Annotated in this window: 76 protein-coding genes and 3 pseudogenes (1 of these 79 only partly in view); 39 read left to right on the top strand and 40 right to left on the bottom strand. The window is 67.9% G+C overall.

Going from position 1 to position 87,111, the window contains the following annotated elements; all coding sequences use genetic code 11:
• The 5 genes and pseudogenes from M3149_RS15510 to M3149_RS15490 all read right to left on the bottom strand — a co-directional run.
• Nucleotides 1–191 (bottom strand): annotated as a pseudogene (locus M3149_RS15510) (hypothetical protein); the annotation flags it as partial.
• 365 nt (nt 192–556) lie between these two features.
• Nucleotides 557–1,654, bottom strand: coding sequence for a M14 family metallopeptidase (locus M3149_RS15505; RefSeq protein WP_251710445.1), 1,098 nt, complete (start codon nt 1,652–1,654; stop codon nt 557–559).
• Nucleotides 1,651–2,871 (bottom strand): M20 aminoacylase family protein, encoded by a 1,221-nt coding sequence (locus tag M3149_RS15500; RefSeq protein ID WP_251710444.1) that lies wholly within the window; start codon nt 2,869–2,871, stop codon nt 1,651–1,653. Before M3149_RS15500 ends, M3149_RS15505 begins: the two co-directional genes overlap by 4 nt.
• Nucleotides 2,872–2,935: 64 nt before the next feature.
• Complete coding sequence (locus tag M3149_RS15495) at nt 2,936–3,460, bottom strand: DUF6882 domain-containing protein (protein WP_251710443.1); 525 nt, start codon at nt 3,458–3,460, stop codon at nt 2,936–2,938.
• A gap of 135 nt (nt 3,461–3,595) precedes the next feature.
• Nucleotides 3,596–4,747: an ABC transporter substrate-binding protein gene (locus M3149_RS15490; protein ID WP_251710442.1), complete on the bottom strand. Its 1,152-nt coding sequence runs from the start codon at nt 4,745–4,747 to the stop codon at nt 3,596–3,598.
• A 154-nt stretch (nt 4,748–4,901) separates the two neighbouring features.
• Between M3149_RS15490 and M3149_RS15485 the strand changes: the two genes are divergently transcribed.
• The 3 genes from M3149_RS15485 to M3149_RS15475 are packed head-to-tail and all read left to right on the top strand — an operon-like array spanning nt 4,902 to nt 8,392.
• Nucleotides 4,902–6,965 carry a molybdopterin-containing oxidoreductase family protein gene (locus M3149_RS15485; protein ID WP_251710441.1) on the top strand — a complete coding sequence of 688 codons (2,064 nt, stop codon included), beginning with the start codon at nt 4,902–4,904 and terminating at the stop codon, nt 6,963–6,965.
• Nucleotides 6,965–8,035, top strand: coding sequence for an aminopeptidase (locus tag M3149_RS15480; RefSeq protein WP_251710440.1), 1,071 nt, complete (start codon nt 6,965–6,967; stop codon nt 8,033–8,035). The genes M3149_RS15485 and M3149_RS15480 overlap by 1 nt, the downstream gene beginning before the upstream one ends.
• A gap of 21 nt (nt 8,036–8,056) precedes the next feature.
• A complete protein-coding gene (locus tag M3149_RS15475) occupies nt 8,057–8,392 on the top strand; it encodes a polyhydroxyalkanoic acid system family protein (protein ID WP_251710439.1) in 336 nt (111 codons plus the stop codon).
• Between the two features lie 98 nt (nt 8,393–8,490).
• On the opposite strand, the gene M3149_RS15470 is transcribed toward M3149_RS15475, so the two are convergent.
• The gene (locus M3149_RS15470) at nt 8,491–8,745 is read right to left on the bottom strand and encodes an acyl-CoA-binding protein (protein ID WP_251710438.1); all 255 of its coding nucleotides are present in this window, start codon (nt 8,743–8,745) and stop codon (nt 8,491–8,493) included.
• A gap of 114 nt (nt 8,746–8,859) precedes the next feature.
• Between M3149_RS15470 and M3149_RS15465 the strand changes: the two genes are divergently transcribed.
• Nucleotides 8,860–10,350 carry a wax ester/triacylglycerol synthase family O-acyltransferase gene (locus tag M3149_RS15465; protein ID WP_251710437.1) on the top strand — a complete coding sequence of 497 codons (1,491 nt, stop codon included), beginning with the start codon at nt 8,860–8,862 and terminating at the stop codon, nt 10,348–10,350.
• A 42-nt stretch (nt 10,351–10,392) separates the two neighbouring features.
• Here the strand turns inward: M3149_RS15465 and M3149_RS15460 are convergent, their stop codons facing one another.
• Together M3149_RS15460 and M3149_RS15455 are read right to left on the bottom strand one after the other, a co-directional pair.
• Nucleotides 10,393–11,181, bottom strand: a complete 789-nt coding sequence (locus tag M3149_RS15460; protein WP_251710436.1) for a type III pantothenate kinase — start codon at nt 11,179–11,181, stop codon at nt 10,393–10,395.
• A gap of 57 nt (nt 11,182–11,238) precedes the next feature.
• Nucleotides 11,239–11,907, bottom strand: coding sequence for a helix-turn-helix transcriptional regulator (locus M3149_RS15455; protein ID WP_251710435.1), 669 nt, complete (start codon nt 11,905–11,907; stop codon nt 11,239–11,241).
• A 111-nt stretch (nt 11,908–12,018) separates the two neighbouring features.
• On the opposite strand from M3149_RS15455, the gene M3149_RS15450 reads away from it, so the two are divergent.
• Together M3149_RS15450 and M3149_RS15445 are read left to right on the top strand one after the other, a co-directional pair.
• Entirely contained in the window at nt 12,019–13,326 is a 1,308-nt protein-coding gene (locus M3149_RS15450) for a sensor histidine kinase (protein WP_251710434.1), read from the top strand.
• A gap of 4 nt (nt 13,327–13,330) precedes the next feature.
• Nucleotides 13,331–14,317, top strand: a complete 987-nt coding sequence (locus M3149_RS15445; protein WP_251710433.1) for a response regulator — start codon at nt 13,331–13,333, stop codon at nt 14,315–14,317.
• 55 nt (nt 14,318–14,372) lie between these two features.
• Here the strand turns inward: M3149_RS15445 and cqsA are convergent, their stop codons facing one another.
• From cqsA to M3149_RS15430, 3 genes and pseudogenes are all read right to left on the bottom strand, one after another.
• Nucleotides 14,373–15,623: an alpha-hydroxyketone-type quorum-sensing autoinducer synthase gene (gene cqsA / locus M3149_RS15440; RefSeq protein ID WP_251710432.1), complete on the bottom strand. Its 1,251-nt coding sequence runs from the start codon at nt 15,621–15,623 to the stop codon at nt 14,373–14,375.
• Between the two features lie 168 nt (nt 15,624–15,791).
• Nucleotides 15,792–16,217 (bottom strand): rhodanese-like domain-containing protein, encoded by a 426-nt coding sequence (locus tag M3149_RS15435; RefSeq protein WP_251710452.1) that lies wholly within the window; start codon nt 16,215–16,217, stop codon nt 15,792–15,794.
• Nucleotides 16,218–16,418: 201 nt separating this feature from the next.
• A pseudogene (locus M3149_RS15430) lies at nt 16,419–16,934 on the bottom strand (MBL fold metallo-hydrolase); the annotation flags it as partial.
• 233 nt (nt 16,935–17,167) lie between these two features.
• On the opposite strand from M3149_RS15430, the gene M3149_RS15425 reads away from it, so the two are divergent.
• The 6 genes from M3149_RS15425 to M3149_RS15400 all read left to right on the top strand — a co-directional run bounded on the left by M3149_RS15425 (nt 17,168) and on the right by M3149_RS15400 (nt 26,297).
• A complete protein-coding gene (locus M3149_RS15425; protein ID WP_251710431.1) occupies nt 17,168–18,286 on the top strand; it encodes a TRAP transporter substrate-binding protein in 1,119 nt (372 codons plus the stop codon).
• Between the two features lie 65 nt (nt 18,287–18,351).
• On the top strand, nt 18,352–18,969 hold the full coding sequence (locus tag M3149_RS15420; RefSeq protein ID WP_251710430.1) for a TRAP transporter small permease subunit: 618 nt from the start codon (nt 18,352–18,354) through the stop codon (nt 18,967–18,969).
• Nucleotides 18,969–21,005, top strand: a complete 2,037-nt coding sequence (locus M3149_RS15415) for a TRAP transporter large permease subunit (RefSeq protein WP_251710429.1) — start codon at nt 18,969–18,971, stop codon at nt 21,003–21,005. The genes M3149_RS15420 and M3149_RS15415 overlap by 1 nt, the downstream gene beginning before the upstream one ends.
• A 133-nt stretch (nt 21,006–21,138) precedes the next feature.
• Nucleotides 21,139–22,020 (top strand): PPK2 family polyphosphate kinase, encoded by an 882-nt coding sequence (locus tag M3149_RS15410; RefSeq protein ID WP_251710428.1) that lies wholly within the window; start codon nt 21,139–21,141, stop codon nt 22,018–22,020.
• A gap of 28 nt (nt 22,021–22,048) precedes the next feature.
• Nucleotides 22,049–25,342: a fused isobutyryl-CoA mutase/GTPase IcmF gene (gene icmF, locus M3149_RS15405; RefSeq protein ID WP_251710427.1), complete on the top strand. Its 3,294-nt coding sequence runs from the start codon at nt 22,049–22,051 to the stop codon at nt 25,340–25,342.
• A 10-nt stretch (nt 25,343–25,352) separates the two neighbouring features.
• Entirely contained in the window at nt 25,353–26,297 is a 945-nt protein-coding gene (locus M3149_RS15400; protein ID WP_251710426.1) for a diacylglycerol/lipid kinase family protein, read from the top strand.
• On the opposite strand, the gene M3149_RS15395 is transcribed toward M3149_RS15400, so the two are convergent.
• A complete protein-coding gene (locus M3149_RS15395) occupies nt 26,275–27,396 on the bottom strand; it encodes a DUF6352 family protein (RefSeq protein ID WP_251710425.1) in 1,122 nt (373 codons plus the stop codon). The two genes, M3149_RS15400 and M3149_RS15395, sit on opposite strands and share 23 nt — an antisense overlap.
• A 176-nt stretch (nt 27,397–27,572) precedes the next feature.
• On the opposite strand from M3149_RS15395, the gene rocF reads away from it, so the two are divergent.
• Nucleotides 27,573–28,514 carry an arginase gene (gene rocF, locus M3149_RS15390; RefSeq protein WP_251710424.1) on the top strand — a complete coding sequence of 314 codons (942 nt, stop codon included), beginning with the start codon at nt 27,573–27,575 and terminating at the stop codon, nt 28,512–28,514.
• Between the two features lie 21 nt (nt 28,515–28,535).
• Here the strand turns inward: rocF and M3149_RS15385 are convergent, their stop codons facing one another.
• The 3 genes from M3149_RS15385 to M3149_RS15375 all read right to left on the bottom strand — a co-directional run bounded on the left by M3149_RS15385 (nt 28,536) and on the right by M3149_RS15375 (nt 31,588).
• On the bottom strand, nt 28,536–29,531 hold the full coding sequence (locus M3149_RS15385; protein WP_251710423.1) for a substrate-binding domain-containing protein: 996 nt from the start codon (nt 29,529–29,531) through the stop codon (nt 28,536–28,538).
• A gap of 100 nt (nt 29,532–29,631) precedes the next feature.
• Nucleotides 29,632–29,931, bottom strand: a complete 300-nt coding sequence (locus M3149_RS15380) for an antibiotic biosynthesis monooxygenase family protein (RefSeq protein ID WP_251710422.1) — start codon at nt 29,929–29,931, stop codon at nt 29,632–29,634.
• Nucleotides 29,876–31,588 carry a GMC family oxidoreductase gene (locus M3149_RS15375; protein WP_251710421.1) on the bottom strand — a complete coding sequence of 571 codons (1,713 nt, stop codon included), beginning with the start codon at nt 31,586–31,588 and terminating at the stop codon, nt 29,876–29,878. Before M3149_RS15375 ends, M3149_RS15380 begins: the two co-directional genes overlap by 56 nt.
• A gap of 166 nt (nt 31,589–31,754) precedes the next feature.
• Here M3149_RS15375 and M3149_RS15370 point away from each other — a divergent pair, with 166 nt between their 5' ends.
• Nucleotides 31,755–32,612, top strand: a complete 858-nt coding sequence (locus M3149_RS15370; protein ID WP_251710420.1) for a 3-hydroxybutyryl-CoA dehydrogenase — start codon at nt 31,755–31,757, stop codon at nt 32,610–32,612.
• Between the two features lie 4 nt (nt 32,613–32,616).
• Here the strand turns inward: M3149_RS15370 and M3149_RS15365 are convergent, their stop codons facing one another.
• On the bottom strand, nt 32,617–33,267 hold the full coding sequence (locus M3149_RS15365; RefSeq protein ID WP_251710419.1) for an SDR family NAD(P)-dependent oxidoreductase: 651 nt from the start codon (nt 33,265–33,267) through the stop codon (nt 32,617–32,619).
• Between the two features lie 120 nt (nt 33,268–33,387).
• On the opposite strand from M3149_RS15365, the gene gorA reads away from it, so the two are divergent.
• Entirely contained in the window at nt 33,388–34,788 is a 1,401-nt protein-coding gene (gorA, locus tag M3149_RS15360) for a glutathione-disulfide reductase (RefSeq protein WP_251710418.1), read from the top strand.
• A 25-nt stretch (nt 34,789–34,813) separates the two neighbouring features.
• Here gorA and M3149_RS15355 read toward each other — a convergent pair whose 3' ends face one another.
• Nucleotides 34,814–36,085, bottom strand: coding sequence for an MgtC/SapB family protein (locus tag M3149_RS15355; protein ID WP_251710417.1), 1,272 nt, complete (start codon nt 36,083–36,085; stop codon nt 34,814–34,816).
• A gap of 23 nt (nt 36,086–36,108) precedes the next feature.
• Here M3149_RS15355 and M3149_RS15350 point away from each other — a divergent pair, with 23 nt between their 5' ends.
• From M3149_RS15350 to M3149_RS15340, 3 genes are read left to right on the top strand one after another with little or no spacing between them, the layout of a single operon-like run.
• The gene (locus M3149_RS15350; protein ID WP_251710416.1) at nt 36,109–37,617 is read left to right on the top strand and encodes an AMP nucleosidase; all 1,509 of its coding nucleotides are present in this window, start codon (nt 36,109–36,111) and stop codon (nt 37,615–37,617) included.
• Nucleotides 37,618–37,637: 20 nt separating this feature from the next.
• On the top strand, nt 37,638–39,911 hold the full coding sequence (locus tag M3149_RS15345; protein ID WP_251710415.1) for a xanthine dehydrogenase family protein molybdopterin-binding subunit: 2,274 nt from the start codon (nt 37,638–37,640) through the stop codon (nt 39,909–39,911).
• Between the two features lie 10 nt (nt 39,912–39,921).
• Nucleotides 39,922–40,374, top strand: coding sequence for a (2Fe-2S)-binding protein (locus M3149_RS15340; protein ID WP_251710414.1), 453 nt, complete (start codon nt 39,922–39,924; stop codon nt 40,372–40,374).
• A 32-nt stretch (nt 40,375–40,406) separates the two neighbouring features.
• Here M3149_RS15340 and lpdA read toward each other — a convergent pair whose 3' ends face one another.
• The 4 genes from lpdA to M3149_RS15320 all read right to left on the bottom strand — a co-directional run bounded on the left by lpdA (nt 40,407) and on the right by M3149_RS15320 (nt 45,455).
• Nucleotides 40,407–41,807, bottom strand: coding sequence for a dihydrolipoyl dehydrogenase (gene lpdA, locus M3149_RS15335; protein WP_251710413.1), 1,401 nt, complete (start codon nt 41,805–41,807; stop codon nt 40,407–40,409).
• Between the two features lie 4 nt (nt 41,808–41,811).
• Nucleotides 41,812–43,137, bottom strand: a complete 1,326-nt coding sequence (locus tag M3149_RS15330; RefSeq protein WP_251710412.1) for a dihydrolipoamide acetyltransferase family protein — start codon at nt 43,135–43,137, stop codon at nt 41,812–41,814.
• Nucleotides 43,138–43,139: 2 nt separating this feature from the next.
• Nucleotides 43,140–44,144: an alpha-ketoacid dehydrogenase subunit beta gene (locus tag M3149_RS15325; RefSeq protein ID WP_251710451.1), complete on the bottom strand. Its 1,005-nt coding sequence runs from the start codon at nt 44,142–44,144 to the stop codon at nt 43,140–43,142.
• 75 nt (nt 44,145–44,219) lie between these two features.
• Nucleotides 44,220–45,455, bottom strand: a complete 1,236-nt coding sequence (locus tag M3149_RS15320) for a thiamine pyrophosphate-dependent enzyme (protein ID WP_251710450.1) — start codon at nt 45,453–45,455, stop codon at nt 44,220–44,222.
• Between the two features lie 475 nt (nt 45,456–45,930).
• Between M3149_RS15320 and M3149_RS15315 the strand changes: the two genes are divergently transcribed.
• Nucleotides 45,931–46,104, top strand: a complete 174-nt coding sequence (locus tag M3149_RS15315) for a hypothetical protein (RefSeq protein WP_251710411.1) — start codon at nt 45,931–45,933, stop codon at nt 46,102–46,104.
• A gap of 16 nt (nt 46,105–46,120) precedes the next feature.
• Here the strand turns inward: M3149_RS15315 and M3149_RS15310 are convergent, their stop codons facing one another.
• From M3149_RS15310 to asd, 5 genes are all read right to left on the bottom strand, one after another.
• Nucleotides 46,121–47,200, bottom strand: a complete 1,080-nt coding sequence (locus tag M3149_RS15310; RefSeq protein ID WP_251710410.1) for an ABC transporter substrate-binding protein — start codon at nt 47,198–47,200, stop codon at nt 46,121–46,123.
• A gap of 14 nt (nt 47,201–47,214) precedes the next feature.
• Entirely contained in the window at nt 47,215–48,636 is a 1,422-nt protein-coding gene (locus M3149_RS15305) for an FAD-binding oxidoreductase (protein ID WP_251710409.1), read from the bottom strand.
• Between the two features lie 134 nt (nt 48,637–48,770).
• The gene (locus tag M3149_RS15300) at nt 48,771–49,772 is read right to left on the bottom strand and encodes a LysR family transcriptional regulator (protein WP_251710408.1); all 1,002 of its coding nucleotides are present in this window, start codon (nt 49,770–49,772) and stop codon (nt 48,771–48,773) included.
• A gap of 14 nt (nt 49,773–49,786) precedes the next feature.
• Nucleotides 49,787–50,989, bottom strand: coding sequence for a formate-dependent phosphoribosylglycinamide formyltransferase (purT, locus tag M3149_RS15295; RefSeq protein WP_251710407.1), 1,203 nt, complete (start codon nt 50,987–50,989; stop codon nt 49,787–49,789).
• Nucleotides 50,990–51,012: 23 nt separating this feature from the next.
• Complete coding sequence (gene asd / locus M3149_RS15290) at nt 51,013–51,864, bottom strand: archaetidylserine decarboxylase (protein WP_251710406.1); 852 nt, start codon at nt 51,862–51,864, stop codon at nt 51,013–51,015.
• Nucleotides 51,865–51,937: 73 nt separating this feature from the next.
• Between asd and M3149_RS15285 the strand changes: the two genes are divergently transcribed.
• Both M3149_RS15285 and M3149_RS15280 read left to right on the top strand, forming a co-directional pair.
• Nucleotides 51,938–52,873, top strand: coding sequence for an ATP-binding cassette domain-containing protein (locus tag M3149_RS15285; protein ID WP_251710405.1), 936 nt, complete (start codon nt 51,938–51,940; stop codon nt 52,871–52,873).
• 2 nt (nt 52,874–52,875) lie between these two features.
• Nucleotides 52,876–53,721 (top strand): ABC transporter permease, encoded by an 846-nt coding sequence (locus tag M3149_RS15280; RefSeq protein WP_251710404.1) that lies wholly within the window; start codon nt 52,876–52,878, stop codon nt 53,719–53,721.
• Between the two features lie 60 nt (nt 53,722–53,781).
• Here the strand turns inward: M3149_RS15280 and M3149_RS15275 are convergent, their stop codons facing one another.
• From M3149_RS15275 to M3149_RS15260, 4 genes are all read right to left on the bottom strand, one after another.
• A complete protein-coding gene (locus M3149_RS15275; RefSeq protein ID WP_251710403.1) occupies nt 53,782–54,039 on the bottom strand; it encodes a hypothetical protein in 258 nt (85 codons plus the stop codon).
• Nucleotides 54,040–54,201: 162 nt separating this feature from the next.
• Nucleotides 54,202–55,326, bottom strand: coding sequence for a YbdK family carboxylate-amine ligase (locus M3149_RS15270; RefSeq protein WP_251710402.1), 1,125 nt, complete (start codon nt 55,324–55,326; stop codon nt 54,202–54,204).
• A 9-nt stretch (nt 55,327–55,335) separates the two neighbouring features.
• Nucleotides 55,336–56,532 (bottom strand): cation:proton antiporter, encoded by a 1,197-nt coding sequence (locus M3149_RS15265; protein WP_251710401.1) that lies wholly within the window; start codon nt 56,530–56,532, stop codon nt 55,336–55,338.
• Between the two features lie 123 nt (nt 56,533–56,655).
• Nucleotides 56,656–57,549: a class I SAM-dependent methyltransferase gene (locus M3149_RS15260; protein WP_251710400.1), complete on the bottom strand. Its 894-nt coding sequence runs from the start codon at nt 57,547–57,549 to the stop codon at nt 56,656–56,658.
• Nucleotides 57,550–57,589: 40 nt separating this feature from the next.
• On the opposite strand from M3149_RS15260, the gene M3149_RS15255 reads away from it, so the two are divergent.
• The 3 genes from M3149_RS15255 (at nt 57,590) to M3149_RS15245 (ending at nt 59,689) form a co-directional block, all read left to right on the top strand.
• Entirely contained in the window at nt 57,590–58,618 is a 1,029-nt protein-coding gene (locus M3149_RS15255; RefSeq protein ID WP_251710399.1) for a serine/threonine protein kinase, read from the top strand.
• A gap of 145 nt (nt 58,619–58,763) precedes the next feature.
• Nucleotides 58,764–59,213: a MarR family winged helix-turn-helix transcriptional regulator gene (locus M3149_RS15250; protein WP_251710398.1), complete on the top strand. Its 450-nt coding sequence runs from the start codon at nt 58,764–58,766 to the stop codon at nt 59,211–59,213.
• Between the two features lie 47 nt (nt 59,214–59,260).
• A complete protein-coding gene (locus tag M3149_RS15245; protein ID WP_251710397.1) occupies nt 59,261–59,689 on the top strand; it encodes an organic hydroperoxide resistance protein in 429 nt (142 codons plus the stop codon).
• A 69-nt stretch (nt 59,690–59,758) separates the two neighbouring features.
• Here M3149_RS15245 and M3149_RS23050 read toward each other — a convergent pair.
• From M3149_RS23050 to M3149_RS15200, 9 genes and pseudogenes are all read right to left on the bottom strand, one after another.
• Nucleotides 59,759–60,067: pseudogene (locus M3149_RS23050) on the bottom strand (hypothetical protein); the annotation flags it as partial.
• Between the two features lie 125 nt (nt 60,068–60,192).
• Entirely contained in the window at nt 60,193–61,149 is a 957-nt protein-coding gene (locus M3149_RS15235) for a response regulator (RefSeq protein WP_251710396.1), read from the bottom strand.
• A complete protein-coding gene (locus M3149_RS15230) occupies nt 61,146–62,276 on the bottom strand; it encodes a hybrid sensor histidine kinase/response regulator (RefSeq protein ID WP_251710395.1) in 1,131 nt (376 codons plus the stop codon). Before M3149_RS15230 ends, M3149_RS15235 begins: the two co-directional genes overlap by 4 nt.
• Nucleotides 62,273–63,607 (bottom strand): sensor histidine kinase, encoded by a 1,335-nt coding sequence (locus M3149_RS15225; RefSeq protein WP_251710394.1) that lies wholly within the window; start codon nt 63,605–63,607, stop codon nt 62,273–62,275. The genes M3149_RS15230 and M3149_RS15225 overlap by 4 nt, the downstream gene beginning before the upstream one ends.
• A gap of 14 nt (nt 63,608–63,621) precedes the next feature.
• Complete coding sequence (locus tag M3149_RS15220) at nt 63,622–65,025, bottom strand: class I SAM-dependent methyltransferase (protein ID WP_251710393.1); 1,404 nt, start codon at nt 65,023–65,025, stop codon at nt 63,622–63,624.
• 110 nt (nt 65,026–65,135) lie between these two features.
• Complete coding sequence (gene htpG / locus M3149_RS15215; protein ID WP_251710392.1) at nt 65,136–66,998, bottom strand: molecular chaperone HtpG; 1,863 nt, start codon at nt 66,996–66,998, stop codon at nt 65,136–65,138.
• 79 nt (nt 66,999–67,077) lie between these two features.
• Nucleotides 67,078–68,307 carry an esterase/lipase family protein gene (locus M3149_RS15210; protein WP_251710391.1) on the bottom strand — a complete coding sequence of 410 codons (1,230 nt, stop codon included), beginning with the start codon at nt 68,305–68,307 and terminating at the stop codon, nt 67,078–67,080.
• 53 nt (nt 68,308–68,360) lie between these two features.
• The gene (locus M3149_RS23315; RefSeq protein WP_435370752.1) at nt 68,361–69,593 is read right to left on the bottom strand and encodes a pseudouridine synthase; all 1,233 of its coding nucleotides are present in this window, start codon (nt 69,591–69,593) and stop codon (nt 68,361–68,363) included.
• A 91-nt stretch (nt 69,594–69,684) separates the two neighbouring features.
• Nucleotides 69,685–70,401, bottom strand: a complete 717-nt coding sequence (locus M3149_RS15200) for a Crp/Fnr family transcriptional regulator (protein ID WP_251710390.1) — start codon at nt 70,399–70,401, stop codon at nt 69,685–69,687.
• A gap of 134 nt (nt 70,402–70,535) precedes the next feature.
• Between M3149_RS15200 and M3149_RS15195 the strand changes: the two genes are divergently transcribed.
• The 10 genes from M3149_RS15195 to M3149_RS15150 all read left to right on the top strand — a co-directional run bounded on the left by M3149_RS15195 (nt 70,536) and on the right by M3149_RS15150 (nt 81,561).
• Entirely contained in the window at nt 70,536–72,482 is a 1,947-nt protein-coding gene (locus M3149_RS15195; protein WP_251710389.1) for an AMP-dependent synthetase/ligase, read from the top strand.
• An 11-nt stretch (nt 72,483–72,493) separates the two neighbouring features.
• Nucleotides 72,494–73,336, top strand: a complete 843-nt coding sequence (locus tag M3149_RS15190) for an ABC transporter ATP-binding protein (RefSeq protein ID WP_251710388.1) — start codon at nt 72,494–72,496, stop codon at nt 73,334–73,336.
• A gap of 12 nt (nt 73,337–73,348) precedes the next feature.
• Nucleotides 73,349–74,278 (top strand): branched-chain amino acid ABC transporter permease, encoded by a 930-nt coding sequence (locus M3149_RS15185; protein ID WP_251710387.1) that lies wholly within the window; start codon nt 73,349–73,351, stop codon nt 74,276–74,278.
• 96 nt (nt 74,279–74,374) lie between these two features.
• A complete protein-coding gene (locus M3149_RS15180; protein ID WP_251710386.1) occupies nt 74,375–75,451 on the top strand; it encodes a branched-chain amino acid ABC transporter permease in 1,077 nt (358 codons plus the stop codon).
• Nucleotides 75,452–75,520: 69 nt separating this feature from the next.
• Nucleotides 75,521–76,858: an ABC transporter substrate-binding protein gene (locus M3149_RS15175; protein WP_251710385.1), complete on the top strand. Its 1,338-nt coding sequence runs from the start codon at nt 75,521–75,523 to the stop codon at nt 76,856–76,858.
• A gap of 163 nt (nt 76,859–77,021) precedes the next feature.
• Nucleotides 77,022–77,831 carry an ABC transporter ATP-binding protein gene (locus M3149_RS15170; protein WP_251710384.1) on the top strand — a complete coding sequence of 270 codons (810 nt, stop codon included), beginning with the start codon at nt 77,022–77,024 and terminating at the stop codon, nt 77,829–77,831.
• Nucleotides 77,832–77,890: 59 nt separating this feature from the next.
• Complete coding sequence (locus M3149_RS15165; protein WP_251710449.1) at nt 77,891–79,078, top strand: phenylacetate--CoA ligase family protein; 1,188 nt, start codon at nt 77,891–77,893, stop codon at nt 79,076–79,078.
• A gap of 122 nt (nt 79,079–79,200) precedes the next feature.
• On the top strand, nt 79,201–80,184 hold the full coding sequence (locus M3149_RS15160; protein ID WP_251710383.1) for a tripartite tricarboxylate transporter substrate-binding protein: 984 nt from the start codon (nt 79,201–79,203) through the stop codon (nt 80,182–80,184).
• Nucleotides 80,185–80,206: 22 nt separating this feature from the next.
• Nucleotides 80,207–80,578, top strand: coding sequence for a hypothetical protein (locus tag M3149_RS15155; protein ID WP_251710382.1), 372 nt, complete (start codon nt 80,207–80,209; stop codon nt 80,576–80,578).
• Nucleotides 80,575–81,561: a Bug family tripartite tricarboxylate transporter substrate binding protein gene (locus M3149_RS15150; protein WP_251710381.1), complete on the top strand. Its 987-nt coding sequence runs from the start codon at nt 80,575–80,577 to the stop codon at nt 81,559–81,561. The genes M3149_RS15155 and M3149_RS15150 overlap by 4 nt, the downstream gene beginning before the upstream one ends.
• A gap of 3 nt (nt 81,562–81,564) precedes the next feature.
• Here M3149_RS15150 and M3149_RS15145 read toward each other — a convergent pair whose 3' ends face one another.
• Nucleotides 81,565–81,891 carry a DUF1840 domain-containing protein gene (locus M3149_RS15145; RefSeq protein WP_251710380.1) on the bottom strand — a complete coding sequence of 109 codons (327 nt, stop codon included), beginning with the start codon at nt 81,889–81,891 and terminating at the stop codon, nt 81,565–81,567.
• Between the two features lie 143 nt (nt 81,892–82,034).
• Between M3149_RS15145 and M3149_RS15140 the strand changes: the two genes are divergently transcribed.
• The 5 genes in view from M3149_RS15140 to M3149_RS15120 are tightly spaced (at most 20 nt apart) and all read left to right on the top strand, a layout consistent with a single transcriptional unit that may run on beyond the window.
• Complete coding sequence (locus M3149_RS15140; RefSeq protein WP_251710379.1) at nt 82,035–84,398, top strand: bifunctional salicylyl-CoA 5-hydroxylase/oxidoreductase; 2,364 nt, start codon at nt 82,035–82,037, stop codon at nt 84,396–84,398.
• A gap of 20 nt (nt 84,399–84,418) precedes the next feature.
• Nucleotides 84,419–84,883: a MarR family winged helix-turn-helix transcriptional regulator gene (locus tag M3149_RS15135; protein ID WP_251710448.1), complete on the top strand. Its 465-nt coding sequence runs from the start codon at nt 84,419–84,421 to the stop codon at nt 84,881–84,883.
• Nucleotides 84,880–85,731: an enoyl-CoA hydratase family protein gene (locus tag M3149_RS15130; RefSeq protein WP_251710378.1), complete on the top strand. Its 852-nt coding sequence runs from the start codon at nt 84,880–84,882 to the stop codon at nt 85,729–85,731. Before M3149_RS15135 ends, M3149_RS15130 begins: the two co-directional genes overlap by 4 nt.
• A 12-nt stretch (nt 85,732–85,743) precedes the next feature.
• Entirely contained in the window at nt 85,744–86,946 is a 1,203-nt protein-coding gene (locus tag M3149_RS15125) for an acyl-CoA dehydrogenase family protein (RefSeq protein ID WP_251710377.1), read from the top strand.
• Nucleotides 86,943–87,111, top strand: the beginning of a protein-coding gene (locus M3149_RS15120) for an AMP-binding protein (protein ID WP_251710376.1). It continues 1,439 nt past the right edge of the window; 169 of the gene's 1,608 nt are visible here — the first part of the coding sequence; it begins with the start codon at nt 86,943–86,945; its stop codon lies beyond the right edge, outside the window. The genes M3149_RS15125 and M3149_RS15120 overlap by 4 nt, the downstream gene beginning before the upstream one ends.

The raw sequence follows: 87,111 nt of genomic DNA, 5'->3' as shown, positions 1-87,111 counted from the left end.
TGGGCCAACAGGCCGTGATACGACCCGGTGGACTCCATGGCGATGAGTGCATAGGCTGGTATCTGCGCAAGCCAGTTCGAGATGCTTGCAGCGTCGTTGGCAATGCAGTGCACTCGTCGCTGATCGCTTGTGGCAATGACGAGTTCGGCTTTGGACACGTCCACGCCGATGAACAAGCTGGGTTCTTGCATGGCTACACCTCCGATTGGACAATTTGCCGTGTCGGGGTGCAGCCCACCAACCACGTTGGCTTGCCTTCAGATCGGTGGTCGTTTCACCATTCGGTGCAGCGCCACTCAGTTCCTGATCGACGTTGGGAGGTGGGGCGGGAGAAATCTCAAAACTGTCGGTCCGCTGCCGCGGCCGAAGGCGGAATGAGTCCCTCCACCCCGACGCCTCGAACATACAAGCGGAGCGGGCGCAGCCCGCGCAGCGAGTTATGCCGTGGGCCACGCAGACGAGCACCGCAGCGGACCCCGAAGGGGCAGCGCAGTGAAGCCCCCGGCCACACAGCCCAAGCCCTCGGCCCGCCACAAATACAGGCGAGACGAAGGACTCAGGACGACAACCCGTCAACAGCCTGAAACAGCGACTGCCGCGCCTGACTCACGATCTGACCGCGCCACACGTCGGTGTCGGTGTAGAAGGCGTCCTTCAGGCGCTGCTTGATCTGCGCCTGCAGTTCGGCCGGCGCGTCGGGGTGCTGGTGCAGCCAGTGGTCGCCGCGCAGGGCGCCGATGACTTCGGGAATGGGCACCGTGCCGTATTCCATGGCGATGCCGGTGTACTCGGCCTGCGGGCATTCGGCGTAGACCGAGGCCCACATCATCCCCGTGAGCCGGGCTGAGGTGGACGAGCCGTCGTAGATGCTGGTGACCGGGGTGTCACCGTTGCCGTCCCACCAGGCGCGCGCGCGGGCCAGGGCCTGCGCGTCGTCGCGGCAGGCGCAGATGCGCTCGCCCAGGCCGCTGGGGCCCAAACCGGTGTGCAGGTCGATCCAGGCGATGCGCCTTGCGGCCTGCGCGTGGTCGCGCAGCACCTGGCGAAGCGTGGTGTTGTTCCAGGTGGGCGCGGTGCCGCCGAAGAACATGCCGTCGGCGAATCGATGTTGGCCGACGGTGATGGCGGCCTGAAAGGCGGTCATGCCATTCCTGGCGATCCAGGCCTGCACGGCGGCTTCGTTGTCGGCCGTGGGGGGCCATTCGGGCGGCAGGAGCAGCGGGTGCAACTCGGCATAGGCCTCGTTCACCGGCAGCGGTTGCGAGAAGTCCTGGAAGTTGCGGTTCAGGTCCACGTTCTCGTGCGTGACGCGGCGCAGCCACGAAAAGCCGTGCGGGTTGAGCGCATGGATGTAGAGCACGGCCACGCCCGCATCGCGCGCCTTGGCGCGCCACTCGGCGTCGTGCGCGGCGAACACCTGAACACCCGAGCCACAGAAACCCTCGGCACCGTGGCAGGCGCTGCTCACGATGAGCAGCTTGTCGGCATCCGCGGGGCCATCGAGCGCGAGATCCATCGCCAGCGTCTCGCCTTCGCGGCCCTTGAGCGGGTGCTCGTGGCTGCGAATGGCCATGCCGGCGGTGGCGGCGGCTTCGAGGAACTTGATGCGGGCCTGGGCGTAGGTCGGGGAGAAGGCGTCTTGAACCGCGATCACGCCGCACCCCCGGCGCGGCGCGGCTGGCCCAGCCATTTTTCGGCCAGGCGCACCCAGTAGGTGGCGCCCAGCGGGATCAGGTCGTCGTTGAAGTCGTAGCTCGGGTTGTGCAGCATGCACGGGCCGTCGCCATGGCCGGTCTCGCGGTGGCTGCCGTCGCCGTTGGCGATGAACAGGTAGCAACCCGGACGCTCCTGCAGCATGTAGGCAAAGTCTTCCGCGCCCATGGTGGGCTCCTGCGGCACCACGCGCTCGGGGCCGACGATCTCGGCCAGCACCTCGCGCGCAAACGCCGTCTCCTCGGGGTGGTTCACGGTGGGCGGGTAGTTGCGGTTGAACTGGAACTCGCAGGTGGTTTCGTAAGCCGCGCAGGTGTGCTCGGCGATCTCCTTCATGCGGCGCTCGATCAGGTCGAGCACCTCATAGGTGAAGGTGCGCACGGTGCCGCGCAATTCCGCGTGATCGGGAACCACGTTGTTCGCCTCGCCGGTGTGGATCATGGTGACCGAGATCACGCCCGCGTCCACCGGCTTCTTGTTGCGCGTGATGATGGTCTGAAAGCCCATCACCATCTGGCAGGCCACGGGCACCGGGTCGATGCCGTTGTGCGGCAGCGCGGCGTGCGCGCCCTTGCCGCGGATGGTGATGACGAAATCGTTGCTCGACGCCATCACCGGACCCGCGCTGGCCGCGAAGCTGCCGGTGGGCAGGCCGGGCCAGTTGTGCATGCCGAACACGGCCTCCATGGGGAACTGCTTGAACAGGCCGTCCTTGATCATCTCGCGTGCGCCGCCGCCACCTTCTTCGGCCGGCTGGAAGATCAGGTAGACGGTGCCGTCGAAGTTGCGGTGCTTGGCGAAGTGCTGGGCCGCGGCCAGCAGCATGGCGGTATGGCCGTCATGGCCGCAGGCGTGCATCTTGCCGGCGTGCTTGCTGGCGTGTTCGAAGTGGTTGTGCTCCTGCATCGGCAAGGCATCCATGTCGGCGCGCAGGCCGATGGCGCGCCCACAGGCGCCGCCGTCGCGGCCGTGCACGATGCCCACCACGCCGGTGGTGCCCATGCCGCGGTGCACGGGAATGCCCCACTCGGTGAGCTTGGCGGCCACCACGTCGGCGGTGCGCACCTCTTCAAAACAGAGTTCGGGATGGGCGTGGATGTCGCGGCGCACGGCAGCGATGCCGGCAGCCTGCGTGACGATGGAATCGATGAGTTTCATGTCCGGTCTCCGAAACCGGGCATGGTATCGGGTCAAGCCCCGTGCATGGGCTCCTTTGGTGACATCACCTTGTCGGGCGAAGGTCTGTGAACACCCAATAGCGATAGCGCTGGCCATCCACGCTGGGCTGTCGGTACATGGCCTTCCCTTGCAGCAGGAAAAAGGTGACGGCGGTCATGTCCTGTGCGTCCAGGGTGTCGCCCCGCCAGCTCTTGCGGCTCAATGACTTGAACCCCCGTGCGGCGCCAAGATCACGGACCGCCTCGAGGCGCTGGCTCAAGTGACTCGGCACGTCCCCGTCGGCCCAACCCCAAAGCCAGCGGCTGGTGGCTTTCGAGTACACGCCCACGTACACCACGCTGCCGACCAGACCGGGCACGCCGTTGCTGGACAGCGCGATCTCCCCGCGCTCGAAATCCAGGTCGTAGCGCTCAAAGCTCTCCGCCTTGTGCTCTTCGATGAACACCCGCTGGGCCTCGCGCAGTTCGGCACGACTGCGCTCGAGCAGATGCTCCCAGGTGGGCTCGGCCCCTGGGACGATGGGATGCACCAACAAGCCGAGGGCACCGAGCCAGGCACGACTACTCATACAAAGCACCTCAATTGGCTCATTCAAAGAGGCATAAGGTACTCAAAAATGAACCGAACAGGTCCACGGGGCCGTCCAGCGGTGGTGCTGTCGCGACCAACAAGCCAGGCGACCGTTTCGGAGCGCCTCCAGGCCTCAACGCCGGATGCGGCCGTCCTCGGTCAGCAGGGTCAGTTCGACGAACTTCGAGCCGGTGTGCTTGTTGGGGCCGAAGTCGAGCGGGAAGCCACCCATGTCCATGTTGCGCAGGGTCTGCACCGCGTTGATGAAGCCCTCGCGGGTGACCCCGCGGCCGGCGCGGTTGAGCGCCTCGGTGAACACCTTGGCGGCCACGAAGCCCTCAATGCCGGAGTAGTTGGGCGCGCGCCCTTGCTTGGCGCGCACCGCGGCCAGGTATTCGCCCGAGATGGGTGACACCGGGCTGTAGGGGAAGGGCATCACCTGACTCACCGCCACGCCGCGTGCGTCCTTGCCGAGTTCATCCAGCAGGGCTTGCGTGCCCACGAACGACACGTTGTAGAGGTTGCCGGCGAAACCCGCCTTGCGCGACTCGCGGATGAAGGCGGCGCAGGACTTGTAGGCGCTGATCTGCACGATGGCCTCGGGACGACCGGCCATGATGGACTTGATGGATTCGGCCACGTCGACCGTGTTGCGCTCGACCGTGCCGAGGGAAGCCGGCTCGAGATTGAGTTCCTTGAGCGCGCGCGTGACGCCCTCCAGACCGGCCTTGCCGTAGGCATCGTTCTGGTAGAAGACCGAGATGCGCTTGATGCCCACCTGCGTGAGCTGGCGCACGATGGCCGCGGTCTCGTCGAAGTACGACGCCCGCACGTGGATGGCATAGCGGTTGAACGGGGTGCGCAGCACCTCGGCGCCGGTGAACGGCGCGAAGAAGGGCACCTTGGCCTCGGTGGCCAGGGGCAAGGCCACCACGCTGGTGGGCGTGCCGATGTAGCCGAATAGCGCGAACACGCCGTCACCGATGAACTGTCTGGTGTTGGCCGCGCACTTGTCCGGCTCGTAGCCGTCGTCCAAGCGGCGCAACTCGACGCGGCGGCCCTGCACGCCGCCCTTGGCGTTGAGCTGTTCGAAGAAGAGTTGCGCGCCCAGGTGGAACTGCAGGCCAAGCTGCTCGGCCGCCCCGCTGAAGGGCGCCGACTGGCCCAATACGATGGTGGTGTCGGTCAGGCCGGCCACCTGCGCGGCTGCGCGTCCGGGCAAGAGGGCAAGGCCGGGCAGCGCAGCGGCAGCGCCGGCGGCGCGCAGGATGTGTCGACGTCGCATGTAGGGTCCTCCAGGGGCTGGTCGTTCGTGGGACAGCAATACTTGGTAAGGGTATAAACACCCAGACACATGAAAGCGCGCCATCCGCTGAGCGGTGTGCTGCGCGGGGCAGGCGCGCCTGCCTATGATCCGCACGCAACACCCACGCCGTCACATGACCGAAGCCACCACTGTCGTTCGCGGGGCGTGCCCGCATGATTGCCCCGACACCTGCGCCCTGCTCACCACGGTCGAGGGCGGCCGTGCGATCAAGGTGCAGGGCAACCCGGCACACGCCCACACCGATGGTGTGCTGTGCACCAAGGTGTCGCGCTACGCCGAGCGCACCCACCACGCCGAGCGCGTGCTCACGCCGCTGCGGCGCACCGGCCCCAAGGGCAATGGGCGTTTCGAGCCGATCGGCTGGGATGCCGCGCTTGACGAGATCGCCGCCCGCCTGACGGCGATCGCCGCGCGCGACCCGCAGGCCATCCTGCCGTACAGCTATGCCGGCACCATGGGCCTGGTGCAGAGCGAGGGCATGGCCGCGCGCTTCTTCCACCGCCTGGGCGCCTCGCTGCTGGACCGCACCATCTGCGCCGCTGCCGGCGGCGAGGGCTTCGTCCAGACCCTGGGTGGCAAGGTCGGGATGAAGGTGGAACACTTCGCCGAAGCCCGGCTGATCCTGATCTGGGGCAGCAACAGCATCGGCAGCAACCTGCACTTCTGGAAGCTCGCGCAGCAAGCCAAGCGCGACGGTGCGCGGCTGGTCTGCATCGACCCGCGGCGCACCGAAACAGCCGACAAGTGCCACGAACACATCGCGCTCAAGCCCGGCACCGACGCCGCGCTGGCGCTGGCGCTGATGCACGAACTCATCGTGCACGACTGGCTCGACCACGACTACATCGCGCGCCACACGCTGGGCTGGGAAGGCCTGCGTGAGCGCGCCCTGCAGTGGTCACCCGAACGCGCCGCCGCCGTCTGTGGCGTGCCGGTACAGCAGATCGTCGATCTGGCGCACGCCTATGGCACCACGAAGCCGGCTGCCATCCGCCTGAACTACGGCATGCAGCGCGTGCGAGGCGGTGGCAATGCGGCGCGTGCCGTGGCCTGTCTGCCGGCGCTGGTGGGGGCGTGGCGGCACCGCGCGGGCGGCGTGCTGCTGTCGTCCTCGGGCCAGTTCCCCGTGCGCCGCGAGGCGCTGTACCGGCCCGACCTGCTCGCCGGGCGCTCGCCGCGCACCCTCAACATGAGCACCATCGGCGATGACCTGCTGCGCGAGGCCTCACCCGCCTTCGGACCGAAGGTCGAGGCGCTCATCGTCTACAACAGCAACCCGGTGGCGGTGGCGCCGGAATCGGGCAAGGTGGCCCGTGGCTTTGCGCGCGAGGACCTGTTCACCGTGGTGCTGGAACACTTCCTGACCGACACCGCCGACCACGCCGACATCGTGCTGCCCGCCACCACGCAGCTCGAGCACTGGGACATCCACACCAGCTACGGCCACACCGACGTGCTGCTCAACCGCCCGGCCATCGCACCGCTCGGCCAGGCGCGCAGCAACGCCGACATCTTCCGCGCACTCGCCGCGCGCATGGGTTTCAACGAGCCCTGTTTCGCCGAAGACGACCTCACGCTGTGCCGCACCGCCTTCGGCGACCGGGTCGATTTCCAGCGCTTGCTCGACACCGGCTGGGCCTCGCTGGCGGTGCCCGAGGCGCCGTTTGCCAACGGGGATTTCCCCACCCCCTCGGGCAAGTGCGAGTTCCACAGCGAGCGCCTGGCGGCCCAGGGGCTCGACCCGCTGCCCGATCACCTGCCGAACGCCGAACCCGGCGGCACCCACCCCGACTACCCGCTGGCCATGATCTCGCCGCCGGCGCGCAACTTCCTCAACAGCAGCTTCGTCAACGTGCAGAGCCTGCGCGACATCGAGGGCCGGCCGCTGCTGGAGATCCACGCCGACGACGCCGCGGTGCGCGGCATCGACAGCGGCCAGATGGTGCGCGTGTTCAACGAGCGCGGCGAATACCGCTGTGTGGCCGAAGTGTCCCCGCGCGCGCGCCCTGGCGTGGTCAACGGCCTGGGCATCTGGTGGCGCAAGCTCGGGCCCTTCGGCACCAACGTGAACGAGGTGACGAGCCAGCGCCTGACCGACCTGGGCCGCGGGCCCACGTTCTACGACTGTCACGTACAGGTGGCGCCCCTGGTCGACGCGGCGGAGGCAGCTGCCTGATGCGCCGCGCGGCGCTGGTGCTGCTGCTCGTGGCGGCCGTGCTGGCCGCCGGCTGCGCGCGCACCAGCGGCCCGGGCTACTACTGGCAGTCGCTCACCGGCCACGCCGACCTGATGTGGCGCGCCCGCCCGGTGGCCGACTGGCTGGCCGACCCGGCCACGCCCGAGGCGCTGCGCCAGCGGCTCGAACTCGCGCAGCGCGTGCGCGCCTTCGCGGCCAGCGAACTCGGCCTGCCCGACAACGCCAGCTACCGCCGTTACGCCGACCTCGGCCGCCGCGCCGCGGTCTACAACGTGGTGGCCGCGCCACCGCTGTCGCTGGAGCTCAAGACCTGGTGCTTCCCGGTGGCTGGCTGCGTGGGTTACCGCGGCTACTACCGCGAGGCCGACGCGCGCGCCTTCGCCGACAGCCTCGGCAGCGATCTGGAGGTGGCCGTCTACCCGGTCCCCGCCTATTCCACGCTGGGCTGGATGAACTGGGTCGGCGGCGACCCGCTGCTCAACACCTTCATCCACTACCCCGAAGGCGAGCTCGCGCGGTTGGTGTTCCACGAACTGGCGCACCAGGTCGTCTACGTCAAGGACGACACCGCGTTCAACGAATCCTTCGCCACCGCGGTCGAGCGCATCGGCGTGCAGCGCTGGCTGGCCACGGCATCGACGCCTGCGGCGCGTGCCGAGTACGCCGCCTTCGACCAGCGCCGCACCGCCTTTCGCGAGCTCACGCGCGCGGTGCGTGGGCGGCTGCAGGCCGTTTATGCCGACCCGACGCTCGACGAGGACGCCAAGCGCGCGCGCAAGCAGGCGGTGATGGACGACTTCCGCCGCGAGTACGCCGCACTCAAGGCCTTCTGGGGCGGCTTTTCAGCCTTCGATGCCTGGGTGGCGCGCGCCAACAACGCGCTGCTGGGCGCCCAGGGCGCCTACGACCGCTTCGTGCCCGCGTTCGAGGCCCTGTACGAACGCGAGGGGCGCGACTTCGCCCGCTTCTATGATGCGGTGCGCGGTTTGGCCGAATTGCCCAGACCCGAACGTCACGCCGCGCTGCAGGCCCTGGCGCCGACCCGCTGAACCCACGAGGAGACCCACCGCATGGCCGACATCCACATCGAACGCGAACACAGCCTTGGCCTGGCGGCGGCGCGCAAGATCGCCTGGGAATGGGCTGAGCAGGCCGAGAACGAGTTCGACTTGAGCTGCACCTACGAAGAGGGCAAGCAGGCCGACGAGGTGGAGTTCACGCGCTCGGGTGTCAGCGGGTGTCTGCACGTCACGGCCGATCGCTTCGTGCTCGACGCGAAGCTGGGCTTCCTGCTGGGCGCCTTCAAGGAGCGCATCGAGGCGGAGATCGTGAAGAACCTCGACACGCTGCTGGCGGCGAAGAAGCCCGCCGCCAAAAAAACAGCCGCCAAAAAGAAAACCACCTGAGCGTGCCCGGGTGGTCCATCGAGGGTGCCGCGGAACCGGCTTTGCCGGGCCGCAGGCGCCGCCCCTTGAGGGGTCGCGCGCAGCGCGGCGGGGTGGGCTTAAGACAGACTTTCGATCAGATCGATGTACTGCTGCATCGCGTCGTCGGACGAGGTGCCCTTGAAGCCGTTCCAGGCGTCCCACTTGGCGCGGCCCACCATGTCGCCAAAACCCGGCTTCTTCTCGCTGTTGTCGCCCGCGGTGGCCTGCTTGTAGAGGCCGTAGATCTTGAGCAGCGTGCTGTTGTCGGGGCGCTCGGCGAGCTTCTTGGAATTCGCAACGGCCGCTTCGAATCGGGCTTTGAGATCGGACATGGGGTCTCCTGAGGGGATGGGCGCTCAAGGGTGGCGCGGACGGGATGGCGGTTTGTCCCGGTATCTTACGGAGCCGGGCCTTCGCACAATAGAGAACCCACCCGAGGAGACAACATGGATCACCGCGTCGCCGCCGTCACGCAGGCGCTGAGCACCGCGATCGGCCTGGAAGGCGAGCGCATGAGCAAGGTCGACACGGCCTGGCTGCGCATGGACTCGCCCTCGAACCTGATGATGATCGTGGGGATATGGATCCTGCAGCCGGCGCTCTCGCGGGACGCGCTGGCTGAGCGCATCACCGAGCGGCTGCTGCGCTACCGGCGCTTTCGCCAGATCGCGCGGGAAGACGCCGCTGGCGCCGCCTGGGTGGACGATCCCGATTTCGACCTTGCACGCCACCTGGGCACCCACCGCCTCAAGCGCGCCCGGGGCCAGAGCGCGCAGGAAGCGCTGCAAGCGCGGGTGGCCGCGCTCGCCATGCAGCCGCTGGACCACGCGCACCCGCTGTGGCGCTTCGAACTCATCGAGCAATACGAAGGCGGCTCGGCGCTGATCGCGCGCATCCACCACTGCATTGGCGATGGCATCGCGCTCATCAGCGTGATGATGAGCCTGGTCGACGGCGGCGCGCCACCGCCACAGCGCAGCCGGGCCAAGCCGGCGCGTGAGGGCGTTGCGGGCGCGGAGGACTGGGTCGCCGACACGCTGATCCGCCCATTGGGCGACCTCACCGCGCGCGCGCTGGAGGTGGCCGGTGGCGGCGCGGCAAAGTCGCTCGCGCTGGTGGCCGCGCCACAGCAGGCGTTCACCGGCACGGTGGACCAGGCACTGGACATCGCGCGCCTGGGCGGCCAGCTCGCCAGCGACGCTGCGGCGCTCGCGCTCATGCCCGACGACTCGAAGACGCGCCTGAAGGGCATGCCCGGCGCGGTGAAGAAGGTCGCGTGGTGCCAGCCGATCCCGCTCGACGCGGTGAAGGCGGTCGGCAAGGCCTTCAACGCCTCGGTCAACGATGTGCTGCTCTCCTGCGTGGCCGGCGCCATCGGCCACTACCTGCGCGGCCTGGGCGACAACACCGAGGGCCAGGAGATCCGCGCCATGGTGCCGATCAACCTGCGCCCGCTGGAGGACGCCTGGAAACTGGGCAACCGCTTCGGCCTGGTGCCGCTGCTGCTGCCGATCGGCATCACCAACCCGGTGGAGCGGCTCTACGCGGTGCGTGCGCGCATGAACGAACTCAAGGGCAGCCTGCAGCCCTTGCTGGCGTTCGGCGTGCTGAGCCTGGCCGGCCTGCTCATCAAGCCCGCGCAGGACGCGCTGCTCAGCCTGTTCGGGCGCAAGACCACCGCGGTGATGACCAACGTGCCCGGGCCCGCGAAAAAGCTGCAGGTGTGTGGCAGCACGCTGGAGCAGACCATGTTCTGGGTGCCGCAGACCGGCAACGTGGGGTTGGGCGTGTCGGTGCTGAGCTACGGCGGTGGCGTGCAGTTCGGCGTCATCGCCGACACCGCGCTGTGCCCCGAGCCGCAGGCCATCATCGACGGCTTCACGCCGGCCTTCAACCAGCTGCTGGCCGTTACGCTGATGCTGCCCTGGGGGGAATAGCGCCCCCACGCTGCGCCTTGGTGCAGCCGGGCGGCGGATCGCCTAGGCTTCGCGCTCGGGCAGCGTGAGCTTCAGGCGCGTGCTCGCAATGTGCAGCAGGCCGTCGAAGATCAGGCTCTCCACCAGCTCGACCTCGGTCGACATCGATGGCGCCATCTTCCAGCCAGCCCCACCGGTCATGTAGACCACGGGCGCTTCGCCGCAATGGCGACGCAGGTTCTCCACCATGCGCTGCACCGCGCCGGCGATGGCAAAGGTACCGCCGCTGGTGAGCGCGTCGCTGGTGTTGGTGGGAAAGTCGCGCACCTCGCCGGTGGGCACGTGCAGGCCCGCGGTGCCTGATTCGAGCGCGCGCAGCATGATGCCGTGGCCGGGCAGGATGATGCCGCCCAGGAACCTGCCTTGTGAGTCGATGGCTTCGACCGTGACGGCCGTGCCCACCATCACCACCACGCAGGGGCGCGCCGGGCCGTGGGCAAGGAGGCGCTGGCGCGCGCCGATCATGGCGACCCAGCGGTCGGAGCCGAGCCGTGCGGGGTGGTCGTAACCATTGACCAGCCCGCCTTCGGCGTTGCTGGAGACCACCCATTGCGGGGTCACATCCCAGAGTTCGAGCTGCTCCTCGACGCGGCGCTTGACCGCGTCGCCGGCCACCACGCAGCCCAGCACCCAGCGCGGGGTGGGCAGGCGGCTCCAGTCACCCTCTTCCAGCGACTCGATGTTCTCGAGGAACTGCGCGCCATGCGCGATCAGCCGGGCGCCCACGCGCGGCTCTTCATACAGCGCCCATTTGAGGCGCGTGTTGCCGACGTCGAGGGCAAGAAGCGACATGGGGCGCGATTATGACGAACGCACCGCTTCGGGGCGCCCCGCGCGTCAGCCGGGGCCTCAGATCAGGCCGATCCAGCAGGCACGCTGCACCGCAGCGAGCTTGTTGTCCGTCTGCAGCTTGGCCATGGCGTTGGCCAGGTGGTAATTCACCGTGCGCTCGGAGACCTCCATGCGGGTGGCGGTCTCGCGGGCGGTCAGGCCCTCGAAGGCCAGGTTCAGGCTCTCCAGTTCCCGCGGGCTCAGGGCCACGCGCTGCTCGGCCAGCGCCCGCTTGAGCATCGGCCACACGTTGAAGGCCGACCACGCCAGCGCCGCCGCCTCCGAGCGGCTGGCGAAGGCGCGCGGGCTGAGCAGGAAACATTCGAACGCCCGCCCGGCAGGCAAGGGAAACGCCACGCGCACCAGGCTCTGGTGACCATGCGCGAGGAAAAGACGGCGCCAGCGGCTGCCTTGGTCGGCGGCGGACTTGGCGATGTCCTGCCAGGCCACCAGCGGCGCGTCGCTCTCGCGCCAGCTCGAACCGAAGTCGCGGCTCTCGGCCAGCGCTGCGGCGGCACCCAGCACGCGCGGCGGGTGCACTGCAAGCACCTCGCGCTTCTCGCGCGGTCCCAGGGGGTCGGGACCCAGCACCACCAGCGCATCGACGCCCTGCTCGCGCAGAGCGCAAAGCCAGTCCGCGAGGATGCTGTCGACCCCGACACTGTCAAAGTTGACAGGTAGGGTCATGCGCGCCGGGCCCCATCAGGGCGCAGAATGCGCGCAACCCGCCTGGCCCGTGGCCTGGCGGTTTCGCGCGCTTGTGAACAGGAGAGCATGTTGCGGCTGGACCGGTTGCAATTGAAAAACACGCTGACGCGCTGGCGCCAATGGTGGCACGACGACGTGGTCGATGCACCGTTCGAGCCCATTTTGCACCCATCCTCGCAACGCCTGTTGTGGATCGGTGTGTTCACGTTCGCCGGTCACATGCTTTTCTATTGGATGTGGGCCCACGCACTGCCCCAGCCCCATGAGAACCTGTTGGCGCGGCTGTTCATGGCACTCACGGCCCTGATCTACCTGATGCCCGGCCTTCGGCGCGACCCGACCTCGGCATCCAGCGGCCGGTGGTTCACGCTGGCCACCTGGATCCAGCTGCCCTGGTTCTTCACCTGGATGTACGGCATGAACGGGGGCAACCCGGTGTGGCTCGGCAGCTTCGTGGCCATGGTGCTCATTTACTACCACGCCACCGACTGGCGCATCGCCACGCTCGGTCTGATCACCGGCGGAGGCGCCGGGCTGATGACCAGTCACCTGCTCGGGGGCGTGGCGCATGGGCCGCAGCAGCCGCTGGCCAATCTGGTGGTGATCGGCTTCGCCTGGTCCATGGGCCTGATGCTCGGTCTCTCCAGCGCCAACCTGCGGCGCGCAAGGCTGATCAACACCCTGTCCACCATGGGCGTCATGGCACACGAGTTGCGTACCCCGCTGGCCACGGTGAACCTCATGGGCGACGTGCTGCGCAACCTGTCGCAAAACGATGTGGGCGATGCCAAGCGCAAGAAGTTCGAGGAACTCGCCACCCGGCTGCAGAACCTGGTGCGCAGCATGAACCGCCAGATCGACACCCAGATATCCAACGCGCAACTGCTTCGCCTGCCGCGCGAGAACCTGCCGATCCAGGCCGCCGAGCTGGTGCATGAGGTGGTGGCCAACTACCCCTACCGCAGCTCGCGCGAGCGCGATTGCGTGCGCGTGCAGGTGCAACAGGATTTCTGCTTCACCGGTTCACGCGCCATGTTCGCCCAGGTCATCACCAACCTGCTCAAGAACGCGCTGCACGCGCTGGCCTCGGCCAGCAACGCGCCGCAGCCCGGCGACCTGCGCGTGGATGTCGGCGTCCACCACGGCAAGGGGCGCATCGCGGTCTCGGATGATGGCATCGGCATCTCGCACGAGCTGCAGTCGCGCATCTTCGAACCCTTCTATTCCACCCAGGCGGGTGCCGGCAACGGGCTGGGTCTGACCTTCTGCAAGAACGTGGTCGAGGCCGCGCACGGCCGCATCAGCGTGCACTCCGAGCCCGGCCTGGGTGCCGTCTTCATGATCGACCTTCCCCTGTCCACCACCGGATCGCCAGCGCGGCCCGCCCCGACCGCTTGACGCCATGGCCCTGACCCTTTCCCTGTTCCAGCGCCCGGGCGCCGTGCTGTTCCTCGACGACGACCCTGACTACCTCGAGATGCTTGGCATGGTGGTGCCCGGGCAGACCCAGGTCGAGCTCTACTCACGCCCTTCGGGCTTTCTGGCGCGCATGCAGGCCGAACCCGCGCACTGGGAGACCGACGCCGCCCTGCAGGTCCAGATGATCGACCGTTGGCGCCAGGGCCAGGCGCTGATACCGCAGGTGCTGCACTACTGGGCATCACGCCCCGAGCGCTATCGGCTGGCGAAGATCTGCGTCGTGGACTACGCCATGCCCGGCACCGACGGGCTCACCGTGCTCAACACCCTGCTCGACTGGCCGGGCTCGCGCGTGCTGCTCACCGGCCAGGCCGACGAGCAGATCGCCATCCAGGCCTTCAACAACGGCCTGATCGACCAGTTCGTGCCCAAGCAGGCGACCGACATCACGCGCCACCTGCTCGGCGTGCTGCGCCGCCTGGCCCAGGCGCCCCACCCGCGCCTGAACACGCTGTGGCGCGGCGTGCTTCGCCCGCAACAGCTCTCGCTGCTGCAGATTCCATCGGTGGCGCAATGGCTGCGCGACTACACACACCACCACTGGGTGGAGTACGTGGTGGTGGGCGAACCCTTTGGCCTGCTCGGGCTGGACGCTGCCGGCACCGCGCACTGGCTGCAGCTGGAGCCCACCGCGAGCCTGGGCGACCTGGCCGAGCTGGCGGCCTCCGCGGCGCTGGGCATGGACGTGGTGCAGGCGGTGCGCGACGGGCGCCGCCTGGCGGCGGTGGAGCTGCACCAGCAACTGGCGCTGCGCGGGCCGGTGCGCACCGCCCCGGCCAACCCCATCGGTGAAGACGGCCTTCTGATGGCGGCCAGCTTCCCCATCGCGGCCAACGAACTGCCGCAACCGATCTACGCGTACCAGCACTTCCTGCAGGCCGAGAACCACCGAACCGTGCAGGACCACTGAAGCGTAGAACGCCGGCAGGTGCCGGCGTTCCATCGCGATGCTGCGCGTGCCAGATTCAGGCCGCGACCGCCTCCGCGCCCACCCGACCACGGCGCGCGATCGGCCAGTCCCAGGGTTGCACGATGGGCGCCACCTCGGCCAGCACGGCCTCGATGTGATCAAGCTCGGCATCGGTGAGCGCCGCACTCAGCGTCAGTCGCACTATGGCGCGGTTGCGGCTGGTGGCCGGGGCGCAGAAGATGGCGCCGAACACCCCGCGCTTTTCCAGCTCGTCGCGCAGCTGCATGGTGGTGAACTCCAGGCCCGCCTCCAGCGCGATGATCTGCTCGCTGCCCTGGTGAATCGGATAGCCGAGTTCGGTGATGCGCTCGCGCAGGCGGCGCGTGATCTGGAACAGCCGCTCGCGCTGCGCATCGGCGCGCTGCAACACGTCCACCGTGGCGCGCAGGCCCGCCACCTCGTGGGGCAGCAGGCAGGAGCTGAAGATGTTCGGAAAACTCGAACTCAGCACGTAGTAGCGCATGCTGGCGGGCATGGTGAAGAAACCCGCGCGCCCGGCCATGGCCTTGGCCAGGCTGGCGGTGATGAAGTGCACGCGGTTGGTCAGCCCGAGCTCGGCGCACAGGCCGGCGCCGCGCGGGCCGTGCGTACCCAGCGAGTGCGACTCGTCCACCAGGATCATGGCGCCGTGTTTTTCCACCACCTCCACCATCTCGCGCAGCGGGCACAGCGCACCGGTGGTGCTGTAGACCGAATCGACCACCACCACGCCCGGGCCCTTGCGCGCCAGGGTGCGATCAAGGTGGTCCGGGTCGTTGTGGCGGAACATGTGGGCCGGTGCCCGCGCCGCGTGCGCGCCCTCCCACAGCGAGGTGTGGGCCATGCCGTCCAGGTACACGGGCGTGTCGGGGTTGGCGATGCACTGCAGCAACCCGACGTTGGCCGAGTAGCCAGACTGGCAGACCAGCGCATCCTCCTTTCCAACCCAGTCAGCAAGCGCTTGCTCCAGTGCGCGCGACGGGTGCTGCTGCAACAGGAAAACGCCCGACTGCACCACGAACTCGGTGCTGCGGGTCAGTGCCGAGATCTGCGCCGACACGATGTCGGGGTGGCCCGTCACGCTGAGGTAGTCGTTGCCGTCCAGGCGCACGGCGTCCGGCCCTGGCTGGCTGCCGTGCAGCACGAAGCGGCCGCCCCACTGCCCCTCCCAGCGCGGCTTGAAGTCGCGCTCGAGCCGGGCGAGCACGGCAGGGTGAATGGCGGGCTCTTTGGCTGCCGCGCGTTCCAACGTTCCCAACGATGTCATGGAGTTCTCCTAGAAGGCCAGAGAACCCCATTAAAAAAATGAATGTGTGACGGATCGCACAAACCCTGTCAGAGTTGACAGGGGATGTGAGGCTTTCGTCTCAAGTTTGGGGTTGGAAAGCCGACCAGTGGTCGGATGGGCGTCTCGTTTTTGCCCCGCCCATGTGCGTCATTTCTGCCGCCACGGCAGGCCGCGACGCCGCCAGCCGCCGAGGGAGCCCCGGTGCGCCTGCGCATCGGGGTCGCCTTCGAAGCCTTCGAGGATGTTGTAGGCCTCAAGCCCCAGTGCGGTGGCGCGCTGCGCCGCGGCGATCGAGCGCACGCCGCTGCGGCACAGCATCAACAGGGGCTTGCCGCCTTGCGCGGCCGCCCTGGCCTGCTGGTCGAAGTCGGGGTTGGGCACCATGCCCGGCCACTGCTTCCAGGCCACCGGCGTCGCCTCGGGCACGAAACCCACCCACTCGCGCTCGGCGTCGGTGCGCACGTCCACCAGCACGGCGCGCCCCTCCTGCACCCAGCGCCACGCCAGCGCGGGCGAGATATCGCCCGCATAGCTGCCCGCCGCCGCCCCTTGCGGCGCGCGCGGCGCATCCAGCGCATCGCCACCGGCATCGTGACGCAGGCCCGAGCTCAGGTTGGCCGGCACGGCCTCGTCGATGCGGCGCGGCCGCGGCAGATTCAGGCCCTCCATCAACGCCACGAACTCGGCCTCGCTGCGGCCAGCCACGCGCGCGTTGTGCCGCTTCTCGTGCCCAATGGTGGAGTGGCTGCGTGCGTTGTAGTCGTGCCCGGGCCAGACGGTGGTCTCGTCGGGCAGTGCGAACAACACCTGTGTGAGGCTGCGGTAAAGATCGCGGGCGCTGCCCGACTGGAAGTCGGTGCGCCCGCATCCGTCGATGAGCAGCGTGTCGCCGGTGAACACGTGGTCGCGCCACACGAAGCTCATGCTGCCGGCCGTGTGGCCCGGTGTGTGCAGCGCACGCAGGGTTTCGGCGCCAAAGCGCAATTCATTGCCATGCTCGAGTTGCACCACGGCGGTGCCGATGCCACAGCCCGCGGGTGCGGCCGTGCGCGCGCCGGTGAGCTCCACCAGGCGCCCGGCGCTGGTGATGTGATCGGCGTGGGCGTGGGTCTCGATCGACCACACCAGCTTCAGGCCATGCGCCTGCAGCGCATCCAGGTCGCGCGACAGCTGTTCGTCGACCGGATCGATGATCACCGCCTCGCGCGTTTGAGGATCGAACACGAGGTAAGTGCAGGTGCTGGACACCGGGTCGAAGAGCCGGATCGGCAGAGGCAGAGGCTGGTTCATCGGGACTCCTGCGTGGGATTGGTACACATTGGTCTGCATCATGGCCGACATGTGCGCATGGATTTCATCGGGCGGTTCAAAAAAATTCACACCGCTGCGGACCCTCGCTCCACAGAGGCGTACGGGCCTTTTCGCAGCTTGCACCAAGCTGAACGTTGGTGAAAACCCTGTCTTGGTAAGCATGCTTGCAGATGGATGATGCTTTTTCCCCAACCCCGTTCTGGAGACAACCGATGACCGAGAAAAAGACCGTCACGTCCCGCCGCGGCATGCTCAAAGGCGCTGCCGTCGCCACCGGTGCCATGGCCGTGCCGATGGTCGCCACCGCGCAGACCACCACGCTGCGCTTCCAGTCCACCTGGCCGGCCAAGGACATCTTCCACGAATACGCCAACGACTTCGCGACCAAGGTCAACGCCATGGCCGGCGGTCGTTTGAAGATCGAGGTGCTGCCCGCGGGCGCCGTGGTGCCCGCCTTCCAGTTGCTCGAAGCCGTGGCCAAGGGCACGCTCGACGGTGGTCACGGTGTGGTGGCCTACCACTACGGCAAGAACTCGGCGCTGGCACTGTGGGGCTCCGGTCCGGCATTCGGCATGGACCCGAACATGGTGCTGGCCTGGCACAACTACGGCGGCGGCAAGGACCTGCTGGCCGAGATCTACAAGAGCCTGAACCTTGACGTGGTGTCGTACCTGTACGGCCCCATGCCCAGCCAGCCCTTCGGCTGGTTCAAGAAGCCGATTTCCAAGGTGGCCGACGTCAAAGGCACCAAGTTCCGCACCGTGGGCCTGGCGGTGGACATGTACACCGACATGGGCGCCGCCGTGAACCCCCTGCCCGGTGGCGAGATCGTGCCGGCCCTGGACCGCGGCCTCATCGATGGCGCCGAATTCAACAACGCCTCTTCCGACCGCGTCCTGGGCTTCCCGGATGTGGTGAAGAACTGCATGCTGCAGAGCTTCCACCAGTCGGGCGAGCAGTTCGAGATCCTCTTCAACAAAGCCAAGCTCGACGCGCTGCCGGCCGAGTTGAAGGCCATCGTCGACTACGGCGTGCAGGCCGCCAGCGCCGACATGAGCTGGAAGGCCATCCAGCGCAATTCGCAGGACTACATCGAGCTCAAGAAAGCCGGCGTGAAGTTCTACAAGACGCCCGATGCCATCCTTCGCGCGCAACTCGCCTCGTGGGACAAGATCATCGCCAAGAAAGGCGGCGAGAACCCGCTGTTCAAGAAGGTGCTCGACTCGCAAAAGGCCTTCGCCGCGCGCGCTGGCCAGTGGCAGAACGACTACATGGTCGACTTCAAAATGGCCTACAACCACTACTTCGGCAAAGGCGCGAAGAAGAGCTGATCCCCCGAGGTCGGCCCGGAAAAGGGCGCCCCTGGGGCGCCCTTTTCTGTTTCCTGGAAATCGTCATGCAAAAACTACTCATCGCGGTCGACAGTCTGTCGACCTGGTTCGGCAAGGCCTGCGCCTGGTCGGTGGTGGCCCTCACCGGCCTCATCAGCTGGGAAGTCTTCTCGCGCTACGTGCTCAACGACCCACATGCCTGGGTGCTGGATGCCCAGATCATGTTGTACGGATTGCTCTTCATGACCGCCGGCGCCTACACCCTGGCCAAGAACGGCCACGTGCGCGGTGACGTGCTGTACGGCTTCTTCAAGCCGCGCACGCAGGCCAGCATCGACCTCACGCTCTACATCATCTTCTTCCTGCCCGGCATCGTTGCGCTCACCTGGGCCGGCTGGACCTTCGCCAACGAATCGCTGGCGATTCGCGAGCAAACCTTCAACGCGGACCCGATCCCGGTCTATCCGTTCAAGTTCGTGGTGCCGGTGGCGGGCGCTTTCCTGCTGCTGCAGGGCATCGTGGAAATCATCCGCTGCGTCATCTGCATCCAAACCGGCGAATGGCCCAAACGTGAGGAGGACGTCGAGGAAGTCGACGTCGACAAGCTCAAGGAAATGGTGCACGTGAAAGACGCCGACATCGAGGCCCTGGACAGCCTGGTCACCAAGAAAGGCGGCCAGTGATGACGATCCGCAAGGAACTCTGGTTCGGCTTCACGCTGATGGGCCTCATCATCGCCGGCGTGCTGGCGATGGTGCTCAGCGTGGACACCATGACCAACGGCCACTACGGCCTGCTCATGCTCTCGCTGGTGGTGGTGGCCATCATGCTGGGCTTCCCCACCGCCTTCACGCTGATGGGCATGGGGATGATCTTCACCTTCTTCGCCTACCACTCGGGCGATCAGTCCGCGGCCGGTGCGATCAAGCAGACGCTGGACCTGATGGTGCAGCGCGCGTTCTCGGTGATGGCCAGCGATGTGCTGATCGCGATCCCGCTGTTCGTGTTCATGGGCTACCTGGTCGAACGCGCCAACCTGATCGAGAAGCTGTTCCGCAGCCTGCACCTGTCGCTCTCGCGCGTGCCCGGCTCGCTGGCCGTGGCCACGCTGGTGACCTGCGCGGTCTTCGCCACCGCCACCGGCATCGTCGGTGCCGTGGTCACGCTCATGGGCCTGCTGGCGCTGCCGCAGATGCTCAAGGGCGGCTACGACACCCGGCTGGCGGCCGGCTCCATCACCGCCGGCGGCTGCCTGGGCATTCTCATCCCGCCCTCGGTGCTGCTGATCGTCTACGGTGCCACTGCCGGTGTCTCGGTCGTGAAGCTCTACGCGGGTGCGTTCTTTCCCGGGCTGATGCTTGCGGGTCTGTACATCGTTTACGTGATCATCCTGGCCAAGCTCAAGCCGGCCTGGGCGCCGCCGCTGTCGGCCGAGCAGCGCAACGTGCCCCTGCCCGAGCCGCTGCTGAAGGTGGGCGCCAGCGCGGGCAAGTCGGCACTGCTGGGCCTGCTTGCGGCGCTCAAGGGTCGCAACAACCAGGGCGTGTCCAGCGGCTACCTGCTGCGTCAGTTGGGCATCGTGCTGATGCCTGCGGTGTTGTTCTTGGTGGTGGCGGTGATGAGCTACCCCAGCCCCCGCGCGGCCGCGACCGACGCCGCGAGCGAACTCATGCCCATCGGCGTGGAGCAGGTTGATCGCGAAGCCCGTACCGGCCTGAGCGAGCCGCCCGCCGCCGAGGAGGACGCCGCCGAGGAAGCCGCCGACGGCGGCCTGGCCGAGCCGCCCGCCGAAGGCGAAGAGGCGGCAGACAGTGGCCTTGCCGAGCCACCCGCCGCCGACGAAGAAGGCGCGCTCGGTGAGCCCGATGGTGCGGCCGTGGACGAACCCGAGAATGCCGCCGAAGGCGTGGCCGAGCCCCCGGCCGCCGACACCGTGGCCGAACCTGGCGCGGCCGCCGCCGATACCCAGGCCGGCAGCGGCTACTGGATCGGCGTGGCGGTGGGCGCGCTGGCGCTGGCGGTGTTCTATGCGCTGTTCAGCTACGCGCGGCTCGAGATCTTCAAGATGCTGCTCACCAGCTTCTTCCCGCTGATGGTGCTCATCCTCGCGGTGCTCGGCTCCATCGTGTTCGGCCTGGCCACGCCCACCGAAGCGGCAGCCGTGGGTGCACTCGGCGGCTTCCTGCTCGCAGCGGCCTACCGGCAACTCACCTTCGGCGTGGTCAAGGAAAGCGTGTTCCTCACCGCCAAGACCAGCGCCATGGTGTGCTGGCTGTTCGTGGGCTCGGCCATTTTCTCGGCCGCCTTCGCGCTGTTGGGCGGGCAGGAGCTGGTGGAGCAGTGGGTGCTGGGCATGAACCTGTCCAAGACCGAGTTCCTGATCCTGTCGCAGGTGATCATCTTCATCCTGGGCTGGCCGTTGGAGTGGACCGAGATCATCGTGATCTTCATGCCGATCTTCATCCCGCTGCTCGATAACTTCGGCGTCGATCCGTTGTTCTTCGGCCTGCTGGTGGCGCTGAACCTGCAGACCGCCTTCCTGAGCCCGCCGGTGGCCATGAGCGCGTTCTACCTGAAAGGCGTGGCACCCAAGCACGTGACGCTGAACCAGATCTTCGCGGGCATGTTGCCCTTCATGGGCATCCAGATCATCGCCATCGTGCTGCTGTACTGGTTCCCGCAGATCGGCATGTGGCTGCCCTCGGTGCTCTACAACTGATCACCACCGGTCTGGCCAAGGGGCGCTTCGGCGCCCCTTTTTTCTGGTTTGCCGCTAACATTGACGTTTACGTTAACGTCAACTCCGCAAACCCGGTTAGGGTGAGCGCCCACGACACCCCTCCGGAGACGCCATGCCCCGCACCGCCGACGTTCGCCTGCCGTTTGACGAGCAGGTTCTGCGCGCGCCCAAGGGCAGTGCCTGGCGCCGCTGGCAGGTCGATCCCGAGGCCGCGAAGACACAGGTTTCCCTCAAGGCGCTTGACCCGGACGACAAGCCGTTCTCGGGTGGCGACAAGGCCGCCGACAAGGCCGCGGTGGAAGCCCTGGCCGACGAGATCGACCGCCTGCAGAACGTGTTTCACCCGGACGGCCGCTTCAAGATGCTGGTGGTGCTGCAAGGCACCGACACCTCGGGCAAGGACGGCACTGTGCGCGGCGTGTTCTCGCGCACCAGCCCGCTGGGCGTGCGCACCGTGGGCTGGAAGGCCCCCACCGAGCGTGAGCGCGCGCACGACTTCCTCTGGCGCATCCACCAGGCGGTGCCGGGCAGCGGCGAGATCGTGGTCTTCAACCGCAGCCACTACGAGGACGTGCTGGTGCCGGTGGTCAACGGCTGGATCGACGCCGCGCAGACGAAGCAGCGCTATGCGCAGCTCAACGATTTCGAACGCCTGCTGGCCGAAACCGGCACCGTGATCCTCAAGTTCATGCTGCACATCGGTTTCGATGAACAACGCCAGCGCCTGCAGGACCGCATCGACGACCCCGAGAAACACTGGAAATTCAGCCTCGGCGACCTCGAGGTGCGCAAGCAGTGGCCGAAGTACCAGAAGGCCTACGAAGACCTGCTCGAGGCGACCAGCACGCCCTGGGCGCCCTGGACGGTGGTGCCCGCGAACAGCAAGACGCACCGCAACCTGATGATCGCGACCATCGTGCGCGACACCCTCAAGGCGCTGGACCTGCGCTTTCCCCCCGAAGATCCCGCGCTGAAGAACCTGCGCGTCGAATGACCCCCCCCGAGACCGAGAGAGACGAACCATGACCCAGCTGAGCGCCGACTACCAGGCCCTGGCCAACTACCGTCCCAAGCACAAGGTGCGCTTCGTCACCGCGGCCAGCCTGTTCGATGGACACGACGCGGCCATCAACATCATGCGGCGCATCCTGCAGGGCATGGGCGCGGAGGTGATCCACCTCGGCCACAACCGCAGCGTTGATGAAGTGGTGACGGCTGCGTTGCAGGAGGACGTGCAGGGCATCGCCATCAGCAGCTACCAGGGCGGCCACGTCGAGTACTTCAAGTACATGGTCGACCTGCTCAAGCAGCGCGGCGGCTCACACATCCAGGTGTTCGGCGGCGGCGGTGGCGTGATCGTGCCGGGCGAGATCCAGGAACTGCAGGCCTACGGCGTGGCGCGTATCTACAGCCCCGAAGACGGCCAGCGCATGGGCTTGGCCGGCATGATCGGCGAGATGGTCATGCGCTGCGACCAGGACCTGTCGCCCCACGCGCCCAAGGCCCTGGCCGCTGTGCAGGGGCATGGCGAGATGGCCTGGCGCGCGCTCGCGCAGCTCATCACCGTGATCGAGAACGGCAGCGCCGACGCCGCACTGCTCAAGGCGGTGCGCGACGCTGCTTCGGGCCGCAAGGTGCCCGTGTTGGGCATCACCGGCACGGGCGGGGCGGGCAAGTCCTCGCTTACCGACGAACTCATCCGCCGCCTGCGGCTGGACCAGGGCGACGCGCTGCGCGTGGCCGTCATCAGCATCGACCCCTCGCGCCGCAAGAGCGGTGGCGCGCTGCTGGGCGACCGCATCCGCATGAACGCCATCTCGCCCTGGGGCCAGGGCCCGCGCGTGTTCATGCGCAGCCTGGCCACGCGCGATTTCGGCAGCGAGATCAGCGCCGCCCTGCCCGATGTGATCGCCGCCTGCAAGGCCGCAGGCTTCGACCTCGTGGTGGTCGAGACCTCCGGCATTGGCCAGGGCGACGCCGCCATCGTGCCGCACGTGGACGTGCCGATGTACGTGATGACGCCCGAGTTCGGCGCCGCCAGCCAGCTCGAGAAGATCGACATGCTCGACTTCGCCGAGTTCGTAGCGATCAACAAGTTCGACCGCAAGGGCGCGGCCGACGCGCTGCGCGACGTCGCCAAGCAGGTGCAGCGCAACAAGGAAGCCTGGGGCAAGCGGCCCGAGGAGATGCCGGTGTTCGGCACCATGGCCGCGCGCTTCAACGACGACGGCGTGAGCGCGCTGTACCAGGCGCTTGCGCCGCGCCTGGCCGAACTCGGCCTCACGCTCGGCGAAGGCCGCCTGCCGCGCGTGGCCGTGCGCCACAGCACCAACCAGACACCGGTGGTGCCGCCGGCGCGCACGCGCTACCTGGCCGAGATCGCCGACACCGTGCGCGGCTACAAGAAGAAGGTGCACGAGCAGGCGAAGCTCGCGCGCGAGATCCAGCAGTTGCGCGCCACCGCGGCCATGCTCAAGGTCGACAAGGCGGGCCGGCCCAAGGCGGCCGAAGCCGTGATCGACCTCGCCCAGGTGCGCGAACTCGACCAGGACGGCGCCGCGCGCAAACTGCTGCTGCAGTGGCCCGACATGCAGAAGGCCTACGCGGGCGACGAGTACGTGGTGAAGATCCGCGACAAGGAGATCCGCACCGCGCTGACCACCAAGAGCCTGTCGGGCACCGTGATCCGCAAGGTGGCGCTGCCGCGCTACGAGGACCACGGCGAGATCCTCAAGTGGCTGATGCTGGAGAACGTGCCCGGCAGCTTCCCCTACACGGCCGGCACCTTCGCGTTCAAGCGCGAGGGCGAAGACCCGACGCGCATGTTCGCCGGCGAAGGCGACCCCTTCCGCACCAACCGGCGCTTCAAGCTGCTCTCCGAGGGCATGCCGGCCAAGCGCCTGTCCACCGCCTTCGATTCGGTCACGCTCTACGGCAACGACCCCGACCCGCGGCCCGACATCTACGGCAAGGTCGGCAACTCGGGCGTGAGCATCGCCACGCTGGACGACATGAAGGTGCTCTACGGCGGCTTCGACCTGTGCCACCCGGCCACCTCGGTGTCGATGACCATCAACGGCCCGGCACCCTCCATCCTGGCCATGTTCATGAACACGGCCATCGACCAGAACCTGGAGAAGTTCAAGGCCGACAACGGCCGCGAGCCGACCGACACCGAGGCCGCGAAGATCCGCGAATGGGTGCTGGCCAACGTGCGCGGCACGGTGCAGGCCGACATCCTCAAGGAAGACCAGGGCCAGAACACCTGCATCTTCAGCACCGAGTTCAGCCTGAAGGTGATGGGCGACATCGCCGAGTACTTCGTGCACCACGACGTGCGCAACTTCTATTCGGTCTCCATCAGCGGCTATCACATCGCCGAGGCCGGTGCCAACCCGATCAGCCAGCTCGCGTTCACGCTCTCCAACGGCTTCACCTTCGTGGAGGCCTACCTCGCGCGCGGCATGCACATCGACGACTTCGCGCCCAACCTCTCGTTCTTCTTCAGCAACGGCATGGACCCGGAATACACGGTGATGGGCCGCGTGGCGCGGCGCATCTGGGCCGTGGCCATGCGCGAGAAGTACGGTGCCAACGAGCGCAGCCAGAAGCTGAAGTACCACATCCAGACCAGCGGACGCAGCCTGCACGCGCAGGAGATCCAGTTCAACGACATCCGAACCACGCTGCAGGCGCTGATTGCCATCTACGACAACTGCAACAGCCTGCACACCAACGCGTTCGACGAGGCCATCACCACGCCCACCGAAGACTCGGTGCGCCGCGCGATGGCGATCCAGCTCATCATCAACCGCGAGTGGGGCCTGGCGAAGAACGAGAACCCAAACCAGGGCGCCTTCATCATCGACGAGCTGACCGAGCTGGTGGAAGAAGCGGTGCTGGCCGAGTTCGAGCGCATTGCCGAACGCGGCGGCGTGCTCGGCGCGATGGAGACCGGCTACCAGCGCGGGCGCATCCAGGACGAGTCGATGCACTACGAGATGCTCAAGCACACCGGCGAGCTGCCCATCATCGGTGTCAACACCTTCCGCAATCCGCACGGCGATCCGATCCCGCAGGCGCTCGAGCTCGCGCGCTCGACCGAAGAGGAAAAGCAGAGCCAGCTGCAGCGACTGCACGACTTCCACACGCGGCACGCACACGAGGCACCTGCCATGCTGGAGCGTTTGAAGCAGGCGGTGATCGAGAACCGCAATGTGTTCGAAGTGCTGATGGACGCGGTGCGCTGCTGCTCGCTGGGCCAGATCACCAACGCGCTGTTCGAGGTGGGCGGGCAGTACCGCCGGAACATGTGACACTCGGCCGATGCCCGGCATCGGCCCCCCTTCCGTTCGCACCCCACCCACGTTGCGCACCGTCATTGCCAACCCGCGCGCCCAAGGCGGGCGGGCCGTGCGCCTGTTCGCGGCGCTGCAGGACGCGTTGCCCCCGGGGGTGCAACTGCACACACCCGACAGCGTCCCCGCCGCACTGGCGCTGCTGCGCGGCCTGCCCGATGGCACGCGCGTGGTGGCGGTGGGTGGCGACGGCACCCTGCACCGCTGGCTGCCCGCGCTGCTGGAGCGCCGCCACGAGCTCGGCGTGGTGCCCCTGGGCAGCGGCAACGACACCGCGCGCGCCCTCGGCCTGCGCAGCGGCAGCCCCCTGCCCTGGCTCACGCACGCGCTCAACGGCCCGGCCAGCGACATGGACACCGGTCTGGCCACCTGGCACGACACGCTCGGCGAGCGCCGCGAGACGCCGTTTCTCTCCAGCCTGAGCGCAGGCTTCGACGCCGCCGTGGTGGCGCGCGCACTGACTGGCCCGCCGCACCTGCGCGGCCTGCCGCGTTACCTGTGGGCCACGCTGCGCGAGCTTGCGGCGTTGCGCACCTGGCACCTGGACGTCACGGTGGACGGCGTGCACCGGCACGAGGGTCCGGCGCTGTTCGCGGCAACGCTGAACACCCCAACCTTCGGCGGCGGCATGCCGGCCACGCCCGGCGCGCGCACGCACGACGGCCTGCTCAACCTGCTGGTGGCCGGGCCGTTCTCGCGCCTGGGGGCGCTGGGCATGTTGCCGCGCCTGCTGGTGGGTTGGCACCTGGGTCACCCGAAGATCCATACCCAGGCCTTCGAGCAAATGTCCGTGCTGGGCCGCGGCGACCTGCCCGTGGCCGCCGACGGCGAATGGCTGGGCCTGGCGCGCAGCCTCACCGTGGCGGTGCGGCCGGCGTCGCTGCGGGTGGTCAGGGCGCCGAGCTCGGGCTGAGCGCGTCCGCTGCGCTGGCGACGGGCAGGTTGAGCAGCATATTCTGCGGTTTCAGGCGCAGCAGGCCTTCGGCCGTCATGGCCAGGCCCAGGTAGACCGGCTTGCCCCGCACGTCCTCGCGCTGCTGCGCCGGGTCGGCAAAGCGCAGGCGGAACAGGCTGATGAGGCGGCGCTGGCGCGCCTCGCTCAGGCTCTTGCCCTGGTAGAGATCGTTGAGCAGTGCGGTGGCCTCCACATCGAGCCCGACGTGCCAGCGCCAGGCGGCATCGTCCACGCGCGACAAGGGTTCGATCTCCACCAGCACGCCGTGCAGGTGCGTCACCCAGCGCTGCAGCACACGCGCCAGCGCCTTCAGGCCCGAATCCGCGCGGTTCATGCTCAGCACCAGCCCATGGGGCAGCGCCTGCTGCACCGTGTGCGTAAGGTCGAGCAGGTATCGGTGGTCGGTCGATCGGTGCAGGTCCTGAAGGTAGTGCGCGGCGTTGTCGGCGCCCAGCACCTGCAGATCCACACCGCGCAGGGCGGCGCCCGCCTGCTTGAGCAGCGCGCCGATGCTGCCCAGCCCGGCGGTTTGATTGAGGTGGTCCAGCGTGTCGGCATCGCCCGCGAGTACGCGGCCGGCGTGCAACTGCACGCGCTGGCGCCGGAACAGCAGCTCGGCCGCACGCCACACCTGGGCGTCCGTCTCGCCCGCCAGCACGCGCACGAGCATGGCCTGCACCAGCAGATCAAGGAACAACGGCGGCAGCGCGATCGCGCCGCGCTCGAAAAAGCCCGCCCACGCGGCCTCCAGCGTACCGGCGCGTTGCACCGCGTCGCGCAGGGCCAGGAAGTGACGCCAGTTCTCGCGCACGTCGGCGTCGAGCATGGCCTCGATCTGGCCGGCGATCACGCTGCGCAGCGGGTCGTCGAGCATGGCCTCGTGCAAGGCGCGCTCGGCCACGCAGGATTCGGGCACGAGGGCCAGTTCGGGCCGTTGCAGCCAGACGCGCCAGTAGTCGGGCGTGGGCTGGTGCCAGCCGCGCGCGTCGCTCACGAGGTGCTGCGCGCCACAGGCTGGCCAGGGTTGCGAAGGGGGAAGGGTTGCGCCACTGCTCATGCCGCGATTGTGGGTCACGCCCGCGGCGCCTGGCGCGAGGTCGGGCTCTGGTGCCGAGGAGTCGACGGGATCGCACCGTCACGCGCCCGGCCAGCCCGGATGTGACAATCGATGCCAAGCGTGGCGGGTGCCCCCGGCAGCCGCCGACCCACCAGACCCGCACCGGGCACGTTTGCATGCACCCACTCGCCACCCCACCCGTCAGCCTCATCGGTGTGCCCACCGACATCGGCGCTGGCGCGCGCGGCGCCTCCATGGGGCCCGAGGCGCTGCGCGTTGCCGGCATCGGGGGGGTGCTGGCAGCACAAGGCCTGCAGGTGGTCGACCGCGGCAATCTGAACGGCCCGGCCAACCCCTGGCAACCGCCGATCGATGGCTACCGCCACATCGACGAGGTCATGGCCTGGAACCACACGCTGCATGCGGCCGTGTTCGACGAGTTGCAACAGGGCCGCTTGCCCATCGTGCTTGGCGGCGATCACTGCCTCGGGTTGGGATCGATCAGTGCCGTGGCGCGCCACTGCCGCACGGTGGGGCGCAAACTGCGCGTGCTCTGGCTCGACGCGCATGCCGACTTCAACACCGCAGCACTGACACCCAGCGGCAACATCCACGGCATGCCGGTGGCCCTGCTGTGCGGCCTGGGTCCGGCGGCGCTCACAGGTATCGGTGGGCACGTGCCGGCCATCACGCCCGACGTGGTGCGCCAGATCGGCATCCGCAGCGTGGACCCGGGCGAGAAGCGACTGGTGCACGAGCATGGCCTGGAGGTGTTCGACATGCGCTACATCGACGAGATGGGCATGCGACACACCATGGAGCAGGCGCTGGCAGGGGTCGACGCGAACACCCACCTGCACGTGAGCTTCGACGTCGACTTCCTGGACCCCGAGATCGCGCCCGGCGTGGGCACCACCGTGCCCGGTGGCCCCACCTACCGCGAGGCGCAGCTGTGCATGGAGATGATTGCCGACACCGGACGCCTGGCCTCGCTCGACGTGATGGAGCTCAACCCCGCGCTCGACGTGCGCAACCGCACAGCGGAACTCGCGGTCGATCTCATCGAAAGCCTGTTTGGCAAATCGACGCTGATGCGCAAATCCGCGCCACGTGCTTGACGGGGTGGCGCAGCGAAGACATCAGAAAGGGTAGCCCCGGGCGCCGTTGCGATCGGCGATGACCCCGGCGTCGCCCGTGACGATGACACCACGACCAGGCCCGGGGCGCACGCGCACTTTGCGGTAACCCTCGACACCGAGGTCCATGCCATCGGAAGGTGGCTGGCCCTGCACAAGACGCTGCGCAAGGCGGTTGAGCGCCAGGCCAGCATCGCGCGGGTCCCAGAAGCCGATGGCTTCGACGACGCCGGCTTCCAGCAGGGCGCGGCTGCGCGAAGGAAGCCCCGTGCCCACCACGCAGACCTGACCGCTGCGACCGGCTTCCTGCACCGCGCGGCCGATGCCGATCACGTCACTGGAGGCGGCCCCCTGGAAACCGCGCAGTTCGGGGTGACGCTGCAACAGCGCACGGGCGATCCGATAGGCCTGCTCGGCGTCATCGTTCGATTCGTTCAGGGGCTCGATCAGCCGCAATCCGGAATGCCGCTGTGCATTGGCGTGCGCGGCGTCGATCCAGCGCCGGTGCGTGCGGCTGCCCCGCGTGCCCACGAACGTCGTCCATTGACCCTGCCCGCCCATGCAGGCGGCCAACCGCTCGTTGAGCGCCGCGCCGAAGGCCGCGTGATCAAATGGCTCAAGATCGGCATGGGTGTTGAGCTGGCTGTCGGCTTCGTGGGTCACCACCACGATGCCGCGGGCCATGGCACGCTGCGCGGCCGCTTCCACCGCGGCCGGGTCGGTGGGCACAATGGCCAGCGCGCGCGGCGGCCGATCCCGCAGCAGATCGTCCAGCAGTGCGGCCTGAAGATGTGGCTCGGCGCGCGACGGGCCGATCTGGCGCGCCTGCCAGCCGTTGGCGCCCGCCTCGAATGCGCGCACGCCTTCGGCCATGCGGTCGAACCACGGCAGAGGGGACACCTTGACCACCGTGATGATCTCGGAGTGGCCCTGGTTGGCGGGCATCGCGCAAGCGAACAGCAGCAGGGCGCAGGCCAATGCAGCGAAGACTCGTATCAAGGGGAACTCCAGACAGCGTGCCTCAGCGGGCGGGCCCACGAGTCTAGGAGTGCGATCCGCGGGTAACCCGCTGGGGTATCGATGACGCCCGACAGCGCCCTCAGCTCTTGCCCACGAGTTCGAGGTGCTCCACCACCGGGGGCTGTGCGAAGAACGGGCCGACGATGGCGCGCCATTGCGCGAACGCCGCAGAACCGCGAAAGCCCACGGTGTGGTCTTCCAGGGTGTCCCAGTAGATCATCAGCAGGTAGCGGCCCGGGCTTTCGATGCTGCGGTTGACCTTGAAGCCCTTGAAGCCTTTGGCGTGCGCGATGACGGTGTTCACGCCGCGCAGGATGGCCTCTTCAAACGCCGAGGCCTGCGACGGATCGATGCGGATGTCCGCGTGTTCCAGGATCATGGGCTGTCTCCGGTGATGTCGCCGCGGCGCGGCGTGCGGCGCGGATCATATCGACCGCCTTCTCCGCCACCATGATCACCGGCGCGTTGGTGTTGCCACCCACGATGCGCGGCATCACCGACGCATCGACCACGCGCAGGCCCTGCACGCCGTGCACACGCAACTCGGCATCCACCACCGCGTCGGCGCCATTGCCCATGCGGCACGTGCCCACCGGGTGGTAAATGGTGTCGGCGTGCCCGCGGATGAACTGCTCGATCTGCGCGTCGCTCTGCGCATCGGCCGAGGCGCGCGACTCGGTGCCACCGAATCGCGCCAGCGCCGGTTGCTGCAAGAGCCGACGCATGAGCTTGAAGCCGCGCACCAGTCGCGCCATGTCATCCGGGTCTTGCAAAAAGGCGGGGTCGATCAGCGGCGCCACCTGCGGGTCGCGGCTGGCCAGGCGCAGCGAGCCGCGGCTCTTCGGGCGCAGCAGGCAAACGTGACATGAAAAGCCGTGGCCGAACACCGTCTTGCGGCCGTGGTCCACCAGCTTGCCGATCACGAAGTGCAGTTGCAGATCGGGGATCGCCTCGTCGGGCGCACTCTTGATGAAGCCCCCGGCTTCGGCGAAGTTGGTGGTGAGCAGGCCGGTGCGCGCACGGCGCCATTCCACGATGCCGCGCAACGCGGCGACCACCCCCTTGAACGACAGGCCGAAGAGTTCGGTGGCGCGCGGCGCGTTGACCACCTGCACCACGTCCACGTGGTCGTGCAGGTTCTGCCCGACGCCGGGCAACGGGTGCACCACGTGGATGCCGTGTTGCTGCAGATGCTCGGCCGGGCCGATGCCCGAGAGCATGAGCAACTGGGGCGAGCCGAAGGCGCCAGCGCTCAACACCACCTCGCCGCCTTCCTTGCAGCGCACGATCTGCAGCGGCCCACGCCCCCCCTGCGCGCGGTACTCCACCGCCACGGCGCGCGGTGCGCCGCCAGCCTCTTCGGGCTCCTCGTCCATCACCACGCGCATCACCAACGCATCGGTGATCACCGTGAGGTTGGGCCGACCCAGGTGCGGGGTGAGGTAGGCCTTGGCCGCGCTGAAGCGCTCGCCGTCCTTGTGTGTCACCTGATAGGGGCCCACGCCTTCCTGCTCTGCCCCGTTGAAATCGGGGTTCACCGGCTGACCCGCCTCCCGGCCAGCGGCCACGAAATGCGCGACGAACGGGTTGGGGCTGGTGAGGTCCTTCACGTTGAGCGGCCCGCCCGTGCCATGCCAGGCATCGGCGCCGCGCTCGTTGTGCTCGGCGCGCTTGAAGTACGGCAGCACGTCGGCCCAGGCCCAACCGGGGTTGCCCTCGGCGGCCCACGCGTCGTAGTCGCTGGCGTGCCCGCGGGCGTAAATCATGGCGTTGACGGAGCTTGAGCCGCCAAGCACCTTGCCACGCGGCTGGTAACCGCGCCGGCCGTTCAGCCCGGGTTGCGGCACCGTCTCCAGGCACCAGTTGGCCTGCCCGTTCTTGGCCAGCAGCGCCAGCCCCGCGGGGCAGTGGATGAGCACGCTGCGGTCCGGCGGGCCGGCCTCGATCAGCGCCACGCGCAGTTGGGGGTCTTCGCTGAGCCGCCCGGCCAGCACGCAGCCGGCCGAGCCGCCGCCCACAATGATCACGTCGTACATGCAGGTGTCTCCAGAGTCGCTGCAGCGCAGCATGGCTGCGCGACAATCGAAGAGCAAGTTAGCACGCGCGCCCGGCACCGGTTTAGGCAGGCGCGCCTAGCCAAGACGCCCGCGCGACGCGGGTTTTCCCTTTCCGCCATCTTCATTTCCCCACGAGGTTTTCCGCATGAGCAGCAATCGCATCCAGACCGTCGGCATCATCGGCTCGGGCACCATGGGCAACGGCATCGCCCAGGCCTGTGCCACCAGTGGCATTCGCGTGGTCATGGTCGACATTGCGCAGGCAGCGCTCGACAAAGGCATGGCCACCGTGGCCGGCAGCCTGGACCGGCTGATCAAGAAAGAAAAACTCACGGCCGAAGGCAAGGCGCAGGCGCTCGCACGGATCAAGACAAGCACGAACTACGAGGAACTGAAGGGCGCGCAGCTCGTGATCGAGGCCGCCACCGAAAACGAGGCACTGAAGGTGAAGATCCTGCAGCAGCTCGACGCGCTGCTCGCGCCCGAGGTGATCGTGGCCACCAACACCAGCTCGATCAGCATCACCAAGCTGGCCGCCGCCACGCAACGCGCCGACCGTTTCATCGGCATGCACTTCTTCAACCCCGTGCCCATGATGGCGCTGGTGGAGATCATCCGCGGCCTGCAGACCAGCGACGCCACGCACCACACGGTCAAAGCCCTGGCCGAGGCGCTGGGCAAGTCGCCCATCACCGTGAAGAACGCACCCGGCTTCGTGGTCAACCGCATCCTCGTGCCGATGATCAACGAAGCCTTCTTCGTGCTGGCCGAAGGCATCGCCACCCCCGAAGACATCGACGCCGGCATGAAGCTCGGCACCAACCAGCCGATCGGCCCGCTCGCGCTGGCCGACATGATCGGTCTGGACGTGTGCCTGGCTGTGATGAACGTCTACATGGCCGAGTTCAATGACAGCAAGTACCGCCCCGCCCCGCTGCTGAAGGAAATGGTGGCCGCGGGCTGGCTGGGCCGCAAGACCGGCCGCGGCGTCTACACCTACTAAGGGCTCACCAGGGCACTTCCAGACCCTGGTGATCGAAGAAGCATCCGCTGCTGCCCTCGCCCAGGCCGTCGATCACGCGCAGCAGGTCGGCGGCCGCCACCTCGGGGGGGCGCACGTCCAGGCCGGCCTTGGCGAAGGGTTTTGACAAGCCGGTGTCCACCGTGCCCGGGTGCAGCGCCACGCACAGCGCCGCCTTGTTGCGGCGCGCGAGTTCGATCGATGCGGTGCGCACGAGCTGGTTCAGCGCGGCCTTCGACGCCCGGTAGGCGTACCAGCCGCCCAGGCGGTTGTCGCCGATGCTGCCCACGCGCGCCGACAGGAACGCCGCCACGCAGCGCCCCTGGCGCGGCAACAGCGGCAGCAGGTGGCGCATCACCAGCGCCGGGCCCACGGTGTTGATCAGGAACACTCTCTGCAGTGCCTCGGCCTGCAGGTGTTGCCAGCTGCGCTCGGGCCGCACCTGTTCGCCCTCGTGCAGCACGCCGGTGGCCACGATCAGGGTGCGCAGCGCGCGCCCTTCCTCGCCCAGTCGTTGAGCGATCTCCGCACCCAGGCGCTGCACGCTGCCTTCGTCGGCGTAGTCGATCGCGGGCTGCGTGCGCCGGCCCACCGCCAGACCGTCGTCCGACGTGCTTGCCTGCGCCTGGGTTGCCATGGCGCGCATTGTGGGCAGATGCGCCACGCCGCGCACCGGGTGTTCGCCATGGCCCCGCGCGCGCCGGGTCCTTGGCGGGGCGCGAGGCAAGTCCGCACCGGGCGGCCTACCATTGCGGGCATGAGCGCATTCGACTTCGATCTTTTCGTCATCGGCGGTGGCAGCGGTGGCGTGCGCGCCGCGCGCATGGCCGCACAGCGCGGCCTGCGCGTGGCCCTGGCCGAGGTGCTGGGCACCGACGGCCTGGGCGGCACCTGCGTGAACGTGGGCTGCATTCCCAAGAAGCTCTACAGCTACGCGGCGCACTACAGCGAGGCCTTCGAGGAGGCACGCGGCTTCGGCTGGCAGGTGGGTGAAACCACGTTCGACTGGGCCACGCTCAAGGCCAACCGCGCGAAGGAGATCGCGCGCCTGAACGGCGTCTATGCCAACCTGCTGCGCGGCGCGGGCGTCACGCAGCTCGACGGCTTTGCGCGCCTGGTGGGCGATCACGAGATCGAACTGGCCACGCTCAACGCCGATGGCTCGCCCGGGCACCGCCGCTTCAGTGCAGCGAACATCCTGATCGCCACCGGCGGCACACCGCACGTGCCGCACTTCAGCGGGCGCGAGCACGTCATCACCAGCAACGAGGTGTTCGACCTCGACCCGTTCCCGAAGCGCCTGCTCATCGTCGGCGGCGGCTACATCGCCTGCGAGTTCGCCTCGATCTTCAACGGCCTGGGCGCAAACGTGACCCAGCTCTACCGCGGCGAGCAGGTGCTGCGCGGCTTCGACGACGAGATCCGCCACTTCGCCGCGGCCGAAATGGTGAAGGCCGGCGTGGACCTGCGCCTGAACGCCGGCGTGGTCGACATCCGCAAGACGGGACAAGGCCTGCGCGTGGAATGCGAGGACGGCAACACCGTGATGGCCGATGCCGTGCTCTACGCCACCGGCCGCGTGCCCAACACGCGAGACCTAGGTCTGGAACGTGTGGGCGTGGCCACCGGCGCGCGAGGCGAGGTGATCGTGAACGCGCAATACCAGACCAACGTGCCGCACATCCGCGCCGTCGGCGACGTGACCAACCGCGTGCAGCTCACACCGGTGGCGCTGGGCGAGGCCATGGTGGTGGTGGACGCGCTGTGCGGCCCCGCACCGGGCAAAGCGCCGCGTGATATGGCCTACGACTTCATCCCCACGGCCGTGTTCACGCACCCGAGTATCGGCACCGTGGGCCTCACCGAGGCGCAGGCGCGCGAGCGGTTCGGCGACGTCACCGTGTTTCGCAGCGAGTTCAAGGCGCTCAAGCACACCCTGTCGGGGCGCAGTGAACGCACACTGATGAAACTGGTCGTGGACACGAAAACCGATCGCGTCGTGGGCCTGCACATGGTGGGCGCCGAGGCTGGCGAGATCGTGCAGGGCTTTGCGGTGGCGCTCAAGGCCGGCGCCACCAAGGCGGTGTTCGACAACACCATCGGCATCCACCCCACCGCGGCGGAAGAATTCGTGACGATGCGCGAACCCGTGAGGTGAGCGCCCGGCGCTGGCGGCGAAGCGGCTACAGCAAGAGCAGCAACGCCGCTGCCAGCGCGCTGTGCACCCACAGCCCCGGCGCCAGCCAACGCACGTAGCCCCAGCCACCCGCGGCGAAGGCCGTCACCGACTTGCTCGCCGCGTGCACCAGCAGCACCAGCGCCAGCGCCTGGCGCGCCGCATCCAGCGGGCCGCTGTCGCTGAAGACCGCGGCGGCCGAGGCGTGCAGATCGGCCAGCGCACCGATCACCGCGCCGACGATCAGCCCGGCGTCGCCCAACCATTGCTGCAGACCGTGCACCAGCGCCTGCACAGCCGCCAACAACGCCGCCACCGCGAGTGCGCCGCCCAGGCTGAACATGCGGTCCGCGCGCGGGGCCGGCAGCGCCTCGGTGCGCGGGGTGGCGCCGGTGACAGCCACGTTGGCGCCGTCCTGCCGCACCAGCCACCAACCCCAGACAAGCGCCATGGCACCTGCGGCAAGCGCGGGCAACCACAAAGCGCTCAGCCAGGCGGGACGCACCGCGGCCGCCACCATCAGCACCTGCAGTTGCGTCGACACGCACGACAGCAGGCCGCCGCCGGCCATGGCCCGGTGGCTCGCCCGGCCTTCGCGCGCCGCCAACCCGAGGCTGGCGATGGTGGCCGTGCTCGACACGAAGCCCGAGGCCAGCGCCGACAAAGCGACCGCGTGACGCGCCGCCAGCAGGCGCCGCGCCAGGTGTGCTGCCGACTGAATCGCCAGCAAGAGAGCCAGCAGCGTGCCGATGGCGCGCGGGTTGAGCGCGTCGCCCCACAAGGCGCGATCGGGCAACAGCGGCAGGCCGAGCAGCACCAGCGCGGCCAGCAGCAGACCGTCGCGCATCTCGGCCGGCTGCAGCCAGTGGTTGACGAAGCGGTGGGCGCGGTCGCGCACCGCCAGCACCACCGTCAGCGACACCGCCATGGCGGCGGCCAGCGCGCCGCTGTGGGCCGCCAGCACGCCGATCAGGTAGGTGAGCAGCAGTGCCACCTCGGTGGTCACGCCCGGGTCGTCCGAGCGGTCCTTCACATAGGCCACGACGCACAGCGCGGCGATGAACGCGGCGCCGGCCACCACCACGCCCGACAGGCCGGTGAGCGCGGCGGCGGCGCCGGTGACGCAGGTGAGCGCGAAACTGCGCAACCCGGCCAGCGCACGCGCCGGCCCGCTGCCCTTGCGCCGCTCGCGCTCGATGCCCACGAGCAGGCCGCAGCCCAGGGCCACGGCGAGGGTGGCGGCCGCCTGGGCCACGTCGGGGGATGACAAACCGTTCATCTCAAGCCGTACACAATAGGCCCATGCAGCGATCGCCCGACTTTACCGCCCCGCGCCTTTTCGACGACCCGGATGCCGCGCTCGACCAGGTGCGCCGCATCTACCAGCACAGCGTGGACTTCCTGCGCAAGGCGCTGCACGACTACGTGGACGGCGCCGACTTCCACGGCGTGCGGGTGCGCGCCTGCTACCCCTACGTGCGCCTGCACACGCACAGCAACCTGCGCCTGGGCGAAGGGGCCGACGAACTGGGCCGCAAACGCCTGAGCTACGGCTTCGTGGCCGGCCCCGGCCGCTACGAGACCACGCTCACCCGCCCCGACCTGTACGAAGACTACTACCGCGAGCAGTTCCGCCTGCTGCTGGCCAACCACGGCGGCGAGCTTGAGGTCGGCACCAGCAACCAACCGATCCCGATCCACTTCTCGTTCGCTGAAAACGACCACGTGGAAGGCCAGATGAGCGCCACGCGCCGCGCCTTCATGCGCGACGTGTTCGATCTGCCCGACCTCACCGCGATGGACGACGGCATTGCCAACGGCACGCACGAGCCCGGGCCGGGCGAGCCGCAACCGCTGGCGCTGTTCACCGCACCGCGGGTGGACTACTCGCTGCAGCGCATGCGCCACTACACCGGCACCTCGCCCGACTGGTTCCAGAATTTCGTGCTGTTCACGAACTACCAGTTCTACATCGACGAGTTCATCAAGCTCGGCCACGCCGAGATGGCCAAACCCGACAGCCCCTACATCGCCTTCGTCGAACCGGGCAACGTGGTGATCCGCCGCGCCGGCCTGCCGCACGAACCCGGCGACGAACTCGGCCACGCGCCGCCGCGCCTGCCGCAGATGCCGGGCTACCACCTCATGCGCGCGGATCGCAGCGGCATCACCATGGTCAACATCGGCGTCGGCCCCGCCAACGCCAAGAACATCACCGACCACATCGCCGTGCTACGCCCGCACGCCTGGCTGATGCTGGGCCACTGCGCCGGGCTGCGCACCACGCAACAACTGGGCGACTACGTGCTCGCCCACGCCTACGTGCGCGAGGACCACGTGCTCGACGAAGAGCTCCCGCTGTGGGTGCCCATTCCGGCGTTGGCCGAGATCCAGCTCGCGCTGGAGGCCGCGGTGGCCGACGTGACCGGCGTGGCGCCGCAAGAGCTCAAGCGCATCATGCGCACCGGCACCGTGGCCAGCACCGACAACCGCAACTGGGAGCTGTTGCCCGACAACAAGCCGCAGCGCCGCTTCTCGCAATCGCGCGCGGTGGCACTCGACATGGAATCGGCCACCATCGCGGCCAACGGTTTCCGCTTCCGCGTACCGTACGGCACCTTGCTCTGCGTGAGCGACAAACCCCTGCACGGGGAGATCAAGCTGCCCGGCATGGCCAACCACTTCTACCGCGAGCGCGTGGACCAGCACCTGCGCATCGGCATCCGCGCCATCGAACGGCTGCGCGAAGGCGGCGTGGACCAGTTGCACAGCCGCAAGCTGCGCAGCTTCGCCGAGGTCGCGTTCCAGTAAGCCACCGGGAGATATCACCCATGGGCACACGTCGCAAGTTCATCCTCGGAACGCTCGGCGTCGCCGGCGCGCTGGCCATCGGCTGGGGCGTGATGCCGCCGCGCCAGCGGCTCACCACGGCCGAGTCATTGCCCACCGGCGAGGGCGAAGTCGCCTTCAATGGCTGGGTGAAGATCGCGCGCGACGGCACGGTCACGGTCACGCTGGCCAAGAGCGAGATGGGCCAGGGTGTGGTGACCAGCCTGTGCATGCTGCTGGCCGAAGAGCTGGACGCCGACTGGTCGCGCGTGCGCTGGCAGCAGTCGCCCATCGACAAGATCTACAACAACATCAGCACCGTGGTCGACGGCCTGCCGGTGCACCCCGACACCGACAACCTGGTGCTCGACGCGGTGAAGTGGCTCACGGCCAAGACCATGCGCGAGGTCGGCGTCATGATGACCGGCGGCTCCTCCAGCGTGAAGGATCTGTGGCTGCCGATGCGCCAGGCCGGTGCCGCCGCGCGCCAGATGCTGGTGGCTGCTGCAGCTGCGCAGTGGAGCATCGCCACGGCCGACTGCAGCACCGAGAACGGCGAGGTGATCGCGCCCGATGGCCGGCGCCTGCCCTACGGTGCGCTGGCCGCGGCCGCCGCGCAGCAAGCCATGCCCTCCTCGCCCACGCTCAAGTCGCCCGAGCGCTTCAAGCTCATCGGGCGGCCCACGCGGCGCATCGATACCCCGGGCAAGATCGACGGCAGCGCGCGCTTCGGCATCGACGCCCTGCCCGATGGCCTGCTGTATGCCAGCGTGAAGATGTGCCCCACCCTCGGTGGCCGCGCGCAACGCCACGACGACGCGGCCGCACGCCAGCGGCGCGGCGTGAAGGCCGTGGTGGCGGTACCGCCGCTCAATGGCGGCACCGGCGGTGTGGCGGTGATCGCCGACCACCCCTGGCGCGCGCGGCAAGCGGCCGACGCGCTGGACGTCACCTGGGACCACGGCGAACTGGCCACCTTCAGCAGCAGCGCTGCCCTGGAGCGGATCGCACAGGCCGCGCGCACCGAAAAGGGTTTCGCCTTTTACGAGACCGGCGAGGTCGATGCCGCGCTGGCCGGTGCGGCGCAGCGCATCGACGCCGAGTACCGCGCCCCCTGGCTCGCACACGCAGCGCTCGAACCCATCAACTGCACCGTGCTCTTCGAAGGCAACAAGGCCACGGTGTGGGTTTCCACCCAGGTGCCAGGCCTGGCGCGCAAGGCCGCGGCCGACGCCATGGGGCTGCCAGCGGACGCGGTGACGGTGAACGTGATGCTGCTCGGCGGCGGCTTCGGGCGCCGGCTCGAGGTTGATTTCATCGCCCAGGCCGCGGCCATCGCCAAGGCGGTGCCGGGTCAGCCGGTGCAGACGATCTGGAGCCGCGAGCAGGACACGAAGCACGACCTCTATCGCCCGGCCTGCGTGGCGCGCTTCGAGGCCGGGTTCGACGCCGACAAGCGACTCGTGGCCTGGAAGAACACCAGCGCCGGCCAGGCCATCATCCCGCAGGTCTTGAAGCGCGCCTTCGGCCTGCCTGGCGGCGGGCCCGACAAGACCGCCAGCGAGGGCGCCTTCGACCAGGCCTACGAATGGCCGGCGGCGCGCATCGCGCACGTCAACGTGACCCTGCCGCTGCAGGTGGGCTTTTGGCGCGCAGTGGGTCACTCACACCAGGCGTTCTTCAAGGAGGGATTCCTCGACGAATGCGCGCACGCCGCGGCTGCCGACCCGCTGGCGTTTCGCGAAGCCTTGCTGCAGCAGCACCCGAAGCAGCTCGCCGTGTTGCGCGCCGCCGCCCAGGCCGCGGGCTGGGGAACACCCTCGCCGCCGGCGCCCGACGGGGCGAAGACCGCGCGCGGCATCGCGCTGCACGACTCCTTCGGCTCCACGGTAGCGCAGGTGGCCGAGGTTTCGCTCGGGCCCGACAAGGCCATCCGCGTGCACCGTGTCTGGTGCGCCATCGATTGCGGCCTGGCGGTCAACCCCGCAGGCATTCGCCAACAGATGGAAAGCGCGGTGGTCTTCGGCCTGTCGGCAGCGCTGTACGGCGGCGTGGAGATCGTCGATGGACAGGTGCAGCAAGGCAACTACCACGACCAGCCCATCCTGCGCCTGAACGAAGCGCCGCGCGTGGACACCGTCATCCTGCCCAGCACCGAACACCCCGAAGGCGTGGGTGAACCGGGCCTGCCGCCGATCGCGCCCGCGGTGGCCAACGCGCTGTTCGCGCTCACCGGCCAGCGCCTGCGCAGCCTGCCCCTGAAACTGTCTGCCTGAGGAGCCCGCGATGACCACCACACTCAACGTCAACGGCCGCCCCGTCACGGTGGACGCCGACCCCGACACACCCTTGCTGTGGGTGCTGCGCGCCGACCTGAAGCTCACCGGCACCAAGTTCGGCTGCGGCATGGCGCTGTGCGGCGCCTGCACCGTGCACGCCAACGGCAACCCGATCCGCTCCTGCGTCACACCCGTGGCCGCGGTGGCGGGCCAGTCCATCACCACCATCGAAGGCATCGAAGGTCCCGAAATCGCGGCGCTGCGCAGCGCGTGGACAGCGGTGGACGTGGTGCAGTGCGGTTATTGCCAGAGCGGGCAGCTGATGAGCGCGTGCGCGCTGTTGAAGGCCAACCCCAAACCGGATGCGACGGCCATCCGTGAGGCCATGAGCGGCAATCTGTGTCGGTGCGGCACCTACCAGCGCATTGAAGAGGCGATCAAGCTCGCGTCGTCGTCCTGACGGCGGTACCGCCCGACCGGGCAGGTCCGGCATCAGACGTGGACAGCCCTGCCCAGCGCGCGCAACGCAGCTTCCTGCACCGCCTCGCCCAGCGTGGGATGGGCGTGGATGGTGCCGCCGACGTCTTCCAGCCGCGCACCCATTTCGATACCCAAACCAAAGCCTGCCGCGAGCTCCGAGACCCCCGGACCCACCGCCTGCCAGCCCAACACCTGGTGATTGTCCTGACGTGCGACCACGCGCACGAATCCCTGGGCGCCATCCATGGACAGCGCGCGACCATTGGCGGCAAACGGAAAACTGGCGCTGAGGCAGGGGATGCCGGCGGCTGCGCAGTCGGCGGGTGTCAGACCGACCGCCACCACCTCGGGATCGGTGAAGCAGATGGCGGGCACCGCCAGGGGCGCAAAACGCCGCGTGTGGCCCGCGATGCACGCCACCGCCACCTCGGCCTGCGCCATGGCGCGATGGGCGAGCATCGGCTCACCGGTGAGATCCCCGATGGCCCACACATTTCGCATCGATGTGCGGCACTGGTCATCCACCTTCACGGCGTTGCCGGCCATGGTCAGTTGCAGACCTTCGAGCCCATAGCCCGCCGTGTGAGGACGCCTGCCCACGGCCACCAGCACGCGGTCGATCGGCAGCACGAATTCGTCGGCCTGGCGGCTTCGCACGCGAAGGCCGAGGCCGTCGTGCGTGAGTCCTTCTGCGTGGCACCCCAGGTGCAGCGCAACCCCCAGGCGCTGGAGAGAAGCGACCACCGGCCGCACCAGGTCGTCATCCCACGCGGGAAGCACACGATCAGACGCCTCCACGATGGCCACCTCGGCCCCCAGCTTGCGCCACGCAAACCCGAGCTCCAGGCCGATGTAGCCGCCGCCCACCACCACAAGCTGGCGCGGGAGCGCGTCCAGCGCCAAGGCCTCTGTCGATGACAACACGCGCTCGCCGAAAGGCAGCGTGGGCAGGGCCACGGCCTCAGACCCGGTGGCCAGCAGAAGATGCTCGCACTGGAAACGCTGAACCTCGCCGTCAGGGCCCGTCACGTCCACGGTCTTGCCGTCGACGATGTGGCCACGGCCCTGCACCACGCGCACGCCCGCCTTGCGCAGCAACGCGCCCACACCCCCGGTGAGCTTGCCCACCACCTGCTGCTTCCAGCCCTGAAGCACGGCCAGGTCGACGGACGCCTCGCGGGCGCGAATGCCCAACACCGACGCACCAAGCATTGCCCGCTGTACGGCCTCGTACTCGCCCGCGGCGTGGATCAGCGCCTTGGAGGGGATGCATCCCACGTTGAGGCAGGTGCCACCGAGGGCCTGCCCTTCGACGAGCACGGTGCCCACGCCCATATGCCCCGCGCGAATGGCGGCCACGTAGCCGCCCGGTCCACCGCCGAGCACGAGCAGTTGTGTCTGAATCGCGTTCATGGGCTCAGTCCAGGAAAAGAAGGGCGGGTGTTTCCAGAGCGGCGCGAATGGCCTGGATGAACTGCGCAGCGTCCATGCCGTCCACCACCCGGTGGTCGAACGAGGCCGAAAGGTTCATGAACTGGCGCGCCACGACGTGGCCGTCCCGGAAAACCGGGCGCTCCACGATGCGGTTGACGCCCAGGATGGCCACCTCGGGATGGTTGATCACCGGTGTGGTGACGATGCCCCCCAGGGCGCCGAGGCTGCTGAGCGTGAACGTGGAGCCCGTGAGTTCTTCGCGCGCGGCCTTTGCGCTGCGGGCGGCATCGGCCAGGCGGGCGATGTCACGTGCGCACTGCCACAGGTCCATGGCCTCGGCATGGCGCAACACGGGCACCATGAGGCCGTTCGGCGTCTGGGTGGCCACGCCCAGGTGCACCGGAGCGTGGCGCGTGACCACGCCGTTGTCGTCGTCGAAGCGCGCGTTCATCTGCGGGAACTCGCGCAGCGCCAGCACCAGGGCACGAACCAGCAGCGGCAGCAGCGTGAGTTTGCCGCGCTCGGTCGCGTGACGCTCATTGAGCACCCGCCGCAGGGCCTCGATCTGCGTGACGTCGACCTCTTCGACATAGCTGAAATGCGGGATGCGACGCTTGGACTCCTGCATGCGCTGCGCGATCTTGCGCCGCAAGCCGATGACCGGCACCTCGAGCTCGCCCGCCCGCCGCGCATAGGCAGACACCGGTGCAGCGACGGGCGCACGCCCACGACTGGCGATGTAAGCGTCGAGATCGTTGTGGGTGATGCGCCCGGCCGGTCCGCTGCCGTGGACAAAACGCAGCTCGACACCCAGATCCCAGGCGCGCTGGCGCACGGCGGGAGAGGCCAGCGGACGCTCGCCGGGTGCCCGCATGGCAGGCGGCAAGGCCGCGGGCGCAACAGACGATGTCACAGGGATGGCGCCGACGCCCATCACAGGTGCGGCAGCCTCGACGGCCTCTTCCCGCGCCTCGACAGGGGTCCGGGCGGCGACGGGGGCTGGCGGCATACCTGCCGAAGGCGCCGCAGGCGGCATACCCGAAGGGACCGTGGTGAGGTTGCCCTCGCCCACCACTTCAAGGCGGATGAGCTCAGCCCCCACCGCGAGGGTAGCGCCCTTGGCGCCGCCGAGCGCGAGCACGATCCCAGCCACTGGAGACGGGATCTCCACCGTGGCCTTGTCGGTCATCACGTCGGCCACTGTCTGGTCTTCCTTCACGGCGTCACCTGGCGCCACGCGCCACGCCACCACCTCCACCTCGGCAATGCCTTCCCCGATGTCGGGCATCCGGATCGCATACACCCCCATGATCAAGCCTCCGCCAGACGGCGCAGGGCTGCGCCAACGCGGGACGGACCCGGGAAGTACGCCCACTCCTGGGCGTGCGGATAGGGCGTGTCCCAGCCCGTCACGCGTTCGATCGGCGCTTCGAGGTGATAGAAGCAATGCTCCTGCACCAGAGCCGTGAGTTCGGCGCCGAACCCACTGGTTCGCGTGGCTTCGTGGATCACCGCGCACCGGCGGGTCTTGCGCACCGAAGCCACCACCGTATCGAGGTCCAGCGGCCAGAGGGAACGCAGGTCGATGATCTCGGCGTCGATACCCGTCATCTGCGCGGCGCTCTCGGCCACCCAACACATGGTGCCGTAGGCAAGCACGGTGAGCTGGCGACCCTCGCGGAAAACCCGGGCTGCGTCGAGCGGTACACGATAGTGCCCTGTGGGAACCACGCCCAGTGGGTGCCTGGACCAGGGAACAATGGGGCGATCGTGGTGACCGTCGAAGGGACCGTTGTAGAGCCGCTTGGGCTCGAGAAAGATGACTGGGTCGTTGGACTCGATCGCCGAGATCAGCAGGCCCTTGGCATCGTACGGGTTGCTCGGCATGACGGTTCGCAAGCCGCAGACGTGCGTGAACAAGGCCTCGGGACTCTGGCTGTGGGTCTGGCCGCCGTAGATGCCGCCGCCACAGGGCATTCGCACGGTGAGCGGACAAGTGAAGTCACCGGCCGAGCGATAGCGAAGGCGCGCCGCTTCCGACACCAGTTGATCGCTTGCGGGGTAAAAATAGTCCGCGAACTGGATTTCAGCCACGGGACGCAGACCATATGCAGCCATACCGACCGCAGCCCCCACGATGCCCCCTTCGTTGATGGGCGCGTCGAAGCAGCGCGTCTTGCCGTACTTGGCCTGCAAACCCTCGGTGACACGGAACACGCCGCCAAAGTAGCCCACGTCCTGCCCGAACACGACGACATCGGGGTCGCGCTCCATCATCACGTCGAGCGCAGAACGCAAGGCCTGAATCATGGTCATGGAGCGCGTTTCGGGCCAGGCGCTCTCAGGACTGCGTGCTTCGTCTTCGGCTTGCAAAACGGTGGTGGACATGGTTCAGACCCCCAGTTCCTGGCGTTGTTGCCGCAGGTGGGGCGGCGGGGTTTCGTATACGTCTTCGAACATCGTGGATGCGCTGGGAATGCGGCCATCAAGCAAGGTGCCGTGACGCTCCGCATCCCGTTGCGATGCGGCCACCTCGGCCTCCAGCTCGAGACGTACCTGTTCGTGCTCCTGGTCGGACCACGCGCCCCGCAGCACCAGATGCTGCTTGAGCCGTTCGATGGGATCACCGAGCGGGAACCGCTGCCAGTCGTCGGCGGGTCGATATTTGGAAGGGTCGTCGGAAGTCGAGTGCGCGCCGCCACGGTAGGTGACCCACTCGATGAGCGTGGGTCCGAGGTTGGCGCGTGCCCGCTGGGCTGCCCAGAGCGAAGCCGCATACACCGCCAGAAAGTCGTTGCCATCGACCCGCAACGACGGGATGCCACAGCCGACACCGCGCGCCGCAAAGGTCGTGCTTTCGCCGCCCGCGATCGCCTGGAAGGAAGAGATCGCCCACTGGTTGTTCACCACGTTGAGAATCACGGGCGCGCGGTAGACGTGGGCAAAGGTCAGGGCATTGTGAAAATCGGCTTCAGCGGTGGCGCCGTCACCGATCCAGCCGGAGGCGATACGGGTATCCCCCCGGATGGCAGAGGCCATGGCCCAGCCCACTGCCTGGATGAACTGCGTCGCCAGGTTGCCGGAAACGGAAAAGAACCCCGCGCGCTTCAGGGAGTACATCACGGGCAACTGCCGACCCTTGAGTGGATCGGCGGTGTTGCTCATGAGCTGGCAGATCAGGTCGGCCATGGACACGTCGTCGCGGCACAGCAGAAGGCCTTGCTGGCGGTACGTCGGAAAGCACATGTCACCGTCTTGCAACGCGGCGGCGTGTGCAACGGCGATGGCCTCCTCGCCGAGGCACTGCATGTAGAACGAGGTCTTTCGCTGGCGCTGTGCGACCTGCATGCGTGCATCGAAGATGCGCGTTTTCATCATGGCGCGCAGACCACGGCGCAGTTGCGTGGTGTCGATGTCGGGCACCCAGGGGCCGATGGCGCGGCCATCACGATCGAGCACACCAATCAGCCCATAGACCAATTCAGTGGTGTCGATGTGCGAGCAGTCAAGCGCTGGCTTTCGCACACTGCCCGGTGGTGAGGTGCGCAGATAGGAGAAGTCGGTGATACAACCAGGGCGTCCGGGCGGTTCAGGCACGTTCAGACGCAAGGCCGAAGACGCTCGCATGGGGGTACTCCGCGCTGGGTGTTGCGCATGGGAATCGGTAATAGCCGTCAACGCGGATGGCATTGCGACTTGTGTGCCGTGCGGGGGTCTCCCTCACGGCGCCGGCATTGTTATTCACGAGCCCACACACACGCCAATAGGTTCGGTGGATGACGCCTTAGGAAATCTCGATAGCTCTCGCGACGGATGGACTGGGGGGTGCAACCGCTGCACAAGTACGCTGCCGCGTTGATGGACGAAAGCTGTTCCAGACCAGCGTAAGGTGTGCAGTGGGCGCAACCGTGAGCTGCCATGGCGCGCTGGGCGGCGCTGCACCATTCACCATGGCCGCCCAGTCCAAAACCGCACGGCGGATGGTGACGACCTCGCCCGCACGAGCTTGCTCGAACACCCGATCGCAATACGGCTTCAACGCGTCAGGTACACGGCAGCCACACACCTCAAGCATGAGGACGCGACGCATGACGAGGCGGCGGTGTCCACGTTCGATGCTGTGGCGAAGCAGTTGCAGGAGCACCTCTTCGCGTTCCCGCGTGCATTGGCGCGCTTCGCAGGGCTCGACGACAACGCTGCGGTCTGGGTTGACGATCACCGGACCGACTTTCCCCCGCGTCCGATCATGGACAGTTCCACGAACGGAGAGCCTTGACGTGCGTCCTGGTATTTCACCGGAAAGCCCCCACCTGCGTCTGCCGCTCCAGGCCGGCGATGAAACGGGCGCGCGTGGGCGTTTCACCGGCGTCGCGCAGGGCCTGCACGATGATTCGCGCAGAGACGAAACCTTCCAGATCGAAAACACCAGCCATCGCGTCCCGCCTTGCGGCGGCCTCGCGGTACTCGCGCACGACCGGCAGGTTCGAGGTGCGCACATCGAGCATCACCTGTGCCACGACGATGCCCTCGCTCAAGAGCCCGAGATCGCGCACCAGCCGCTCGACATTGGCCACGGAGAGGCAATAGAACTGGGTGCGCTCGCCGGCCTCCTGGTAGGCGCGAACGAATTTTTCGATCACCGGGCCGGCACTGCCGATAACAACGGCCTTGGGACTGACCTGCAGCATCAGGCGCACCGCAGGCGCTACCGCTTCGGCCGTGGGCTGATTGGGGGGAACCGAGATGCTGGCCACCAGCTTGGTCTTGAACTTCTCGACCGCCGATTGCACGTTGCTACGAACGCCATAACCGAAGGGCTCGTCTTCATGCAGGAAGCCGAAGTTGTCGATGCCCAGCGTGGCGAGGTGGCTGACGATTCGATCGATCTCGCGGCCGTAGCTTGCCCGCAGGAAGAAGGCCTCGTTCACCAAACGAACGGGTGGCCGCACGTTGTCGGCGCCCGTCACCGCGTGATCCATGGGAACACCCGACTGCGTCACATAAGGCAGCACCTTGTCGACGATGGCGGTTCCCACGAGGTACACGAGCGCAAAGACCTTGTGGTTTTCGTTGAGCGCACGCACGTTCTCCTCGGCTCGCTGGACGTCGTAGGCGTCGTCAAGCTGCAACACGCGGATACGGCGGCCATGCACGCCACCGGTGGCGTTGACTTGCTGAAACACGAGGTCGGCGCCTTCGGCATAGGCCTTGGAGATGGCCGCGCGGTTTGAGGAGAGATTCGCGGTCTGGCCGCGCATGATCTCGCCACCGGCCGGCTGTCGGGTAGCAGTCGCCCTGGCGGTGTTCTGTGCGAGCGCGAGCGATGGCATCGCACAACTCGACAGCAACGCGAGCATCGTTCTTCGTTCCATGGAACGCTTCGGCGTCAAAGATGGACAACCTTCCCCGGGTTGCGGATATTGCGCGGGTCGAGCGCCCGCTTGATGCGGCGCATGACGTCGACCGTGGCAACGCCATGCTCTTCTTCCAGATAAGGCATCTTGTGCAGGCCCACCCCGTGTTCGCCGGTACACGTGCCATCGAAGCGGATGGCACGGTGCACAAGACGGTGACTCAACTCCTCGGCGGCCGTCACTTCGTCCGCGTTATCGGGATCGACCAGCAGCAGGCAGTGAAAATTGCCGTCACCCACATGGCCAAAAACGGGCGCCAGGAGACCACTGGCCTGAATGTCGGCGGTCGTCTCGGCGATGCAGTCGGCAAGACGGGAAATGGGCACACAGGCATCGGTGGTGAGTGAACGCGAGCCCGGACGCAGCTGGATGCAGGCGAAATAGGCGTGATGCCGTGGCGTCCAGAGTCGGCTGCGTTCCTCGGGACGGGTGGCCCACTGGAAATCGCCGCCGCCGTGCTCTTCGACGACGGTGCGCAAGGTCTCGCCCTGCTCTTTCACCTGGGCGGTAGACCCGCTGAACTCGAGGAACAGCGTGGGCGCTTCGGTCAAGGTCGTGCGGCTGTGCGCGTTGATGGCCTTGATGGTCAGGGCATCGAGCATTTCAGCGCGTGCCAGTGGAACCCCCATCTGCAGCGCCTGGATCACGGTGCTGACGGCACTGCCCACATCAGGGAAGTTCACGACCGCAGCGGCGATGGCCTCAGGCTGTGGATGCAGCTTGACGGTCACCTCGGTGATGATTCCCAGCGTACCCTCCGAGCCCGCGAAGATCTGGGTCAGGTTGTAGCCAGCAGATGATTTTCGCGCGCGACGCGAAGTGCGGATGACCTGACCATCCGCCAGCACCACGACCAGCGACAGCAGGTTGTCGCGCATGGTTCCATAGCGCACCGTGTTCGTGCCGGAGGCCGCTGTGGCCACCATGCCACCGATGCTGGCGTTCGCACCGGGATCGACCGAGAAGAAAAAGCCTGTCGACGCGAGCTCGCGATTGAGCTGCTCACGCGTGACGCCCGCCTGCACCGTGGCGGTGAGGTCTTCCGGTCGGATGTCGATCACCCGGTTCATGCGTGACGTGTCGAAAGACACACCCCCATGCACGGCAAGGAGGTGGTCTTCGACCGACGAGCCCACACCGAACGGGATGACAGGGACGCCATGGGCATGGCAGGCAGCCATTGCGGCGGCCACCTCTTCGGTGGACTCCGGGAAGACAACCGCATCGGGCGGCGCGGGTGCAAACGCCGATTCGTCGGCACCATGCTGCAGACACACGGCAGCGCTGGTCGTGAAGCGCTCGCCGAACAGGGTGCCAAGCAACCTTGTCAGACCGGGCGGCAGGCCTCGCTCCGAGTGCGCGGGGGGCGTGGACGATTCGTGAGACGCGATCATTCTGGAAAGCCTCCTTCGTTGCCTGAAGGCAGTCTAGGAGTCGATCCATGGCTTGAGAAATAGGGATTTCGTCTGCCGTCAGCCGCGAAAGCGATGGCACTGTTCGCGCGAACGAGGCCCGATGGACGCGCCGATCAGATCAGTGTGACGCCCAGCCACTCACCGCTCGCCACGCGTTGGCGGGTGAGCTCGATCAGCAAGTCGTGCACCGCATGGCCGGCCAGCGACAACTGCGCATCACGGGCAGTGCACACATACACCCGCCGCGTCAGCCGCGGCTCCAACGGTGTGACGCGCAAGGTGCCGGCGTCGATCTCCTCGCAGACCGCGCCCCAGGGCATCACGCTGCAGGCAACGCCGGATTCGACCGCGCGACGCATGACGCTCATGGAGTTCGCGACGATGGAAGGCATCGGCGGAATCACGCCATGAGCGCGTATCGCCGCGTCGACGAGTGCACGCACACCATGGTGCACGCCAGGCAATGTGAGCGGCAGGGTCGCGAGATCCTGAACCCGCAAGCGCGGGCCGTGATCCTCGCGCGCGCAGGAAGTGAGAAACAGCTCCTCATCCATCAGGGGAACCGCGTTCACGAGCGATACGTCCTGGTCATTGACCACAACGGCGATGTCGAGTTGACCGGAGTTGAGATGCCGCAGCAAGTTGCCGCTGATTTCGTCGTAGATCTCCACACTCACGCCAGGGTGGCGCTGCTGCAGCTCGGCGACCAGGGGCATGGCATATTGCACCGCCGTGCTTTGTGGCAAGCCCAACGACACGGTACCGCGCAACGAGTCCTTGCAGCGCTTCACCACATTGGGCAAATCGTCGATCTGCTTGAGCACACGCTGTGCGTGTGCATAGAAGGCCTCGCCCTGTTCGGTCATCTGCACACCATTGTGGCGACGGTGCAGCAGGGCGTGCCCCAGTTCGTCTTCAAGCTGAGCCATCTGTTGGCTCAGTGCGGGCTGCGCGATGTGCAGAGCGAGCGAGGCCTTCGAGAAGCTACCCAGTTCCGCGATCCTCAGGAAATAGCGAAGCTGTCTGATCTCCAATCGACTTCCCCTGCAGATCGATTCCGCGATGAAGCGGCACGGTGGTCGCCGCCAGTGTATGCGCGCCTTGGCGCATGGCAAACCCGTCGGTTGGCTTAGGCCTCGCGCGGGCGCACGTGCGCGGCGGCGCGCTTGGCATTCACCCGCGCCTGCTCCACGTCAGCGTGTCGTGCCAACGCCACGCCCATGCGGCGCTTGTTGAAGCTCTCGGGCTTGCCGAACAGGCGGACTTCGGTACCCGGCACGCGCAAGGCTTCGTACACGCCGTCGAACACGATTCCCCGTGCCTCGACACCGCCGTAGATGACGGCGCTGGCACCCGGGCTCTTGAGCGCGGTATCCACCGGCAGGCCGAGAATGGCGCGCGCGTGCAGCTCGAACTCGTTCTGCCACTGCGTGGCCATGGTCACCATGCCGGTGTCGTGCGGTCGCGGGCTGACCTCGCTGAACCACACCTGGTCGCCGGCCACGAACAGCTCGACGCCGAACAATCCCTGCCCACCGAGGTTGTCGGTGATGGCCTTGGCGATCTCGCGACTGGTCTGCAGCGCCTTCGCGCTCATGGGGTGGGGTTGCCAGCTCTCCACGTAGTCGCCGCTCACCTGCACATGGCCGATCGGATCGCAGAAGTGGGTTTCGATTTCACCGTTCGCGCCCAGCGCGCGTACGGTCAGCAGCGTGATCTCGTAGTCGAAGCGGATGAAGCCCTCGACGATGATGCGACCGTGGCTCACGCGACCACCCGCCATGGCGTAATCCCAGGCGGTCTTCACGTCGGCCGGGCCATCGATCTTGCTCTGGCCCTTGCCGCTGCTGCTCATCACGGGCTTCACGATGCAGGGGTAGCCGATTCCGTTGTCGATCGCGGCCTGCAGTTCTTCGAGCGAATCGCAGAATTTGTAGGGGCTGGTCGGCAGACCCAGCGTCTCGGCCGCCAGGCGGCGGATGCCTTCGCGGTCCATCGTGAGGCGCGCGGCGCGCGCGGTGGGAATCACGCGCACCACGCCCGCGGCCTCGAGTTCCTGCAGCACAGGCGTGGCGATGGCCTCGATCTCAGGCACCACGAGGTGCGGGCGCTCGCGCTCGATGAGCGCCTTCAGTTGCGCCGGATCGCTCATGGCGATGGTGTGGGCGCGGTGCGCGACCTGGTGGCCAGGCGCGTTCTCGTAGCGGTCGACGGCGATGGTCTCCACGCCCAGGCGCTGCAGTGCGATCAGCACCTCTTTGCCCAGTTCGCCGCTGCCCAGCAGCATGACTTTGGTGGCCGAGGGTGAGAGCGGCGTGCCGAGGGTGGTCATGATCGTGTCCTTGCGAAAAGAAATCAGAGCGCGTCGCCCATCGCCTCACCCATGCGCACAGCGCGCGCGGGCGCCCAGTCGGGCTGGAAACGGATGGTGTCTTTCGGCCACAGCAGCACCACCGTCGAGCCGAGCAGGAAGCGGCCCATCTCGGCGCCGCGTTCGATGCGCACGGGCATGTCGTCGTAGCGCCAGGTGCGCAAGCCCCCCGGGCGTGGCGGGTTGACCACGCCATGCCAGGCGGTGGCCATGCTGCCGACGATGGTGGCGCCCACCAGCACCAGCACGAAAGGCACGGTGCGTTCGCCCACCGGCATGTCGAAGTGGCAGACCACGCGCTCGTTGCGCGCAAACAGCCCGGGCACGCCCGCGGCCGTGGCCGGGTTCACCGAGAACAGTTCGCCCGGCACGTGCACCATGCGGCGCAGCGTCGCCACAGCGGGCATGTGGATGCGGTGGTAGTCGCGCGGGCTCAGGTAGATGGTGGCGAAGTCGCCGTCGTCGAAGGCTGCGGCGGCCTGGGCATCGCCGCCCAGCAGGGCCGCGGTGCTGTAGTGGTGGCCCTTGGCCTGGAAGATCTGGTCGCGCTGGATGCGGCCGAACTGGCTGATCGCGCCGTCGACCGGGCAGACGAAGGCGGCATCGGCCAGCGGGCGGGCATCGGCCTTGAGCGCGCGCGTGAAGAACGCGTTGAACGTGTCGTAGGCCGCGGGGTCGGGATCGGCCGCTTCGGCCATGTTCACGTGGTAGCGCGCGATGAAGCGGCGGATGGCCCACTGCGTGAGCGCGCCGGCACGCGCGCCGGCGAAGGCGCCCGCCAGCCGCGTGAGGGCGAGCTTGGGCAACAGGTACTGGAGACGGACGGCCAACGACATGGGAGCCGGATTGTAGGTGGGGCCCTTGCCCCGGCGCGCCAGGGGTCATCGGTGGTGGGCACAATGGCGCGCCATGAGCCAACCCCTGTTCGAGGCTGTCGACCTCGTCAAACGCTACGGCAACGCCACGGTGGTGGATCGCTTGAGTTTCGCCATCCAGCCCGGCGAATGCCTCGGCGTGATCGGCCCCAACGGTGCCGGCAAGACCACCACCATCAAGATGTGCCTGGGCCTGACCGCGCCGGATGCCGGGCGCATCACCGCCTTCGGCCTGGACATGCCACGCGACGCGCTTGCGATCAAGGCGCGCCTGGGCGTGGTCGCGCAGATGGACACGCTCGACCCGGATTTCGACGCCGAAGAAAACCTGCTCGTGTACGGCCGCTATTTCGGGCTCAAGGACGCTGACATCCGCGCCCGCATCCCGCGCCTGCTGGAGTTCGCCGCGCTATCGCACAAGGCCAAGGCGCGCCCGGGGGAACTCTCGGGTGGCATGAAGCGGCGCCTGTCGCTGGCGCGCGCGCTGGTCAACGACCCGCAGTTGCTGATGCTCGACGAGCCCACCACCGGTCTGGACCCGCAGGCGCGTCATCTGATGTGGGAGCGGCTGCAGATGCTGCTGCAGCAGGGCAAGAGTATCCTGCTCACCACACACTTCATGGACGAGGCCGAACGCCTGTGCTCGCGCCTGCTGGTGCTCGACCACGGCCGCAAGATCGCCGAAGGCCGCCCACGCGCGCTGATCGCCGAGCACCTGGAGCCCGACGTGGTGGAGGTCTACGGGCCGGGCGCCATCGATATTGCACAGCGCGACGAGCACGCGCCTTTGCGCGCGCTGGCCGCGCGCGTGGAGGTCAGCGGCGAGACCGTGTTCCTCTACACCGCGCAGGCCCAGCCCATTCTGGCGGCACTGGCCAGCAACCACGAGCTGCGCACCCTGCACCGGCCGGCCAACCTGGAAGACCTGTTTCTCAAACTCACGGGCCGCCAGATCCGGGAGGACGGTTGATCATGAACACCACCACGACGCCTCTCACCACCACCCTCACCCCACCCAATCCCTGGGCACCGCCGCGGCTGTCGTGGCGCTGGTGGCCGGTGTTCCTGCGCAACCTGCTGGTCTGGCGCAAGCTCGCACTGCCCAGCCTGGCGGCCAACGTGGCCGAGCCGCTGATCTGGCTGGTGGCATTCGGCTACGGCCTGGGCGCGCTGGTGGGCACGGTGAACCTGCCTGCAGCCGGCGGCACGGTGGCCGTGCCGTACATCCTGTTCCTGGCCAGCGGCAGCATCTGCATGAGCGCCATGAACGCGGCCACCTTCGAGGCACTGTATTCGGCGTTCTCGCGCATGCACGTGCAACGCACCTGGGACGGCATCCTCAATGCGCCGGTGGGGCTGGACGACGTGGTGCTGGCCGAGATGCTGTGGGCAGCGTTCAAGTCGCTGTTCTCGGTGACGGTGATCCTGCTGGTGATGCTGGGCCTGGGCATCACGCAGTCGCCCAAGCTGCTGCTGGCCTGGCCGCTGCTGTGGGCCACGGGCATCACCTTCTCGTGCATCGCGCTGGTGTTCAACGCCCTGGCCAAGGGCTACGACTTCTTCAGCTACTACTTCACGCTGGTGCTCACGCCCATGATGTTTCTCTCGGGCGTTTTCTTTCCCCGCGAGCAGCTGCCGGGGCCGGTGCTGCTGCTGTCCGATCTGCTGCCCCTGACGCACGCGGTGCAGCTGGTGCGCCCGCTGTTCCTGGACCAGTGGCCCGCAAACGCTGCGCTGCATCTGGCGGTACTGGCCTTCTATGCGGTGGCGACGTTCTGGCTGGCGCTGGCGCTCACGCGCAAGCGATTTGCCCGATAGGGCCCCCACGCTGCACCGCTGTGCGGGCAGCCTTGGGGCGGCCCGGCAGCGAAAACTCAATCAGTGGACGGCGCTCAGGCCGGGCTGGGCCTCGGCGTAGGCCTCGACGCCGCTGTCCATGAATTCTTCGTCGTCGATCGCGGCGTCGAACTCGCGGATGGTGGTGTTGAACAGGGTCGGGATCAACGGCTTGTCGAGCGGGCGGCACACGCGGCCGGCCAGGCCACGCAGCGGCTGGCTGCGCTCCATGGCGCTGATCACGGCCTCGGGGTCGAGCATCATGACGAAGGGGTTGGTGCGGTCAGCGAAGGATTTCATGGCGGGGTCCTGAGGCGAAACGGTTGAAACGGAGGGTGTGTCGATGGAAACAAACTGTATCGATGCACCCCGCGACGGTTAAGTCGGTGATCTGCCATTCGCCGTGTAGGAAATTTCCCGACAAGCCTCAGGAATCCCCCCACACGCCATGCGTGACGGAAATCACGGCCCGTGCCGCAGAGCCTCCACACTTGCCCGCACAACCGCCTCCACGCTGCCGCTGTCCTTGAAGCGGGTGCGCAGGAAGCTGGCGTGGTTGCCCACGCGCGCGGCGGTGCGCTCGATTTCGTCGAGCGCGGGCAGGCTGTGCAGGGCCTGCGCGTGCGGTGCCAGCACGCGCAGCGTGGCCAGCACGTCCTCACGGATGCTGATCTGCTCGCGCGTCTTGGGGTTGACCATCATGCCGTCGAGCCCGAAGCGGCAGGCCTGGAAGCGGTTGTAGGTGTAGACAAGGTAATCGTCTTCTTCCGGCGGCGGCTCGCTGCGCGTGAGCAGGTGGCGGCACAGCGCCTGCAGATAGCACGCCAGCCCCGCAGCGCGTTCCACCGTGAGCGGCGTGTCGCACACGCGCAGCTCGATGGTGCCGTACTCGGGCTTGGGCCGGATGTCCCAGTAGAAGTCCTTCATGGACTTCACCACGCCCGTGCTCTCCATCTTGGTGAAGTACACGTTGGCGAACTCCTCCCAGCTGAGCACGAACGGCGCGCGCCCGCTCAACGGAAAGGCGAACACGGAGTTCAGCCGGGCCGAATCGAACAATGTGTCCACGCCCTGCGAGAACGGCGAGGAGGCCGACAGCGCGATGAAGTGCGGCACGTAGCGGTTGAGCGAGTGCAGCAGGAACAGCGCTTCGTCGGGCGAGCTGCAGCCGATGTGCACGTGCTGGCCGAACACGGTGAACTGCTTGGCCAGGTAGCCGTACAGACCGGACAGCTGGTGAAAGCGCGGCTTGGAGAAGATGCGTTGCTCGAACCAGCGCTGGAACGGGTGGGTGCCGCCCCCGGCGAGTTCGATGTTGAGCCGGTCACCCGCGGTCACCAGCGTGTCGCGGATGTCCTGCAACTGCTTGAGCAGCGGGCCGTGCTCGGTGTGGATGCCGGTGGCGATCTCGATCATGCTCTGCGTCATCTCGGGCGTGACGGTGCCCGGGAAGGGCTTGCGCGCGAGCAGGTCGAGCAGGTCGTTGGCGCTGCTGGAGAGGTCGTGGTCGTAGCTGTTGACGAGCTGCAGCTCCAGCTCCACGCCCATGGTCAGCGAATCAGACGCCTTGAAGGTTTCCAATGGCATGTGGGTTCCTCACTCGCGGGTGACGTGGGTTTCGCGCGCGGCCATGAGCGAGCGCTGCGTGACGATGGGGCCGAGCAGTTCCTGGAGCAGCATCATGCCGGCCATGGTGGCCAGCACCTGCACCGCGGGGTCGAAGCCCATCAGGCGGGTTTGCTCGATCAGCAGGATGGCAAAGGCCGACATGGGCGTGAGCGCCAGGCCGGTGAGCGCGCCCTTGCGTTCGGAGATGCCCGACAGACGCGCCGCTGCCACGTTGCATAGCACTTTGGTGAAGGTGCGGGCCAGGATGAGCACCGCGCCCAGCACAAAGGTCGTTCTCACGTCCACCCAGGTCAGCAGCGACGCGATGTAGACGAACAGGAAGGCGGAGAGCAAGTCGCCCGCGGTGCCGAAATCGCGCTGTGCGCTGGTGAGATGCACGCGGCGCTCGCGCGCCACGATGCCGAAGGTGAGCGCGGCCAGCAACGGCGAGAGCATGAGGCCGTAGGCAGCGGTGGTGAGCAGCAGCACCGCCAATGCGAAGACCACGGTGACCCCGCGCTCGTGCGTGTTGCGCAGCCGCAGCAACCAGGGCACGACCACGCCCAGCAGCGCGCCCACAGCGATCGAGGTGCCCACCACATGCACGCTGCCAAAGGCCGCCAGCACGAGGTCGCCCGAGGTGGAGAGCGTCCAGTAGCCCACCACGATCTTGAGCGCGAGCACGGAGAACAGGCAGTTGATGGCGCACAGGTGCAGCACGCGCTCGGTGGCCTGGCCGGTGCTGCGCAGTTCGTTGGCCACGCGCAGCACGCCCGCGGGGGACGCCGAGATCGACAGCGCGGCAATGATCAGCCGGTGTTCGATGGGCAAGGAGAACCAGCCAGAAACCCAATAAACGAATCCGAAGGTGACGAGCGATTCCACCACCCCGAGCACCAGCACCCAGGGGTTGTGCCGGAACCAGCGCAGGTTGATGCGGTAGCCCAGTTCGAACAGGACCAGGGCCAGCGCCACGTTGGCCAGGAACGGCAGGCCGGTGATGTCGGTGGTGAGCCCGGGCAGGTTGATCAGGCTGCCGACCAGACCCACGGCGACGTAGCTCGTCACGCGCGGGATGTTCCAGCGTTCGAGCAGCCATTCGCCGAGGAACCAGGCGATCAGCAGTGCCAATGGCCAGGCGATGGCCTGCAGCAGAAAGGCGAAATTGGTGGTGACCAAGGGCATGTCTCCATGCTGCGCACCGACGGGGAAAGACACCCGACGCGAGGCCGGGAGCGGTCGGTGCGCCGGCCCGGGGGCCGGCGGTTCATCGGAGTGGCGGCCACCAGGGCCACCGCGGGGGGGACCTCAGACCGCGAAACGGTGCTGCAGGTCCTGCAGGCCGAACGCGTCAAGCACCTGCAGCAACCGCTGGCGCGCGTTCTCGCGCTGACCAGGCCGGTCGTCAGCCATTCTACGGGCGAGGATGAGCTCGTTCTTCATCGAGTGTTCCCAGCCGACGAGCTCGGTCACGGTCACGTCGTAGCCATGCGCCTGCAACCGCAGGCAGCGCAGCACGTTGGTGATCTGGCTGCCGAACTCGCGCGTGTGCAGCGGGTGGCGCCAGAGCTCGGCCAGCGGCGTGCGCTTGAGCGAAAGGGCCTTGTGCTGGCGCATCACGCCCGCGGCCTCGGCCTGGCAGCAGGGCACCAGCACCATGTGGCGCGCCTGGCGTGCCAGGCCGAAGTCGATCGCGTCGTCGGTGGCGGTGTCGCATGCGTGCAGTGCCGTCACGACGTCGATGCGCTCGGGCAGCGCCGCATCGTCCATGGCTTGCTGCACCGTCGCCGCCAGGAAGCGCATGCGCTCGAAGCCCAGCCGCTGCGCGAGCGCGTGGGATTTCTCCACCAGCTCGCTGCGCGCCTCGACACCGATCACGCGGCCGGCGCCGCGCGGCTTGAGCACCAGGTCGTAGAGGATGAAGCCCAGGTAGGACTTGCCCGCGCCGTGGTCGGCCAGCGTCACCTCGCCCTGCTCGCGCATCACCTCGTCGAGCAGGGGTTCGATGAACTGCACCAGGTGGTAGACCTGCTTGAGCTTGCGCCGCGTGTCCTGGTTGAGCTTGCCTTCGCGCGTGAGGATGTGCAGCTCCTGCAGCAGCGCGACCGACTGGCCTTCGCGCAGTTCGGGCAGTTGCTGGTGCAGGCCAGGCGCGGCGGGCGGCTTCGCGCGCGCGGCTTTCGATCGGGAAGCGGCAGACATGGCGGCGATCATAGGTGAGCCGGCGCGGGGACAATGCCCCATGACCATGGCCAGCAAACACCCATTCGACCGCCTCACCCCCGACACCGTGCTCGACGCGCTGGACGCTGCGGGCCTGCGGGGCGATGGTCGGCTTATCACCCTGAACAGCTTCGAGAACCGGGTCTACCAGGTGCCGCTGGAGTCACCGTTCGAAGGCCACGGCGTGGTGGTGGCCAAGTTCTACCGCCCGCAGCGCTGGAGCGCGACGCAGATTGAAGAGGAACACACCTTTGCGGCCGAGCTGGCCGCTGCCGAGGTGCCGGTGGTGGCCCCGCTCACGCCACAGGGCCGGGCACTGCACGAGCATGCGGGCTTTTTCTGGGCGGTCTGTCCGCGCCGCGGGGGGCGCCGGCCCGAACTGGACGATTTCGAGGTGCTGGAATGGATCGGTCGCTTTCTCGCGCGGCTTCACACGGTGGGCGCAGCGCGCCCTTTCGCGCACCGCCCGCGACTGGACGCGCAGCGTATGGCGCGCGAACCGCTGCAATGGCTGGTCGATCAGGACGTGGTGCCGCTGGAGGTGCAGCGCGAATGGCGCGAGGTCGCGGCCGAAGCCGTGGCCGCGGTCGAACAGCATGCCGTGCTGCGGGGTGAGGCGAGCGCCGATGCACCGGCCTGCATCCGCCTGCACGGTGACTGCCACCCGGGCAACATCCTCTGGACCCCCGAAGGCGCGCCCGGCGCCGGCCCGCATTTCGTGGACCTGGACGACGCCTGCAGCGGCCCGGCCGTGCAGGACCTGTGGATGATCCTGTCGGGCGAGCGGCGCCAGCAGACGCAGCAACTGGGTGCCTTGCTCGAGGGCTACGAGCAGTTTCGCGATTTCGACCGCCGCGAGCTCGCGCTCATCGAGCCGCTGCGCACGCTGCGCCTGATCCACTACAACGCCTGGATCGCGCGCCGCTGGGACGACCCCAGCTTCCCGCCGAACTTCCCCTGGTTCGCCCACCCCGACCACTGGCGCGGCCAGATACGCCTGCTGCGCGAGCAGATCGAGGCCATGGCGCAACCGCCGTTGATCGCCTGAGGCGCCCAACCGCTGCCCGACACTGCCCCGGGCATGCCTTCACCGCGCTGGGCAGAATGCCCGCGCCTTCCCTTTGCCCACACGGAAGGCATGGACTTCTCGCAATTCAATTGCACACAATCTAATTGCACGAAACAATACCGCCATGCCCAGCGCCCGCTCCTCCACCGACGATCTGCTCAAGCTCGACCACCAGCTCTGCTTTGCGCTGTACTCCGCGTCGCTGGCGATGACCAAGCTCTACAAGCCGCTGCTCGACGAGCTTGGCCTGACCTACCCCCAGTACATCGCCATGCTCGCGCTGTGGGAACAAGACGGCATGACCGTCTCTGCCCTGGGCGAACGCCTGCACCTCGATTCCGGAACCCTCACGCCCTTGCTCAAACGGCTGGAAGCGGCAGACCTGTTGGTGCGTCTGCGCGACGTGGAAGACGAACGCCGCGTGCGCATCCGCCTGACCCCTGCCGGACGCAAGCTGCGCACGCGCGCGGCGCGCGTTCCAGCCTGCGTGCTCGACGCCACGCAGTGCTCGATCCCCGAGATACTCGCCCTCACGCGGGAGGTCCGCGCCCTGCGCGACCGCCTCAGCGCCTGAACCCTGTCCCCCACCGCTGTCCACAGCACCCACCTCAAGGAGCCACCATGCCCACGCAACTCGACAAAGTCCTCTACACCGCCCGCGCCCACACCACCGGTGGCCGCGATGGTGCCTCGCGCAGCGATGACGGCCTGCTCGACGTGAAGCTCGCGCCCCCGAAGGCCATGGGCGGCGCCGGCAACGCCACCAACCCCGAGCAACTGTTCGCCGCGGGCTACTCGGCCTGCTTCATGGGCGCGCTCAAGCACGTGGCGGCCATGAAGAAGATCGCCGTGCCGGCCAACGCCAGCATCGACGCCGAGGTCGATATCGGCCCGATTCCGCAGGGCTTCGGCATCGCCGCGCGCCTGAACGTGAGCCTGCCGGGCCTGGACCGCGCCGTCGCGCAGGACCTGGTCGACACCGCGCACCAGGTCTGCCCCTACTCCAACGCCACGCGCGGCAACATCCCGGTGACGCTCACCGTGGTCTGAACGGGCATCGCCCATGAGAAAACCCGCCGTGTCCGGCGGGTTTTCTCATTCAGTGCGCGGGGGTTACTTCTTGTTCGGGTCGTGGATGACCGTGCCGGTGCCGACACCCACGCCGGCGCGCACCCCACTGTTGCCGATCTCGGTGCTGGCGCCCACACCGGCGCCCGCGCTCACGCGGCCGCCCTGGTCCACCCCCACACCGACACCGACCGGGCCCACGCTGGTGCCCACGCCCAGGTTGACACCGTGGTTGCTGGCGCCGACACCGATGGTCACGGGGCCCACGGGAATGCCGATGCCCACACCCACGCTGCTGCAGGCACCCAGGGCGGCCGTGGCCAGCACCAGGGTGCAGCGGGTCAAGAAGGTAGCGGACATGGCGAACTCCTGAACAGACAATGGCCGTCATTGTGACCGCGTGCCTCTGGCGGGGTTCCAGCGGCGCGACGAGCGCTCACGCGGTGCACACGGCAGCACACAGCGGCGCACAGCGTCATGTTCCCTCAGCCGACGGGTGACGCGGCTTCGATCGCCGCCACGAGCCAATCGCCGGGTGGCGCCAGTGGCGCTGCCGACACCACGGAACACCCGCCATCCTCGCTCTGCAGCCGTGCGGCACCCCCGCACCAGAGCAACCAGGCCAGAAAAGCCGCCTGCGACGCCTGCAGCGGCGATCCCGGCGCACCGGCCAGCGGCGCCACCAGCATGTCGCCGGTCACGCCAGGCAAGCGGCCGCCCTCCAACGGCTGGCCCAGCGCAGCCGCCAGGGTGGCCAGGCGCGGGCCATCGTCGGCGGGCAGCGTGCCCCAGCTCGCCCACCATCCGCGCACGTGCGCGACCAGCTGCACCGCACGCTCGGCCTCGGCGTACTGCAGTTCGGTGTGATCCCAGCGGCGCCAGTCGACCGCTGGTGAAGCAGCGCCCGTGGCAAGCGCGGCGCTCACGTACGTGTGCACCGCTGCATCGGCGTTGGGAGCCTGCAGCGCGGCGGCCAGCGCCACGAGCTGGCCAATGCGCTGCCCCATCAGTTGCGCCTGTGCCACCATGAGCTTCTCACGCAACAACTCATCGCGTTCGGCACGCAACGCCGCCAGATCGAGCGCGTTGCGCAGATCGGCCCGCAGGTGCTCCAGCTCCCACGGCTTGGCGATGTAGCGGTATATCTCGCCACTGTTGATGGCCTCGATGGCCTCGCCGATGTCGGAATAGGCGGTGGTGAGCATGCGCACCACCGTCGGGTGGTGTTCGCGCGCGTGGCGCAGCAGCTCGTTGCCACGGGCGCCCGGCATGCGCTGATCGCTCACCAGCACGGCGATCTCGGCCCCGTGAGCGTCCAGCAGCGCGCGGCCCTCGTCCACCGATGAGGCGGTGAGCACCGGTGCGAGCGGACTCACCAGGCGCTCGAAGTACTTGAGCGCCATGGCCTCGTCGTCAACGTACAGAATCTTGTTGCGTGTCATTTGTTGTCCTCCACTGGAAACCACAGCGTGACGACGGCACCTCCGCCGTCGGCATCGCCCACCTCGATGTCGCCACCGATCGACTGCATCACGCGCCGGCAGAACAGCAGGCCCATGCCGCTGCCGCCCGAGCCCGAATCCACCGGCTCACGCGTGAGCCGGCCCTTGAGGGCACTTGGCAGGCCGGGGCCGTTGTCGATCACCGCCAACGCGGGCCGCGGCTGGCGCTGCAGTGCCACCGTGACGCGTGGCACCGGCTCTTGCTGTGCGCGCTGTGCCTGCAGCGCGTTCTTGATCAGCGTGCACAGCACCAGATAAAGCAGGTCGCGCTGGCGCCCGGGCACGGGAAAGTCGTCGTCGAGTGCGGTGCGCAACCGCTCGCGCTCGTGGGTATCGAACGGGTACTCGCGCTCGACGGCACGCACCAGTTCGGCCGCCGTCAGCGGCACGCCCGGGTCGGGGCGGTAGGCCTCGCGGGCGGTGTTGACGAAGCTGGTGACCAGCGACTGCGCGTAGTCGGCGCGGCGTTGCGCGGCCTCGATCATGCGCAGCGTGTCGCCGGGCGCCGCCTCCCGCGGCGGGCTGGTGCCGTCGGCATGGCGCTCACGCAGCGCGGCCAGGTAGCCGCTCACGGTGGCCAGGGGCGTGCGTACCTCGTGCGCCAGAAAGCCGAGGGTCTCGCGCAGCATGGCGGCGCGCCGGTCGGCCAGGCCGCGGTCGTGGGCGCGCTGGCGGGCCTGGGCCAGCGCTTCGCGCAGCACGCGGCGGGTCAGCGCCTCGTCCAGCGGCTTCTCCAGCATGTGCTCCACGCGCCCGAGGTTGATCGCCTGCAGCGCGACGTCCTTGTCGGCGTAGGCCGACATCAACACACGCACCACGTGCGGGTGGTGCTCGGCGGCCGCGGCCAGCAGGTCCACCCCGCTGTGCTGCGGCATGCGGTAGTCGGTGAGCAGCACGGCCACCTCGGCGCCGCGCTCGGCCAGCACGGCGAGCGCCTCGACCACGCCACCCGCCACCAGCACCGCGAACTCGTCGCCATAGCGACGCGCAAACCACTTGCAGGCCTGGGGCTCGTCGTCGACGATGAGCACGGCGCGGGCTTCGATGGGTGTGGGCGGTGTGCTCATGTCGGGCGCGGCAGGTCGAAGTGGAACTCGGTCCAGGCACCGGGTTCGCTGCGCACCGTCAGGTGGCCACCGTGCCGCTGCACGATCCCGTAGCTGATGCTCAGGCCCAGGCCCAGGCCGCTGCCGACGTCGCGCGTGGTGAAGAACGGATCGAACACGCGCTCCAGGTTTTGCGGCTCGATGCCCTGGCCGTTGTCGCGCACGGTAACGGCCATGCGCTCGCCCTGGACGACGGCTGCAACCACCACCTCGGGGCGCTCGCGCTTGGCAGCACGCACCGCGTGCGCGGCGTTGCTGAGCAGGTTGATCATGACGCCGATGAGCGCGGGCTCGTCGCCCAGCACATGGGTGTCCTGCGGCAGTTCCAGGCGAACCTCGATACCCTTGAGATCGAAACCCGCCAGCCGAACGGCCGAGCGCGCCGCGTTCTCGAACAGGAAGGGGCGAACGTTACCCCCGTCGGGCTTTTGATAGGCGAAGGTCTTGAGGTCGGTGACGATGTTCTGGATACGCACCAGGCCCTCGCGTGCGTCGTCCAGGCTTTCCCGCAGCATTGCGTCCTGCCCGACAGCGGGCTGTGTGCGGCCCATGTCCAGGGCCATGAGGCTGAAATTCACCGGGTTGTTGAGTTCGTGCAGCAGACCGGCCGACAACGTGCCGATGGCTGCCATCTTCTCGCGGTGCAGCAACTGCCCCTTGATCTGGGTCAGCGCCTGGTTGCTTTCGATCAACTCGTCGCGCTGGCGCATCACCTCGTTCTGCAAGGCCAGCGTCTGGCGACGCCAGCGCCCGCCATAGACCGCCACCGTGACGGCGATCACGCCATAGAAGGACAGGAAGATGGTCTGACCCAGCAACTGGTCCCAGCGCTGCACGCCGCCCTCCCGTGCCACACAGGCCGCGACATAGATGGCGATGGTGAACACGCTGTAACCACAGGCCTCGCGCACGGTCAGCGGCAGGAAGATGCCGATGCCGGCGATGCCGAACGTCAGACCCACGAAGTAGATGGATGCCTCGCCATCGGTGGCAAAGATCATCCACGCGATCATCACCTGGGGCAGCGCGATCCAGAGGTAGGTGAGGCGGCGGATATGACGCTGACCGAACGGTGTGGCGTAGCTCAGCAGAATCAGCCCGATGGCGCACGCCGTGGCGCCGCGCAGCAGACCGAAGGTGGTGGCGCGCTCGGGGTAGAAGGCGGCGTCCAGCCCCACACCCATGAGCACCAGCACCATGGCCACGACGCAGGTCACGCGGCTGTAGAACAGCAGGTGGCGGTGCTCGGAAGCTTCCTCGCTCAGGCGTTGTGCATGCAGCAGGGCCAGCATGGGGTCGCGGCGGACTACGCCGCCCGCACGGCTTCGACGAACAGGTTGACGCCGGTGGCGTCGGTGTAGGTGTGCGCGGCCTTCATGCTGGCGGGCAGCAGCCGCTCCATACCGGCTTCGTCGCGGTAGATCAGGTACCACTCCATGAAGTGCTCCATCCAGTGACGCTCCGGGTTGTTCTGGTGCACGTTGGTCAGCAGCAGGCGCCCCTGCGGGGTCAGGTGCTGCTCGAAGTAGCCGATGAGCCGTGTGCACGCCTTGTCGGCCAGATAGTCGAACAGGCCGGCACAGTAGATCAGATCGAAGCGTTCTTCGGGCGGCACATCGGCGCTGCGGACCGAGCGCTTGAGCAGCTGGTGCACCGATTCATGCCGCAGGCGCAGCCCGGGCGAGGCCACGGCGGATTCGCGCGCGGCCTGCGACAGGCGATCCCGGGCGTATGCCAGCGTCTCCTCGCTGAAGTCCACCAGGTCGATATCGACATGGGCCAACGCCTGCCCGCTTCGGATCGCCCGCTCGATCTCGGCGGCCGGACCGCAGCCCACGTTGAGCACGCGCAGGCGGCGGCCCTCGGCCTGTGCCTGCTGTGCGGCACTGGACAGCCAGTCGGTGAGCATCGCCACCCGGTTGCGGTGCGCCTGCGCCACCGCGGCCTGCAGGAACATGTAGTTCACGAGCTCGAAATAGGTGCTCGGCCCTTCGCGCGGGTCGCCCAGGATCTGGGTGACCATGCGGTAGTCGCCCGCATAGCCCAGCGGCTTGGCGTAGGTGCGGTAGACGAAAGGAGCGCGCAACACCAACGGGTGAATGGCCGCTTGCGCGAACGCGCGGTGGGCGGCCTCTTCCTCGGGCGGTACCGCCGCGGCCTCCGCCTCGAAGCGCTGCAGGTAGACCTGGCCGCGCTCCAGCAGCGGGCGCGCCAGCTCGGAGAAAACGTCCAGCCGCACGCGGCCGGTCTGGTCGCGCGGCAGCCCCGCGGCCAGGTCGGCCTGGTCGAGCCAGCGCGTCACTTCCGAGAAATACGCCCGCAGTTCGTTGACCACCGCCTGGTACGCCGGTCGCACCAGCGTGCGGGCGTCCCAGTCCTTGAGGAACTCGCGCACCGCATCGGACACCGAGCGCGCGTCGGCGCCGATGCCGCCAAGGTCGTTCCACTCATCGATCAGCGTGAGCGAGACCACGGCCATCAAGCCCGTGTTGACCAGACCGACAACGACCGCCTTGCCCTGGTAGATCGGGCGATCGCCGGAGCGGATGGTCAGCTCGCTGAGCACCTCGCTGACCTGGACGATGGAGTACGGGTTGTAGATCTCCATCACCAGCGCGCGCCGCTGCACGCTGGTCAACGTCCCACGGGCGGCATCGCCCTGGCTGTTGCGAAAGGAGACGACGGGATCGTAAGGACGTTGGAAGTGCACGGGCAGGAGGGCGGTGGACCGGAACGTTCGGGCGGCACGTTGCCCGCGCCGATCCTTCCCCCCGAGTGTAGTGAAGGCCCCGCACGTTCGTTCAGGGCTGAAGCGTCAGGTCAAACCAACAGGCCGTTGACCCGGCGCACGTAGGCGGCTGGATCCTCGGGCAAGCCACCTTCGGCCAGCAGGGCCTGGTCAAACAGCACGTGCGCCAGATCGTCGAAGTGTTCGCTCGTCTCGAGCTTCTTCACCAGCGCGTGACCGGCGTTGACCTCCAGGATGGGCTTGACCTCGGGCGCCTGCTGCCCGGCCTGCTTGAGCAGGCGCGCCAGCTGCATGGAGTAGTCGCCGTCTTCCACCACCAGGCAGGCCGGAGAATCCACCAGCCGCGAGGTGACCCGCACGTCCTTGGCCTTGTCCTTGAGGCTTTCCTTGAGCTTCTCCAGCACCGGCTTGAAGGCTTCGGCGGCCTGCTCGGCCGCCTTCTTCTCGGCCTCGTCCTGCAGGTCACCCAGATCCACCGCGCCCTTGGCCACGCTTTGCAACGGCGTGCCATCGAACTCGGGCAGGAAGGACAGCGCCCACTCGTCCACGCGGTCGGCCATCAGCAGCACCTCGATGCCCTTCTGGCGGAACACCTCCAGCTGCGGGCTGCTGCGCGCTGCGGCCAGGGTGTCGGCGGTCAGGTAGTAGATGGCCTTCTGGCCATCCTTCATGCGCGCCTTGTAGTCGGCCAGCGCGGTGGGCTCGCTCTGGGTGGTGCTGGCAAAGCGCAGCAGCTTCGCGATCTTGTCGCGGTTGGCGAAGTCCTCGCCCAGGCCTTCCTTGAGCACGGCGCCGAACGCGGCGTAGAACTTGCCGTACTTCTCGCCGTCCTTGCTGAGCTCGTCGAGCAGGGCCAGCACGCGGCGCGTGTTGCCCTCGCGGATGGCCTTCACATCGCGGCTTTCCTGCAGCAGCTCGCGGCTCACGTTGAGCGGCAGGTCGCTCGAATCGACCACGCCCTTGACCCAGCGCAGGTAGGCCGGCATGAGGCTCTCGGCCTCGTCCATGATGAACACGCGCTTGACGTAGAGCTTGATGCCGGCCTTGCGCTCGCGGTTCCACAGGTCGTGCGGCGCGCTGGCCGGGATGTAGAGCAGCTGCGTGTACTCGGTGCTGCCCTCCACCCGGTTGTGGCTCCAGGCCAGCGGGGCCTCGCTGTCGTGGCTGAGCGTCTTGTAGAACTCGGTGTACTGCTCGTCGCTCACGTCCTTCTTCGGACGCGACCACAGCGCGTTGGCCGAGTTGATGGTTTCCCACTCGTCCTTGAGCACGTACTCGCTCTTCTCGGCGTCCCACTGCTCGGCCTGCATGCGGATCGGCAGGCTGATGTGATCGGAATACCGCTCGATGATGGACTTGAGCTTCCAGTGGTTGAGGTATTCGGTCTTGTCCTCGCGCAGGTGCAGGATGACGCTGGTGCCGCGCGCCGCACGCTCGATGGCCTCGACCTCGAAATCACCGCTGCCGCCGCTGGTCCAGCGCACGCCCTCGGCCGCAGGCAGGCCGGCACGGCGGCTTTCCACCACGATCTTGTCGGCCACGATGAAGCCGGAATAGAAACCGACACCGAACTGCCCGATGAGCTGCGCGTCGGATTTCTGGTCGCCGCTGAGCTTGCTCATGAAATCGCGCGTGCCGCTCTTGGCGATGGTGCCCAGGTGCTCGATCGCCTCGGCCGCGCTCATGCCGACACCGTTGTCGGTGATGGTGATGGTGCGGGCCGCCTTGTCGAAGGCCACGCGAACCTGCAACTCGGGCGCGTCCTCGTACAGCGCGGCGTTGTTGAGCGCCTCGAAGCGCAGTTTGTCGCAGGCGTCCGATGCGTTGGAGACCAGCTCGCGCAGGAAGATGTCGGGGTTGGAGTACAGCGAGTGCGTGACCAGGTGCAGCAACTGGGCCACTTCGGCCTGGAAGGAATGGGTCTGTTTGCTCATGGTGGAAAAGGTGAGAGACAAGGGCTGTCGCCCGGCGGTACACAAACCGCGCCAGACATGGGGACCGCGAGCGGGATTTTCAAGACCCGGCTGAAGCAGGCTGCAGCCATTGCTGCAGCCGCTGCGCCACCGCCGGGCTGGACAACAAGTCCAGGTGGCCGGTTCGGTACACCACGTGCAGGCTGTCCCGGGCAAACACCAGCCGGCGCGCCGAGTCGTCGTGCTCGCCGAGCGCACTGTGCAACGGCACCAGACCATCGCCCACCAGGCGCTCGGCCAGCAGGCCGCGGCGCGGGGCCAGGCAGGCGGCCACGCCGAGGCAGGCCACGCCGTCGGGCAGCGCCAGGGGTTCGTCGTGCCGGGCGTCGTCGGGGTGTCGCAGGTGGCCGTGGCGCAGGTCGGTGATGCCGGCACTGCGCAGGCGCCCGAGCCGCGCCAGCGGCGCGGTGAAAGGTGACGAGGCCAGCAGAAGATCGGCACCGTGCCCGGCGCGCTCCAGCGGCGCGCCGTGGTGCGGGGTGCCCAGGAACAGCAAGTGCTTTACCAGCGCGGGCCATCGGTGGCCGGCAAGCCGCCCCTCGTGCACCGCACTGCGCGCGACCAACCCGCCCATGCTGTGCCCCACCAGGGTGATGCCCCGCAGGTCAACGGGCCAGTGTTGCGTCAGCCGCTCCAGTGCACGGGCAAGTTCGCGGCCGTTGGCGGCGATGTGCAGCCCGCTGTTGTAACGCAGGTGCAGCGGCGTGGCCTGCAGCGTCTCGGCCAGCAGCGGGGTGTGGTCGTGCCCGCTGCGCAGCCACTGGGAGTCGTTCATGCACAGCCCGTGAATCATCAACAGCAGGTGCGGGCTGGCCCCACCGAGGCGCTGCGCCAGCCGCTCGGGCGCGTGCAACGGCAGCGCCTGGCCGCCGTGGCGCAGCTCCATGGGTTGCGCCAGTGCATTGCCCATAGCCGCCAGCCGGTCGCCGAAGACGCCGTTGAGCGCAGCCACCACCGCCGCACGTTCGGCGGAATCGGCGTGATCCGCACCGGGGCGCTCCAGCAGAGGCGCCAGGCTGTGCAACACCCCATCGATGCCGGCACCGATGCCGTGCGCCGCGCCGCGGATCGCCGCGTAGATGCGCCCGGTGAGGCCCCCGGCCCGATCGGGTGCGTCACCCCCCGGCAGGCCGATGCGTTGGCGCACGGCCTGATGCACGTCCTCGGTGACGCCCACCACCCCCAGGGTGGCCTGGGTCACCAGTTGGGCAGCGGCCCGCAGATCGCTTGGGCGCAGGTGTCGTACCGGGGTTCGTCGTGTGTGGGCCATGGCCGATTGTGGTTGGACCCCATGACCGCGCCGCGACGGGCAGACCGGTGGTCTCAGAAGGCCTCGTCGGCGCCCAGATAGCGCCACTGCCCTGGCGGCAGCTTGCCCAGCATCACGCGGCCGATGCGCACGCGCTTCAAGCCCACCACGTGCAGGCCCACGGCCTCGCACATGCGGCGGATCTGGCGTTTCTTGCCCTCGGTGAGCACGAAGCGCAGCTGCTCGGGGTTGATCCAGTCCACCTGCGCGTGCTTGAGCGGCTGGTCGTCCAGCGACAGGCCGTGGCGCAGCCGCGCCAGTTGCCCGGCCGGGAACACGGCCTGCACGTCCTGCTCCACCACGCCCTCGCCCTGCGGACCGTTGGGTGCCCAGACCACGCGCACCAGGTATTCCTTCTCCACCTCGCTGTCGTCAGCGATCAACGTGCGCGCCACACGCCCGTCCTGCGTGAGCACCAGCAGGCCGGTGGAGTCGATGTCGAGCCGCCCTGCGGGCGCCAGGCCCTTGAGCTGCGCGGGCGAAAAGCGCCGCGGCCCGCGGTCGTCCTTCCAGCGGTTGGCGGGCTTGAGCAGCACCACCGCGGGCTCGTGCCCGTCTTCGGGCAGGCCACTCACATAGCCCACGGGCTTGTGCAGCAGGAAGGTGGCGCGTTCCTCTTGCGCGCTGGTGGCCTGGGGCAGCACCTTGATCTCGTCTTCGGCGGTGACGGGCTGGCCCATGGCGGCGACCTTGCCGTTGACCAGCACCCAGCCGTGGGCGATCCACTCGTCGGCCTCGCGGCGCGAGCACAGGCCAAGTTCGGCCAGGCGCTTGTTCAGGCGGATGCCGTCGCGCGGGGCGGCGGGGGCCACCGATGCCTTCGCGGTCTTCGGGGCCGCGGGCTGTGGGGCGTCGGCAGGCCTTGGCGCCCACTGCGTCGGCGCGGATGTCTGCGCGCGCGGGTCGAACCGGGGCGCGGGACGGGCGGCTGGACGGCTGTCGGGCCGAGGGCCAGTCCGGTTGTCGGAGCGCGCAGGTCGCGAGTCGCTGCGCGGGGGACGTGAATCGGGTCTCGGCGGGCGGGCGCGTTCGTCGTTGGAACGCGTCGGCGCGACGGTGGCACCCGGCGCCCGGGCGGTGGCCGCGGGCTGCACCGGCAATTCGGGGCGCTGCGCGGCGCTCAGCGGCCGGGCACGTGCCGGGCCGGGGGGGCGCACCGGCGCGCGTCGCGGGGCGCGGGGATCGGCAAGGGGCTTGGGGGCCGCGGGTTTGAGCTTGAGGGTGCGGCTTTTGGGGTCTTGGGACATGGGGCGATTGTCCCCTTCTCCGGCAACGCCGGTCGTCGCCGACCGGAAGTCGGCTCCGCGACCGCGAGCTTGCGCGAGGCACGAAAGCAGGTCAGTCCAACCCTCCCGACCGCAAAGCCGTCAGGTCCAGCACCCGCAACCCCCCGTACTCGATCCGTATCCACCCCTTGTCCTGCAACGCCCGCAGCGCCTCGTTCACGCGCTGGCGCGACAAGCCCACCAGGTAGGCCAGTTCCTGCTGGGTGATGCGCAGCACGCCGCCCACGTTGGGCGAGAGCAGCGGGTGAAACAGCGCGGCCAGGTTGCGGGCCACGCGCAGGTCGGGGCTGGTGATGCGGTCGATCTCGCGCGCGGCGATGAACTGGCCCAGGCGCTCGTTGAGCTGGTGCATCACGAAGCGGTTGAAGCCGATCGAGTGATCGAGCAGCCAGTCGAAGGTCTGCACCGGCAGGCCGGCGATCAGGCTCTTGCGCAGCGCCTGGATGTTGTAGCGATAGGTCTCGTGCTTGAGCACCGTGCCCTCGCCGAACCAGCCGCCCGGCGCCACACCGGTGAAGGTGATCACCGGCCCTTGCGAGTCGTCGTTGCTCATCTTGAGCAGGCCATCCACGAGTCCGAACCAGAAGGTCACGGGCCGGCCGTAGCGGCACACGTAGTCGCCCGCCTCGGCCTCGCCCACCTCCAGCGCATCGAGTGCGCGCTCGCGCGCCTCGCCCTCCAGGCGGCCCAGCCAGGGGATGCCTTCGAGCTCGGCCTCGGTGGGGCGACGGGCGCGTTCGCGGATGGCGCTGCGACGGGCGGGGAACATGGGGTAAGTCCTAGGAGGGATGACCCGAGATTGTCGTCGGACCGACAACATAACGTCAAACTCCAGCCTACCATGCGCTCCATCAACAGCCCACTGTCACGCGTTGGACAGCGGGCGAGCCAAGGAGACACGGCATGCAGAGCACCTTCCCCCGGCAATTGCTGGCCCACGCGAGGCAGCGGCCCGAGCGGCCCGCCATGCGCGAGAAGGAATACGGTATCTGGCAGACCATCAGCTGGGCACAGATGGCCGCGCTGGTGCAGGCCATGGCCTGCGGCCTGCACCAGGCCGGCCTGCAGCGCGGTGAGCATCTGGTAGTGGTGGGCGCCAACCGCCCGCGCCTGTACGCGGCCATGCTGGCGGCGCAATCGCTGGGCGCCATTCCGGTGCCGCTGTACCAGGACGCGGTGGCCGCCGAATGCGTCTTCCCGATCAACAACGCCGAGGTGCGCTTCTGCGTGGTGGAGGACCAGGAGCAGGTCGACAAGATGCTCGAGGTGCGTGCGCAGTGCCCGCAGATCGCGCACATCTTCTACGACGATCCGCGTGGCCTGCGCCACTACGACCAGCCCGGCCTGCAAAGCCTGGACGAGTTGCTGGCGGCGGGCGAGGCCTTTGCCAAGGTCCACCCCGATTTCTTTGCCGCCCAGGTCGAACAGGGCCAGCCCGACGACGTGGCCGCCATGTTCTTCACCAGCGGCACCACCGGCAACCCCAAGGGCGTGGTGCACAGCCACCGCACCCTGCTCGACCGCGCCGCAGCAGGCACGAAGTTCGACAAGCTCGGCCCCGACGACGAGGTGCTGGCCTACCTGCCGCCGGCCTGGATCGGCCAGAACATCTTCTCCTACGCCCAGTGGCTGGTCACCGGCTACGTGGTCAACTGCCCCGAAAGCAGCGGCACCGTCACCATCGACCTCAAGGAGGTCGGCCCCACCTATTACTTCGCGCCGCCGCGCGTGTTCGAGGGCCTGCTCACGAGCGTGACGATCCGCATGGAGGACGCTGGCGCACTCAAGCGCAAGATGTTCCACCGCTTCATGGATCTGGCGCGCCGCATCGGCCCCGACCTCATGGACGGCAAGCCCGTGGGCACGCTGGACCGCCTGAAGTACCGATTGGGCGACTGGCTGGTCTACGGTCCGCTGCGCAACAACCTCGGCATGAGCCGCGTGCGCGTGGCCTACACCGCAGGCGAGGCGATCGGCCCCGACCTGTTCAGCTTCTATCGCTCGATCGGCATCAACCTCAAGCAGCTCTACGGCTCCACCGAAACGGCCGTGTTCGTGTGCCTGCAGCCTGACCACGAGGCGCGCGCCGACACGGTGGGCGTGCCCTGCGAGGGGGTGGAGATCAAGCTGTCGGACAGCGGCGAGATCCTGGTTCGCTCGCCCGGGCTCCTGAAGGGTTACTACAAGAACCCGCAGGCCACGGCCGAGGTGCTGGACGCCGACGGCTGGTACCACACCAGCGACGCGGGCTTCATCGACGCCAGCGGCCACCTGAAGATCATCGACCGCGTGAAGGACGTGGGCCGCCTGATGGGCGGGCCGCACGACGGCGCCATGTTTGCGCCCAAGTACGTGGAGAACAAGCTCAAGTTCTTCTCGCACATCAAGGAGGCCGTGGCCTTCGGCGACAAGCGCGAGAAGGTTTGCGTGATGATCAACATCGACTTCGACGCCGTGGGCAACTGGGCGGAGCGCCGCAACCTGCCCTACGCGGGCTACACCGACCTGGCGCAAAAGCCCGAGGTGTACGCGCTCATCCAGGAATGCGTGGAGAAGGTCAACGCCGACCTGGCGCGCGACGAGTTGCTCGCGGGCAGCCAGATCAGCCGCTTCCTGGTGCTGCACAAGGAGCTCGATGCCGACGACGGCGAGCTCACGCGCACGAACAAGGTCCGCCGTGGCTTCATCGGCGAGAAGTACCAGGTGCTGGTCGATGCGCTGTACAGCGGCAAGACCGAGCAGTACATCGAGACGCAGGTCAAGTTCGAGGACGGGCGCACGGGCTCGGTGAGCGCGACGCTGCAGATCCGCGATGCGAAGACGTTTGCCCCGGTCAAGGCCGCCGCATGAGACACGACACCATGAATCAACACGAATCGGGCAGCGCGGGCGCCGCGGACACGGCCACCGGTCAGAAGAAGATCGGCGAGGTCATCCTCGACGTCCACAACATCAGCCTGCGTTTCGGTGGCGTCAAGGCGCTCACCGACATCAGCTTCAACGTGCGCGAGCACGAGGTACGGGCCATCATCGGCCCCAACGGCGCCGGCAAGAGCTCCATGCTCAACTGCATCAACGGCGTGTACCAGCCGCAGGAGGGCTCCATCACCTTCCGCGGCCAGACGTTCAAGCACATGAACAGCCGCCAGGTGGCCGAGATGGGCATCGCGCGCACCTTCCAGAACCTGGCGCTGTTCAAAGGCATGAGCGTGATCGACAACATCATGACCGGGCGCAACCTGCGCATCAAAAGCAATCTGTTCTCCCAGGCGTTCCGCAATCCCTTCGGCATCGGTGGCGCGCAGAAGGAAGAAGAACAGCACCGCGAGTTCGTCGAGCACATCATCGACTTCCTCGAGATCCAGGCCTACCGCAAGACGCCCGTGGGCACCCTGCCCTACGGCCTGCAAAAGCGCGTGGATCTGGGCCGCGCGCTCGCCATGGAGCCGCAGATGCTGTTGCTCGACGAGCCCATGGCCGGCATGAACCTGGAAGAAAAGCAGGACATGAGCCGCTTCATCCTCGACGTGAACGATGAATTCGGCACCACCATCGTGCTGATCGAGCCCGACATGGGTGTGGTGATGGACATCTCCGACCGCGTGGTGGTGCTCGACTACGGCAAGAAGATCGGCGACGGCACCCCCGACGAGGTGCGCAACAACGAGGAGGTCATCAAGGCCTACCTCGGCACAAGTCATTGATCGGGTTCAAACATGGCTTTCTTTCTTGAAACCCTGCTCGGCGGCCTGATGGCCGGCATGCTGTATTCCCTGGTGGCGCTGGGCTTCGTGCTCATCTTCAAGGCCTCGGGGGTGTTCAACTTCGCGCAAGGCGCGATGGTGCTGTTCGCTGCGTTGGCGATGGCCCGGTTCTCCGAATGGGTGCCGGGCTGGCTGGGCATCGAGAGCAAGATCCTGGGCAACGTCATCGCCTTCGTGATTGCGGGTGCGCTCATGTACGTGGTGGCCTGGGTGATCGAACGTTATGTGTTGCGCCACCTGGTCAACCAGGAAGGCGTGACGCTGCTGATGGCCACGCTGGGCATCACCTACTTCCTCGACGGCCTGGGCCAGACACTGTTCGGCTCCGACATCTACCAGATCGACGTGGGCATGCCCAAGGACCCGGTGTTCCTGCTGGGCGGGGTTTTCGAGGGCGGCATCCTGGTGAACCTGGAAGACGTCTATGCCGCGTGCATCGCTGCGTTGCTGGTGGTGTGCCTGTCGGTGTTCTTCCAGAAAACCTCCACCGGCCGCGCACTGCGCGCGGTGGCCGACGACCACCAGGCCGCGCAGTCGATCGGCATTCCGCTCAACCGCATCTGGGTCATCGTGTGGTTCGTCGCCGGCATCACCGCGCTGGTGGCCGGCATCATCTGGGGCTCCAAGCTGGGCGTGCAGTTCTCGCTCACCACCGTGGCGCTGCGCGCCCTGCCCGTGATCATCCTCGGCGGCCTCACCTCGGTGCCCGGCGCCATCATCGGCGGGCTGATCATCGGCGTCGGCGAGAAGCTCTCCGAGGTCTACCTCGGCCCCTTCGTGGGCGGCGGCATCGAGATCTGGTTTGCCTACGTGTTGGCGCTGGTGTTCCTGTTGTTCAGACCACAAGGCCTGTTCGGCGAAAAAATCATTGACCGGGTATGAAATACACGGGCAATGATTTTTCAGCGGAGACTGACTTTGCAGAGCAAAGTTAAGCGAAGCGTGTCGTATCTAAAAGATCATTGACTGGACATCGACATGTTCTACAGAGAAAACGGTCAGTTCAAGACCTCCTACCGCGCCGACCAGCAGATCTTTCCGATCGCGCAGGACCGCTGGGCCGTGCTGGCCATCATCGCCTTCGCCTTCATCGGCGTGCCGATGCTGGTCGACGAGTACATGTTCCGCGCGATCCTGATCCCGTTCCTGATCCTGTCGCTGGCGGCCATCGGCGTGAACATTCTGGTGGGCTACTGCGGGCAGATCAGCCTGGGGTCCGGCGCCTTCATGGCGGTGGGCGCCTACATGGCCTACAACACCTTCGTGCGCATCGAAGGCATGCCATTGATCCCGGCGCTGCTCATCGGCGGCTTCTTCGCCACGCTGGTGGGCATCTTCTTCGGCATCCCCAGCCTGCGCGTGAAGGGGCTGTACCTGGCGGTCGCCACGCTGGCAGCCCAGTTCTTCTGCGACTGGGCCTTCCTGCGCATCGGCTGGTTCACCAACAACACGGCCTCGGGCTCGGTGTCGGTGTCCAACCTGCAGGTGCTGGGCTGGCGCATCGACACGCCGGTGGAGAAGTACCTGTTCTGCCTGGGCTTCGTGGTGGTGTTCGCGCTGCTGGCCAAGAACCTGGTGCGCTCGGCCATCGGCCGCGAATGGATGGCCATCCGCGACATGGACGTGGCCGCTTCGGTGATCGGCATCCGCCCCATGTACGCCAAGCTCAGCGCCTTCGCAGTCAGCAGCTTCATCATCGGCGTGGCCGGCGGCCTGTGGGGCTTCGTGCACCTGGGTTCGTGGGAACCCGCGGCGTTCTCGATCGACCGCAGCTTCCAGCTGCTGTTCATGGTCATCATCGGCGGCATGGGTTCCATCATGGGCAGTTTCTTCGGCGCTGCCTTCATCGTGGTGCTGCCCATCTTCCTCAACCAGGTCCTGCCGTGGCTGGGCGGCCTCGTGGGCGTGACGATCTCCACCGCGGCGGTCTCGCACACCGAGTTCATGATCTTCGGCGCGCTGATCGTGTGGTTCCTGATCGTGGAGCCGCATGGCCTGGCCAAGCTCTGGAGCATCGGCAAACAGAAGTTGCGGCTTTGGCCCTTTCCGCACTGAGCGACCTGCGTCGCTCCCAAGGGCTCACCGGTTGGTGTTCGTGTTCGTTGTTCAAATAGGAGACATGTGATGAAGCTGCGCAATCTCGTTCTGGCCGCGGCGGTGGTCGCCACCGGTCTGTCATCCGCGCTCGTGGCACCCAGCGCCATGGCGCAAGCCAAGGAACAGTTCTTCCCGGCCCTGGTGTACCGCACCGGCCCGTACGCGCCCAACGGCGTGCCCTTCGCCAACGGTTATGTGGACTACCTCAAGCTCACCAACGCACGCGGCGGCATCAACGGCGTGAAGGTGACGTTCGAGGAGTGCGAAACCGGCTACGCCACCGACCGCGGCGTGGAGTGCTACGAGCGCCTGAAGGGCAAGAACGGCGGCGCCACGGTGTTCCAGCCGCTGTCCACCGGCATCACCTTCGCGCTGACGGAGAAGGCCCCCGTCGACAAGATTCCGCTGATCACCGCGGGCTACGGCCGCAGCGAGTCGGCCGATGGCGGCGTGTTCAAGTGGAACTTCCCGATCGCCGGCACCTACTGGGTGGCCGCCGACGTGCTGATCCAGCACATCGCCAAGAAGGAAGGCGGCGCCGACAAGCTCAAGGGTAAGCACATCGCGCTGATCTACCACGACAGCCCGTTCGGCAAGGAACCGATCCCGCTGCTGCAGGAGCGCGCGGCCATGCACGGCTTCAAGCTCAGTCTGCTGCCTGTCACGCACCCGGGTGTGGAGCAAAAGGCCACCTGGCTGCAGATCCGCCGTGACCGCCCGGACTACGTGCTCAACTGGGGCTGGGGCGTGATGAACTCCACCGCGCTCAAGGAAGCCCAGGCCACGGGCTACCCGCGCGACAAGATGTACGGCGTGTGGTGGGCCGGTGCCGAACCCGATGTGAAGGACGTCGGCGCGGGCGCCAAGGGCTACAACGCCGTGACCATGCAGCACGGCACCGAGAAGGGTGCCGCGGTGGTGAAGGAGATCCTGGAGAAGCTGCACGCCAAGGGCCAGGGCACCGGGCCGAAGGAAGAAGTGGGTGACGTGCTCTACATGCGCGGCCTCATGAGCGCCATGTTCGCGGTCGAGGGCGTGCGTGCTGCGCAGGAGCGCTTCGGCAAGGGCAAGGTCATGACCGGTGAGCAGGCACGCTGGGGCTTCGAGAACCTCAACCTGACGCAGGCCAAGCTCGACGCGCTGGGCTTCAAGGGCGTGATGCGCCCGATCTCCACCAGCTGCCAGGACCACATGGGTGCGGCCTGGGCCCGCGTGCACACCTGGGACGGCAGCAAGTGGGAGTTCAGCTCCGACTGGTATCAGGGTGACGAGCAGATCATCAAGCCGATGGTCAAGGCCGCGGCCGACAAGTACGCCGCCGAGAAGAAGCTGGCGCGCCGTTCGGCCCAGGACTGCCAGTCTTGACCCACCCCCGCCGCGCTACGCGCGACCCCATCAAGGGGGCGGCACCTGAGGACCGGCGCAGCCGGATCCTCGGTGCCACTCGATCGAGAGGGGTTGGCGTTCGCGGCGCCATCTGCAAGGGCGGCTGGCTGCCCTTGCACATGGTCCCGAAGGAATCCATTTCATGAGCACACCCACACCCGTCCTCAACGTCAACGGCATCGAGGTCATCTACAACCACGTGATCCTGGTGCTCAAGGGCGTCTCGCTCACCGTGGCCGAAGGGCAGATCGCGGCCATCCTGGGCGGCAACGGCGCGGGCAAGACGACCACGCTGCGTGCCGTCTCCAACCTGCTGCGCGGCGAGCGCGGCGAAGTCACCAAGGGCAGCATCGAGCTGCGCGGCGAGCGCATCGAGAACCTGAGCCCGGCCGACCTGGTGCAGCGCGGCGTGGTGCAGGTGATGGAGGGGCGGCATTGCTTCGCGCACCTGACCATCGAGGAAAACCTGATGACGGGCAGCTACACCCGCAAGGACAAGGCCGAGGTCGCGCGCAACCTGGAGAAGGTCTACAACTACTTCCCGCGGCTGAAGACGCGGCGCACCAGCCAGGCCGCTTACACCAGCGGCGGCGAACAGCAGATGTGCGCCATCGGCCGCGCGCTGATGGCCAACCCCAGCGTGGTGCTGCTCGATGAACCCTCCATGGGTCTGGCGCCGCAGATCGTGGAAGAGGTGTTCGAGATCGTGAAGGACCTCAACCAGAAGGAGCGCGTGACTTTCCTGCTGGCCGAGCAGAACACCAACATGGCGCTGCGCTATGCCGACTACGGCTACATCATGGAGAGCGGGCGCATCGTGATGGACGGCCCCGCGGCCGACCTGCGCAACAACGAAGACGTGAAAGAGTTCTACCTCGGTATGGGCGGAGGCGAACGCAAGAGCTTCAAAGATGTGAAGAGCTACAAGCGGAGGAAACGGTGGCTGGCGTGAACAACGACTACTTCGATGCGCTGGAAACCCGATCGGCCGCCCAGCGCGAGGCCGAGCAGATGGCGGCGCTGCCGAAACAGGTGGCGCATGCGCAGGCACACAGCGCGGCCTTTGCCGAGATCCTGAAAGGCGTGGACGCCGCGGCCATCAACGACCGCGCGGCACTGGCGCAATTGCCGGTCACGCGCAAGAGCGCGCTGTTCGAGCGACAGCGTGCACGGCGTGAGAAAGACGTCTTCGGCGGTTTCTCCACCCTGGTGCGTGGGCCGCAGATGACGCGCGTCTTTGCCTCGCCCGGGCCGATCTACGAACCCGAGGGCGCCGTGCGCGATTACTGGCGCACCGGGCGTGCGCTGTATGCCGCGGGGTTTCGCGCCGGTGAGCTGGTGCACAACGCGTTCAGCTATCACATGACGCCGGGCGCGTTCATCCTCGAAGCGGGCGCGCACGCGGTGGGCTGCACCGTGTTCCCGGCCGGCACCGGCCAGACCGAGCAGCAACTGCAGGCCATCGCCGAGCTGCGACCCGACGCCTACACCGGCACCCCCAGCTTCCTGCGCATCCTGCTCGAAAAGGCCGCCGAGGCCGGCGTGGACGCCTCCAGCATCCGCAAGGCCAGCGTGGGCGGCGAGGCTTGCCCGCCCAGCCTGACGGCCTGGTTCGCCGAACACGGCGTGGCCGTGTACCAAACCTACGCCACGGCCGACCTGGGCCTGGTGGCCTACGAGACCGCGGCCCGTGAAGGCCTGGTGGTCGAGGAACAGGTCATCGTGGAGATCGTGCGCCCCGGCACCGGCGAACCGGTGAGCGATGGCGAGGTGGGTGAGCTGGTGGTCACATCGCTCAACCCGGCCTACCCGCTGATCCGCTTCGGCACCGGCGACTTGTCGGCCGTGTTGCCTGGCCCCTGCCCCACCGGGCGCACCGCTCCGCGCATCAAGGGCTGGATGGGCCGCGCCGACCAGACCACCAAGGTGCGCGGCATGTTCGTGCACCCGGCCCAGGTGGCCGACATTGCCCGTCGCTTCCCGCAGATCGGCCGCGCGCGGCTGGTGGTCAGTGGCGAGATGGCCAATGACCAGATGTGCCTGCGGGTCGAGACGCCCGAGGAGGACGACTCCCTGCGCGAGCTGATTGCCGCCGCCGTGCGCGACATCACCAAGCTGCGCAGCGAGGTGGAACTGGTGGCGCCGGGCAGCCTGCCCAACGACGGCAAGGTGATCGAGGACGCGCGCAGCTACCGCTGAGGGCCGCCCGCACGGGGGTTTCCCCCGGGGTGGGGCTACGTACTTTCCGCGATGGCCGCCACCCGGGGCGGGACTAGCATTCCGCGGCCATTCCGCAAACGTTCCTTCATCGGAGACCCCCAATGAAAAAGCTCGTCACCCTCGCCCTGGGCGCCACCCTGTCGGTGACCGCCTTCGCGCAGGCCTTCCCCAGCAAGCCCATCTCGTTCGTGGTGCCTTTCGCCGCCGGTGGCCCGACCGACCTCGTCGCGCGCCAGCTGGCCGAGACCATGCGCAAGTACATCCCGAACTCGAACATCGTGGTCGAGAACGCCACCGGCGCGGGCGGCACCATCGGCGCGGCCAAGGTCGCGCGTTCGCCGGCCGACGGCCACACGCTGCTGGTCTGGCACATCGGCATGGCCGCCACCGCCGGCCTGTACCGCAAGCTGCCCTACAAGCCGCTGGAGGACTTCGAATACGTCGGCATGATCAACGACGTGCCCATGACCCTGCTGGGCTCGACCAAACTCAATGCCAACACCTACCGCGACTTCGAGGCCTACATCCGCGCCAACGGCGGCAAGCTCAACCTGGCGCACGCCGGCCTGGGTTCGGCCTCGCATCTGTGCGGCCTGATGTGGCAGCACGCCGTGAAGCTGGACAAGTCGATGACCACCATCGCCTACCGCGGCACGGGCCCGGCCATGAACGACCTCATCGGCGGCCAGGTCGACGTGATGTGCGACCAGACCACCAACACAACGGCGCAGATCGAAGGTGGCCGCGTGAAGGCCTTTGCCGTGACCACCGCCAAGCCGCTGTCCGGCCACCCGGTGCTCAAGCACTACCCCTCGCTGCAGGAGATGGGCCTGCGCGGCTTCAACCTGACCATCTGGCACGGTCTGTACGCACCCAAGGGCACGCCCGCGCCGGTGCTCAAGACCATCAATGACGCGCTGGTGAAGTCGCTGAAGGACCCCGAGTTCATCAAGAAGCAAGAGGAACTGGGCGCCCTGGTGGTGACCGACGCGCGCGTGACCCCCGAGGGCCACAAGAAGTTCGTGTCTGACCAGATCAACCAGCTCAAGACCGTGATCGACGCGGCAGGCCAGTACGCAGACTGATCAGCGCGGCGAAGCGCTTCCCATGGTTGCGCTTCGCATCGTCGACTCGATCACCCAGTTGCAGCCCGCCGACGCGGGCTGCATCGCTTTGAGCGGCTCGCACGGTGGTGCCAGTTCGGCGCGCTATGCGATGGCCGCGCGGCCGCTGCTCTCGGTGTTCAACGACGCCGGCGTGGGCAAGGACGACGCCGGCATCGCGGGGCTGGCGATGCTGCAGGCCGCCGGTCTGGCCGCTTGCACGGTGTCGCACACGAGCGCGCGCATCGGGCAGGCCGACAGTACATTGGCCGATGGCGTGGTCAGCCACGCCAATCTGGCCGCGCGCACACTGGGCATCGAGCCCGGCCTCGCGCTCAAGCCACAGATCGAACAATTGCAAAGGAGACACGCATGAGCCTTCAACGTCGCACCCTCGTCGCCCTCGCTGCCGCCTTGGCGGTGCCCTTGGCCGTCGCGCAAGGCGCGTGGCCCAATAAGCCAGTGCGCATCGTCGTGCCCTTTGCACCCGGCGGCACCACCGACATCCTGGCGCGTACGCTGGCGCCCGAACTCAGCAAGGCCTTTGGCCAGTCCTTCGTGGTCGAGAACCGCGGTGGCGCCGGCGGCAACATCGGCGCCGAGGTGGTGGCCAAGGCACCGGGTGATGGCTACACCCTGCTCATGGGCACGGTGGGCACGCACGGCATCAACAAGTCGCTGTACAGCAAGCTGCCCTACGACCCGCAGAAGGACTTCGCACCCATCACGCTGGTGGCCGGCGTGCCCAACGTGATGGTGATGAGCACCAAGCGCGCGCAGGACCTGGGCATCAACTCCGTGGCCGACTTCGTGAAGCACGCCAAGGCCAACCCGGGCCGCCTGAACATGGCGTCCAGCGGCAACGGCACCTCCATCCACCTGGCCGGTGAACTGTTCAAGGCACGCAACGGCATCTTCATGACGCACATCCCCTACCGCGGCTCGGGCCCGGCCATGACCGACCTGCTCGCCGGCAACATGGATGTGATGTTCGACAACCTGCCCTCGGCCATGCCGCACATCAAGGCCGGCAACCTCAAGGCCTTCGCCGTGACGAGCGCGGTGCGCTCCGAGGCCCTGCCCGATGTGCCGACCGTGGCCGAGGCGGGCAAGTTGCCCGGCTTCGAGGCCAGTTCCTGGTTCGGCCTGCTCGCCCCCGCAGGCACACCGGCCGACGTGGTGAGCCGCCTGCAGCAGGAAACTGCCAAGGCACTCAACCTGCCGGCGGTCAAGGAACGCCTGCTGGCCCAGGGCGCCATCCCCAGCGGCAACACCCCCGCCGAGTTCGCTGCGCTGATCGACGCGGAAATCAAGAAGTGGGAAGCGGTGGTGAAGGCCTCGGGCGCCAAGGTCGACTGAGCGCTACACCCCCCAGACCACCTCGACCCGCGCACCCAGGCAGCGCTCCAGCATCTCGATGAACGGGGTGCTGCGCATGCGCAGGCTCACCGATTCGAACTGCGGCTCGGGCTCGCCGTTGGCTGCCGCCTGCTCGCGCTGACGCCGCTGCTCGGCCTCCTCGGCCAGCACAGCCGCGCGAATCGCCTCGATCGCGCCGGGAATGTCCTCGGGCATCAGCACGCCGGGCGTCTCGGGATCCTTGCCCAGGATCTCGAGCAGCCGCTTGCCGTGCGGGCGCAGCATCACCAGATCGCCGGTTTCGCGGGACTTGAAGCGGTAGATCGTCATGGTGACATTTTCCCTTCGACCAGCGCGTGCCGGCTTGCGGACGCCAAAAGATACGCCCTTCCGTCCGGCGCTGCCATCGTGGCAAAGCCGCATGCGGGTTTACCCGGTTGTGGGTGAATATTTCAAGTCTAAAATAATTAGACATGAAAACCTCCCTGCAGCGCATCCTGTGCATTGGCGGCGGCCCGGCGGGCCTGTACTTCGCGCTGCTGATGAAGCGGCGCCAGCCCTGGCTGGAGATCACCGTCGTCGAACGCAACCGCCCGTTCGACACCTTCGGCTGGGGCGTGGTGCTCTCCGACCAGACCCTGGGCAACCTGCGCGCGGCCGACCCCGAGACCGCGCAGGAGATCGGTGATGCCTTCAACCACTGGGACGACATCGAGGTCTTCTACAAGGGCCGCAGCGTGCGCAGCACCGGCCACGGTTTCTGCGGCATCGGGCGCAAGCGCCTGCTCAATGTGCTGCAGGCGCGCTGCCAGCAACTCGGCGTGAATCTCGTATTCGAGACGGATGTGGCGGACGACCAGGCGCTCGCCGCCCAGTACAACGCCGACCTCGTGATCGCCAGCGATGGCTTGAACAGCCGCATCCGCACGCGCTACCAGCGTACGTTCCAGCCCGACATCGACACCCGCCAGTGCCGCTTCGTGTGGCTGGGCACCAAGAAGAAGTTCGACGCCTTCACCTTCGCCTTCGTCGAGACGGAGCACGGCTGGTTCCAGGCCCACGCCTACCAGTTCGACGCCGACACCTCGACCTTCATCGTGGAGACGCCCGAGGCCGTGTGGCAGGCGCACGGCCTTGACCGAATGGAGCAGGCCGAGGCCATCGCCTTCTGCGAGAAGTTGTTCGCGTCGCACCTCGACGGCCACCCGCTGATCAGCAACGCCGCGCACCTGCGCGGCTCGGCGATCTGGATCCGCTTCCCGCGCGTGATCTGCAACACCTGGGTGCACACACAAGACATTGCCGGCAAGCGCACACCGGTCGTGCTGATGGGCGACGCCGCGCACACCGCGCACTTCTCCATCGGCAGCGGCACCAAGCTCGCACTCGAAGACGCGATCGACCTGGCCAACGAGTTCGAACGCCACCCCGAGGCCGACGTGGCCACCGTGCTGCAGGCCTACGAGGCGCGCCGCAGCGTGGAGGTGCTCAAGATCCAGAACGCGGCGCGCAACTCCACCGAATGGTTCGAGCACGTGGACCGCTACACCGGCATGGAGATCGAGCAGTTCGCCTATTCGCTGCTCACGCGCAGCCAGCGCATCAGCCACGAGAACCTGCGCCTGCGCGATGCGAAGTGGCTCGAAGGCTACGAGAACTGGCTGGCCCAGCGGGCGGGAACACAGGCCGCGAAACATCCCACGCCGCCCATGTTGCTGCCGCTCAAGGTGCGCGGCGTCGCGCTCAAGAACCGCATCGTTGTCTCGCCGATGGCGCAGTACAAGGCGGTGGATGGCGTGGTTGGCGACTGGCACCTGATGCACCTGGGTGCGCGCGCCACTGGTGGCGCGGCGCTGGTCATGGTCGAGATGACCAGCCCCACGCCCGAAGGCCGCATCACCCCCGGTTGCCCGGGCCTGTGGAACGACGCACAGCAACAGGCGTTCGAGCGCATCGTGCGCTTCGCACACGCCAACGGCGAGGGTGCCAGGATCGGCATCCAGCTCGGTCACAGCGGCCCCAAGGGCTCCACCCAGCTCGGGTGGGAGGCCATCGACGAGCCCTTGCCCACCGGCAACTGGCCGCTGCTCTCCGCCAGCGCCGTGCCCTATGGCGAGCAGAACCAGGTGCCGCGCGCCATGACGCGCGCCGACATGGACGCCATGACCGCAGCCTTCGTCGCCTCGACGAAACGCGCCGCCGCAGCCGGCTTCGACTGGCTGGAGCTGCACTGCGCGCACGGCTACCTGCTCTCGGCCTTCATCTGCCCGCTCACCAACCTGCGCACCGACGACTACGGCGGCTCGCTGGAGAACCGCTGCCGCTACCCGCTCGAGGTGTTCAAGGCCATGCGTGCCGTGTGGCCCGCCGACAAGCCCATCAGCGTGCGCATCTCCGCGCACGACTGGGCGCCCGGTGGCAACACGCCCGATGACGCGGTGGCCATCGCGCGCCTGTTCAAGGCCGCGGGTTGCGACGTGATCGACGTCTCCTCGGGGCAGACCACGCGCCAGGCCAAGCCGGTGTACGGCCGCATGTACCAGACCCCGTTCGCCGACCGCATCCGCAACGAGGTCGACATCCTCACCATGGCGGTCGGTGCCATCAGCGAAGCCGACCACGCCAACAGCATCGTGGCCGCGGGTCGCGCCGACCTGTGCGCCGTGGCCCGCCCGCACCTGGCCAACCCGGCGTGGACGCTGCACGAGGCCGCCAAGCTGCAGACGCGCGCCGTGCAATGGCCCGCGCCCTACTTGAGCGGGCGCGACCAGCTCTACCGCGAAATCGCGCGCCAGCAGGCGATGAAGGCGCAGGAAGAGGAAGAGGCCGCCAAATGAACCTGAGCGATATCGAAAGCCTGGATCTGGAGGCGCGCGCGCACAGCGAACATGCGCACGCCCTGCGCCTGTGGCTGCGCCTGCTCACGTGTTCGCAGCTGATCGAAAAGCGCGTGCGCGCCGGGCTGCGCGAGCACTTCGACACCACGCTGCCGCGCTTTGACCTGATGGCGCAGCTCGAGCGCCACCCCGAGGGCCTGAAGATGAAGGAGCTGTCGCACCGGCTCATGGTCACGGGCGGCAACGTCACCGGCATCACCGACCAGCTGGTGGCCGAGGGGCTGGTCGAGCGCACCGGCGTCGAGGGCGATCGCCGCGTGTTCCGCGTGCGCCTGACCGATCGCGGGCGCCGCGCCTTCGCCCAGATGGCCGAGCAGCACGAGCACTGGATCGTCGAGGCCTTCGAAGGGCTGTCGCCGCGCGAGCTCGAACAACTCCACAAGCTGCTGGGCAAGGTCAAGCAGCACCAGAAAGTCTTCGAATGAAACACCCGATCCCCGACCACAACCCCATGCGCGGCCAGTTCGGCCCGGCCGCCGCGGCCCCGAAGCACTTCGCACTCGCCATCGCCGATGGCGTGGCCACCGTCACGCTGAACCGTCCCGAGCGCAAGAACCCGCTTACCTTCGACTCCTACGCCGAACTGCGCGACTGGTTTCTCGGCCTGCAGCGCGCCACCGACGTCAAAGCCGTGGTGCTCACCGGCGCGGGCGGCAACTTCTGCTCGGGCGGCGATGTGCACGAGATCATCGGCCCGCTCACGAAGATGACCATGCCCGAGTTGCTGGCGTTCACGCGCATGACGGGCGCGCTGGTGAGCGCCATGCGCGCCTGCCCGCAGCCCATCGTGGCCGCCATCGACGGTGTGTGCGCCGGCGCCGGCGCGATGATGGCGCTGGCCAGCGACCTGCGTCTGGGCACGCCGCGCGCGAGCACCGCCTTCCTGTTCACGCGCGTGGGCCTGGCTGGCGCCGACATGGGCGCCTGCGCGCTGCTGCCGCGCCTGATCGGCCAGGGCCGCGCGAGCGAGCTGCTGTTCACCGGCCGCTCGATGAGCGCTGCCGAAGGCCATGCCTGGGGCTTCTTCAACGCGTTGCACGAACCCGAGGCGCTGAACGAAGCCGCGCTGAAGCTCGCGAAGTCGCTTGCCGAGGGGCCGACTTTCGCCCACGGCATGACCAAGACCATGCTGCACCAGGAGTGGGCCATGACGCTGGACCAGGCGATCGAGGCCGAAGCGCAGGCACAGGCGATCTGCATGCAGACGCAGGACTTCCGCCGCGCGTACGAGGCGTTCGCAGCGAAGCAGCGACCTGTGTTCCAGGGCGACTGAACGGAACACGCCATGGTTGCCTTCGACCGCCCCCACGGCACGACACCGCCGCAAGCGCAGTGGGAACTGCCCTTCTTCGGCGAACACCACCGCGCGCTCGCACTCGGCCTGGCTGACTGGGCCGGTGCCCAGCAGGTCGACGAAGCGGACGACCGCCGCGCCTGCCGCGATTGGGTGGCGCGTCTGGGCACGGCCGGCTGGCTGCGCTATTGCGTGCCCGCGGCGCACGGCGGCGCGCTGGACAAGCTCGATTCGCGCGCCCTCGTGATCCTGCGCGAGACGCTGGCTTTCCACTCACCACTGGCCGACTTCGCCTTCGCCATGCAGGGCCTGGGCAGCGGCAGCATCACGCTCGGTGGCAGCGAAGCGCAGCGCGCGCAGCGCTTGCGCGCGGTGGCGAGCGGGCAGCAGATCGCGGCCTTCGCGTTGAGTGAACCCGAGGCCGGCTCCGACGTGGCCGGCATGCGCACCAGCGCGCGCCGCGCGGACGATGGCAGCTGGGTGCTGGAAGGGACCAAGACCTGGATCAGCAACGGCGGCCTCGCCGACTTCTACGTGGTGTTTGCCAAGACCACGCCCGACGCCGGCGCACGCGGCATCAGCGCCTTCGTCGTGCCGGCCGACGCGCCCGGTCTGGATAGCTCGGCCCACATCGACGTGATGGCCCCGCACCCGCTGGCCACGCTGCGCTTCACGAATTGCCGCGTCGGTGCCGACGCGCTCATCGGCAGCGTCGATGGCGGCTTCAAGCTCGCCATGCAGACGCTGGACATTTTCCGCGCCTCGGTGGCCGCGGCCGCGCTGGGCATGGCGCGCCGTGCTTTCGCCGAAGCGGTGGCGCACGCGAAGACGCGCCGCATGTTCGGCCAGCACCTGGGCGATTTCCAGCTCACCCAGGCGCGCCTGGGCGAGATGGGCGCGCTGATCGACGCCGCCGCGATGCTCACCTACCGCGCCGCGTGGCTGCGCGACGAAAGCGCCACGCAGGGCGCGGGCACGCCGGCCTACACCGCGGCTGCGGCCGCCGCCAAGCTCACCGCCACCGAGAACGCGCAAAAGGTTATCGACATGGCGGTGCAGATGTTCGGCGGACGCGGCGTGCGCATGGGCGAAGTGGTTGAACACCTCTACCGCGACATCCGTTCGCTGCGTATCTACGAGGGCGCGAGCGAAGTGCAGCTGCTCATCCTCGGCAAACACGCCTTGAAGTCATGACATCCGCCCAGACCGACCGCTTCGTGCACGACCGCCTGCCGCCGCGCGCGCAGTGGCCCGAGTTGCGCTTCGACACGCCCGAACTCAAGGCCCTGCCCGCGCAGGTGAATCTGGTCGCGCACCTGTTCGATCGCGCGTTCGCCAACGGCCACGCCAACCGCCCGT

Source organism: Hydrogenophaga intermedia (assembly GCF_023715105.1).
Taxonomy (GTDB): domain Bacteria; phylum Pseudomonadota; class Gammaproteobacteria; order Burkholderiales; family Burkholderiaceae_C; genus Hydrogenophaga; species Hydrogenophaga intermedia_A.
The sequence above is the reverse complement of the archived record's forward strand: the minus strand, read 5'-3'. Positions and strand labels throughout refer to the sequence as shown.

Coding starts and splice junctions, on each gene's coding strand:
- M3149_RS15320 (WP_251710450.1), bottom strand. CDS start 45,455: ATGCGAGCGTCTTCGGCCTTGCGTCTGAACGTGCCTGAACCGCCCGGA.
- M3149_RS15260 (WP_251710400.1), bottom strand. CDS start 57,549: ATGTCTGCCGCTTCCCGATCGAAAGCCGCGCGCGCGAAGCCGCCCGCC.
- M3149_RS15130 (WP_251710378.1), top strand. CDS start 84,880: ATGAAACACCCGATCCCCGACCACAACCCCATGCGCGGCCAGTTCGGC.
- cqsA (WP_251710432.1), bottom strand. CDS start 15,623: ATGACATCGTTGGGAACGTTGGAACGCGCGGCAGCCAAAGAGCCCGCC.
- M3149_RS15190 (WP_251710388.1), top strand. CDS start 72,494: ATGAATCAACACGAATCGGGCAGCGCGGGCGCCGCGGACACGGCCACC.
- M3149_RS15150 (WP_251710381.1), top strand. CDS start 80,575: ATGAGCCTTCAACGTCGCACCCTCGTCGCCCTCGCTGCCGCCTTGGCG.
- M3149_RS15495 (WP_251710443.1), bottom strand. CDS start 3,460: ATGAGTAGTCGTGCCTGGCTCGGTGCCCTCGGCTTGTTGGTGCATCCC.
- M3149_RS15345 (WP_251710415.1), top strand. CDS start 37,638: ATGGGCACACGTCGCAAGTTCATCCTCGGAACGCTCGGCGTCGCCGGC.
- M3149_RS23315 (WP_435370752.1), bottom strand. CDS start 69,593: ATGTCCCAAGACCCCAAAAGCCGCACCCTCAAGCTCAAACCCGCGGCC.
- M3149_RS15490 (WP_251710442.1), bottom strand. CDS start 4,747: ATGCGACGTCGACACATCCTGCGCGCCGCCGGCGCTGCCGCTGCGCTG.
- M3149_RS15125 (WP_251710377.1), top strand. CDS start 85,744: ATGGTTGCCTTCGACCGCCCCCACGGCACGACACCGCCGCAAGCGCAG.
- M3149_RS15370 (WP_251710420.1), top strand. CDS start 31,755: ATGAGCAGCAATCGCATCCAGACCGTCGGCATCATCGGCTCGGGCACC.
- M3149_RS15480 (WP_251710440.1), top strand. CDS start 6,965: ATGCGCCGCGCGGCGCTGGTGCTGCTGCTCGTGGCGGCCGTGCTGGCC.
- M3149_RS15460 (WP_251710436.1), bottom strand. CDS start 11,181: ATGTCGCTTCTTGCCCTCGACGTCGGCAACACGCGCCTCAAATGGGCG.
- M3149_RS15470 (WP_251710438.1), bottom strand. CDS start 8,745: ATGTCCGATCTCAAAGCCCGATTCGAAGCGGCCGTTGCGAATTCCAAG.
- M3149_RS15265 (WP_251710401.1), bottom strand. CDS start 56,532: ATGCCCTTGGTCACCACCAATTTCGCCTTTCTGCTGCAGGCCATCGCC.
- M3149_RS15155 (WP_251710382.1), top strand. CDS start 80,207: ATGGTTGCGCTTCGCATCGTCGACTCGATCACCCAGTTGCAGCCCGCC.
- M3149_RS15455 (WP_251710435.1), bottom strand. CDS start 11,907: ATGACCCTACCTGTCAACTTTGACAGTGTCGGGGTCGACAGCATCCTC.
- M3149_RS15355 (WP_251710417.1), bottom strand. CDS start 36,085: ATGAACGGTTTGTCATCCCCCGACGTGGCCCAGGCGGCCGCCACCCTC.
- M3149_RS15395 (WP_251710425.1), bottom strand. CDS start 27,396: ATGAGCAGTGGCGCAACCCTTCCCCCTTCGCAACCCTGGCCAGCCTGT.
- rocF (WP_251710424.1), top strand. CDS start 27,573: ATGCACCCACTCGCCACCCCACCCGTCAGCCTCATCGGTGTGCCCACC.
- M3149_RS15305 (WP_251710409.1), bottom strand. CDS start 48,636: ATGATCGCGTCTCACGAATCGTCCACGCCCCCCGCGCACTCGGAGCGA.
- M3149_RS15330 (WP_251710412.1), bottom strand. CDS start 43,137: ATGGGGGTGTATGCGATCCGGATGCCCGACATCGGGGAAGGCATTGCC.
- M3149_RS15140 (WP_251710379.1), top strand. CDS start 82,035: ATGAAAACCTCCCTGCAGCGCATCCTGTGCATTGGCGGCGGCCCGGCG.
- M3149_RS15275 (WP_251710403.1), bottom strand. CDS start 54,039: ATGAAATCCTTCGCTGACCGCACCAACCCCTTCGTCATGATGCTCGAC.
- M3149_RS15340 (WP_251710414.1), top strand. CDS start 39,922: ATGACCACCACACTCAACGTCAACGGCCGCCCCGTCACGGTGGACGCC.
- M3149_RS15170 (WP_251710384.1), top strand. CDS start 77,022: ATGAGCACACCCACACCCGTCCTCAACGTCAACGGCATCGAGGTCATC.
- htpG (WP_251710392.1), bottom strand. CDS start 66,998: ATGAGCAAACAGACCCATTCCTTCCAGGCCGAAGTGGCCCAGTTGCTG.
- M3149_RS15465 (WP_251710437.1), top strand. CDS start 8,860: ATGGATCACCGCGTCGCCGCCGTCACGCAGGCGCTGAGCACCGCGATC.
- M3149_RS15165 (WP_251710449.1), top strand. CDS start 77,891: ATGGCGGCGCTGCCGAAACAGGTGGCGCATGCGCAGGCACACAGCGCG.
- icmF (WP_251710427.1), top strand. CDS start 22,049: ATGACCCAGCTGAGCGCCGACTACCAGGCCCTGGCCAACTACCGTCCC.
- M3149_RS15400 (WP_251710426.1), top strand. CDS start 25,353: ATGCCCGGCATCGGCCCCCCTTCCGTTCGCACCCCACCCACGTTGCGC.
- M3149_RS15185 (WP_251710387.1), top strand. CDS start 73,349: ATGGCTTTCTTTCTTGAAACCCTGCTCGGCGGCCTGATGGCCGGCATG.
- M3149_RS15415 (WP_251710429.1), top strand. CDS start 18,969: ATGACGATCCGCAAGGAACTCTGGTTCGGCTTCACGCTGATGGGCCTC.
- M3149_RS15270 (WP_251710402.1), bottom strand. CDS start 55,326: ATGCCATTGGAAACCTTCAAGGCGTCTGATTCGCTGACCATGGGCGTG.
- M3149_RS15235 (WP_251710396.1), bottom strand. CDS start 61,149: ATGACACGCAACAAGATTCTGTACGTTGACGACGAGGCCATGGCGCTC.
- M3149_RS15200 (WP_251710390.1), bottom strand. CDS start 70,401: ATGTTCCCCGCCCGTCGCAGCGCCATCCGCGAACGCGCCCGTCGCCCC.
- M3149_RS15475 (WP_251710439.1), top strand. CDS start 8,057: ATGGCCGACATCCACATCGAACGCGAACACAGCCTTGGCCTGGCGGCG.
- M3149_RS15255 (WP_251710399.1), top strand. CDS start 57,590: ATGACCATGGCCAGCAAACACCCATTCGACCGCCTCACCCCCGACACC.
- M3149_RS15310 (WP_251710410.1), bottom strand. CDS start 47,200: ATGGAACGAAGAACGATGCTCGCGTTGCTGTCGAGTTGTGCGATGCCA.
- M3149_RS15445 (WP_251710433.1), top strand. CDS start 13,331: ATGGCCCTGACCCTTTCCCTGTTCCAGCGCCCGGGCGCCGTGCTGTTC.
- gorA (WP_251710418.1), top strand. CDS start 33,388: ATGAGCGCATTCGACTTCGATCTTTTCGTCATCGGCGGTGGCAGCGGT.
- M3149_RS15325 (WP_251710451.1), bottom strand. CDS start 44,144: ATGACCATGATTCAGGCCTTGCGTTCTGCGCTCGACGTGATGATGGAG.
- lpdA (WP_251710413.1), bottom strand. CDS start 41,807: ATGAACGCGATTCAGACACAACTGCTCGTGCTCGGCGGTGGACCGGGC.
- M3149_RS15210 (WP_251710391.1), bottom strand. CDS start 68,307: ATGGCCCACACACGACGAACCCCGGTACGACACCTGCGCCCAAGCGAT.
- M3149_RS15175 (WP_251710385.1), top strand. CDS start 75,521: ATGAAGCTGCGCAATCTCGTTCTGGCCGCGGCGGTGGTCGCCACCGGT.
- M3149_RS15380 (WP_251710422.1), bottom strand. CDS start 29,931: ATGATCCTGGAACACGCGGACATCCGCATCGATCCGTCGCAGGCCTCG.
- M3149_RS15250 (WP_251710398.1), top strand. CDS start 58,764: ATGCCCAGCGCCCGCTCCTCCACCGACGATCTGCTCAAGCTCGACCAC.
- M3149_RS15160 (WP_251710383.1), top strand. CDS start 79,201: ATGAAAAAGCTCGTCACCCTCGCCCTGGGCGCCACCCTGTCGGTGACC.
- M3149_RS15195 (WP_251710389.1), top strand. CDS start 70,536: ATGCAGAGCACCTTCCCCCGGCAATTGCTGGCCCACGCGAGGCAGCGG.
- M3149_RS15280 (WP_251710404.1), top strand. CDS start 52,876: ATGAACACCACCACGACGCCTCTCACCACCACCCTCACCCCACCCAAT.
- M3149_RS15410 (WP_251710428.1), top strand. CDS start 21,139: ATGCCCCGCACCGCCGACGTTCGCCTGCCGTTTGACGAGCAGGTTCTG.
- M3149_RS15500 (WP_251710444.1), bottom strand. CDS start 2,871: ATGAAACTCATCGATTCCATCGTCACGCAGGCTGCCGGCATCGCTGCC.
- M3149_RS15180 (WP_251710386.1), top strand. CDS start 74,375: ATGTTCTACAGAGAAAACGGTCAGTTCAAGACCTCCTACCGCGCCGAC.
- M3149_RS15420 (WP_251710430.1), top strand. CDS start 18,352: ATGCAAAAACTACTCATCGCGGTCGACAGTCTGTCGACCTGGTTCGGC.
- M3149_RS15230 (WP_251710395.1), bottom strand. CDS start 62,276: ATGAGCACACCGCCCACACCCATCGAAGCCCGCGCCGTGCTCATCGTC.
- M3149_RS15285 (WP_251710405.1), top strand. CDS start 51,938: ATGAGCCAACCCCTGTTCGAGGCTGTCGACCTCGTCAAACGCTACGGC.
- M3149_RS15375 (WP_251710421.1), bottom strand. CDS start 31,588: ATGTACGACGTGATCATTGTGGGCGGCGGCTCGGCCGGCTGCGTGCTG.
- M3149_RS15425 (WP_251710431.1), top strand. CDS start 17,168: ATGACCGAGAAAAAGACCGTCACGTCCCGCCGCGGCATGCTCAAAGGC.
- purT (WP_251710407.1), bottom strand. CDS start 50,989: ATGACCACCCTCGGCACGCCGCTCTCACCCTCGGCCACCAAAGTCATG.
- M3149_RS15145 (WP_251710380.1), bottom strand. CDS start 81,891: ATGACGATCTACCGCTTCAAGTCCCGCGAAACCGGCGATCTGGTGATG.
- M3149_RS15365 (WP_251710419.1), bottom strand. CDS start 33,267: ATGGCAACCCAGGCGCAGGCAAGCACGTCGGACGACGGTCTGGCGGTG.
- M3149_RS15225 (WP_251710394.1), bottom strand. CDS start 63,607: ATGCTGGCCCTGCTGCATGCACAACGCCTGAGCGAGGAAGCTTCCGAG.
- M3149_RS15245 (WP_251710397.1), top strand. CDS start 59,261: ATGCCCACGCAACTCGACAAAGTCCTCTACACCGCCCGCGCCCACACC.
- M3149_RS15350 (WP_251710416.1), top strand. CDS start 36,109: ATGCAGCGATCGCCCGACTTTACCGCCCCGCGCCTTTTCGACGACCCG.
- asd (WP_251710406.1), bottom strand. CDS start 51,864: ATGTCGTTGGCCGTCCGTCTCCAGTACCTGTTGCCCAAGCTCGCCCTC.
- M3149_RS15485 (WP_251710441.1), top strand. CDS start 4,902: ATGACCGAAGCCACCACTGTCGTTCGCGGGGCGTGCCCGCATGATTGC.